The sequence below is a fragment of the Lentzea alba genome (genome assembly GCF_047445655.1).
In the GTDB taxonomy this organism is placed as follows: domain Bacteria; phylum Actinomycetota; class Actinomycetes; order Mycobacteriales; family Pseudonocardiaceae; genus Lentzea; species Lentzea alba_A.
On record NZ_JAJAEG010000021.1, the window covers coordinates 56350 to 171692 of the forward strand.

Sequence of the window (115343 nt, forward strand, 5' to 3'; positions counted from 1 at the left end):
CTCGGCACGATCGCGGCGAAGGGCGTTCCGCTGTTGGGCGGCGTCATCGGCGGTGGCGTTGACGCCGCCTCCACGAGAGCGGTCGGCGCATTCGCGAATCGCTACTTCACCAACACGGACCCGTTGCCGAAGGTTATCGACGGCGAGGTGCTGTCCGTGGAGATCGAAGAAGCGGACGGAATGACCGATTCGCGCTAGCTCAGCCGGTCGAGTGCGGAGCTGAACGCGTCCGGCGGGATGTGCACGCCACCGCTGAACGGGTTCTGCAACTGGTAGATCGCGAACAACAGCAGAACCAGCGTCGAACTCAGTGTGACGGTGATCAGCAACTGGGAGACCAGGTTCGGGCCGCCGAACAGGTACGGGAACAGCAGCGAGAGCCCGGTGCCGATCAGCAGCGCGAGCCACACGACGGGATTGACGCCGTTGCCCGCCGCGTCGAGCCGTTCCTGCCTGGCCTGGTAGACCTCCCACAGCTGGTTCGCGGCCTCGGCCTTGCGGTCCTCCTGCCAGGTGCCATCGGGTGCCGCCGTCGCGATCGTCTCCCTGAGCTGGTTCAACGTGGTCCAGCCCTTGTTGTCGGCGTCCTGGCCCTCACGCATGAGAGGCCACTCGTCGTCGACCACGGTCGCCACGTAGTCGCGGATCAGCCGGTCCACTTTGGACTTCACCGGTTCCGGCAACGAGTCCGACGCCCAGTCGACCGCGACGAGCGCGTTGGCTTCCTTCTGCACCTGCTCCTCGGCGGCGTTGGCCGAGTCGAACAGCGAGATGAGGATGAACGCGACCAGCACGGCGTGCAGACCGGCGACGATGCTGAACACCGAACCGCCCGCGCCGAGGTTCTTCTCGCCCACTTCCTCCGAGCCGAACCGACGTGCGATGACGACGATGACGGACGAGATGGCGGCCGCACCGAGAACCCAGAGCAGGCCGGTGACGTAAATGCTCAATTCGGCTCCTTTCTGGTGTGGGATTAGACCACGGTCTACTGTGGCCGGTACAGCACGGTCTGGTTAACGAGTAATGGTCAGGTGGGAATGCGCGGCAACAGTAGTGATACCCGGTTGTCGTATTGGACTGCTCCATTCCGGTGGCGGCGGGATTTGCTTGCGTTGAGCACCATCTCGTCTCTTTTGGTGCTTTCCACGCCGTTCACCAGCACTGTTGCTCAGGCCGCACCGGTGAACTGTGACGCATTTCAAGTTCGTTCGTCCTATCGGGGCGCACTCTCGACGTTGACGAAGCTCGACGTGTCATCCGGTGGGGTGACGGAGGTAGCCCGGCTGGACTACGCGGTGAACGCGCTGGGGTACTCGGCGGCGTTGGGCCGACTGGTTGGTCTCACCGCCAAGGGGCATCACTGGTGGAAGAACCCCTCGCACGTGGTGCTGATCGACACGAAGGGCGTGGTCAACGACCTCGGACCCGTTGACGCGCACTGGTTCCGCACCGACGACGTGTCGGCGGGTGCGGTCGTGGGCACGACGTTCTACGTGCGTGACGGCGCTAGGTTGCACGCCATCGACATCGACCCCAAGAGCGCCTCGTACCTCAAGATCGTGCGCACCGTCGTGCTGGACTGGCCTGCTTTGGCGCTAGATGACTTCACTTCCGTGAACGGCAAGCTGACCGGCGTGTCCGCGGCGGGCTGGGGGCCGGGTGAGGTCGTCTCGTTCGACCCGGTGTCCGGCCGGGTGCTGAGCAAGGCCGAGATTCCCGCGCTGCCCGGCAAGTCCACGTACGGCTCCGTGGTGATCGACTCGGCGGGCACCGTCTACGCCACCAACAACGGCTACCACGGCCGCAGTCGCGTCTACCGGATCGCTGGTGGTGTGGCGGTCGAACTGTCGCAGGGCCCGCAGATGAACATGATCGACGGTGCGGGCTGCCTGCCGACGCCGATGCCGCCGCGCGTCGAACCTCCGGCGCCGCGCCCCGAGGTGCCGCCGCCTCCGCCTCCTCCCGCGCCTCCAGCTCCGAAACCGACTACTCCTGCACCTGCTCCGGTTGCTCCGCCGCCTCCGGTGCCGACGACGACGTCGCCTTCCGTTCCGCCGCAACCGGTTCCGGTGAAGGCCGCGAGGCAACGGCCGGAGCCCCGCAAGGACCTTCCGCTGGAGGCCGAGACCACGCCGCTCACGAAGCCCCGCAAGTGGGCGATGGTGACGATCATCCTGGTGATGCTGGGCGCCGGCGCGGCCGCTGCCCGAGCCCGCGGATAAATCAGTTGGCGTGACACGGCGGCGTCGCTAGCGTTGCGGACATGTTCTTCATCTGATGAAGCTCCGCAGCGCTCTCGACGCTGCCTTCGCGACCGTTGAGTCGCCTGGGTGACCCTTTCGCGGGTCCTTCTTTCACGGCTGTCTTCTGCCGTGTCCTTGCACGCCCTCGTCATGAGGAGGCTTTCGCATGCCTGCCACCACCCCGCCAGAGCCGTCCAACCGCGCCGCGCGTCGTGCGCAGAAGCGCGGCAAGCAGGACCAGAACGCGCACTTCCAGCTGCCACAGCAGCGTGTTCCGCTAGTCCAGCCGCGCCAGTTCGCGACCCGTCGCCGCGGAGGATCCGCGTAGCCGACGCCGAACCAGGCGCGACACCGCAGGGGGTGCATTCGAACGAGTGCGCCCCCTGCTCTCTTCGTGGGTCGATCTCCCGTTCTGCCCGAATCCGATCTAGCCTGAGGTGCTACCGGACCGACAGGATCGGAGGCGCCAGATGAGGATCGCTGACGTTTTGCGGACCAAGGGTTCCGAGGTCGCGACAATCGACCCGGACGTACCGGTGAGCGAACTGCTCAGAGCGCTCGCCGAGTACAACGTCGGCGCCATCGTCGTCGTCGGCTCATCGGGAGTCGCGGGAATCGTGTCGGAGCGCGATGTCGTGCGCCAGCTGCACGAACTCGGCGCTGACCTGCTGTCTTCTCCCGTGTCGGCGATCATGACCGCCGACGTGTTCACCTGCTCGCCGTCGGACACGGTCGACAGCCTGACGGTCGTGATGACCGAACGGCGCTTCCGGCACGTGCCCGTGCTGTCCGACGGGCGACTTGTCGGGATCGTGAGCATCGGCGACGTCGTGAAGAGTCGCATCGGGCAACTGGAGCAGTCGCAGGACCAGTTGCAGGCCTACATCGTCCAGGGTTGATGTCGGCGCGCGGCCACACTTGATCGGGTGAAGCCTTCTGCTGGCCAGCCCGAACTCGTCAAGGTCACGCCAGGAGTAGCTCCTGCTCGTTTGACACAACGTCCACCGAGGCGCGCAACCGTGCGTTGTTCGCCTCGGTGGCGTCTGTGTGATGCCGGCCCTCGCTCGTCATGGCTGCCGCCGAACGTGTGCTCTTCGCCGGTGATCTGGTGTTCGCGGGCGGCCAGCCGTTCTTCGCCAAGGGCAGCATCAACGGCGGCCCTTCGCCTGTCACGCCCGCCCTCAACCGATATATCAGTTCCGACACCACCGCTGACCTGCTGCTTAGCAATGACTCTTTGGACGACGTCGTCAAAAGAGTCATTGCAAAAGCAGGATTCGCGTTCTAGACGGCCTGGTCGATGCCGGGCGGTTCGGGGACGTTCTCGGACTTGGTGCTCGACGGCATCGCCCACATGAAGGCGCGCATCATCGCGTACTGGAACTTCAGGCCGGTGCCGACGTCGCCGTCCTCGACGACCTGCTTGAGCGAAGCGAGGATGGTCTTCCAGGTCGTGTCGACCTTGTCGAGCCGCTTGACGCCCTCGGGCCAACCGGAGTTGCGCAGCGTGACGCGCGTGCCGCCGTCGACCTCTTCCAGCTCCCACGAGACGACGGTCCACGGGTCGTCGCGCATGGTGAGCCGTTGGGTGTGGGAGAGCAGTCGCGGCGGGTCGACCTCGACGACGCGGCCGACGACGAAGACCCGTTTGCCGTCGGTCGACCGGTAGTACAGCGGTGCGCCCGGCTTCAGCTCGGAGTCGAGCACGGCGTCCATCATGGCGCGCTGCTTGCCGTCGAGTTTGGTGATCTCCGCCCAGACCTTCTCGATGGGCGCGGCGATCACAATGCTGTGCAACAGCTCGGTGCCGGTCTCAGCCAACGTCCTCATCCTCCTGTTCGGCACTCTCGACCGCGTGCTTCAGGCCGACGAGCGCCGCTGCCCAGTTCTCCTCGTAATGCGCGACCCACCGCTGATGGATCTGCTGGATGGGCACGGGATTCAGGTGGTTGACCCGTTTCCGGCCCCGCGGCTCCACGAGCACCAGATCGGCCTCGCGGAGCACACCGAGGTGCTGCATGACGACGTGCCGGCTGGTCTCGAGCTCCTCGACCAGCTCGCCCGTGGTGCGCGGGCCGGTTCGCAGCACGTCGAGGATCGCGCGCCGCAGCGGGTTCGCCAGAGCGCGCCAGACGGCGTCATCATCATGTGGCATCTTCATTACGTAAGGTTTTTAACACCTAACCTGGTCACAAGTCGAGACCGTGTTCGTCGGCAGGGTCGGTGAGCGGACGATTGACTCGGGAGTCAACGGGTGATGTGATCACGCCCGCAACCCGAAGGGGTGCAGACCTTTTCCCTAAATCCGCCGCCATGGATGTTGGGGAGGAACGGGCGTGGAGATCTCTCGGCGTTCGGCGTTGATCGGTGGCGCGGCGGCTGTCCCGCTGCTCATGACTGGTTCCGGGCTCGCTCAGGCGGCGACCTGGAAGCTCAAGTGGAGTCCGCAGGCGAACAAGGACGGGCTCGGCGCCTTCGAGGGCATCGAGGACGACCGGGCCGGCTCGCATCCGGGCACGAAGCACATCTACGCGTCGGGCAGCGACTACCGCTTCGACATGCACACCCGCGACCGGGACACGTCGACCGACCGGCAGCGCAACGAGGTCCGCGGCATGAAGGCGGGCGGCCAGAACCTCGACGTCGGCAACGGTGAGACGTGGAAGTGGACCTACTCCATGTTCATCCCGAGCTCGTTGAAGTCGACGACCTCGTTCACCCACATCATGCAGACGAAGATGCCCGGCCTCGGCTCCGCGCCCGTGACAGTCATGTCGCTGCGCCGGACCGGCGGTGTGCAGAAGATCGAGTTCAAGATCACCGAGGGCAACGTGCTCGTCGGCAACGTCGACCTCGAACCGCTGCACAACAAGTGGATCGACACCGAGGTCGAGATCAAGGTCGGCAACGGCACGGGGCGCGTTCGCTGGGTCGTCCGCGAGGGCGGCCGCATTGTGCTCGACGCGACGAAGAACAACGTCGACACGTGGCTCGACGACCGGTTGCGCCCGAAGTGGGGCATCTACCGCTCGCTGGGCGACACCTCGGGCTCGCTGCAGAACTGCTACCTGCTGCTTCGCAACCTCAAGGCCTATAAGTTCGAATGATGCTGCACGACGTCGCTGACGCCACGCACCAATATATTAGTTCCCTCGCCGGTGACCAGCGCGAACACGCGATTCGCGCGGTCACCGACGACGACCTGAGGCACCGCTGGGCGTACACGCCCGGTGCACGACCGGGCCTGGTGCTCGGCGAACTCCGGCGAGACCAGCGCAAGGCCGTGCACGGCATGCTCGCGACGGTGCTCAGCCCGCATGCCTACGCGCAGGCCGCGGCAGTGATGGCGCTGGAGGACGTGCTCGACCACCGCGAGGGCGGGCACCGCGATCGGCACAACGGCGACTTCTGGACGGTGCTCTTCGGCACGCCCGGCGGCGACGAACCATGGGGGTGGCGCGTCGAGGGGCACCACCTGTCGGTCAACGTCGTCGTCGCCGACGGCCGTGTCTCGGCAACGCCGTTCTTCCTCGGCGCGAACCCTGCTCGCGTCACCTATCGCGGCCACGTGGTCGGCCAGCCGCTGCGACTCGAAGAGGAGCTCGCCCGCGAGCTCCTCGACCGCATGGGCCCGACCGCACGCCGCCTGGCCGTCGTCTCGGACACCGCGCCGCACGACATCAAGACCGGCAACTCGCCGCGCGTCAGCCCGTCCGACCCAGTCGGTGTGACGCCTGCGCAGCTCGGCAAGCCGGCGGGGGAGCTGCTCGTCGACATCGTCCGCTTCTACCTCGACCGGCTCGCGTTCGAGCTCGCCGACGAGGAGTTCGCACGCATCGACCCAGAACGCCTGCACTTCTCGTGGGAGGGCTCGCTGCGCCGCGGCGAAGGCCACTACTACCGCATCCAGGGCCCAGAACTGCTCATCGAGTACGACAACACGGCCAACGAGGCCAACCACGTCCACACGGTCTGGCGTCGTCATTCGGGTGACTTCGGCGACGACCTCCTCGCCGCCCACTACGACGCGTCACGGCACACTGTCGCCCGTGGAGTGGCCCAGAACGGTTGACGACGCCGTCGCGATGCAAGAACGCCTGCGCACCCAGGTGATCACCACCAGTGCCCCTGACCTGCGCATAGACACCGTCGCGGGCCTGGACGTCGGCTACCGTGGCAATGACGCAGTTGCGGGCGTCTGCGTGGTGTTCGATGCAAAGGCGCTGGTCGTCCTCGACGAGGTCGTTGTCGAGGACACCACGGACTTCCAATATATTGCCGGGCTCTTCGCGTTTCGGGAGATGCCCGTGTTGCTGCGCGCGCTCGATCGGGTGACCGTCGCGCCGGACCTGTTGGTCGCGGACGGTCAAGGGCTCGCGCACCCGCGGCGGTTCGGGCTGGCGTGCCATCTGGGCGTGCACACGGGCATTCCGAGCATCGGGGTCGCGAAGAACGCGATGGGCGCCTTCGACCCGCCCGGCCACGCCCGCGGGTCGATGAGCGACCTCTCGATGGACGGCGAGGTCGTCGGACGGGCGTTGCGGACGCAGGACGGCGTGAAGCCGGTGTTCGTGTCGGTCGGCCACAAGATCGACCTGGACCGGGCGTGCGCCGAGGTGCTGCGCCTCGCCCCGCGCTACCGGTTGCCCGAGACGACCCGCCGCGCTGACACGCTCACGAAGCAGGCTGCTTCGTCGGCTGGAAGCTGAGCAGCACGAGCAGGATCGCGCCGCAGACCAGCGCGATGTCCGCGACGTTGCCGACGAACCAGCCGTTGTAGTCGAGGAAGTCGACGACGTGCCCGCGCGCGAAACCCGGCGGCCGGAACAGCCGGTCGAGCAGGTGCGTCGTCGCGCCGCCCAGCATCAACGCGAGCGCCGCCGCCCGAAGCTTCGTCTGCGGCTGCATGCCGTACCGCGCCAGCAGCACGACGGCGACGGCCGCGACGATGGTGAAGATCCACGTCGACCCCGCGCCGATCGAGAACGCGGCGCCGGGGTTGTAGAGGAGCCTGAGCTGCAGGAACTCCCCGAGCACGGGAATCGGCGCGCGCCCGGTCAGCGCGCTTTCGGCCCAGAACTTCGTGGCCTGGTCCAGCAGCAGCACGAGCACGGCGATGCCCATCACGAGCGGCACGCGGCGAGAGTTGGTGGTGTCCATTTGCAGACGAGCGTAGTTAAGGGCGCCACGGCCCGGCATCAGGGCTTGGTCACGTCCTGTGCGCTGAACGCTTCGACGTCGTCGACATCGGCCGCCGCGAGGAACTCCTCCTCCAGCGTCGCTGACCGTTCGTCGGTGTCGTAGTCGACGCAGATGCGCCACCTTCCGCCGGTGGGGCGCGCATATGTGTGGAAGCGGCCGTAGAACGTGCGCTCGTCACCGTTGGCCCGCTTCGACAGGATCTGGAAGATGCCGCGCTCGCTCGCGATGTCCTTGGCGGCGATGCGCTCGACGAAACGGAACGAGATGGCGACCCTGCTGCCGCGGCCCGCGAGCTCGGCGAACCACTTCGTGGTCTGGTCCGAGTACTCCTCGAACCCGAACACCTGTTGTGCCTGGCCGCCCGCGCGGATCAGCTCCGGCGCGTGGAGGCCCAGGAACGCCGGCGCGTCCAGATTCGCGTAGGCGAGCCGGAACGGGTGCCAGATGTCCTCGTTCAGCTGCCGCAACAGAGTGGTGTCCACGCTTCGGAAGCTAGCGCGGACACCGCCCCGGCTTCACTCATTTTTCCGTTTCCAGCCTCAGCGTCATGATCTGGAACGGTCGCAGCTCGATGTTCTCGAGCGACACGGTTTGCTGCGGTCGTTCGAGCAGATCTGTCACCTGCGCGCGCACGCACTCGAAACCGGGCGTCAGCGTGAACCGCGCGCGTCCACCGAGGCACTCGTACAACCGGACGACGACGTCGCCGGACTGATCATCGGCGAGCTTCACAGACTCGATTGCCACCGCGTCGGAGTCGGTGGACACCAACGGGCGGTGTTCGGCGTTGCCCGGCAACACGCGCAACGGCAGGTTCAGCGCGTAGCCCTCCGCGAGAGTTGCGCCGATGTCTGCGCCCGGCAGCAGCGCGTAGGTGAACCGATGCAGGCCCTGGTCCGCGTGCGGGTCAGGAATGTGCGGCGCGCGCACGAGGCTCAACCGCACGACGGTCGCGCGTCCGTGCCGTGTGATGTCGTGGCCGTAGGTGGAGTCGTTGATCACGCCCACGCCGAAGCCCGGTTCGGCGACATGCACCCACCGATGCGCGTACACCTCGAACCGCGCGGCGTCCCAGCTGGTGTTCGTGTGGGTGGGGCGGTGGACGTGCCCGAACTGGATCTCCGCTGCGGAGCGTTCGGCGTGGACGTCCAGCGGGAACGCGGCTTTGAGGATCTTCTCCGACTCGTGCCAGTCGATCGCCGTGTCGACGTCGATCCGCGGGGAACCGGCGTTGAGCGAGATCAGCTGGGTGATCTTGGAACGGCCGAACGAGCGGACGACCCTGACCGTGGCGCGCAGCGGGCCGTGGCTCTCGAACGTCACCTCGTCGGCGTCGACGAGGTTGGTGTGCTTGCGCTGGTAGTGGGCGTCGATGTCCCAGGCGTCCCAGTAGTTCGGGAAGTCGGGGTGGAGCTGGAGGAGGTTGCCTGGCCCGGCGAGGACCTCACGGCCGTTCGTGACGACCGACGTCATCAGGCCGTTCTCGTTGAACGCGACGCGCACCAGCCCGTTGTCGAGCACACGGCCGTTGATGACGACTGGGTTCGTGGGTTCGCTCTTAGTGCCGATACCGGACGCTGGCGCCGTCACGAAGACCGGTTCGCCGTCGTGCAAGACGACTTCGTTGCGATCGCGTGGGCTCGTGTTGAACACGCCGCCGCCGAGTGACTCCTGTGCCTGGCGCGTGATCTTGGCGAGGTGTTCCGCGACGTCCGCGTAGGTCTGCTCCGCTTCCTGGTGCACCCACGCGATGGAACTGCCGGGCAGGATGTCGTGGAACTGGTGCAGCAGCACGGTCTTCCACAACGCGTCGAGTTCGTCGTACGGGTACTCGTATCCGTTGTAGACGGAAGCAGTAGCGGCCCACAGCTCGGCTTCACGTAGTAGGTGCTCGCTGCGGCGGTTGCCGGCCTTGGTGCGCGATTGTGTCGTGTACGTGGCGCGGTGCAGCTCCAGGTAGAGCTCGCCGGTCCACACAGGAGCGTCCGGGTACTCGGCCTGGGCCTTCCGGAAGAACTCGTGCGGCGGTTCGATCTCGACCTTGGGAGAGCCTTCGAGGTTCTGCAGGCGCCTTGCCCGCTCGACCATGTCCCTGGTGGGGCCGCCACCGCCGTCGCCGAACCCGAACGGCAGCAGCGAACGCGTACCGCGGCCTTTCTCGGCGTAGTTGCGGACGGCGTGGGAGAGCTCCTTGCCGAGGATCTCCGCGTTGTAGGTGTCGACCGGCGGGAAGTGCGTGAAGACGCGGCTGCCGTCGATGCCCTCCCACCAGAACGTGTGGTGCGGCAGCTTGTTCGTCTGGTTCCACGACAGCTTCTGGGTGAGGAACCACTTCGCGCCCGCGAGCGTGGCGAGCTGCGGGAACGCGGCCGTGTAGCCGAAGGAGTCGGGCAGCCACACCTCCTCGCACTCGACGCCGAACTCGTCGAGGAAGAAGCGCTTGCCGTGGGTCAGTTGCCGCGCGAGGGCCTCGCCGCCAGGGAGGTTCGCGTCGGACTCGACCCACATGCCGCCGACGGGGCGCCACTGGCCGTTCTTCGCGGCCTCCTGCATTCGTTCGTAGATCTTCGGCTGGTTCTCCTTGACCCACGCGTACTGCTGGGCCTGGGAGGCGGCGAACACGAATTCCGGGTACTCGGTGGCGAGCCAGGTGACGTTCGCGAAGCTGCGGGACGCCTTGCGGACGGTCTCCCGGAGCGGCCAGAGCCACGCGGAGTCGATGTGGGCGTGGCCGATGGCGGACAACGTGTGCGCGCTCGCGTGTGCCGGCCTGCTCAGGACGTCGACGAGTTCGTCGCGTGCTTGCTGCGCTGTCGCTGGGACGTCGTGCGGGTCGAGGACATCGAGTGAACGTTCGATGGCGCGCAGGATCTCGTGGCGGCGCGGGTCGTCGAGGGACAACTCCAGCATGAGGTCGCGGAGGACCTCCAGGTCGAGGCTCAGGTGCCAGACGGTCTCGTTCAGCACCGCGAGCTCGGCCTTGTCCAACCGGTACATCGGAGCTGGCGGGGCGGTCTTCTTGTCACCGAACGGCGTTGGCTGGAAGTCGTGCTTGAGGATGTCCGGGTTGGCGGCGGCCTCGATGACGAACTCGACTGATATATCGGATATCGGAACGTGCTTGTTGCGCGGCGCGATGCCTTTGACCGGCGTTCCGTCGGGCAGATAGACGAGTGCTTCGGCCTGGTTGCCGGGCCACGCGTCCTCGAACCCGAGGTCGAAGACGGCCTCGACCCGCCTGTCGCTCCACTCTGGCGGCACATTCGCCCGGACCCGGAACCACGTCGTCGACCACGGTGCACCCCAGCGGTCGCCGATCTCGAACGGCTCCCATTCGGCATCGCTCATCGCCTGCGCGAACGGGATCGGCTCGTCCGGCACCCGCCACATCTCGACGGTGAACGGCACGGACGACTGATATGTCGCCGGGACGACTCGGGTCGTCAACGCTCGCGTCAACCGGTCCTCGACGCGCTGCCGATCATCGTGCACGGAAAGCTCCAGACAGGAACGGGTGGTTGTCGACGATCTTGCGAGCGACGGTGACGGAGTCGACGAGCGGATGCAGCGCCAGCGCTTTCACGGCGTGCGCGCGCTCGCCGCTGATCGCGGCCCGGATGGTGGCGCGCTCGACGACCTTGAGCGCGGTGACCAGTCCGACGCCCTCGTCGGGCACCTGGCTGACCGCGACGGGGCGCGCGCCGTTGGCGTCGACGAGGCTCGGCACCTCGACGACGGCGTCGGAGTCCAGGCATGACAACGTTGTCTTGTTCGGCACGTTGAGGATCAACGTGGTGCGTTTGTCGGACGCGATGGCGTGCATCAGGTCGAGCGCGACCTGTTCGTAGCCGCCGCCGTCGAGGTCGTCGGTGTCGCGTTCGTCGTCACGGGTCTCGGCCATGTACGTCTGCTCGCGTTCGAGGCGGGTCCGCTCCCAGCTCTCCAGCGACGGCGCCGCGTAGAACTGCTTCTGCTGCTCCAGCAAGAACGCCCCGCGCGACGCGCCGGACTCCACCGCCTCGCGCGTGAAGTAGTAGTAGTGCAGGTACTCGTTCGGAATGGCGCCCAACGTCCGCAGCCACTCGGCGCCGAAGAGCTTGCCCTCCTCGAACGACTCCAGCCGTTCGGTGTCGGCGAGCAGGTCCGGCAGCACATCGCGCCCGTGCACGTGCACGCCCCGCAACCAGCCGAGGTGGTTGAGCCCGGCGTAGTCGAGCCAGGCGTCCTCGATGTCGGCGCCGACCGCACGCGCGACGCGCCGGCCAAGGCCGACGGGGGAGTCGCAGATGCCGATGACGCGGTTGCCGAGGTGTGCCGACATCGCCTCGGTGACCATGCCGGCGGGGTTGGTGAAGTTGATGACCCACGCGTCCGGCGCGTGCACTGATATACGACGTGCGATGTCGAGCGCGACGGGAACGGTACGCAGCCCGTATGCAACGCCGCCGGCGCCGACGGTCTCCTGTCCGAGCACGCCGCATCCCGCGGCGACGCTCTCGTCGGCCGCGCGCCCGTCGAGTCCGCCGACCCTGATCGCGGAGAACACGAAGTCGGCCCCGCGCAGTGCTTCGTCCAGATCTGTCGAGGTCGTCACGGCCGGCGCATCCGATATATCAGTCGCGAGCGCGGCCAGAACACCGGCGACGGCCCCGAGTCGTGAAGCGTCGAGGTCGTGCAGCACGACCTCGGTGACCCGGCCGGGTGACCGGTCGGCGAGCAGCGCGCGATATACCAGTGGCACGCGGAAGCCGCCGCCGCCCAGGATGACCAGCTTCATGCCTCAACCACTTCCACTCGGGCTTCCTGCAGTGCTAGCCGCGTCGCCGGATCGGCCGACGCGGTGGTGACGACGACGTCGAGGTCGTCGGGTCCGCAAACACGTGCGACGCCGACGCCGGGGAACTTCCCACCGTCCGCAACGAGCACGACCTGGTCCGCGGCCTTGATCATGGCCCGCTTGAGCGGCACCTCGACGAGCGTCGTGTCCATGACGGCGCCGTCGTCCCGGACGCCGCTGGTGCCGAGGAAGAGCCGGCCCGCGTGCACCTGCCGCAGGTTGTCCTCGGTGAGGAACCCGACCAGCGAGTGGTAGCGCCGCCGCACCATGCCGCCGAGCAGGACGAGCTCGACGTCGGCGTCGTCGCGCAGCTCGTCGAACACGGCGAGGTTGCTCGTGATGACGGTGATCCGCTTGCCGTGGAGGTGATGAGCGAGCCGGTGCATCGTGGTGCCGATGTCGAGCAGCACGGTCTCGCCGTCCTGAACCATCGCCGCGGCCGCGCGCGCGACGGCGTCCTTGGCCTCCGCGCGTTCGGTGGCGACTTCGGCGAACGGGTCGTCGATGTCGTCGCTGTTGACGTCCCCGCTGTTGATGCCGTCACCGGCATCGAGCGTCATGGCCCCGCCGTACACCCGAGTCAGCTTGCCGTCGGCGTCGAGCTGTTCGAGGTCGCGGCGGATCGTCGCCTGGCTGACGCCGAGCTTGTCGGCGAGCGAGCGCACCTCGCTCGGCCCGTCCGCGCGCAGGGTGCGCAGGATCAGCTCGCGTCTGCTCTGGGGAAGCATGCGGCCACCGTACAACCAAAGTCGAGCAGAGTTGAGCAAACTCTTGCCAACTTGTGCACGTCTGGCGCACGCTCTTGCGCAACCTTGGAAGGGGGCAGCGTGCGCCACGTCGGGGATGACAACGATGTCTACCTGTCCGGACTGCTCTTCTACGACCTCGTCTTCACCGGACTGCCGAAACCGCCTACGCCGGGCGAAGAGCTCTGGACCGGCGGGATGGCGAGCGGACCGGGAGGCATCGCGAACTTCGCCGTCGCACTCGCCCGTCTCGGAACCCGGCCGGTGCTGGCGGCGGCGTTCGGCGACGACGCCCACGGCGCCCTTTGCTGGGACTTCCTCGCCGACGAAGGCGTCGACCTCACGTACTCACGCCGCTTCCCGGGCTGGGCGACGCCGGTGACTGTCGCGTTGTCCTACGACGACGACCGCGCCCTCATTACTCACGGCACGCCACCGCCCGCACTCGAGACGACGAGGCCGTCGACGAAAGCATCGATCGTCCACCTCGACCCCGTCGCCGATATATCAGTTTCCGATCTTCCCGGCCTGGTCTTCGCCGACGTCGGCTGGGACCCGACGCAACAGTGGCGTCCTGAACTGTTGCGCCAGCTCGAGCACTGTCACGCGTTCCTCCCGAACGAGGTGGAGGCAATGGCCTACACGCGTACCGACACGCCGTGGACTGCACTGAAGAAGCTCGCCGACGTCGTCCCGATCGCCGTCGTCACGAGAGGTGCACGCGGTGCGCTAGCAGTGGACAACTTGACTGGTGAACATGCCGAGGTTGAGGGAATCAACGTTGACTGCGTTGACAGCACGGGAGCCGGTGACGTGTTCGGCGCGGCGTTCGTGCACGCGACTTTGACGGGCATGCCCCTGCTAGAACGTCTCACCTTCGCGAACAGGGCGGCCGCGATCTCGGTGCAACGCCCCGGCGGTGCGACGGCGGCCCCGACCCTGGCGGAAGTGTCATGAGCGGCGTCAGGCGGAGGACGTTCCTCGCGCTGATGGGCCTGGCCGCAGCAGGATGCGCGACCGAGACCCGTGAGGGCATGACGCTCTGGATGTGGTCCGGCGGCCTGAGCGAGAAGTCGCTGGAGGAGGCCACGACGAGGTTTCCCGGCCTGCGGCCGTTGAAGGCGGGCGCGCAGTTCAAGGCGAAGCTGATGACGAACCTCGCCGGCCGCTCGCACGTCCCCGACATCACCGGTCTCAAGGGTGAGGACATCTCCGCGTTCTTCCCCAACGCCGACCAGTTCGCTGACCTGAAGAGCCTCGGCGCGGACGCGTTCAAACCGCAGTACCTCGACTGGAAGTGGCAGCAGGGCATCACCGCGGAAGGCCGCATGATCGGCTTCCCGATCGACACCGGCCCCACCGGCCTCTACTACCGCCAGGACGTCTTCGACCGCCACGGCGTCAACGCGGCGAGCATCCGCACCTGGGAGGACTACTTCGACGCTGGCGTCGCCATGAAGCAAGACGCGTCGATGATCCTCAACCTGCGCATCGTCTACAACATGGCGATGGCGCAGTCGAAGCGCCAGCTCGTCGACGAGAACAAGCAATATATCGGCGGCGACGACCACGTCCGGCACGCCTGGGACCTGGCGATCAAGGCGCATCAACTCGGCATCAACGCCGCCATGCAGGACGGCAGCCCCGACGTCAACGCCGCCCTCACGACCGGCGAGGTCGCCAGCATGATCGGTGCGTCGTGGGCCGCCGCCGACCTGAAGTCCGGCGCGCCGGACTCGAAGGGACTCTGGCGGGTCGCGCCGACTCCCGGTGGCGCCGCGAACTGGGGAGGTTCGTTCCTCAGCATCACCAGGTACTGCCGCGAACCCGAGAAGGCGTTCGAGGTCATCACCTGGCTGCTCACGCCGGAACAGCAGGTGCGCGGCTTCCTCGACCTCGGCCTGTTCCCGTCCACACCGGACGCGTTCGCGAGCCCCGACCTGCGCCAGCCGGACGACTTCTTCGGCGGCCAGATCATCGTCGACACGTTCGCCGAGTCCGCGAAGCAGGTGGCGGTCGCCTACATGAGCCCGTGGGAGCCGCGGCTCGCGCAACTGTTCTACGACGAGCTCGCCAACGTCGAGACCGTCGGCAAACCACCCGAGGAGGCGTGGCGCGACGTGCAGCACAAGGCCCGCAGGATCGCCGACCACGTGGGGCTCAAATGAGGAAGTACCTGCCGCAGTACCTCGCGATCTCGCCGTTCTTCCTGCTGTTCGGCGTGTTCGGGCTGTTCCCGATGGTGTTCCTCGGCTACCTCGCGTTCCACACGTGGGACGGCATCGGCGAGATGAGGTTCGTCGGGCTCGACCAGTTCAAGTTCCTGGTCACCGACGACATCTTCTGGCTCTCTCTCGTGAACACCCTTGAGATATGGGTGATGTCAACGGTGCCGACGCTGTTCCTCGGCCTGGTCATCGCCTACGTCCTGCACTCGTCGGTGCGGTTCACGACCTTCTACCGGATCGCCTACTTCGTGCCGAGCGTGACGTCGCTCGTGGCCGTCGCGATCGTGTTCGGCTCGATCTTCAGCAGCCACTTCGGCCTGATCAACGCCGTGCTGGAGTGGATCGGTGCGGGCGCGGTCCCGTGGCTGACGAGCGAGTGGGGCATCAAGGTCTCGATCTCGGCGCTGATCGTGTGGCAGTGGACCGGCTACAACGCGATCATCTACCTCGCCGGGCTGCAGGCCATCCCGGGTGAGGTGCTCGACGCGGCCACTGTGGACGGTGCGAGCCGGTGGCAGGCGTTGTGGCGCATCGTGATCCCGATGATGAAGCCGGTGATCCTCTTCACCGTGATCGCGTCGACGATCGGTGGGCTGCAGACGTTCACCGAGGCGCAGATCCTCGTCGGCGAGGAGGGCGGGCCGGGGCAGTCCGGGTTGACCATGGTGCTCTACCTCTACCAGCAGGCGTTCAAGCACAACGACTTCGGCTACGGCGCGACGATCGGCGTCGGCCTGTTCGTGGTCATCCTGCTGTTCTCGATCATCAACTGGCGTCTCGTGCAGCGAGGGGAGAGGTCGTGAAGCGCCACGTCGTGCTGGTCCTGGGCGTGCTGGTGTCGCTGTTCCCGTTCTACTGGATGGTGGTCATGGCGACCAACGCGACGGAGGACATCCTCAAGTTCCCGCCCGCGCTGACGCCCGGCGATCAACTGCTCGCCAACATCGACAAGGTGTTCGAGGAGATCGACTTCTTCGGGTCGATGCTGAACACGGTGCTGGCGGCCGTCGGTGCGACGGTGCTGGTGCTGCTGTTCGACTCGCTCGCGGCTTTCACGTTCGCCAAGTTCCGCTTCCCCGGCCGCAACGCCCTGTTCGTGCTGCTGCTCGGCACGATGATGATCCCGCCGCAGCTCTCGGCCATCCCGCAGTTCGTGGTGATGGCGCAGTTCGGCTGGGTCGGGTCGCTGAAAGCGCTGATCGTGCCCGCGGTGATCAACGCGTTCGGCATCTTCTGGATGCGTCAGTACATTTCGGGCGCGGTGCACGACGAATTGCTGGAGGCGTCGCGGCTGGACGGCTGCGGATTCTTCCGGCAGTACTGGCACGTCGGGCTGCCGGTGGTGCGGCCGGCGCTCGCGTTCCTCGGGATCTTCACGTTCATCAGCGTGTGGAACGACTACCTGTGGCCGCTCGTCGTCCTGGTCGACCCGGACGCGGTGACGCTGCAGGTCGCGTTGGGCCAGCTCAACCGCACGCACGACACCGACTACAGCATGGTGATGGCGGGGACGCTGCTCGCGGTGATCCCGCTTCTGATCGTCTTCCTCATCGGCGCACGCAATTTCATCGCGGATCTGGCAAAGGGTGCCGTGCGCGGATGAACTGTGATACAAAGAATGGCTTTGTATTTTCGGAATGAATTTTCCGGGAAGACAGAACTATTGTATCACAGGGGGCAAGGTGTTGGCGAGCGAACAGGCACGGATCACCTCGCTGTATGAAAAGCTCGATCAGGAACGGAACAAAGCGGCCGCCGGACTTGCGGACGCGCTGCGGGACACGCAGAGGCAGGACCGCGACGCCGCCGTCGACTTCTTGACCAGGCAGGTTGGGAAGTACCGGGCGGCGGAGGAGGGGCTGTGCTTCGGCCGTATCGACTTGGAGAAAGGCGAATGCACGTACATCGGGCGGGTCGGGTTGTTCGACGACGACTTCGAACCGCTGCTGCTCGACTGGCGTGCACCGGCGGCGCGGCCGTTCTACACCGCGACCGCCGCGAACCCGGAAGGCGTGGTGCTGCGTCGGCACTTCCGTGTCCGTGATCGGGAGTTGCGCGACTTCCACGACGACGAACTGCTGACCGACACGAAAGCCCTGCTCGACGCGCTCAACGCGCCGCGGACCGAGACGATGCGCGACATCGTCTCGACAATCCAGGCCGAGCAGGATGAGATCATCCGCTACTCGGGCCGCGGCGTGCTCGTGATCGAGGGCGGGCCCGGCACCGGCAAGACGGCCGTGGCGCTGCACCGCGTGGCATACCTGCTGTATACGCGCCGTGAACGCCTGTCGCGGCACGGCGTGCTGATCGTCGGTCCGAACACCGGCTTCCTCCGCTACGTCGGCGACGTCCTGCCGTCGCTGGGGGAGACCGACGTCGTGTTCGCGACGCCCGGCGAGCTCTACCCCGGTGTTGTCGCCGACGTCGACGCCGACCCGTCGTTGCAACGACTGAAAGGCGATATATCAGTTCTGGACCTGCTGGCCGTCGCCGTCGCCGACCGGCAGGAGCTCCCCGACGAACCCATCGACATCGAACTCGAGGACGTCGTCGTCCCGCTCGACGCGCACATCGCCGCCGTCGCGCGAGAGAAGACTCGCTATTACGGGCTGCCGCACAACGTCGCCCGCAAGTACTTCTTCCTCGCGCTCGCCGAGGAGCTCGTCGCGCCGGCGTTGCGGCAGATCGGCGTCGACTGGCCGGAGATCGAGGAGGACGTGCGGCACGAGCTGCGCCACAGCTCGGCGTTGCGCGACGCCGTCGACCGGTTGTGGCCCCAGCTCACGCCGACGCAGCTGCTCGCCGACCTGTACGCGGGCCGGTGCTTCCGCATCGGGGTGCCAGAGCTGTACCGCGAGGACGCCGAGGCGTGGACGGTGTCCGACATACCGCTGCTCGACGAACTCGACGAACTGCTCGGCTCGGACGGCGCCGCGGAACGGGCCGCAAAGCGCGAGGAGGAGGAACAACTCGAATACGCCCGCGGCGTGATGGACGTCCTGTCGATCGACAAGCGCGCTGACAGCGACGAGTACATCGTCACCGACTTCGTCAACGCCGAAGTGCTGGCCGCTCGGAACGAGGTGCGTGATCACCGCACTCTCGCGGAGCGCGCCGCCTCGGACCGTACGTGGACTTACGGACACGTCGTCGTCGACGAGGCACAGGAGCTGTCCGCAATGGACTGGCGCGTGCTGCTGCGCCGATGTCCCAACAGGTCCATGACCATCGTCGGCGACCTCGCGCAGCGCCAGGCCGCCGGCGGCGTCCGGAGCTGGGGCTCGGTGTTCGACCGGTTCACCTACCGCAGGCTGGAGGTCAACTACCGCACACCCGGCGAGATCATGGCCGTCGCCACCCCGGTCCTGAAGCTCGTCGACCCCGACGCGTCGGCGCCGACGTCGGTGCGCGCGACCGGCGTTCGCCCGTGGGCCCGCCGCGTGCCTGATATATCGGCAGCGGTGCACGACGAACTCGACGCGCACGCCGTTGCACGCAACAGCGGCACGATCGCGGTCATCGGCGAGGGTTGGATGCCGCCGCGCGCGTCGAAAGGTCTGGAGTTCGACGTCGTCCTCGTCGTCGAGCCGCAACGGATGTCGCCTAGCGAGCTGTACGTGGCGTTGACGAGGGCGACGCAACGACTCGGTGTCCTGCACACCGAGCCGCTGCCGCGTCATCTAAGAGGTCTCCTCTGAGACCCACGCGAGGTAGTCGTCGTTGCCCCCAACCACGGGGGTGACGATGACCTCGGGCGTGTCGTAGGTGTGATGCACCTTGATGTGGGCGACGAGGTCGTCGACGCGGGCGGCGGACGTCTTGACGACGCACTGCCACTCCGCGTCGACGCGCACCTCGCCGTCCCATCGGTAGACGCTGCGAATCGGCGCGATCTGCACGCACGCGCCGAGCCGCGCCTCGACGATCCCCTTCGCCAACGCCTCCGCGGCCTCGTCGGAGTCGACGGTCGTCGTCACCACACACGCACCACTCATAGGGCGTCGATCTCCTTCAGCAACTGGTCCTTCAGCTCGGCCGGTGCGAACGACGCTCGCACCCCGGCCCGTGCGAGGCCGGCGAGTTCGTCGCGACCGAACCCGAACCGCTCGTGGCACAGCAGGTACTCGCGGTCGAGATCGGTGTGGAACATGCCGGGGTCATCGGTGCTGATCGTCACCGGCACCCCGGCCTCCACGAGCCGCGGCAGGTGGTGTTCGTCCAGCGACTTCACCGCACCGGTGCGGATGTTCGACATCGGGCACACCTCAACGACGATCCCCTCGCCGGCGAGGTGCCGCAGCAGCTCGGGATCCTGCGCCGCGCTGACACCGTGCCCGATCCGTTCGGCCCTCAGGTCGCGCAACGCAGCCCAGATCTCGCTGGGCGGCATCGTCTCGCCGGCGTGCGGCACCATGTGCAGCCCGGCGTCACGCGCCATCGCGAACGCTTCCCGGAATTTCGCCCGAGGCGAGTCCGACTCGAAGCCGCCCAACCCGAACCCGACCAGTCCTTCAGGGCGGTACTCCGTCGCGTACCGCGCGGACGTCATGCCCCAGTCGCGGTCCCAGATCCCAGGGACGTCGAAGATCCACTGCAACGTCACGCCGTAGACGGCCAGAGCTTCGGCGCGTCCAGCCTCGAGAGCCTCGACGAGTTCGTCGGGCGCGATGCCCGCTCGCAGGTGGCTCGTCGCGCTGACGGTCACCTCTGCATATCGGATATTGGTTCGCGCGGCGTCGCGGGCGTATCCGACGACGAGGGTGCGGATGTCATCGCCAGTCGTGACGAGGTCGTTGACGACGCCGTAGACGTTGATGAAATGCCGGAAGTCCGTGAACTCGTAGAACTTCCGCAGTGCGGCCTCGTCGGTCGGCACCGGCCCGTCGGGGTGGTTGCGGGCGAGTGCGAGAACGGTGTCGACGGAAGCCGCGCCCACGAGGTGGACGTGCAGCTCGGCCTTCGGCAGCGCGTGGACGAAGTCGGAAATGTGCACGGTCCATGCTCTCAGGTCAAGAGCCGATCGACGGGTGACATGTCTTGCAGTCAAGGGGAAGGGTGCAGGGCGAAATCCCTGTCTCTGGTCCGCATTGGGGGTGCCTCGTGAGGGGCGCACGAAGAGTTGCACTGCTGACAGCGGTGCTGGTCCTGCCATTCCTGCCCGCGACGGCCCAGGCCGCCGAAGGGCCCGTGTTCAAAGACGGCGAGGCGCAACCCGTCTTCGACCCGAAGGACGTGGTGAAGGAAAGCCTCTGGGTCCGTGCACCGGTCGACAGCGACCGCGACGGCAAGGACGACGAGGTCTACACCGAGGTCGTCCGGCCGCGTGCCACCGAACGCGGTCTCAAGGTCCCCGTCGTCTACATGGTCAGCCCGTACTTCTCGGGCGGTAACGACGTTGCCAACCACAACGTCGACGTCGAACTGTATGTGCCTGACAAGCGCAACGGCCGCTTGCTCAAGGCTTCCGCCGACGAGCGCGTCGCCGCCGCAGTCGGCCCGAACCCGATCATCTCGACTCGCTACGAGGCTTACTTCATCTCGCGCGGGTACGCCGTCGTCTACGCGGAATCGCTTGGCACCGGCAAGTCAACGGGCTGCCCGACGACGGGCGACGTCAACGAGACGATCGGTGCGCGCGTCGTCGTCGACTGGCTCAACGGCCGTGCGTCGGCACGTACTGCCACGGGCGAAGCGATCAAGGCGACATGGTCGACCGGTAAGACCGGCATGATGGGCGTCTCCTACAACGGAACGCTGCCCAACGCCGTCGCCTCCACGGGTGTGCGCGGTCTGGAAGCCATCGTGCCGATCGCCGCGATCTCCAGCTGGTACGACTACTACCGCGCGGACGGCGCCGTCGTCGCGCCCGGCACGTTCCAGGGCGAGGACGCCGACGTGCTCGCGGAGTACGTCTACACGCGCGCGGACCGGGAGATCTGCAAGCCGATCATCGCTGAGATCGCGAAGGACCAGGACCGCATCACCGGCGACTACAGCAAGTTCTGGGACGACCGGAACTACCTCAACGACGTGCGCAAGGTCCGCGCGGCCGTGCTCGCCGTCCACGGGCTCAACGACTGGAACGTCAAGATGACGCACGTCGAGCAGTGGTACGAGGCGCTCAAGAAGAACGGTGTGCCGCGCAAGATCTGGCTGCACCAGTCCGGGCACACGGATGCCGACACGCTGCGTTCGGTGGAGTGGCGGCGCACGCTGAACCGCTGGTTCACCCAGTACCTCTGGGGCCACCGCAACGGCGTCGACAAGGAGCCGAAGGCGACCCTGCAGCGCGAGGACAAGACGTGGGTCGACGAGAAGGACTGGCCGGCTCCCGGCACGTCCGACGTGCAGCTGCGGCTGACCGCGGGCGGTTCGGCCAAGGGCGGTCTCGGGGTGCGTCCCGGTAAGGGCGTGGAGAAGCTGACCGACGACGCGACGAAGACGGCGGAGTCGTTGATCGACCAGGCCACCTCACCGCACCGCCTGTCCTACACGACGGAGCCGACGCAGAAGCCGTTGCGGCTGTCCGGCAAGTCGACCGCGCACCTGCGGATCGCGTTCGACCGGCCCGCTGCCAATGTGACGACGTTGCTCGTCGACCGTGCCCCGGACGGCAAGTCGCACGTCATCACGCGCGGCTCCACCGACCCGCAGAACCGGGAGCGGCCGGACAAGACGTCGCCGATCAAGCCGGGCAAGTTCTACGACGTCGACGTGCCGATCGTCCCGGACGACTACGTCCTGAAGGCCGGTCACCGGCTCGAGTTCGTGCTGATCTCCAGCGACTACGACTACACGCTGCGCCCGAAGCCGGGTGTCGGCCTGTCGCTGGACCTCGCCCGGACCAAGGTCGAGCTGCCGGTCGTCGGCGGCTGGCGCGCCTTGTTCCAGACGTTCTGATGTGACGCCGCGCTGCGGTCCTGAGAGCAGGGACCGCAGCGCGGCAACCTAGCACCCACCCCCGACAAAACCGCTCATCGGAGCGGTCCAAGATCTCAACCTGTCCACAACCACCGAGTAATCCACAACTTCGCGACACCCCAGCTCACCCACCCACCCAACCCGACAAAGTGGGCCCATGCCCACCACCCTCCCCAAACCGATCCGCGTCCGTGGCGCCGGCGACCTCTACGCCGCGATCCCGCACCTGATGGGGTTCCACCCCGCCGACTCACTCGTCGTGCTGGTGCTGAAGGACAGCCTGATCAGCATGACCATGCGCGTCGACCTGCCCCGTCCACGACATAGGGGCGCGCTAGCGGCACAACTGGAGACGCCGCTGCTGGAACACGAGGCGACCGAGGTCATCCTCGCGGTCGTCTGCGCACCGTCATCACACATGCCAGAGGAACTGCCGCACGAACCGTTGGTGTCCGCGCTCAGACACAAGCTCGGTGGCGTGGGTATCGACGTCGTTGAGGCGGTGTGGCTGCCGTCGTGTGAGAAAGACGCGCCCTGGCTCTGCTACATCGACGTCGACTGCCACGGGACGTTGCCAGACCCGCAAGTGTCAGCCGTGGCTGTCGCGTCGGCACACGACGGCAACGTGACGTTCGAGTCGCGAGCCGCCATGGCCGCGATCGCCGCGCATGATCCGCCCGAGGCGCTGGAACGCAGATCCGCGATGCTCGACAAACTCGCGGAGACCTCTCTCGAACTCGATCCCGGCACCGAACTGCGCCGGGTTCGCGAAGCGATCCACGCTGTGGAGGACCGCAAGGGCCCGTTGCCCGACGAGGAGATCGTGGCGCTGGCGCAGGCGTTGACGCTGCCCGAGGTGCGCGACGCGAGCTTGGGGTTCGCGGCGGAGGGCAACGCCAGGCAGGCCGAGCGGTTGTGGCTGGAGCTCACGAGAGCGTGTCCGGCACCCGAACGCGCAGAACCCGCGTGCCTGCTGGCGTTCTTCGCCTACCACCGCGGCGATGGCGGGATCGCGTCCATCGCGCTCGACGCGGCGGACGAAGCCTTGCCGGGCCACGCGTTGGCGAGACTGCTTCGTGCCGCGATCAGCGCCGCGATGCCGCCCGAGGAGCTGAGGGCGCTGTCGAGGAAGTACCTCGACAGCGCCCGTCGCTTGCTCGTCGGTCGTGATCAGAGCAGTTCTGGCCGTTCCCAGTCCTGATCCAGGACGTGCTCGGCCAGGAAAGCGAACACCGTCTCGTACCAGACCCGAGAGTTTCCGGGGGTGAGGATCCAGTGGTTTTCGGTCGGGAAGTAGAGGTACTTCGCGTTGACCCCGTGGCGGACGAGGTCGAAGTACAGCCGGTGCCCCTCGCCGATGGGAACCCGGTAGTCCTTGTCCCCGTGGATGACCAGCATCGGGGTCTTGATGTCGGCGACCCGCAGGTGCGGAGAGTTGGCCAGGATCCGCTCCGGCTGGGTGAGAGGGTCGCCCATCTCCCGCATCCAGAAGTAGGAGCTGTCGGTGCCGCCGGAGAACGCGTCGAGGTGCCACAGCGAGGCGTGGGTGACGATCGCGCGGAACCGGTCGGTCTGGGTGGCGATCCAGTTGGCCATGTAGCCACCGAAGGACCCGCCCATGGCCGCGGTCCGCGAGGCGTCGATGTCGGCCCGCTCGGCGGCGACGTCCGTGATGGCCATGAGGTCGGTGTAGGGCTCGGCGCCCCAGCGGCCCCACCCGGCCTTGATGAAGTCGGGGCCGTACCCGGTGGACAGCGCCGGGTCGGGCAGCAGGACTGCGTAGCCGCGGGCGGCCATCAGCCACGGGTTCCAGCGCCAGCTCCAGCCGTTCCAGCTCATGACCGGGCCGCCGTGGACCCAGAGCAGCAGCGGCGCGGGGGAGTCGGCGGAGGCGCCTTCGGGCAGCACCAGCCAGGAGCGGACGGTCCTGCCGTCGGCGACGACCGTGGAGATCTCCGTGACGGTGCCGGGCACCGCGGCGACGGAACCGGGAGCACGCAAGCGTTCCGGGTCCTGGTCGGCTCCGGTCGTGGCGAACCGCACTGGTTGTGGCGGGTGGTCGATCGAGTTGCGCAGTGCGTACAACGTCTTGCCGTCCGGGCTCACGACCACGTCGCTGTAGTAGCCGGAGAGCGTCAGCTTCGTGACCTCGCCCGTCGCGAGGTCCAGCCGCCACACCGGCTGGTGGCCGAGGTGGCTGGCGGCGAAGAAGACCGCCGACCCGTCCGGGCTGACCACCGGGTGGTCCGGCTCCTCCTGGAAGTCTGGCGCCAGTGGCGTGATCGAGCCGTCCGCCAGGTCGATGCGCACCAAGCTGCGCCGGTACGGCGAGTCCACAGTGGACTCCTCGAACCGGATCGCGATCACCGCGGTGGCGTCGGGGGTGAAGGCGGGGTCGAAGAAGGAGAAGCCTTCCTCGGACGCGATGGTGCGCGAGGCGCCACCGGTCGTGGCCACGAGGCGCAGTTCGGTCCGGCGGCCGTAGGAGGCGCTGACGTCCACGTCGTGGGCGTAGACAGCCCACTTCCCGTCCGGGCTGAGCGCGATGTCCTCGTCGTTGAGCCGGCTTTCGGTGTCCTCGCTGAGAGCGGTGACGTTCTCGGCGGTGATGTCGCCGAGCGGCACGGAGAACAGCCGCGGGTAGCTCGGGCCGAGGTCGGCGTCCCAGTACCTGATCGGGTACGACTCGTGCAGGATCGCGGTCACGCCGGCGTCCTCGCGAGCCTTGCGCTTGGCGTCGTCCTCGCCGCCGAACTCCGTGAAGCGGTACGCCGACGACGTGAGCATCACCGTCTCGCCCGCCGCGCGGAGATGACCGACTCCGCCGCCCGGCCGCAGGACCTCGGCGGCCTCACCGTGGACTGGAAGCCGCCACAGCGCCTTCTGTTCCTTGCTCTCGCCCGGTTTCGCGAGCGGGTCCGGGCGAGCCGACAGGAACAGCAGCGATCCGTCGGGCGCGAAGGTGGGGGAGGAGTCGCCCTTGGCGGAGCGGGTGAGCCGGACGGCTTCCCGCTCGCCGGTGGGGTCGATCTCCCAGAGAGCGCCCTGCCACGTCTTGCCGTCCGGGGCGAGCGAGGAGACGACGGTGACGAGCCGTGTGCCGTCCGGGGACAGCGCGAGCGACGCGAGCCGCGGGGTGGCGTTGTAGCTTTCGAAGGCAGCGAAGTCGGTCATGCCGGCTCAGGCCCCGTGCCGGGCGCGGGTGAACTCCCACGCGTCACGGACGATGCCGGCGAGGTCGGCGCGCTCGGGCTTCCAGCCGAGGTCCGTGCGGGCCCGCTCGGCGGAGGCGACGAGGACGGCCGGATCGCCGGCACGCCTCGGCGCGACGACTGCGGGGATCGGGTGGCCGGTGACCTCGCGGCAGGTGTCGATGACCTGCTTGACGGAGAAACCGGTGCCGTTGCCGAGGTTGTAGATCCGGTGCTCGCCGGCGGTGGCGTGGTCGAGCGCGAGGAGGTGGGCGTCCGCGAGGTCCGTGACGTGGATGTAGTCGCGGATGCAGGTGCCGTCCTCGGTGGGCCAGTCCTCACCGTAGATCGAGATGTGCTCCCGCTGCCCGAGCGCGACCTGGAGGACGAGCGGGATCAGGTGGGTCTCGGTCGCGTGCCGCTCGCCGATGCTGCCGTAGGCGCCGGCGACGTTGAAGTACCGCAGGCTCGTCGCCGCCAGGCCGTGCGCGGCGGCGTACGACGTGATCGCGTGGTCGATGGCCAGCTTGGTGGCGCCATAGGTGTTCGTCGGCGCGGTGGGGGCGCTCTCGGGGATCGGCACCTCGCGCGGCTCGCCGTACGTCGCGGCAGTCGAGGAGAAGACGAGCTTCGGCGTGCCGTGATCCTTCATCGCGTCGAGCAGACGAATCGCAGTGAGGACGTTGCCCGTCCAATACTTGCCGGGGTCCTGCATGGACTCGCCAACGAGGGACTTCGCCGCGAAGTGCAGAACGCCGTCGAACCCTTCCGCGAGGACGTCGCCGATCACTTCCGCGATGTCGCCCCGGATGAAGCGCGCTCCCGCAGGGACGGCGTCCTCGTGGCCGGTCGAGAGGTCGTCGAGGACGACCACCTCGTGGCCAGCTTCGAGCAGCCGGGCAGCGCAGACGCTGCCGACGTATCCGGCCCCGCCCGTGACGAGCAGCTTCACCACAGTCCTCGCATTCCTAGTCAGGATCGTTTTTCGCTACCGGTCCCTGCCCGCGCCCGCGGACGGAACCGCCGTGAAGAGCCTCGGCCGGGTGAGCGATCGAGAGGCGAAGCCGGCGAGCACCCGGCGTTCGACCTCGTCGCGTCGCTCGACTGGTACGAGAGCGATCGCCGAGCCGCCGAAGCCGCCGCCGATCATGCGGGCGCCGAGCGCCCCGGCCTCCATGGCGGAGTCGACGGCGACGTCGAGCTCCAGGCAGGAGACCCGGTAGTCGTCCCGCAGGCTCGCGTGCGAGGCCGAGATGAGGGTGCCGATGTCGGCGAGCTTGCCCGCGCGGAGCAGTTCGACGGTGCGCAGGACCCGGTCGTTCTCGGTCACGACGTGCCGCACCAGCGGACGCAGCTCTTCGGGCAGCCGGACGAGCGTGTCGTCGAGCTCGGCGATGTCGACGTCGCGCAGCGCGGGGACGCCGAGGATGCCGGCGGCCCGCTCGCAGCCGGCCCGCCGGGCGCCGTAGCCGCCGTCGACGTGGGAGTGGCTGGCGCGGGTGTCGATGACGAGCACCTCGAGGCCGCTGGCAGCCGCGTCGAACGCGACCTGTTCCGGCTTGCCGGAGCGCACGTCGTAAAACAGCGCGTGCGCTTCGATGCAGCACAGCGATGCAGTCTGGTCGAGGATGCCGGTTGGCGCGCCCACGAAGTCGTTCTCGGAGCGCTGCACCCAACGGGCGATGTCCGGCCGCTCGGCGTCGACGCCGGCGAGGCCGAGCAGCGCGAGGGCGACCGCGCACTCCAGGGCGTGCGACGAGGAGAGACCGGCCCCCGCGGGAACGTCGCCCGCGATGACGAGGTCCGCCCCGCCGGTGACGGCGATCCCCTGCTCACGCAGGGCCCAGGCGACTCCGCTGGGGTACGCGGCCCACCCCTTGACGGTGCCTGGGATTAGGTCGGCCACCACGACCGGCGCCGCGTCCTGCACCCCGCCGTCGTCGCCGAGCGTGCTGACGGTCAGCAGACCGTCGGCACGGGGCGACGCCGCGACCGCGATGCGGTGGGGCAACGCGAACGGCAGCACGTAGCCGTCGTTGTAGTCGGTGTGCTCGCCGATGAGGTTGACGCGGCCCGGTGCCGACCAGACCCCTTGGGGAGTGCGCCCGTGCAGGCGCTCGAAAGCCTCGGCCGCCTTCGCCGCCGGGGCCGACGCCTGGGTCACCGGGCGAGCACCAGGACGGCGTGGGCGACCGCGGGGTCGAGTTCCGCCACGTGGCCGTTGCCGCCGCGCACCTGGACGACCTTGGCGCCACCCAGCGCCTCGACCTCCACGGTGCCGCCGGGCACCACGCCGGCGTCCTTCAGTTCGGCCATCAGATCCGGGTCGAGCTGGACGTGCTCGGCGATGCGGCGCACCTCGACACGGCCACCGCCGCGGCGGGCCACCTCGTCCACGCGCACCAGGTCCGCCTCGGCGGGCGGGGCGGGCTCGCCGTCGCCCAGCTTGTCGAGGCCGGGGATCGGGTTGCCGTAGGGCGAGGTGGTGGGGTTGCCGAGCAGCTTGACGAGCTTGCGCTCGACCGCCTCGCTCATCACGTGCTCCCAGCGGCATGCCTCGCTGTGCACGTGCTCCCATTCGAGCCCGATGATGTCCACGAGGAGGCGCTCGGCGAGCCGGTGCTTGCGCATGACGGCGATCGCGAGGTTGCGGCCCTGCTCGGTGAGCTCGAGGTGGCGGTCCTCCGCCACGATCACCAGGCCGTCGCGTTCCATGCGGCCGACGGTCTGGCTCACCGTCGGTCCACTTTGGCCGAGACGCTCGGCGATGCGGGCGCGCAGTGGCACCACGCCCTCTTCCTCGAGCTCGTAGATCGTGCGGAGATACATCTCCGTGGTGTCGATGAGGTCGTTCACACCCGCTCCCCTTCGTATGGTGTCAATGGTAGTCGTGCCGGGGGACACAGGTGTCCGCGCGGTGCAGGATGTGAGTCGTGCATCCCTTGATCACTCCTGAAGCTCTCGCTGACGCGCTGAGTGCGCGGCCGGCCACCGTCGTGCTGGACGTCCGGTGGCGGCTCGGCGGACCACCCGGACGCCAAGACTACGAGGTCAGCCACGTGCCCGGCGCGGTGTACGTGGACCTGGACACCGAGTTGTCCGCCGCGCCGGGGGTTGGCGGCCGGCATCCGCTGCCCGAGCCGGAGCGGTTGCAGGAGGTGTTGCGGCGCGCCGGCGTGCGTGAGGGCGGGCGTGTTGTGGCGTACGACTCGGGGGACGGGTCGGTGGCCGCGCGGGTGTGGTGGCTGCTGCGGTGGGCCGGGTATGGCGAGGTCGCGGTGCTGGACGGCGGGTTCGCCGCGTGGGAGGCGGCCGGGCTGCCGGTGACCGCGGAGGAGCCAGTGCCGGCCGAGGGTGACGCTGCTGGTGACGTGGTCGTGCGGCCTGGGCAGATGCCCGTGCTGGATGCGGACGGGGCGGCGGCGCTGGCTCGCGAGGGCGTGTTGCTCGATGCTCGGGCGCCGCAGCGGTATCGCGGAGAGACCGAGCCGGTCGATCCCAAGGCCGGGCACATCCCTGGGGCGCTCAACGCGCCGTCGGCCGGGCATGTCGGTGGTGACGGGCGGTGGCTCGGTGCGGCGGAGCTGGCCGAGCGGTTCGCGGCCATCGGGGTGCCCGGTGGGGCGGCTGGGGGTGGCGCGGCTGCGGACGCTGCGGGTGGGGACGTGGCGGTTGGCGCCTACTGCGGGTCTGGGGTGACCGCCTCGTCCGTGGTGCTGGCGTTGGAGGTTGCGGGGATCACGTCGGCCGAGAAGCCCGCGGCGTTGTACGCCGGGTCGTGGTCCAACTGGTGTGCGTTGGATCGGGAGGTTGCCACCGGCTGACGTTGGCCTGGCCTGGCCTGGCCCGGCCCGGTCGGTGAACTGGGCCGGGCCGGTCTGGTGGTGGCGCGGCCAGGCGGTGGTCGTTCTGGCGGTGGGTTGGTCCGGCGGTGGGTTGGTCCGGCGGTGGGGTGGATGGTCAGGCGTTGGGGATTCGGTTGAAGCCCTCGGTGGCCAGTTTCAAGGCGATGGGGCAGGTGTCCAGGTCCTCGATCGCCAGGACGCTCACGGAGAAGGCCGGGGTGATGACGTTCGGGTCGTCGGTCAGCATGACGGTGACCTGGCAGTCTTCCTTGCCGTTGGAGACCTGCCAGGCGGTGTTGCCGCCGATCTCGATCTGCTTCTTCTCCCCTTCGCCGTCTGCCACGTCCGGGACCGTGACCATCTGGGTGATCACGGCGGACGGGTCGGTGGTGGTGTGGATGCAGCCACCGTCCGCTGAGGACTTGGCGCCGGTGGCGGACTCGATGTCCGCGGCCTTGAGGACGCCGCAGGTTTCGAGGCCGGCTGCCTTCTTCTTGGTGGTGATCTTCACGTTGGCCGGCTTTTGGGCGGTGGGGTCCGCGGGCTTCGTGGCTGAGGTGCTGGCGGGCGGCTTCTTCGAGGTCGAGGTGCGATCGTCGGCCGGATCGGGGGCGGCGTTCGTGTCGGCCACCGCGGAGCCTTTGACCTGCTCGGCACAGCCTGTGGCGGCGGCCAGGGTCAGGCCCAGGGCTAGGGCCAGGGCGGGGAGGTTGGCCGCTCGTCGCAGGTGCATGTCGCCTCTGACCCCTGTTCGGTGGGTTTGGTTCCGGGGTGGGCCCGGTGTTCGTGGGTGGCGGCTCGGACTGTAGGCGGGTCGGTGAGCGGGGGCACGGGCGAGCTACCAACACGTGATCACCGGTTGGGCCGGTTGGTGGGTAGATTTTGGCCATGGGTAAGCCAGCCGCTGTTGTCTGGGATCGGTCCTTCCTCGGGTACGACCTCGGTGGCGACCATCCGCTGAATCCCGTTCGGCTCGACCTCACGATTCGGCTCGCCACCGCGCTGGGGGTGTTGGACGGGGTCGAGTTGCGGGTGCCTGGGGCGGCCAGTGACGAAGAGATCGAGCTCGTGCACCGGCCTGGGTATTTGAGTGCGGTGCAGGCGGCGCCCACGGCTGGGTGGGATGTCGGGCATGGGTTGGGGACGCCGGACAACCCTGTGTTCGAGCGGATGCACGAGGCTTCGGCGTTGGTGGTCGGTGGGTCGTTGGCGGCGGCTCGGGCCATTGCGTCGGGGGAGGTGGACCGGGCGGTCAACATCGCGGGTGGGTTGCACCACGCGATGCCGGACAATGCGGCTGGGTTCTGCGTTTACAACGACTGTGCGGTGGCCATCGAGTGGTTGTTGCGCAACGGGGTTGAGCGTGTCGCGTATGTGGATGTCGATGTGCATCACGGGGACGGGGTGCAGACGGCGTTCTGGGACGACCCGCGGGTGTTGACCATTTCGTTGCACCAGCACCCGATGAGTTTGTGGCCGGGTACCGGGTGGGCCGGCGAGGTCGGTGGCGCGGGGGCCGAGGGGAGTGCGGTCAACGTCGCGTTGCCGGCGGGGACGAAGGACGGGGCGTGGTTGCGGGCGTTTCACGCGACGGTGCCGGCGTTGCTGAAGGCGTTCGGGCCGCAGGTGTTGGTCACGCAGTGCGGGGTGGACACGCACAAGGAGGATCCGCTTGCGGATCTGGCGTTGAGCGTTGACGGGCATCGGGCGATCTACCAGGCGTTCCGGGAGCTGGTGAACGAACACGGGTTCAAGTGGCTGGCGCTCGGGGGTGGCGGGTACGAGCTGCTCAGGGTGGTGCCGCGGTCGTGGACTCACCTGCTGGCGACGGTGCTGGACCGTGACGTCGACCCGAACCGGCCGTTGCCCGCGGACTGGGTGGCGCATGCGACACGCATCGCACCTGACTGGCCATTGCCTGCGTCGATGACCGATGAGTGCGACCCTGTGCACCAGCCGTGGGGCGGGGACGCGGAGGAGCCGGTGGACAAGGCGATCCGTGACACGCGTCGCGCGGTGTTCCCGTTGCACGGACTTGATCCCGACGACCCCAGGGACTGACCACCAGTGGGCGCTGACAGAGATCCAGCTGCCGGAGATCCAGCCACCAGGGATCCAGCTGCCAGGGATCCGTTCGACTTTCCCCGGCACTGGGAGGCGGATGTCGTCCTGAGCGACGGCGGAACCGTCCACCTGCGACCGATCACGCCGGACGACGGCGAGAAGCTGCGGGAGTTCCACGGCAGGTTGTCCGAGCGGACGCGGTACTTCCGGTACTTCGGGCCCTACCCGCGGATCCCGCAGCGGGACCTCGAGCGGTTCAGCACGGTGGACCACCACGATCGGGTGGCGATCATCGCGTTGCTCGGGGACGACATCGTCGCCGTCGGCCGGTTCGACCGGCTGCACGAGGGGGAGAGCGCCGAGGTCGCGTTCGTCGTCGAGGACGGGCATCAGGGGCGCGGGCTGGGCAGCATCCTGCTGGAGCACCTCGCCGCGGCGGCCCGGGAGGTGGGGCTGACGCGGTTCGAGGCCGAGGTGCTGGCCGAGAACGGGCAGATGGTCCGGGTGTTCCGCGACGCCGGCTACCAGGTCAGCAGGGCGTTCGAGGAGGGTGTGCTGCACCTGGAGTTCGCGATCGATCCCACCGACGAGTCCGTCGCCGTCGCCAGGGCCCGAGAGCAGGCCGCCGAGGCCCGCAGCGTGCACAACCTGCTGCATCCGAAGTCAGTCGCCGTCATCGGGGCCTCCACCGACCCGACCAAGATCGGGCACGCGGTCCTCAAGAACCTCCTCGAATCCGACTTCAACGGGCCCGTCTACCCGGTCAACGCCGAGCACCGCGCGGTGCGGGGCGTCCGGGCCTACCCGACCGTGCTCGACATCCCCGACGACGTCGACCTCGCCGTCGTCGCCGTCCCCGCGGCCAGTGTCGACGAGGTCATGGACGGTTGCCTCGCCAAGGGTGTGAAGGCGCTCGTCGTCGTCAGCAGCGGCTACGGCGAGACGGGGCCAGACGGCAAGTCGGCCGAACGCAGGCTCGCGGCCGAGGCGAGAGCGCACGGCATGCGTGTCGTCGGTCCGAACGCCCTCGGCGTGCTCAACCTCGACCCGAAGGTCCGCCTCAACGCGAGCCTCGCCCCGAAGCTGCCAGCACGGGGCCGCGCGGGCTTCTTCTGCCAATCTGGCGCCCTCGGCACGGCCATCCTCGCCAACGCCGCGGGCTGGGGCCTGGGGCTGTCCACGTTCGTCTCAGCGGGCAACCGCGCCGACGTCTCCGGCAACGACCTGCTGCAGTACTGGGAGACCGACCCCGCCACCGACGTCGTGCTGCTCTACCTGGAGTCGTTCGGCAACCCGCGCAAGTTCGCCAGGCTGGCCCGCAGGCTCGGCCGCACCAAGCCCATCGTCGCGGTCAAGTCCGGCCGGCACGCCGTCGTCCCCGGCCTGGCGGCGACCGGCGCGAAGGTCGACGAGGCGAGCGTCCAGGCGTTGTTCGAACAGGCCGGCGTGATCAGGGTCGAGTCGCTGGCCCAGCTGTTCGACACCGCCCTGCTGCTCGCCCACCAGCCGCTGCCCAGGGGCAAGCGCGTCGCCGTCGTCGGCAACTCGACCGCCATCGGCCTGCTCGCCGCCGACACGCTGCTCGCGCAGGACCTCGAACTCGCCGGCGACCCCGTCGACGTCGGCGCCCAGGCCACCCCGGAGGAGTTCGCCAAAGCGGTCGAAGAAGCCCTCGCCCGCCCCGACACCGACGCCCTGGTCGTCGTGTTCGTGCCACCGATCGCGGTCCCCGGCGCGGCGTACGCCCGCGCGCTCAAGGAAGCCGCGCACCGCACGAAGCCGATCGTCTCCACGTTCCTCGCGGTCGAGGGCATCCCTGAGGAGCTGCGGGTGCCGGGCATGGGCTCGATCCCCAGCTACGCGAGCCCGGAACGCGCGGTCCTCGCACTCGCCCGCGCCATCCGCTACGCCCGCTGGCGTGCCGCGCCACAGGGTCACTTCACGCGACCGGACGGCATCGACACCGACGCGGCCCGGTCCATTGTGGACCGTACGCTCGGGCAGACCGACCAGGCGATCGACGACGACACCGTGCTCGAACTCCTGAACTGCTACGGCATCGACGTCGTCCCGTTCCGCATCGTGCGCAGCGCCGAGGAAGCCGTGCGCGTGGCGGACGAACTCGGCTACCCGGTCGCCATGAAGGCCACCAGCGAACGCCTCCGCCACCGCACGGACCTCGTCGGCGTCCGGCTCGACATCGCCCACGCCGAATCGGTCACCGGCGCCTACCAGGACCTCGCGGAACTCTCCGGCAAACCGGACGTGTACGTGCAACGCATGGCGCCCAAGGGAGTCAGCTGCGTCCTCGGCCTGCAGGACGACCCGAGCTTCGGCACGCTGGTCTGGTTCGGACTGTCGGGTCTGGTGAGCGATCTCCTCGGCGATCGTGCCTACCGAGCAGTACCCCTCACCGACACCGACGCGGCGGAACTCGTTGCGGCACCGAAAGCAGCACCCCTGCTGACCGGTTACCGCGGCGACGAACCCGCGGACCTGAAAGCACTTCAGGAACTGGTACTCCGTTTGGCCGCACTGGCGGAGGACCTTCCGGAGGTGCGATCGCTGAAGCTCGAACCCGTTCTTGCTTCTGCCGCAGGGGCTTTCGTCAGCAGCGCGCGCATCGTCGTCGGCCCGCCCCCGTCCCTGCACGACGCTGGTCCGCGCCGCTTGCGCTGATCGGGCTACGGCACCGATTCCGTTGTCTCATTCGCTCTCGGGTATGGACATGCGTCCGATCGCCGCTTAGGTTTCCGGCATCGCCGAGGATGCACCCGACCAGGTGTATCGGCGCATGCCCGTGGAATAACGCAGTAAGAGGGACGAATGACGCCGAGAGCGCTACTCCGCCTGGTGGCGACAACATGTGCGGCTGTGCTGCTCCTCGCTTCGTGCGCGGGTGGTGACGAGTCCACGATGGTGGGCAAGGTCAGCGCGAACGACCGCATGACCATCGCCGTGTCGTACGACCAGCCGGGTATGGCGGTGCGCAGGCTCGACGGCAGCTACCGCGGGTTCGACGTCGACGTCGCCAAGTTCATCGCGAACGAGCTGGGTGTCAAAGAGCAGGACATCACCTGGAAGGAAGCGCAGCCGGGCAACCGGGAGACGCTCCTGACCAGCGGTGAAGCCGACATGGTCGTGTCCACCTATTCGATCACGGACAAGCGCAAGGAGATCGTCGACTTCGTCGGCCCGTACTTCGTCGCCGGCCAGGACCTGCTCGTGCGCATGAACGAGAGCCGCATCGAGGGCCCGAGGTCGCTCAACGCGAGCCTGCGCCTGTGCTCCACCGCAGGCTCCACGTCCGCCGCGTACGTCAAGGAGCAGTTCGCGAAGGACGTGAACCTGGTCGAGTACGCGAAGTTCAGCGACTGCGTGACGGCCCTGCTCGCACAGAACGTCGACGCCGTCACCACCGACGACGTCCTCCTCGCCGGGTACGCCGCCCAGAACCCCGAACTGCTGCGGGTCGTCGGCGACCCGTTCAGCAAGGAGGAGTACGGCGTCGGCCTGCACCGCGACGACCCCAGCAGCAAGGCGAAGGTCCAGGCCGCGCTGCAGAAGATGATCGACACGGGCGCCTGGCGGAAGTCGCTGGAGACCAACATCGGATCTTCCGGCTACAAGATCCCCGACCCGCCGAAGCTGGCGCCCTGATCACACTTGGTGTGACGTATGCTCACGCCACGTGAACCGCGTCCCGCCGCACCGCGCTGATCGACCCGTTCGCGCGGGCATCCCAGAACACGGCCGAGTCCCGCGTTACTACGCGGTCAAGGCCGAGCTGTTCGACCTCGTCGAGACCCTCGGTGAAGGCACCGTCCTGCCATCCGAACGCGAGCTCGCCGAACGGTTCTCCGTGTCGCGCGTCACGCTCCGCCAGGCCGTCAGCGAACTGGTGCTCGAAGGCAAGCTCATCCGCCGCCAGGGCAGCGGCACGTTCGTCGCGCCGCCGAAGCTCGTCCAGCCGTTGTCGCTGGTCAGCTACACCGAAGGCATGCGAAGGCAGGGCGTCGAGCCGACCCGCACGGTGATCACCACCGAGGAGATCAGCGCCGACGAGGGCCTGGCCCGCGACCTGATGCTCGAACCGGGCGACCCGGTCGTCCACCTCGAACGCGTCCTGCTCGCCGACGACGAGCGCATCGGCCTGGAGTCGACCTACCTGAGCCTCGGCCGCTTCCCGGACCTGCTGGAGAAGCTCGACCCCGCCGGCTCGCTCTACGCGTGCCTCACCGAACGTCTCGGGGTGCGTTTCGCCGAGGCCGAGGAACGCGTCGAGACGGTGCTCGCCACGCCCCGCGAGGCACTGCTGATCGGCACCAACCCCGCGCTGCCGATGTTGCTGCTGCACCGCGTGTCCTACGACGTGGACGGCCACCCGATCGAACGCGCAAGGTCGCTGTACCGCGGTGACCGGTTCAGCTTCGTCGCACGGCTGCACGCCGACAGCCGTTAGACCCTCAAACAGTCGTTAGACGCGGAACAGAAGCGATCTCCGAAGCGTCTGAAGATCATGGCGCTGGAACCGGAGATCGGGCTCGTCGGCAGGGACGACATCACCGCGTTGGTGGAGTCGCTGGTGGAACGCCGTAAAAGGCACTCCCTGCCGGTGATCGTCGCGTTCGGCCCCGGTGGCAGCGGCAAGACGTCGCTGCTCGACCACGTGCGCCGGCGCTACCGCGACGCGCCCACGGCCAAGGTCGACCTCGACCGCGCCGGTTCCCGTTCCTGCAAGGACATCCTCGACGTCGTCGCCGAGCAGCTGCGGTCCTACCAGCACGCCGACTTCGGCCGGATGCGCCTGCCCCGCTACGACCTCGCCCGCCTCGCGCTGCACGGCGATCCGGGAGACGACCCGCACCACCGCGCCCGTGAGCTCGCAGCCAAGCAGATGACCCGGCTGGTCGCGGTGGCCGACGCCGCCGAGGTCGTCGAGATGCTGCCGCCCGCGCAGGGCCTCGGCAAGGTGCTCCGGCCGCTTCTGCTGTGGCTCATCGGACTCGCGGTCGTCGCGCCGCGGCCGTTGCGCTGGTTGCTGGGTGGGCCACGCGTCGCGAGTGCGTTGCGGTGGTTCGAGAACTACGTCGGGCAGGAACTGAAGGCCGGCCAGAGAAAAGGCGCACAGCGCACCAAGTTCGACGCCGCGCTCGTGCACATGTGGAGCCACCACAGGGCCGGCGACACGCTGGAGATCGACCGCCTGCTGGTCGCCGCGTTCCTCGCCGACATCACCGCCGCCTACCGGTTCCGCGGCTACCGCAGGATGAACTGCCTGCTGCTGCTCGACGGCGCCGACCTGCTCGACGGCATCGACTCCTACCTGCCACCGCAACGGCCACGGCCCGCCGCCCGCGCGACCGACTTCCTCAGCCTGGTCGCCGAACGACGTCTCAAAGAGCCGCACGTGCCGCTGCTCGTGATCGCCACCAAGCAGTCCGCTCCGGTCGAGTCGCCGGGGTTCCTGCCGGTGCGGTTAGAACCCTTCACGTTGGCGACAACCCGTCAGTTCCTCGCCGAGTGGAACCGCACCCGCAACAGCACCGTCGAGTCCGAGGCGCTCGTCGAGGAGCTGCAGGAGGTCACGCACGGCCACCCGCTCGCGGTCCGGCTCGCCATCCAGCTCGTGCAGTTCGTGTTCGCGCGCGACCAGGTGCTGCCGTCGGTGCGGGCGGTGTTCGACGAACGGCTCCCGGTCGACGAGACCACGACGTTCCAGGACGCCACGGTCGGCGACTATCTGCTTCTCCGCTTCTTCCAACGGATCCCCGGCGCCGAGGAGATGCCCGAACGCGAGGCCGCGCGCGAGGTGTTCGCCCGCCTCGCCGCCCCGCGCGTGCTCGACCGGCACGTGATCCGCGCGCTGCTGCCGTCGATGTGGTCCGCCGAGAACATGCGCGGTCTGCTGGCACAGCTCAGCTTCGTGACCCAGCAGGGCGACAACTTCGTGCTGCACCCGTTGCTGCGCGACCTGCTCGCCCGCAAGCTCCGCGAGGTCCCGGAGGGCGAACCGTTCTCGCACGCCGGCGTCCACCGGCTCCTGAAGGAGCGCTACGACAGCCTCGGCCAACGCGAAGACGCGCTCTACCACGCTCTTGCGCTCGGCGAGGTCCACCTCGTCGCGCACCGCCTGCGCCCGCACGTCGACGAACGCAGCGACCGCTGGATCGCCGAGCTGGCCGCCATCGCCGAGGCCCCGATGCCGCCGGGGGAGGGCGAACCGGAGCTGGAGGAGGAGCCGCGCACGTGGTGGGAGCGGCTGCGGACAGGCACCAAACGCAACCTGCACCGCCGCTACGACCGCGTTGTGCGGCCGGAAACCGGGCTGCTCGAAGACGCCGTCATCGCGACCTGGGAACTGCGTTCGCGCAGCCGGATCATCCGGCCCACGGTCGAGATGTACGACCGTGTGTTGCGCACGCATCAGGAGCTCCAAGGCGCCGAAGAACGCCTGACTGCTTACCGCACAACGAAACGCGCGCTCGAACACAACACACCCGCGTCACCACCGGCGCCGTTGCCGCGCCCTTCGACTGTCGGCCGTTACACCTATCCACGCCGCTGGCCCGGTCGCAACGGCTTGAGGCGCGTCACGATCTACTTCGTCGTGCTGCTGCTTGCGTTGTACGGCGCGGCCTTCTACGTGCAAAGCAGCAACAATTGTCTGAGGTACGGCGTCTTCGAGCCTCAGGAGCTCGTCCAGGACTTGGCCGGAAACCGGCCAAATCTGTCCAAAATGGATGGAGTGCAGTGCATCGGGCTGAGCGAGCGCCCCGGCCGTTTCGCCTACGGTGACCCGGCTTCGCAGAACAACGACGACGCCGAGGTCGAGGAGCTCGCGAAGCTCATCGCCGAGGAGAACGACCGCGCCGCCAAGGTGAAGGACCGCAGCAAGGTCACGATCGTCGTCGCCACGATGCTCAGCTCCAACGAGCGGGTGAAGCGCGACCTGTCCGCCGGTGTGAACGAGCTGCGCGGCGCGTATCTCGCCCAGCGCGACTGGAACCAGCTCGACGGTCTCGGGCGCAATCCGTTGGTGCGCCTGGTTCTCGCGAACTTCGGCGGCGAGTCGAAGTACGCCGAGAAAGTCGCGGAGGAGATCCGGAAGTACGCCGAGCGCGACCCGTCAGTGGTCGCCGTGACCGGCCTCGGGCAGAGCCGCGGCACCACGTTGTCCGCGCTCGGCGTGCTGGGGCCGTCGAAGGACCACCCGAACGGCATCCCGATGGTCGGCTCGTCGCTGTCGTCGACGAGCTTCAGCCAGAAGCCGTACTTCTTCCGGATCGCACCGGCCAACGACCGCCAGGCCCAGGTCGCCGCGCGGATCATCGAACGCACCGAAGCGTTGCGCGGCCGCCCGTTGCACCTCGTGCGCAGCCCAGGAGACGAGTACAGCTCGGATCTCGCGGACGAGTTCGACGAAGTGCTCAAGCCCCAACGCCACGACTACGACGAGACGGCGAACGAGGTGGCGACGCAGCTCGGCAACGTGGTGCGGGAGATCTGCCAGCAGTCACCGAACCCGCTCATCCTCTACACGGGCCGCACCGCGGAGGTCGGCGGCCTGCTGACGGAGCTGAGCCACAGCAACTGCACCGACCCGGTGGTGTTCGGCGGCGACGACCTGACCCAGCTGGAGACGACGAACTTCACCGATCTGGAAGACGTCAAACGATTCGCCGACGGCAGGCTCTACTTCACGACGTTCGCGTGGACGCCCGGCCGTGAGCCGATTCCCCAGTCGACGCAACAGTTCTTCACCACCTACGAGGCCGCCCAGAAGCGGCATGCGAGGCGGGCATTCCTTTCGGGCCCCAACGGACACATTTTGCTCGCTTATGACGCCGTCAGCGTTGTCGCGCGGCAGACACCTGTTGGGGCGTCACGGGAACAGGTTTTCGAGCGGCTGCACACTTTGAGTGACTTCCCCGGCGCGTCCGGGAGGCTGACGTTCGCCCGTCCCGGCGTGAGCGGCACGTCCGGCTCGAACCCGGTGGACAAGCTGGTCGTGGGCCAGATAGTCAAGCTGGACAACGGAATTCTCGTGTCTCGATACGTCACGCACGAGGGCGGGTGACGTGTCGGCGAAGTGACTGCGGGTCACCGAACCCCGTGTGAGCGCAGGAAGATACCGCCCGTTCGCACTCGTTTCCCGCAGAAGTCGCGGAGGTACTGTTGATGGCACGAAGTACGGATGTCCGCAACGGTGCGGAGGAGCGGGGGTGTGCCGTGTCCTTCAAGGCGGAGTTTCTCGCTGAACTCGAGGACTGTCTGCGCGGTTACGGCGCGGTCCCGGTGAGCAATCCCGACGCACTCGCGTTGTTCATCGAGTTCGTGCGAGCTCTTCCGGAGACGGATCAGCGGCTGCGTTGCCTCGAAGGTGTCGACCAGGGTTCCGGTTCGTTCTGGAACAACCCGGCGGTGTGGTGGGAGCAGGTGCCGCGATTCGGAGCGGGTCTGCCGCGGTGCGGATCGGCGGAGTGCCGCAAGCTGCTCGACGACATGCTCGACGAGGCCATCAGCGACGAGATCGACGTGCTGGAGATGGAGATCCGGGAGCTGCCGAGCTAGCACGGACATGCCTGCCGGCGCCGCCGCCTGTTACGGCCACGGCGCCGGGGCTCCAACACCTATTTGACGGCGACGAGCGACTTGAACAATTCCCGATAGCGGTGGAGAGCCAGTCGCAAGTCCTCGGTCTGTGGATCACCGTTTCCCTCGAGCTGCTTGGTGAGGGAGCGATGACGGGCGGTGAGCTCGTCGATCGCGCGCGTCACGAGGTCGTCTGCCTTGCGGACGGCCGATTTCGGGTCGTCGACGAACTCGTACTGCACGGCCTGCCACTCGTCTTCGAGACGTCCGGCTGACCGCTGCTGCTCGTGCCGCTGCCCAGGACGCTCCTGCCCAGGACGGTCCTGCCCAGGACGGTCCTGCTCAGGACGCTCCTGGTCGGGACGCTGCTCCAGGCGCTGGTCGTGCCGCTGTTCCTGGCGCTGCTCCGGACGCTGCTCAGAACGCTGTTCCTGACGCTGCTCAACGCGCTGTTCGTGGCGCTGGTCGTGACGCTGTTCCGACTGCTGTTGCGGAGGAACCGGCTGTTGCTGCTGCGCCGGGGTCGACGGCCGCAGCGTGGCCGATGCGGGGTCCCTGGTCTCGGGAACCTTCCTCACGGGAGTCTCAGACATCCGTCTTCTCCTTCCGAACGCGGGCTTCACGGTCCTTGCGGGGGCCGGCGCCGCGTTCGAGCAGGTCGTCGAACAGCTCGCGGTAGTGCACCATCGCGGTGCGCAGGTCCTCGGTGCTGGCCTCGCCGATCTCCTGGCGTTCGGAGATGTCGTGCGCGGCCCGGTAGTGCTCCAGCGTCCGGGCGTGTTCCACCGACAGCACGCTGAGCTGTGCCTCGTAACCCTCGGTGGGATAGCCGCGCTCGGACATCAGGTCGGTGACCAAGCGGTCGGCGTCGCCGATCGCGGCCGCCGGCGAGTCCACGAACTTCGCCTGCACGGTTGCCCAGTGCCGGCGGTAACTCTCCTGTGCCGTTTCGGAAAGCGGCTTCAGGTCGAACTCGCTGTGGCGGTGCTCCCGCTCAGCGAGCTCCTTCTCCGCGGCCGTTCTGTTGTCGCTCTCGGTGACCGCGCGGTCGTACTCAGGGCCGAAGCGGTCGCGCAGCTTCTTGCGCTGCATGGCCGGCCTCAGCACGAACGCGAGGACCACCAGCACCACGACTACTGCGACCACGAGGCCGATGATGGCGCCCGTTGACATGGAAAACCTCCAAGACAGGCAAAAATCTCTGCTGTCCTGGAGGCTTCCCATTGCTTGCAAGGGGAAACATCAACCCTTGATACAAACCACCTGCTTGAGCTTGGCGACGATCTCGACCAGGTCGGACTGGTTCGCCATCACGGCGTCGATGTCCTTGTAGGCGCCCGGAATCTCGTCCACCACGCCGGAGTCCTTGCGGCACTCGACCCCACTTGTCTGGGCGGCGAGATCCTGCGCGGTGAACGTCTTGCGGGCCTTGTTGCGCGACATCCTGCGGCCGGCGCCGTGCGACGCCGACTCGAACGAGTCCGGGTTCCCGAGACCGCGCACGATGTACGAGCCGGTGCCCATCGAGCCCGGGATGATGCCCAGCTCGCCGCGCCCGGCCCGGATCGCGCCCTTGCGGGTCACCAGCACGTCCTCACCGAAGTGCGTCTCCTCCGCCACGTAGTTGTGGTGACAGGAGATCGGCTCCTCGAACGCGATGTGCGGGAACTCGGCGCGCAGCACGTCGCAGACCAAACGCAGCATGACCGCTCGGTTATGCCGCGCGTAGTCCTGCGCCCAGTACAGGTCGTGCCGGTACGCCGCCATCTCGGGCGTGCCCGCGAGGAACACGGCGAGGTCCGGGTCCGGCAGCTCGGCGTTGTGCGCGAGCGTGCGCGCCACCGAGATGTGGTGCTGCGCCAGCTCGTTGCCGATGCCACGCGATCCCGAGTGCAGCATGACCCACACGCGCTGGTCGGTGTCCAGGCAGACCTCCAGGAAGTGGTTCCCGCCGCCGAGCGTGCCCATCTGGTGCATCGCCTTGTCGGCGCGCGCCTTCACGGCAGGCGTCAGGTCGTCGAACCTCCGCCAGAACGCTCCCCAGTCGGACGCGTCCCTCTCGGTGAACGCGGTCGCCTTGTGCTGACCGAAACCGACGGGGACCACGGCTTCCATGCGCGATCGCAGCCCGCGCAATGTCTCCGGCAGGTCGCTGGCCGTGAGCGAGGTGCGCACGGCGGCCATGCCGCAGCCGATGTCCACGCCGACGGCTGCGGGGGAGACGGCGTCGCGCAGTGCGATCACCGATCCCACCGTGGCCCCCTTGCCGTAATGCACGTCCGGCATCACGGCGATGTGCTTGACGGCCCACGGCAGCGCGGAGATGTTCTGAAGCTGCTGCATGGCGAACTCTTCGACCTCGTCGGGCCGAGTCCACATGCGGATGTCCACGTTCTTGCCGTGGACGAGGTTTGCTGCCATGGCTACGAGGTTAAGCCGCGTTTTGGCCGATCCACAAAGGAGTTTCGGCGCTGACGAACTCCCACGTGCCCTTGCGCACCTTCGCCTTGCTCATGTCGCCGCCGAGGTTCGTGACGAACGCGCGCACGGTCGGCAGGTCGTTGACGTCCGCGATGAGGATCGCCTTGTGCTGCAACGTGACGCTGCCACCGCCGAGCTTCTCGCGCGCGACCGCGTCCTTGAGCAGCCCGTCGCGGACCTGCTGCGCGGTGATGCCGTCGACCTCGACCTGGACGGCGTCGACCTTCGGCGAGTTCGCGGGCAGGAAGCGGAACGTGAGAACCGATTCCTGCTTGAACTGCTTGCTGATCGTGGAGGCGGTGTGGCGCAGGCTCTCCTCGTTGAGGGTGACGTCGAACTTGCGGGAGCGCTCGAACGTCGTCTGCTGCAGGTCGCTCGACCAGAACACACCGTCGAGCAGTGTGGAGCGGGTGGTGACGCCGCCGTTGGCGAGCACGATGCCGCGAACCTCGCGGTCGAACTTGACGAGCCGGTCCTTGAGGCGTGGGTCGTCGGGATCGGTGATGATCGCGGTGTTGTTCGTCGCGAAGATCTCCGGGCACGGCAGCGGTGCGCCCGCCGCCGTGCCCGCAGGGATCGTGAACGCCAGCACCGACGTGACTGCCACGAGAAGCTTTCGCATGGGAGACAACGTATGGGCACCGGGTGTGCTGGGCATGTGGAGTTCCGCTCAGCGGGCCACAGCGCGCTTGTACTGGCGGTTGGCCAGCGGCACGAAGATCAGCAGGAAGATCACGACCCAGATGAGCGACGCGAGCACCGCGTTCTGCAGCGGCCACACGTCCGGTGCGGGTGACAGGGGAGAGGTGTTGCCGAACAGCTCGCGGGTCGCCTGCGTGACCGCCGAGACGGGGTTCCACTCCGCGAAGTGGCGCAGCACGGTGGGCAGCTTGTCGGACTGCACGAACGTGTTCGCGATGTAGCTGAGCGGGAAGATGAAGATGAAGCTCGCGTTGTTGAACACCTCGGGGCTGCGCACCAGCAGCCCGACCCACGCCATCGCCCACGAGAAGGCGTAGGCGAAGAGCAACAGCAGTCCGACTCCTGCCAGAGCCTCCAACGGTGATGAGTGGATGCGCCAGCCGACGACCAGGCCGCTGAGCATCATGATGACGACGACCAGCGCGTTGTTCACGAGGTCCGACGTCGTGCGCCCGATCAGCACCGCGGACCGGGCCATGGGCAGCGAGCGGAACCGGTCGATGATGCCCTTGGTGATGTCCTCGGCCAGGCCGCTGCCGGTGATGGTGGCGCCGAACAGCACGGTCTGCGCGAAGATGCCCGCCATCAGGAACTCGCGGTAGTCCATGCCGGGGATCTCGATCGAGCCGCCGAACACGTACGCGAACAGCAGCACGAACATGATCGGCATGATGGTCGCGAACACCAGCAGATCGGGCACGCGCTTGATCTTGATGAGGTTGCGCTTGGCGACCACGCCACCGTCGGCGAGCGCTTGCAGCAGCTTCACTTCTCGTCCTCCCCCTGGGCGTGGTGACCGGTCAGCGTCAGGAACACGTCGTCGAGCGTGGGCCGGCGCAGACCGATGTCCAGCACCTTCACCGACTCGGCGTCGAGCCTGCGGATCGCCTCCATCAGCACCGCGGACCCGCCCGTGACCGGCACGGTGAGGTGGTGCTGCCGTTCGTCGGACTCCATCTGCCCGACGGCGAGATCACTCAGCGCGGACTTCACGGTGCCCAGTTCGGCGGTCGTGGCGACGGAGAGTTCGAGACGTTCGCCGCCGACCTGGTCCTTGAGCTGGTCGGCGGTGCCTTCGGCGATCACCTGGCCGTGGTCGATCACGGCGATCTTGTCGGCGAGGCGGTCGGCCTCCTCCAGATATTGGGTGGTGAGCAGCAACGTCGTGCCGCCTTTGACGAGCTCCTCGATCACGTCCCACATGCCCAGCCGGGACCGCGGGTCGAGGCCGGTCGTGGGTTCGTCGAGGAAGAGGACCTTCGGCCTCGCGACGAGCGCGCCCGCGAGGTCGAGTCGGCGGCGCATACCGCCGGAGTAGCCCTTCACCGGTCGGTCGGCGGCGTCTTCGAGGTCGAACGTCGCGAGCAGCTCGCGGGCTCGTTCGCGGCTTCGGGTGCGCCCGAGGTGGTAGAGGCGGCCGACCATGTCGAGGTTCTCGAACCCGGTGAGGTTGTCGTCGACGGCCGCGTACTGGCCGGAGAGACCGATGGTCTTGCGGAGCTCGTTGGCTTGTTTGCGGACGTCGAGCCCGGCGACGTGCGCCCTGCCCTCGTCGGCGTCGAGCAGGGTGGTGAACACCCGCACCGCCGTCGTCTTGCCCGCGCCGTTGGGGCCGAGCAGACCCGTGATGGTGCCCTCCGGCACCCGGAGATCCAGGCCGTTGAGTGCGACGACCGACCCGTAGCGTTTGACCAGGCCTTCGGCCACGATCGCGTCTGTCATGCGGGCATCATGGACCTCGGGTCTGACAATTTCGTCCGATTTACGCCCGTGTCAGAGTGATTGACAGCCGCTTTGGACATGAAAATACTTCATGCTCATGGATCGCGTGTGCGTCATCGGGGCCGGCTCCTCCGGCATCGCCGCATGTCAGGTGCTCAGTGCCCGCGGCATCGAGTACGACTGCTTCGAGACCGGATCCGAGGTCGGCGGTAACTGGCGCTACCTCAACGACAACGGCATGTCCTCCGCCTATCGATCGCTGCACATCAACACTTCCCGGCAGATGATGGAGTTCAAGTCGTTCCCGATGCCCGCGCATCTGCCGGCTTACCCGTCGCACTTCCAGATCGCCGAGTACTTCGACGACTTCGTGAAGCATCACGGGTTCCGCGACCGGATCCGCTTCCGCACCGAGGTGACGTCGGTTTCCGTCACTTCCGGCGGTTATCTGGTCACGACGCGCGATCGCGACACCGGTTCGGAAACCTCTGTCGTGTACGGCTCGGTCATCGTCGCGAACGGGCACCACTGGTCGCCGCGACTGCCCGAACCAGCGTTTCCTGGTTCGTTCTCCGGCGAAGAACTCCACGCGCACTTCTACAAGACGCCCGAGCGATTCGCGGACAAGAAAGTGCTGGTCCTCGGCATCGGGAATTCGGCCTGCGACATCGCGGTCGAGTCGTCGCGGGTATCGGCCCGGACGTTTCTCGCGATGCGCCGGGGCGCGCACATCATGCCCAAGTACCTCTTCGGCATGCCCACCGATCACCTGACCACGTCCGCGCTCGCCCGGTTCGCGCCCGCTTGGCTGCAGGCGTTGTCCTTGCGGGCGATGCTGCGGCTGGCGCGCGGGAAGCTCAGCTCCTACGGGCTGCCCGAGCCGTCGCACGGGATCCTCGCCGCGCATCCGACGGTGTCCGACGACCTGCTGACGCGGCTCGGGCACGGCGACATCACGGTGAAGCCGAACGTCTCGCGGCTGGACGGGACCGGGGTGGTCTTCGACGACGGCAGCCGTGAGGAGGTCGACGTCATCGTCTACTGCACCGGGTACAAGGTCGACTTCCCGTTCCTGGACTCTTCCTCGTTCTCCGCGGTGTCGTCGGCGGACAACGAGGTGTCGTTGTACCGGCGGGTCGTGGATCCGGCGCATCCCGGGCTGTACTTCCTCGGGTTGATCCAGCCGCTCGGGGCGATCATGCCGCTCGCGGAGGCGCAGGCGGAGTGGATCGCCGACCTGGTGTCGGGGCGGGCCGCGTTGCCGTCGGTGCCTGAGATGAAGGCGGAGATCGATTCTTATCGGGAGTCGTTGCGGAGCCGGTACGTGAAGTCGAAGCGGCACACGCTGGAGGTCGACTTCCTCGGGTATCAGCGGGAGTTGCAGGAGGAACGGCGGGCCGGCGCGGCTCGTCGCTAGGGTCGGCGTGGTTGCTGATCTGGATCAACGGGCCGTTCGGCGGGGGTAAGACCGCGACGGCTTTCGAGCTTCATCGGCGGCTTCCAGGCAGTGTGATGTCCGATCCCGAGCACGTCGGGTTCGGGCTGCATCGGATGCTGCCGCCTGCTCCGCGCGGTGACTTCCAGGAACTGCCGGCGTGGCGGTGGCGGTCCGAGGTGCACTCGATGCTGGACCTGGCTTTGCGGCGGCATGACGGGCCGGTCATCGTTCCGATGACTCTGGTGGATCCCGGGTACTTCGCGGAGATCGTCGGGCCGCTGCGTTCCGATGGGCACCGGGTTTGTCACTTCGCTCTGCTCGCGGAGCCCATCACTGTGTTGCGGCGGCTGCACAACCGCGGGTTCTGGCCTGGGTTGAAGCGGGAGCGCTGGGCGGTTGAGCGGCTCGATGGCTGCCTGACGCGGCTCGGTGCGGCGGAGTTCGCCGAGCACGTCGCTACCGATCACCTGACTGTCGCGCAGGTCGCCGAGACGGTCGCGCGGTCTGCCGGGTTGTCGCTCGTTCCGGACACCGACGGGCCGTTGCGCGCTCACTTCCGCCGGTATGCCACGACGCTGCGGCACGTCCGCTTCGACTGATCACCGCGGGCGTTATCAGGCCCCGGTCAGCGCTACTCGATGGCGCCCGATGTTGACCTTTGCAATAAGTCTTTGGACTTCGTCCGCAAACGTTTTTTGCATCCGGGGTGGGCAGCGGAGGCGGTGCGGCGGCGATATATCAATGGCCCGGCGCTGTGAGCTGTGGTTTTGCAATGACACGTTGGACGACATCCGCAAAAGACTCATTGCAAGGGGCGGTGAGCGGTGAAGTGGATCGTGGTCGGTGTGGGGTGGTGGGTACGGTCGGCGCCATGGTTGCGGCTGGGGCTTCGGCGGTTCAGGTGATCGTTCTCAACGGTGGGTCGAGCTCCGGCAAGTCGGGGATCGCGCGGTGTCTGCAGGCCGTGTTGCCGGAAGCCTGGCTGGCGGTCGGCGTTGACACGTTGATCGACGTGATGCCGGCGCGGCTGCAGCTCGGGGCAGAGGGGATCGGGTTCGCGGACGACGGTGGGGTGACCGTCGGGGCGGAGTTCCGGGTGCTTGAGGACGCGTGGATGGAGGGGGTCGCCGCGATGGTGCGCGCGGGGGCGCGGGTGATCGTGGACGACGTGTTTCTGGGTGGGGTCGAGTCGCGTCAGCGGTGGGAGAAGGTGCTGGGCGGGCTCGACGTGGTGTGGGTCGGGGTGCGGTGTGACGCGGCTGTGGCCGCGGGGCGGGAGCTTGCTCGCGGCGATCGGGTTTCCGGGATGGCCGAGGTGCAGGCTGACCTGGTGCATCGGGGGATGACCTATGACGTTGAGGTCGACACGACGCGGACCGAGGCGGTTGAGTGCGCGAAGGTCATCGCGAAGTGGATCGCGGTGGGTCGTTAGGGGCGCAGGAGCCGCCGCCTTGGGGCCAGCAGGACGGGCCCGCGGTTGCCGGTGACGCCAGCGTGACTGTCGACAGGATCGCGGGTAGATCCGTATCCAATATATTGCCCAGCGGGATCCAGCGGGCGAACACGCACGGCCAGACCTCGCCGGACGAGGACACCGCTACGGCGCCGTGGCCGCAGCGGCCGCACAGCTGGTCAGGCGTGTGTGAAGCGTTTGCGCCGCGGCCGACGCCGCGCAGGCGGTCGACGCCGACCTCAGCGACGCCGAGAGCCAGCAGGTCGGCTTGAGCGGCGTGGGTGCGTTGCGTGCCGATGTGGTTCGAGGTGCTCACGTCGATGACACCTGCTCGCACCGGGATGTCGCGGTCCAGCGCCTCGGCGATGTTGGCCCTGGTGCGGGCGTGGCTGCCGCGCCGGCGGGTGATGGCCTCGTGTTGCGCGGCGGAGTCGGAGTAGTAGCTCGTGGCGAGGCGGACGCCGGGGCGGGAGAAGGTGTCCCAGAGGCGGGGGCCGATGTGCACGAGATTGCTGAAGACCTCGACCGTGAGGCCGGCGGACAGTGCGCGATCCACCAACGAAGGTAAATCGGGATGCAATGTCGGTTCGCCGCCGATGAACTGAACCGACTGCGCGCCGAGTGAACCCACGTCGTCGATGACGCGGAACCAATCGGATGTTCCCAGCACGCCATCCGTGCCGCGCGGTCCGGAGTCCGCGTAGCAGTGCGTGCAGCTCAGTTGACATTTGCCGGTGATCTCGAGCCATGCGAAACGCAGGTCGCTCATGTCCCGCTCCCCTGGACGTCGCCGTGCGATCACCATCTTGCCCCGGCGAGTCACAAATGGAGCTGTCGAATTCGTTTAAACATCTGGCTGCTGTTGATCTGGTGACATGTCCCCGACACGAATCCGGCGGGCGCCTCGCCGGATTGCGCTGACCGACTAATCAATCGCGGGTCAGCAGCACTCGCAACAGGTGCAGCAATCGTCCATCGGAGTTCACCTCCCCTCGGTTCCCACAGGCGGGCACAACGGTGAACAGTCGGTCCCGACCATCTCCACCAGATCCGCACGGAGCCGCGCGAGCCGGGCCATCTCGGCGTCGATCTCGGCGATGTGCCGCTGCAACAGCTCCTCGGCCGGCTCGCACGGGCACTCACCGGTGTCACGAACGGCCAGCAACGACGAGATCTCCCGCAACGTCAGCCCGAGACGCTGGCAGTCGCGGATGAACAGGATCCGGTCCGCGGCCGACGACGGGTACTGCCGATACCCCGACGACGTGCGCGGCGGCGGCGCGAGCAGGCCCGCGCGCTCGTAGTACCGGACCGTGTCGGGCCGGACCCCGACCTGACGTGCGAGCTCGGCGACTCTCATGCACCCAACGCTAAACCTGTGAGCGCACTCCAATGTCAAGGCGAGCAGGGGTTCAAGCGCGCGTCATCAGAAAACAGGCGAAGCCAGACCCACGAGCAGGCTCGGCCAGCCGCTCGATGTCGAAGGACGCACCGAACAACCGCTGCTCCACCCCGACAGCCAGACCGGGGAACCGCCCACCACGCCGCTTCCACCAAGGAATCTCGTCGTAGAAGCACCACATCACGAACACCGAACCGGGATGCGACAGCCGATGCACCGTCGCGGCCATCGCGTCCAACGCGGGCCCGCGCATGTCGTCCAGCACGCTGTAGTCGACGAGCAGGTCGAACGTCCCGGAGACACCGGGGATCGAAGAAGCGGTCAGATCCCCGACCACCCAGTCGACGGACAACGACGACGGCGTCGCGCGCCGAGCCTTCTCCAGCCCGACGGGGGAGTAGTCGACCCCCGTCACGTCGAACCCGTGCGCCGCCAGGAAGATCGAGTTCGCCCCGCTGCCGCACCCGAGATCGATCGCCCGCCCCGGCGGAACGCGCCCCGACGTCACCAGCCGCGCCAGCTCGGACCGCGGCCCGACCTCCCACGGCGCCCAGGTCCGGTACATGAAGTCGTAGGCGCGGCGTCCGACCATGACTGGCCTCCCAACGAAAACGGGGCCACTGACGTTACGTCAGCAGCCCCGTCCGCAAAACAAATCAGTCCACCACGAGCGCGCCGTCCACACGACGCGGAATGCCCAGCGGGTTCGCGTCCTGCAACTCCAGCGGCAGCAACGCGTCCGGCCACGACTGGTACGTCACCGGAGCGATCCACCGGCGGATCGACGTGGCGCCGACCGAGGTGTGCAACGGGTTCGTCGTCGACGGCCACGGCCCACCGTGGTGCTGCCCCCACGCCACCGCGACACCCGTAGGCCAGGCGTTGAAGATCAACCGGCCCGCGACGTGGCGCAGGATCTCCGCCACCGCACCGGCTTCCGCGTGATCAGACTCGGCCGCGTGCACCGTGCCCGTCAGCGTGCCCGGCAGCTTCGCCAGCACCGAGTGCAGCTCCGACGGCTCCGAGTACGTCACGACCAGAGCAGCCGGGCCGAAGTGCTCCTCGGTCAGCTTCTCGAGGTTCTCCTCGAACACCTTCACCGACGTGGTGAACAGCAGCGGCGCCACCGCCCACGCCTCGTCCGGGCGTACACCGGTGGAGACCACCGAAGCGAGATCCGACGCGGCGAGAGCGTCCGTGCCCGCCTTGTACGAGTCGCACATCCGCTCGTTCAGCATCGCGCCACCGGAAGAGGCCGCCACGGCCTCACCCAGCGCGGGCACCAGCTCCGAAGGCGCGAACACCAGACCGGGGTTCGTGCAGAACTGCCCGACACCCATCGTCAACGACTGAGCGAAACCGGCCGCGATGTCCGGCGTGGCCGCACCCGGCAGGATCACCGTCGGGTTCACGCTGCCCAGCTCACCGTAGAACGGGATCGGGTCCGGCCGGCCCTGTGCGAGGTCGAAGAGCGCCCGCCCGCCACCGGTCGACCCGGTGAAGCCGACCGCGCGCACCGCCGGGTGCTTCACCAGCGCGACACCGGACTCGGTTCCGTACACGATGCCGAAAACACCTTCAGGCGCACCGGCTTCGCGCAACGCGTCCACCACGACCCGCGCGGTCTCGCGCGACGTCGACGGGTGCGCCGAATGTGCCTTCACGACAACGGAACAACCCGAAGCGAGAGCGGAAGCCGTGTCACCACCGGCCACCGAGAACGCGAACGGGAAGTTCGACGCGGAGAACACCGCGACCGTCCCCAGTGGACGCAGAACGCGCCGCAGAACGGGCCGGGGCGGAATGATGTCCGGGTTCGCCGTGTCCAAAGTGGCCTCGACGTAGCTGCCCTCGCGCAACACCTCCGCGAACAACCGCAGCTGGTTCGTCGTGCGCTTCAGCTCCGTCGTCAACCGCGGTACGCCCAAAGCCGTCTCACCGTCGGCCGTCGAGACCAGCAGCGAGGACTCGGCGTCCAGTGCGTCCGCGACCTTCTCCAGCACCACAGCGCGATCCGCCGCCGGTACGACCGACCACGCCGAGAACGCAACGGAAGCCGCCGAAGCGATCCGATCCACCTCGCTGTCGGGGGTCTTCGCAACCGGCTCGCCGAACGGCTCACCGGTGCGCGGGTTGTATCCCTGAACGACGTGGCTCAACGCCCTGCCTCCTTGACTGCCGTGTCGAAATCGGGGCCGCACCAGGCCCCGCCCACGTACTTCGCCGCGTACGACGAGGGATCGAGCTCACCGCCGTGCTGCTCCAGCACCTCGGCGGCGTACACCTCGGAGTCGTCCTGCGGCTCGTAACCCAGCGCGCGGGCCTCGTCCAGCGAGAACCAGCCGCGCTTGTTGTCCGAGACACCCCACACGATCCGGAACCCCGGCGACGCAACGGAAAGGCACGCTTCGAACAGGCGCGCGCCGTCGTCCGGCGACATCCAGGTCGACAGCATCCGCACGTCGCGCGGCTTCTCGAAGCACGAACCGATGCGGACCGCGATCACGTCCATGCCGTAGCGGTCGGCGTACAGCGATCCCAACGCCTCCAGCGCCACCTTGGAAACACCGTAGTAGGTGTCCGGGCGCGGGAAGAGGTAGTCACCCGCCTCGCCGTTGGCGCGCTCGACGTACCCCACAGCGTGGTTCGAGCTGGCCAGAACGACCCGGCGAACTCCGGTACGGCGTGCGGCCTCCAGCAGCGTGTGCGTGCCGTCGATGTTGACGCTGAGGATCTTGTCCCACGCCTCTTCGAGGCTGTGGCCTCCGAGGTGGATCACGGCGTCGACGTCCTTCATCGCGGCTTCCATCGCGGCCATGTCGGTCACCGAGGCCTGGACGATCTCGACGTTCTCACCGTCAGCGGCCGCGGGTAGCTCCGCGATGTCCAGCAGCCGCAGGACTCGGCCCTCCGCCGCGAGGCGAGAACGCATGAGCGTTCCCACCCCGCCACCGGCGCCGGTGATCAGGATGCGTGCGGTCACGGGATGGACCCCTCCGTCGTGTGCAGATTTTCAGTAAACCTTTTCACCTACCGAACTGGCGGAGAAGCTCGGTGATCGTCCGGGCGGCGTCCAGCAGAGCGGCGACGACCTGCCGCTCGTGCTCGGGGTCCAGTCTGCCCAGTGGAACCGAACAACTCATAGCGTCCAGAACGGGGTTCCTGTAGGGCAACGCCACGGCGAAACAGCCCAGTCCAGGCGTGTTTTCCTCGCGTTCGTGCGCATATCCGACATTCCGGAAACCGGCGAGCTGCTCGTGCAGCGCCGCCCGATCGGTCACGGTGTTCGGGGTCAGCGGCGCGAGCTCGTCGGGGAGGATCAGGTCGACCTCCTCCGGCGTGCGCGTCGAGAGCACGGCCTTGCCCAGCGACGTCGAGTGCGCGGGCAGCCGGCGGCCGACGCGCGAGACGACCCGCAGGTGGTGCTCGGACTCGCGACTTGCCAGGTAGACGACGTCGGCGCCGTCCAATCGGGCAAGGTGCACGGTCTCGTTGATGTCCTGCCGGACCTGCTCCATCACCCGGATGGCCGCACGCACCACTGGGTCGTGGTCCAGGTAGGACGTACCGACGAGCAGCGCGCGCACGCCGATGCCGTACGTGCCCCGGTCTGAGTCGACCTCCACCCAGCCGCGCGCGACCAGCGTCTGCAGCAGCATGTAAAGGCTCGACTTGGGGTAGCTGAGCTCGCGGTGCAGCTCGGTCAGCGTCAGCCTGCGGTCCGACGCGGAGAGCACTTCAAGCAGCTCCACCGTTCGGTCGGCGGACTTGACTGCACCCGGACGAGCCGTGCCCTTGTCGATCGGCGACGCCACCTGGCCTCCTCAGCCTTCCCTTGGGAAACCTCCGCGCAACACGCCCTTGACACGTTGCTGTGCTGATTCTTACAGTCCTGCACCAGGTTCACAAGTACGACCCCGGTTCACATACGTGAAAATGAAGGGCTCCGACGATGCGCCGTAGAACTGCCACAACCATCGCGACACTGAGTGTTGCCGCGCTGCTTGCAGGCTGTGGAAGTTCGAACACGCCCACGTCGACCAAAGACCCGAACAAGCCCCTCGAGGTGTGGACCCGCTCGACGGAGGCAACGGCGAAGGTCTACGAGAAGATCTTCAAGTCGTTCACGGACAAGACCGGCGTCAAGGTCGACTACAAGCCGATCTTCAACGACTTCGACAAGCAGGTGCAGCAGCGCGCCGCGTCGAAGGACCTCCCGGATGTCGTCATCACCGACACCGGCTCGCTCGGCAACTTCGTCAAGCAGGGCTGGACGACCGAGGTCAACCGCGACGAGCTGGCCGGCGGCGGCGACATCGTCGACCGGGCCTGGAACAACGGCAAGGGTGCGGACGGCAAGTACTACGCCATCCCGTACTCCACCCAGGCGATGGTCACGCTGGTGCGCAAGGACTGGCGCGAGAAGCTCGGCAAGCCGATCCCCACGACGTGGGAGGAGCTCGACGACCTCGCGCGGGCGTTCACCAAGAACGACCCGGACGGCAACGGGCAGAACGACACCTACGGCATGCTCGTGCCCGGCACGGTCGACCGCGGCTACCTCGCGTGGTGGGCGGCCAGCTACATCTGGCAGGGCGGCGGCGACATCCTGGAGGAGGAAGGCGCCGGCAAGTACTCGGTCGGCATCGACTCCCCGGAGTCGACCAAGGCGATCGAACGCCTGCGCAAGCTCTTCTGCGAAGACAAGGTCATGCAGCCGGGCTCGCTGACGTTGAGCACGAACGACGCGCACCCGCTGTTCGAGTCCGGCAAGAGCGGCATCTACTTGACCGGCCCGTACATGATCGGCCGCTTCGACAAGTCGGTCGGCAAGGACAAGTACGAGGTCATCGCGTCCCCGCGCGGCCCGGCCGGTGCCACGGTCCTGGGCGAGGGCGAGGACATCTACCTGATGGCCGGCTCCGCGAAGACCGCCGACCAGAAGAAGCTCGCCGAGTACCTGATCACGCCCGAGGCGCAGCAGGCCGGCATGAAGGGCGACCCGCAGCCGGTGGTTCGCCTGCCCGTCAACAAGAACGTCGACGTCAACGCGACCTACAACGACCCGCGCTGGGCGACCGTGGCGGGCGTGTACAAGAGCGAGGCGCGGCCGTTCCCGAGCGTTCCGAACTTCACGCCCTTCCGGCAGAAGACCTCGGAGACCCTGAACTCCATCTTCGCGAAGTGCCCTGCGGACTCCTCGGCCGAGCTGAAGTCCCTGGCGGAGGCGCTGAAGAAGGAGCTTGAGAACCAGAAGGCGTCGCAGTGACCGCAGTTCAACCGGTCAGCGACACCCGAGACGTGGGCTCGACGGCTAGTGGCGGCGGTGCCGTCGAAACCCACCCCGTGAGGCGGCGCCGCCGGCGCCGCCTCACGGGAGCCAACTTCATCCCTTGGCTGTTCCTGTTCCCCGCCGCGCTGATCTTCCTGGTCTTCAAGTTCATCCCGATGGCAGAAGGGATCCGGCTCTCGCTGTTCGAGGTCCGGCCCTTCCTCGGCGACATCTTCGTCGGGCTCAAGAACTACGCCACGATCCTGCAGGACGAGAAGTTCCTGACGGCCTCGTGGCACACCCTGGTCCTGGCCGGTGGGCAGACGCTCGGTGCGATGCTCATCGGCTTCTTCCTGGCCCTGTTGCTGGAAGGCCACGCCAAGTCGCTGTGGTTCGTGCGGTCCGCGGTGTTCCTGCCCGTGGTCGCCGCGACAGCGGTTATCGGTGAGATCTGGCGCCTGTTCTTCTACCCGGCGCCAGAAGGCTTTCTGAACGAGGCCATCTCGTGGGTCGGCCTCGGTCCGTGGGAGTACATCCACAGCACGGACACCTCGCTGGTCTCGGTCATGTTCGTCGGCATCTGGAAGCACGCGCCGTACGACATGGTGCTGATCCTCGCCGGGCTCGCCGGCATCGACCGCCAGCAGTACGAGGCCGCCGCGATCGACGGAGCCTCGACGCTGCAACGGATCCGGAACGTCACGCTGCCGGCGTTGCGCCCCGTGATCACGATCCTCCTGACGCTGGCGGCGATCCGCGGCCTGCGCGTCTTCACCGAGGTCTACGTCCTGACCGGCGGTGGTCCCGCGGGATCGACCGACGTCTGGATGACACGCGTCTACACAACGGCGTTCGAGCAGTCCGAAGCCGGCCTCGCATCGGCTGGTTCGGTGCTGTTGTTCCTGGTTACCTTGGTTCTCACGGTCAGCGTGCAGTGGTACCGCCGGAGGAAGGAGGCGCGATGAGCGTCAACTCAAGTCGCTTCGACAGCGCCATCGGCTGGTCCACCCGCCCGGACGCGTGGGTCAGCAAGGGCATCCGGGTTCTTTTGAGCGCCATCGCTGTAATCCTTTTCTGCGGCCCGCTGCTGGTCATCTTCTCCGGTGCGTTCGACCACAACCCGGACCCGACCAAGCTGTCGGTGATCCCGGACAACCCGTCCCTGATCAACTTCCAGGTGGCGGGCGAGAACAAGATCTGGGACTACCTGGCGAACTCGTTGATCATCGCCGGTGGCGCGTTGTTGCTGCAGCTGTCGGTGAGCGTGTTCGCCGCCTACGCGTTGGCGCGCAAGAAGTTCCGCGGTCAGGCCATCGCGTTGCTGGTCATCCTCGCCACGATGATGTTGCCGGAGGAGGTCATCGCGATCCCGCTCTCGCTGGTGATCGGAGACCTACCGCTGGTGCACGTGAGTCTCAAGGGCACCCTGCTCGGCGTCATCCTCCCGTTGGGGGCGTGGGGTTTCTCCATCTTCGTCATGACGGAGTTCATGAAGGAGATCCCCGCCGAACTGGAGGAAGCGGCCAAAGTGGACGGTGCCGGGGAGCTGCGTCTCTTCGCGCAGATCATCCTCCCCCTGTGCAAGCCCGCGCTCGGCGTCATCGCCGTGTTCGGCTTCAACATGATTTGGGAGCAGTACCTGCTCCCCCTGATCGTCGCCGCTGACCCCTCCGATTACACGCTCACGGTCGCACTTCTCGCGCTCAGATCCGACGACATGGTCGGGACGGGCATCGTGCTGGCCGGAGCGTTGCTTGCGCTGGTACCGAGCTTGATCGTGTACCTGTCGCTGCAGAAGTCCTTCCTGCGTGGGATCACCACCGGAGCGATCAAGGGATGAGTGTCTGGTATGCAACTCGATGGTGTGCTGTTCTTTCCGGTGACCCCGTTCGACACCGAGGGGAACATCGCGTTCGACGTGCTGGCTGAGCACGTCAAGCACGGTGTCTCCGCCGGCCCGGGCGCGGTGTTCGTCGCCTGCGGCACCGGCGAGTTCCACGCGTTGGGGCTGGAAGAGTTCGAGCGTGCGGTTTCCGTGGCGGTCGAGGCGACCGCGGGCAAGGTGCCGGTGTTCGCCGGTGCGGGTGGCTCGGTCGTGGCGTCGAAGCAGTTCGTCCAGGCGGCGGAACGCGCTGGTGCTCAGGGCATCCTGCTGCTGCCGCCGTACCTGGTGACGAACCCGGCGGCCGGTCTCGTGCGGTACGTCGCCGAGGTCGCGGGCGCCACCGAGCTGCCGATCATCGTGTACCAGCGCAACAACGCGCGGTTCACGCCGGAGACCGCCGTCGAGGTCGCGCAGATCCCGAACGTCGTGGGCTTCAAGGACGGCATCGGCGACCTCGACCAGATGCAGCGGATCGTGCTGTCGGTTCGTGCCAACGTTGACAAGCCGTTCCAGTTCTTCAACGGCCTGCCGACCGCGGAGATGACGCAGCTCGCGTACCGGGGGATCGGGGTCGAGCTCTACTCGTCCGCGGTGTTCTGCTTCGCGCCGGAGATCTCGCTCGGCTTCTACAACGCCGTGCAGGCCGGCGACACCGAGCTCGTGAACCGATTTCTTTTCGAGTTCTACAAGCCTCTGGTCGAGCTGCGGGACAAGGTTCCCGGCTATGCGGTTGCCCTGGTGAAGGCCGCGGTGCGCGCGAACGGTCTCGACGTCGGCGGTGTGCGTCCGCCGCTGATCGACCCCTCCGACGAGCACGTGGCCGCTCTCGACAAGATCATCGCCGCCGGTAAGGCACTGCTGGCATGAAGATCACCGAGATCGTTCTGACGCCGATCGCGTTTCGCGATCCGCCGCTGCTGAACGCCGCCGGTGTGCACGAGCCGTGGGCGCTGCGCACGATCGTCGAGGTGCACACCGACGAGGGCATCTCGGGGCTGGGGGAGACCTACGGCGACCTCGGGCACATCGAGCGCTCGCGGTCCGTTGTGGACTCTCTGATCGGGCTCGACGTCTTCGCGTTGAACGAGATGCACGCGCGGGTCGCTGCTCTTCTCGGTGGCAAGGCCGCGCCGGACAAGCACGGGCTGACGGGGAAGATCACGGCAGAGAGTGCCGTTGACCGGGTGTACTCGCCGTTCGAGGTGGCGTGCCTGGACATCCAGGGCAAGGCTCTGGGACGCCCCGTGCACGACCTGCTGGGCGGCGCTGTTCGTTCATCTGTGCCGTACTCCGCGTACCTGTTCTACAAGTGGGACGGGCATCCGGGTGCTGAGCCGGATGAGTGGGGCGAGGCGATCGACCCCGCCGGGATCGTGGCGCAGGCCTCGAAGATGATCTCGGAGTACGGGTTCGGGTCGATCAAGCTCAAGGGCGGCGTCTTCCCGCCGGAGCAGGAGATCGAGGCGATCCGGGCGTTGCGCGAGGCGTTCCCGGACCACCCGCTGCGGCTGGACCCGAACGCGGCCTGGACGCCCGCGACGTCGTTGAAGGTCGCGGCGGAGCTGGACGGCGTGCTGGAGTACCTGGAGGACCCGACGCCGGAGATCTCCGGGATGGCCGAGGTGGCCGCGAAGGCGCCGATGCCGTTGGCCACCAACATGTGCGTGGTCGCGTTCGAGCACTTGAAGCCTTCAGTGGAGCAGGACGCTGTGCAGGTGCTGCTGTCCGACCACCACTACTGGGGCGGTCTGCAGCGGTCTCGTCAGCTGGGCATGATCTGCCAGACGTTCGGGATCGGGTTGTCGATGCACTCGAACTCGCACCTCGGCATTTCGCTGGCCGCGATGACGCATCTGGCTGCTGCCACGCCGAACCTGAACTACGCGTGCGACACGCACTACCCGTGGAACGCTGCCGACGAGGTCGTGGAGCCGGGTGTGTTGTCCTTTGTGGATGGTTCGGTGCCGGTGCCTGTCACGCCTGGTCTCGGGGTTTCGCTGGACCGGGATGCGTTGGCGCGTCTGGCCGAGAACTATGCGCGTTGCGGGATCACCGCGCGTGACGACACGGGCTACATGCAGAAGTTCGACCCGAGCTACGAGAGGAAGCGGCCCCGGTGGTGAAGTCGGTTGTCCACGCCTACCCGTGGGACCTGATCGGAGACCCTGAGGCCGTGGCGCGGTACCAGGGGCTCGGGGTCGACGCGATCGCCCTTGCCGCGTCGTACCACACCGTGCGGGCGGCTACTCCGCTGCACCCGTCGCACCGGATGGTCGATGCGCGGCACGCGGCGTTCTACCTGCCGGTTCGTGAGTCGAACTTCGGCCGGCTGGTGCCCGCGGAACCGTCCTGGGTGGACGGTTCGGACTCGTTCGGCTCGGCGGCGGCTTTGGTCCGCGCGGCCGGGCTGCCGGTGTACGCGTGGACTGTGTTGACGCACAACTCACGTCTTGGTGACCTGCACCCGGACGTGACGGTGGTGAACGCGTTCGGGGATCGCTACCCGTACGCGTTGTGCACCGCTCAGCCGGACGTCGTCGAGTACACGTCGGTGCTGGTGTCCGAGGTGCTGGAGCTCGGTGCGCCGGACGGGATCATCCTGGAGGCCTGCGGGCCGCTGGGGTTCTTCCACGGCGGTCACCACGAGAAGACCGACGGCGCCGACTGGAACCAGGTGCAGCAGAAGCTGTTGTCGCTCTGCTTCTGCGCCGCCTGCACCGCCTTGTACGCCGACCCGGATGCCCTGCGCGAAGCGGTCCGGGCCGGGGTTGACCGCGGTGCACCCAGCGTTGAGGAAGCGCTGGGTGCGCTGGCGGACGATGTTCGTGCGGTGCGCACTGGTGTGGTGCGGTCGTTGCGGCAGCGGCTGGTCTCTGAGATTCGTGCTGCTTCGCCGTCGATTCGGATCGGCATGCACGTGACGGCGGATCCGTGGGGCACCGGGCCGTTCGCGACCGTTGCCGGTGGTCTGGATGCGGACGTCGACGTGCTGACGACGATGTGCTGGCCCGGTCCCGAGGTCGCGGTGGCGGGGATCGAGGCACTTCGCGCCGCTGCTCCGGACACGCGGATCGCCGCGTACGTGCTGGGGTTGCCGCCGAAGCCCGCGGACGGTGCGTCGCTCTCCAAGGAGTGGCTGGCTTACCTGGACGCCGGGGTGGAGGAGTTCCACCTCTACCACGGTGGTCTCGCGTCAGCTTCAAGGTTGGAAGCTTTGCGAGAGGCTGTAACCGCCGTTACCCGGTAACTGTGAAGCGAACTCGCTGCAACCCGTTGTGACCGCGGTTCCGTCCTTGGTGCATGAGGCACATTGGAACCGTAGTTGGCACTGGCGTCCTGCTGCTGGTGGTTTCCGCTTGCGGCAGTGCGCAACATGCAGGCACTGGGGCAGGTGGCGGTCCGACGTTGCCGACCGCCACCTCGCCCTCGGAAGTGCCGCCGGGCATCGCGCCCGGCGAGGTCCCGCCGGACGGCAAGCCGGTGACAAAGCTGGACACGAACGCTTTGACACCGGACCATCCGCGCACTGTGTGGACACAGGGCGACGGGAAGACCGTCGGCGTCATCGCCCAGGAGGGCGGATGCGGTAAGGCAAGCGCGTCCGTGCTGGAGCAGTCCGCGTCCACGGTGAAGATCGAGATCCTCGAGACGCTGCCGCTGGACAAGCAGATGTGCACCATGGACATCCGCTTCCCCCCGCTCACGGTGCAGCTCTCCGAGCCCCTTGGCGAGCGCACGGTCGCGTTGACGTCGCGGCAGGAACAGAAGTAGACCTCCTCCCCACGGTGCCCGGTCGGCTTCTGCCCCGCCGGCCGGGCATCTCTTTCTCTTCACCTGGCCCCTTGGCCTGATTTGCAAGGATGTGTGCATGAGAAACGTCGTCGCTGCCGTTGCTCTTGCCGCGGTGCTGGCCGGGTGCTCGTCCGGCACGCAGTCGAGCGCGCCCGGATCCGGCTCGTCCAGTGGCGCGCCCACGACGGGCACGTCCGCGCCCGGTTCCACCGGTTCGTCCGGCGCGAACCCCACGGCCCCGGTCCAGCCTCCGGTCTCGATCTCGGAGGAGAAGCCCGTCGTCCCGCCCAACGTGACGGCGGTACCCAAGGACAAAGTCGACGCGACATCGTTGTCAGAGACCTACCGGACCGAGGTGTACGTCTTCGGCGACGGTCGTGACGTCGAGGTCTTCGGCGTGGGCGGCGGGTGCAAGGAGGCTCGCGCCGAGGTGACGGGCCAGTCCGCCGACCTCGTCCAGATCACTTTGGTGACGATCACCAAGCAGCCTTCCGGCGTGGCGTGCACCCAGGAGATCCGCCAGGTGCCGCTGACCGTCCGCCTGGACGCGCCGCTCGGCACCCGCCGGCTGGTCCTGGAGTCTCGCGAGGAGACCGGCTGATATATGGATCTTCAGCTGGGTGATCGCGTCCTGCACGTGTACGACGTCGGCGACGGCGTGCCGGTGTTCTGGCATCACGGCACGCCGAACCTGGGTCTGCCGCCGGAGCCGTTGTTCCGGCCGGGCGTGCGGTGGATCTCCTACGACCGTCCCGGTTACGGCACGTCGACCGCTGTGCCGGACAGACCGGTGGCGTCGGCGGCGACTGATATGTCGCATATCGCCGACGCGCTCGGCGTCGAGAAGTTCGCGGTCTTCGGCCACTCAGGCGGCGCACCACATGCCCTCGCGTGCGCCGCCCTGTTGCCGGACCGCGTCACCGCCGTCGTCGCAGGTGCGTCGCTGGCGCCGTTCGACGCTCAGGGCCTCGACTGGTTCGGCGGCATGATCGCCTCGGGTCAGGCGTCCCTGCGCGCGGCGGCCGCAGGACGTGCGGCGAAGGAGACGCACGAGGCGTCAGGCGTCGAATACGACCCGGAGTTCACCGCCGCCGACCTCGCCGCGCTCGACGGCCCGTGGTCGTGGTTCGGCAAGGTCGTCGGGCCGGCACTGGCGAACGGTCCCGGCCCGTTGATCGACGACGACCTCGCCTACGTCAGGCCGTGGGGTTTCGACCCGGCGTCCATCCGCGTGCCGACGCTGTTGCTGCACGGCGAACGCGACGGCATGGTTCCGGCATCGCACAGCCGTTGGCTGGCCTCCCGCATCCCCGGCGCGGAACTCCGCATCACGCCGGACGACGGCCACATATCAGTTCTGAACCACGGCGCCGACGCTGTCGATTGGATATTGGACATCAGCCGTTGAGTGCCCAGCGCACGTACCGCTGCGTCGGCGTGAAGCCTGCTTTCTCGAAGACCCTGGGTGCACCGGCGTCGGTCTCGACGCTCAGGCTCGCCTGGTCGTAGCCCTGCTCGGCGGCGGCCTGCAGCGCGTGCCCGATCAACGCGCTCGCGACGCCGCGCTCGCGGTACTCGCGGCGGGTTCCGACGACCATGAAGTGCGCGTCGCGGATGCCGGTGGCCTCGGTGTCGGCCTCCCAGGTCATGGTGACCAGCACGCCCGCGGGGGAGCCGTTCGCCGAGTCGCGGAGCAGGAAGCTGACGCCGGGCCGGAACGTCTGGTTGGTGATCTTGTTCTGCCACAGCTCGACCGGCATCGGCACCGCGCCCCAGTAGTCCTGGAACGACTCGTTGCGGACCCGGCGGAAGTCCTCGTCGTTGTCCGGTGACCACGGCTCGACCTGCAGGCCGTCGGGGATCGCGACGGGGTGCAGGTCGCCGAGCGGGTGTTCCATGCGCTGGTAGTAGCGGGTCGGCGCGAAGCCCTGGGAGCGGACGAGCTCGGGCACGCCGGCGATGTGCTCGGCCTTGTACACGTCGATCGCGAGTTTCAGCGCGGGGTGGTGCAGCGCGTGCACCGCCTTCGCCGCCTTGATCCCCGCCTTCAGGAGCGCGGTGCCGACACCCCGGCGGCGGTAGGCGGGGTGGACGCCACCGTCGACGACGACGCGGTGGACCTCCTCGGCGGACGGCTTGTGGCGGACCTTCATGTAGCCGACCATCACGTCGCCGTCGAACGCTGCGAGGCTCGCGCGTTCCAGATCCGCGTAAGGGTCTGTCAGCTCAGTGAGAGTGTCTTCCGCGGTGTAGTTCTCGCCGATCTTGTCGACGGTCTCGATCGCGTTGAGGAGGTCGGCGGAAGCCTGGGCGTTTTCGCTGGTCAGCGGCCGCCAGGTGAGCTCGATCATGCGGGCGACGGTATCGACGCACGAACGCCCGGCCAACCGATATATCAGCTGCGGTATGCGATATATCGGTTGGCCGGGCGCTCAGTGGTGACTAGCGGCGGAAGCTGATCTGCAGCGTCGGCGCGGACGTCTCGGCGAAGAAGTCGTTGCCCTTGTCGTCGACCACGACGAACGCCGGGAAGTCCTCGACCTCGATCTTCCACACCGCTTCCATGCCGAGCTCCGGGTACTCCAGGACCTCGACCTTGCGGATGCAGTCCTGGGCCAGGCGCGCCGCCGGGCCGCCGATGGAGCCCAGGTAGAAGCCGCCGTGCGTGTTGCACGCGCTGGTGACCTGCTTGGAGCGGTTGCCCTTGGCGAGCATCACCAGTGAGCCGCCCGCGGCCTGGAACTGCTCGACGTAGGAGTCCATCCGGCCGGCGGTCGTCGGACCGAACGAACCGGACGCGTAGCCCTCGGGAGTCTTCGCCGGGCCGGCGTAGTAGACCGGGTGGTCCTTGAGGTACTGCGGCATCTCCTCGCCGGCGTCGAGGCGTTCCTTGATCTTGGCGTGGGCGATGTCGCGGGCCACGACCAGCGGACCGGTCAGCGAGACGCGGGTCTTCACCGGCAGCTTGGTGAGGACCTCGCGGATCTCCGACATGGGACGCGTGAGGTCGATGCGGACGACCTCGTCGGACAGGTCCTCACCCTCGACCTCGGGCAGGAACTGGGCCGGGTCGCGCTCCAGCTGCTCCAGGAACACGCCCTCGGGCGTGATGCGCGCCTTGGCCTGGCGGTCGGCCGAGCACGAGACGGCGACGCCGACCGGGAGGGACGCGCCGTGGCGGGGCAGGCGGATGACGCGCACGTCGTGGCAGAAGTACTTGCCGCCGAATTGGGCGCCGATGCCGAAGTTGCGGGTCAGCTCCAGGACCTGCTGTTCGAGGTCCTTGTCGCGGAACGCGTGGCCCGACGGCGAGCCCTCGGTGGGCAGGTTGTCGAGGTAGCGGGCCGAGGCCAGCTTCGCGACCTTGAGGTTCTGCTCGGCGGACAGGCCGCCGACGACGACCGCGAGGTGGTACGGCGGGCAGGCCGCGGTGCCGAGCGAGCGCAGCTTCTCGTCCAGGAACGACGCGAGGCGCTTCGGGTTCAGCACCGCCTTCGTCTCCTGGTAGAGGAACGTCTTGTTCGCGCTGCCGCCGCCCTTGGCCATGAACAGGAAGTCGTACACGGGCTCCTGGCCGGGCTTGTGGAACACCTCGATCTGCGCGGGCAGGTTCGTGCCGGTGTTCTTCTCGTCCCAGAACGTCAGCGGCGCCATCTGCGAGTAGCGCAGGTTGAGCTCCTGGTAGGCCTCGAAGACGCCGCGGGCCAGCGCCTGCTCGTCGTCACCGCCCGTCAGGACCGTCTCCGAGCGCTTGCCCATGATGATCGCGGTGCCGGTGTCCTGGCACATCGGCAGCACGCCGCCGGACGAGATCGCCGCGTTGCGCAGCAGGTCCATCGCGACGAACCGGTCGTTGCCGGACGCCTCGGGGTCGTCGATGATCTTGCGCAGCTGAGCGAGGTGCGACGGGCGCAGCAGGTGCTGGATGTCCCGGATCGCTTCCTTCGCGAGCAGCGTGAGCGTCTCGGGGGCGATCTCCAGGAACTTGCGGTCACCGGCCTCGATCAGCTTCACCCCGTCCGACGTGACGAGGCGGTACTCGGTCTCGGTGTCCTTGGCGAGCGGCAGGACGTCCGTGTACTCGAAAGTGGTGGGCACGATGTACACAACTCCAACGGTGTGCAGTTCGGATCAGAAAACCGTACCGCCACCAAAGGGACGTATTGATGTGATCCCCGACCAGCGCGCTGTTCCGTGCCCCACAAAAGGCGGAAGGCCGGGGCAGCCCCCGGCTGCCCCGACCTTCCTTCGATGGCGACGTCCAGTCACGACATGAGGTGAGGGGCGTCGCGAAGCTTGGTAACGCCCGACCGTGCCGTGAGTTGAGTCACAAGTCAATACTGCCGGACGGGTGACTTACGAGGCGTACGCCCGCAGCTTCGCCGCCCGCTCGCCCTGGCGGAGCTTCGACATGACCTCGCGCTCGATCTGCCGCACCCGCTCCCGCGACAACCCGAACCGCTTGCCGATCTGGTCCAGCGTGCGCGGCTGGCCGTCTTCCAGGCCGTAGCGCAGCCGGATCACGGCCTGCTCGCGCGGTTCCAGCGTCGCCAGCACGCGCCGCAGGTCGTCCTGCAGCAGGCCGGAGATGACGGCGCTCTCGGCGTCGGTCGCGTCCGAGTCCTCGATGAAGTCACCGAGGGGAGCGTCCTCCTCCGTGCCGACCGGCATGTCCAGCGATACCGGGTCACGCGCGTGGTCGAGCAGGTCGGCGACCTTGTCGACGTTGAGGCCGGCTTCCTTCGCGAGCTCCTCGTTCGTCGCCTCGCGGCCGAGCGTCTGGTGCAGGTCGCGCTTGATCCGCGCGAGCTTGTTCACCTGCTCGACGAGGTGGACGGGGAGGCGGATGGTGCGGCCCTGGTCGGCCATGCCGCGGGTGATGGCCTGGCGGATCCACCACGTCGCGTAGGTCGAGAACTTGAAGCCCTTGGTGTAGTCGAACTTCTCGACCGCGCGGATCAGGCCCAGGTTGCCCTCCTGGATCAGGTCCAGCAGCGGCATGCCACGGCCGGTGTAGCGCTTGGCCAGCGACACGACGAGGCGCAGGTTGGCCTTGAGCAGGTGGTCCTTGGCGCGGCGGCCGTCGCGAACGAGCTCCCCCAGCTCTTCGCGGCGGGTCGGCGTGAGGCGCTTGGCCGTCTCCATGACGTGCTGCGCGAACACACCTGCCTCGATGCGCTTGGCGAGCTCCACCTCCTCCTCGGCGGTGAGCAGCGCGGTCTTGCCGATTCCGTTCAGGTAGACTCGAACGAGGTCGGCTGCAGGCCCTTGCGCGTCGAGTTCGTGCTCGACGCTGGCGGTGGTGTTCTCTCCGACTTCACGGTCGGAGATCCTCGTGACGGTCATGGATCTCCCTCCCCCTGCTGCGGGCGACGCTGCTGCCGGTCAGGACAGTCGCGCGTGGCGGTCAAGGCGGCGCGGCGCTGCGCCCTGGTGCCGGTGTTGCGGCGGGCCCGCTCGGGATCCCATCGCTAGCTGGCTGATACCTGGGTAACGAAGACGATTCCGAATTCGTTCCCGACTTCCATGACCTGAAGACGTCACCGCTGTCACAGCGGTTGCGCGACTAATCTGAGGATTGGCTGAGAACCCTTTAGTCAGACCTCGATGAGCACGGTGAACGGTCCGTCGTTCACGCTCCGTACCTTCATCTCGGCTCTGAATCGTCCCGTTTCGACCCGCGCGCCCTTTTGGCGGAGTTCCTGCACGACGGCGTTCACCAACGGTTCCGCGTGCTCGGGCCGCGCGGCCGCCGTCCAGGACGGGCGGCGGCCCTTGCGCGTGTCCCCGTAGAGGGTGAACTGGCTGACGACCAGCAACGGAGCACCGGTCGACTCGCATGACTGCTCGTCGTCGAGGATGCGCAGCCCGTGCAGCTTCTGCGCCATTTTGCGGGCCTGCTCGGCCGTGTCGTCGTGATGGACGCCGAGCAGCACCAGCAATCCGGGCTCGTCGATCGCGCCGACGATGTCCCCTTCGACTTCGACGCTCGCCTCTGTGACGCGCGCCACAACTGCTTTCACGCGGGAATCAACATTCCGTGCCGGATGAGATCACGAACGATGGGCAACGCGCCCTCGGTGTCGATTTCTCCGTAAGCGAACTCGAGCAGCGAGAGCAGGTCCTCCAACGGCAACGCACCCGTGCAGCCGGCCACGAGCTTCGCGGTCGCCTCGTCGACCTCGTGCTGCCAGCCGGGCCCGTCGGTGCGGTGCAGCCGCGCGACGACCTTGCGCCAGCCGTCCTCGCTCGGTTCGGACACCTCTTCGAGGAGCACGGTGTCGGCGACGCGGAACCTGCGGCTCAGCAGGTCCGGGTTCGCGCGCAGCCACGCGACGTTGTCGAGCCACCGCGCCGCCTCCGGGCCCAGCGGGTCGTCGTAGGCCTGGCGCAGGTCCTCGCACACGACCTCGGAGTGCATCTCGTCCGTGCGCCGCAGCGTCACGTAGCCGAAGCCGACACCTTCGACCTGGTTCTCCTCGAACCAGTCGAGCCACGCCGCGGCCTTGGCCTGCCCCTCAGGGCTGCGCGGGTCGACGCCGGCGTCCTTGAGCCACGTGCCGACGTACAGCGCGGGCTCGGCGATGTCGCGCTGCACGAACCACGCGTCGATCCCGCCGCGCGGCAGCCAGCCGGAGACGCGTTCTTCCCAGTCCTCGCCCTTGCGGTGCAGCCACGACGCGAGCAGCTGGCCGACGCCGCCCTCGTTGAGGAACGCGGGCAGCTGCCGGATGACCAGCGCCGACGCGTCGTCGCCGCCGAGGCCGGAGTCGCGGTAGACGTAGTCGACGCGCGGCGGCCCGACGACGAACGGCGGGTTGCACACGACCTGGTCGAACCGCCGGTTGCGGACCGGCCCGAACCACTCGCCCTGCAGCGTCTCCACGTCGAGGCCGTTGATCCGGAACGTGCCCTGCGCGAGCCTCAGCGCGCGCTCGGACAGGTCGGTCGCGGTGATGCGTTCGGCGTGCGTGCTGGCGTGCAGAGCCTGGACGCCGCACCCGGTGCCGAGGTCGAGCAACGTGCCGACCGGCGTGCGCTTGGTGGCGCGGGCGAGGCTGATCGAGGCGTGGCCGACGCCGAGCACGTGGTCCTCGGGGACCGCTCCGCCGCGCAGGTCGGAGTCGAGGTCCGCGATCACCCACCAGTTGTCCTCGTACGGGCGGACGTCGAGGCCCGCCTTCAGATCCTTGGTCAGGATCTCGTTGGTGACGGCGTCGTCGATGTCGACTCCGTCAAGTGCCTTGCGGACGTCCTGTTCGGGCTCCTGGTCGCCGAGCAGGAACAGGCGGATCAACGTGCCGAGCGTCCCGGCGTCCCTGCTGGCGCGGCGGGCGGGCTCCGGTTCGCCCCGGCCGAGTGCGGCGTGGGCCTGCGGGCCGAGCGCGTCGACGATGCCGTCCGCGGTGTAACCGGCGTTCAGGAAGGCCTCGCGCAGGCGGGCGCAGAGATCGGCAGAGAGATCGGGGTGCACGGGTCGTAATGCTTTCACGCCGCCTGGTTCACCGCGTGATCTGGAGGGCGATCGCCATCGCCAGGCGCTGCTCGGGATCGTCGAGGGGGAGTGGCGTCACTTCCGCCATCTTCTGCATCCGGTACCGCAACGTGTTCGGGTGCACGTTGAGCTCACGCGCCGCCGCCCGCACGTCTCCCTGCGCCGCCAGCCACGCCTTCAACGTCGTCGCATATTGCGTCCCGTACTCGGCGTCGTAGCGCAATATATTGGATATCGGTCCGCGGGTCGGGACTCGCCCAGCCTCTGCAACGGCGGCGAGACGGTGTAGCAAAACCTGCGCCCACGCGTCGTCGTATACAACCGGTGCACCGGTGGAGAGCGCGAGGCACTCGTCGGCTTCCTGCCGTGACGTGGGCAGCTGCGTGGCCTCGGCCGGCCCGCCGATCCCCGCGAGCACCGTCGCCTCGGCCGGCAGTTCGCGAACCAGTGACCGCACCCAGGCGACGGCGTCGTCGGCCGCCGGGATCACCGTGTAGAGCACGTTGCCGAACAACGCGCTGCGCCCCGGCCTCGACCAGCCGAACCCGGCCGTCGCCCGCTGGAACGCGAGCACCGCCGCCCCGTGCTCACCCTCGCCCGCGTGTGCCTGCACCGCGATCACCCGCAGATCCGCCGCCGGCAGCCCGAGCCGGGCGACATCGGCCGATTCGGGCTGCTCCAGCAACCGGATCACCAGATCGGCCTCCGCCTGCCGTTCCAGATCCGTCGACGCCCGCGACCTGAGCAGGTGCAACGCCGCCGTGCGCGCACCGTCGACCAACGCGGCCGAGCGCGCGGCGTCGACCGGCCCGGTCACCTCGACCCAGACCGACCCGAGCAGCTCCCGCCCGGCGCGAACGGCGGCAACCAGCCGGTTACCGAGCTGCGGCGTCAGCTTGGGCACGAAGATCGGTTCGTCCGACGACGCGAGGTGCGTGAACACCCCGAACTCGTCGAGCGCCCGCCGAGCCTCCTCCGGAACACGCCGGCCGAGGATCGTCTGCACGCGCACCGGATCGACGTCCTCCTGCCGGTAGGAGTACGCCAGCACCCGTGACTGCTGGTCCTCGATCGTCACCGGCCCGCCGACCACACCCGCGATCACGTCAGCCAGCCCGAACAGGTCGCCAGTGCGTGTACCGCCGTTGACCAACGTCTGCGTGACGTTCGCCAACTGACTCCAGGGCACCGACGGATCGACGAGCAACACCGCGGCACCGGATTTCTTGGCCGCAGCGACCACCCGTTCGTCAATCGGCGGCCTTCCGTGCAGCACCACCGCAGAAGCCACGGTTGACGACACCAATCGCGCCGCTGCGGCCACCGACGGAGTGCCGAGCCCGAGCAGCACATCACCTGCCGCGGCCGGCGTGTTTTCCGCCGGATCATGCAGGGCAACCCCGCGTAGCTCGACATCACGGCCCCGCGGCGCGCACGCCAGATGCGTGCCCAGACTGCCGAGCACGTCCACGAGGCGATCAAGGGCGACCACTCGCGGATGTTAACCGCCGACCGGGTGTCCCGACGGTCACCCGGACGTGGGACCATGAGGGTGTGGAGGTGGTGTCGTGAGCAGTCCCGACCGGAACGACACCCCGGTGTTGATCACCGAGGCGGCCCCGTCCTACGAGGAACAGCACGCCGCCCGGCGCAAGAAGTACGCGATCATGATGAGCCTGCGCTTCCCGTGCCTCATCCTCGCGGCTCTGTTCGCGCACACGTGGTGGCTCGCCCTGTTCTTCATCGTGCTGTCCGTGCCGCTGCCGTGGATGGCCGTGCTGATCGCGAACGACCGGCCGCCGCGCAAGACCGAGAAGGTCAACCGGCACGAGATCGAGCGCCGCGCCATCGCTCCGAAGAGCACCACCGTCATCGACGGCTGAGTTCGGCGAGCGCCGCCAGCACGGGCTGTGGTGGGCCGAGGCGCACGACGCCCAGCCGGTGGGTGGCTCTCTTCATGGCGACGTGCAAGTCGTTGTGGCCGAGCGGTGCCGGGGTGAGGATCGCCGCCGGGTCGACGATCACGAGTCGAACTCCAGCCCATTGGTCTGATCAGGGGCAGCAGCACGATTCGGTCGGTCGGCTCCGGACTCGCGAGCGACAGCGCCGCCACCGGACGCCTTTGCGGAACGGCCGCGGTCGCCGTGTAGAACGCCTGGGCGGCGGGTGCTCGCCTGGCCACGAGCAACGGCTCGTGGTCCCTCGTCCCGGAACGACCCCAGCCAGCCCAGGTACATCCGCCCGCCGTCGCGCAGGTCCAGTCGCCCGAAGCACAACCCCTGCTTCACCGCGTCCAGCCGGGCCTCCTCCGCGCGCCGGCACGGGATCCCCGTGACCGCCACGCGCGCGGCCGCCTCACACACGGCGTCCACACGAGCGTGCAGAACCATCAGGTGTTCTTGCCCGAACTCGATCTCGGTGCCGGCCAATCCCACACCCTTGCAACGAGTCTTTTGCGGACGAAGTCCAAAGACTCATTGCTAAGGGGCGGGTCAGCGAGGGTGCGGGAACAGATATATCGGCTGGGAAGGCCTAGCGGGGTGGTTGTGCGCCGACGAGGCTGACGGCGCGAGAGCCCGCGCGGACGCCGCCGAGCAGGGCGTCGCGCTTGGACGCGCCGCCCAGCCAGGCGGCGAGGAAGCCCGCGTCGAAGGCGTCGCCCGCGCCGGTGGAGTCGACGCACTCAGTGACTTCAGCGGGGACCGAGACCAGTCCGTCGGCGTCGACCCACGACGCGCCGTCCGGTCCGGTCGTCACCACGACCGCGCCAACGTGGGTGAGCAGGTCCTTGCCGGCCGCCGGGTCGGACGAGCCGGTCAGCGCCTGCAGCTCGTCGGCGTTCGGCATGAGGATGTCGACGCCGCGCACGTCGTCCAGGAACGTCGGCGTGGCGTTGATCAGCACCGCAGCCTGCGGGTCCACCGAAGTGGTCCAGCCGGCGTCGCGCGCGGCTGCCAGCGCCGCCAGGCCGGCGGGGCGCGAGGTGGCGTCCAGCAGCACGTAACCGGACAGGTGCAGGTGGCCGTTTGCGGCCGCGAGCAGGCCGGGGTCCAGGTCGGCGGGGGAGAAGCGGGCGTTGGCGCCGCGGTCGGGCAGCATCGAGCGCTGGCCGTTCTCGTCGACCAGGACGACCACGCAGCACGTCGCGAGCTCGGGGTCGACGGCGAAGGCGCACTGCACGCCGGCGGAGGTCAGTTCGGCGTGCACCTGGCGACCGGCCGAGTCGGCGCCGACGCGGGCCACGAGGACCGGGGAGGCACCACACGCGGCGAGCCACACGGCTGTGTTCGCGCCGGCGCCACCGGGTTCGATGGTCACCTTGGCGCGCACGTCGCCGCCGTGGGCGATGGGGCCGGAGTGGCGCGCGACGACGTCGAGGCCGGCGTCGCCGACGACGACCACGGGCCTCATCGCGACAGCTCCACCGCGACCTCGGCGGCGACCTGGACGTTGCTGACGACGAGCTCTTCGTTGGCGTCGAGGCTCACGCCGGCGCTCGCGGTGTGGAAGTGCTCCAGGAGGACCGGCGAGACGTCCTTGCCGCGCACGTCCTCGTCGACGAGCTTCTGCAGGCCCTCAGCCAGCAGCCGGTCGTGCAGGTCGGCGTCCATCTCGTAGGCGGCCGGGATCGGGTTCACGAGCAGCATGCCGCGCCCGCCGGCGGCGAACACCGCGGCGGCCTCGGCGGCGTTCTCCACGCGCCACGGCACCTCGAACTCCGACTCACGCCGGTAGAACGCGGGGAACCACGAGGTCCGGTAGCCGACGACGGGCACGGACCGGGTCTCCAGGACCTCCAGGGTCGCGCCCATGTCCAGGATCGACTTCACACCCGCGGACACGATCAGGACCGGCGTCGTCGCCACCACGTCGAGGTCGGCCGAGACGTCCCACGTCTCGCGCGCGCCGCGGTGCACGCCACCAAGGCCGCCGGTCCCGAACACGCGGATCCCGGCTTCATGAGCCAGCGCCGTGGTCGATGCCACGGTCGTCGCGCCGGACTTGCCCAGCGCGTACGCGGCGCCGAGGTCGCGCAGCGAGAGCTTCAACAGGTCACCGGCGTTGCACACGCGGTCGAGCTGCGCGGAGGACAAGCCGATGTGCGGGACACCGTCGAGCACGGCGATCGTCGCGGGCACGGCACCCGCCTCGCGCACGACCTTCTCCAGGCGTGCGGCGACGGCCAGATTGCGCGGCGCGGGCAGGCCGTGGGACAGGATCGTGCTCTCAAGCGCGACGACGGGCCGGTTCTCGGCCAGCGCGGCGGCAACTTCCTCAGCGATGTGCAGCGTGGTCACGAGGGGACATCATCCCAGGTACCCTGGGCGCGTGAGCACCCAGACTCTCCCCGAGGTCGACGTACGGCCGGAAGGCACCGACCACACCGGGGACGACACCCCGAAGATGTTCCACTACGTGCGCAAGGCGAAGATCGCCGAGAGCGCCGTGATGGGAACGCATGTGGTCGCACTCTGCGGCGAGGTCTTCCCGGTCACGCGGTCGCCGAAGCCCGGTTCGCCGGTGTGCCCGGACTGCAAGAAGATCTACGAGGGCCTGCCTCCCGGCGGCGACGAGTAAGACCCAGAACTTCACACACAGCCGCGCCCGGTGCCTCGACCTCGAGGCACCGGGCGCGGCTGTCTCATTTCGGGACAATGATCTTGTCACGCATGCGTGACCGGCGTGATAGCGGACCGGTCTAGGTTTCGCAGCGGTGCCTCCGATGCCGTGAGTACGGCACGTTGACCTGCATCAACGGCCCTCGCGGGGACCGAGGCCGCCTTCACAACCAAACATTCCTGGGGGGAATGCGTGAGACACGCGTCGGTGTTTCGTGCTGCGCGCAGACCGTTGTGCCTGCTGCTCGTTCTGATCATGGTGCTGCCGGTTCTCGGCGGCTCGGAGACTCCCTACGGCACCCTCGGAGCGCTTCCGCTCGGTGCCTCCACTTCCGCTCCTGAGCAACGCACCGGAACCGCTGATGGCTCCTCGCACGCGGTCTCGGGCGACGCGACCCGCGCCAACGCCAAGCTTCCTCAGCGCGACCAGCCGCGCCCCGCCGGTGCGGTGCCCGACCACGCACCCGCGTTGCCCGAGGTGAAGCAGGCCTCCCACCAGCAGGGGAAGGTCAACCCGAAGGTCAGCCAGCCGCGCGATGCCGAAGCGATCGACCCGAACGCGAAAGAACGGCCGGGCGACCGCACCGCGACCACTCAGACGTTCGACAACCCGGACGGCTCGCGCACGCTGCGGCTGCACACGGGCCAGGCCAACGTCCGCCAGCCCGACGGCTCGTGGAAGCCGGTGGACCTCGATCTCGTCCCGGTGGACGGAAGGCTGAAGCCCGAGGCCTCGCCGATCGAGATGACTCTGGCCACCACCGGTTCCGACGGCTCGCTGGTGAACGCGGGTCTCGGCAACGACCGACGGCTGTCCTACGGCCTCGCCGACGCGGCGAACGTCCGCGGCGAGGTCCACGGTGCGCAGGTCACCTATCGCGGCGTGCGGCCTGGCGTCGACGTCCGGCTCACCGCCACCAGCACCGGTGTGAAAGAAGACCTGGTGCTGGCCTCGGCCGCCACCTCCTCCTTCGCCTTCACCCTGGCGCTGGACCGCCTGCAGCCCCGCCTCACCGACACGGGCGACCTGGAGCTCGTCGACGGCGAGGACGTCGTGGCGGTCATGCCGGCCGCATTCATGGACGACGCGGCGGGCGTTCGCTCGACCGATGCCCGGTACTCGCTCGACAAGACAGGCGACCGCACCTGGACGCTGCGCCTCGCCCTCGGTCAGGCGTGGCTCAACGACCCGGCCCGTGTCTTCCCGGTGGTCGTCGACCCCTCGGTCGCCACTCCCAACGCCGACAGCGATGACACCTTCGTGCGGTCGAGCGCCGCTGACCAGTCGGGAGCACCCGAGCTGGAGGCCGGCCGGGTCCAAGGCCAGCCGATCGCCCGTTCCTACCTGCGCTTCGGCTCGGCGCTGAACACGTTGCGCAACCAGTACATCGTCGGCGCGTCGCTGGTCATGTACAACGTCTGGTCACCCAGCTGCACCCCCAAGGGCGTGACCGTGTTCGAGGTCACCCAGGGGTGGAACGGCTCCACGAGGTGGCCCGGTGCCGCCGTCGGCCAGGCGCTGTCGAGCAAGTCCTTCGCGCACGGCGCTCCCGGATGCGGCTCCGCTCGGGAGGCGTTCCCTCTCGACGCCGACCTGATGACGCGCTGGACGCACGGCGCCGCGCTGGGCAACGGCCTGTCGGTGCGGGCTTCCGACGAGTCCGACGCAGGCAGCGGCAAGCGCTTCGCTTCGGCCAACTCGCCGAACCCGCCGTACCTGGATGTGCGGTACTCGCCCGAGGGCGCGTCTTTCGACGTGACCGATGTGCTCCTGCCCACGAACGCCCACGCGGGCAACCTCACCGCGAAGGTCACCAACCTGGGCCAGTCGGCGTGGAACTCCGGCGGTGGCACCCACTTCGGCTACATCGTCAAGCAGGGCAACACGGTCATCCGCACGCGCAACGGCTTCCGCGCGAACGTCGCCCCGATGCAGACCCACACCTTCGCCGAGATCCCGATCGACCCGCTGGCGCCGGGCGACTACCAGCTCTACCTGACGATGTTCACGCCGGAGGGAGCGAACTTCCAGGACGTGCACGGCGTGCCGTTCGGCCGGGTGGACGTGAAGGTCAGCAACGTCCCGCCGTCGACCGACTACCAGCAGCCGGGCAGCGGCGCGGTCGTCGAGTCGCTGACGCCGACCCTCTACGCCGAGGGTGTCGACGCCGACAACTGGCCGGGCAAGGGCTTCACCTACAACTTCAAGATCTGCACGAACCAGCAGCTGACCGAGAACTGCCAGGAGTCGGGCTGGACCGGGCAGTCGTGGGCGCCGAGTGCGAGTGGCGCGCAGGCGTTGCGCTGGAGCAAGACCTACTACTGGAGCGTCAAGGTCCACGACACCGTGGACGAGAGCTTGCGCTGGGTCGGTCCGCTCGTCCTGTCCACTCGGGTGCCGCAGCCGCAGATCACCTCCCACCTCGCGGGCAGCCCGAACTCGACGGAAGGTCCAGGACTCGACCCCGGCATCGGCAACTACTCGACCGTCGTCACCGACGCGTCCGTCGGCACGGTCGGGCCCGACCTGACGGTCAGCCGGACCTACAACAGCCTCGACCCGCGCCGCGACACCGCGTTCGGCGTCGGCTGGGCGTCGCGGCTGGACATGCGGCTCAAGCAGGACGACGACGGCTCTCGCAACGTCGTGGTCACCTACCCGAGCGGACGGCAGATCCGGTTCGGCCGGAACGCCGACAGCTCCTTCGGCTCGCCCTTGGGCGACAGCACCGAGCTCGTGTACGACGCCGCAGGCGGTGTCTACACGTTGCGCGACAACACAGGCGGCAAGTGGCGGTTCGACGAGCTCGGGCGCCTGACCGAGATCGTCGACCCGGCAGGGCTCACCGAACAGTTCGGCTACGACACGGAAGACCGCGTCACGACGATCACCAACGGCACCAGCGGACGCACGCTGACGCTGACGTGGCAGGGAAAGCGCGTGTCGACCGTGACGACGCAGGCGCCCGCCGCCGGTGTCGCGCCGCTCGTGTGGACCTACACCTACGACGGCGAGAAGCTGACCAAGGCCTGTGTGCCGGGTGACGCCCCGAACTGCACCACGTACGGCTACACGACCGGCTCGCGCTACCGCAGCTCAGTTGTCGACGACAACCCGAAGGCCTACTGGCGGCTCGGCGAGACCTCTGGTGCCACCTTCGCGAATGCCGTAGCCCGCAAGGACGGCGAGAACTCAGGAGCCCAGCACGGTGTCGTGCCCGGCACCGCCGGCGCTCTCGGCGGCACCGCGGACAAGGCCGCGACCTTCGACGGCAACAGCAGCTACGTCACGCTGCCGGAGAAGCTCACCAACGAGACCATGTCGCTCGCGGTCGAGCTGTGGTTCAAGACGACCACGCACGGCACGTTGATCAGCTACTCGGACAACGGTTTCCCGAACAGCGCTGGAAAGTCCACTCCGCTGCTCTACGTCGGGACAGACGGCGTGCTGTACGGCGGTTTCGCCAAGCGCGACTCCGGCGGACCACGGCAGATCGTGAGCGCGGACGAGGTCAACGACGGTCATTGGCACCACGCGCTGCTGTCCGGTGCGATCGACAGCCAGACGCTGTACCTCGACGGCCGGAAGGTCGGCGAGAACCTCACGGGCCTCATCGACCACAGGCAGCAGAAGAACCTGACGCTGGGCGCCGGATACGCCAAGGGCTTCCCCGCCACCAACGACGAGAACTTCTACTTCAACGGCTCGATCGACGAGGTGGCCGTCTACCAGCACTCCGTCGGTTCGCTGGCCGCGGCGCAGCACTTCGCGTCCCGCACCGAGATCGCGCAGCTCGACACGATCACGTTGCCGCAGGACGACCGGCGGTTCGCGAAGCTGACCTACGACGACATCAACGACCGGGTGAAGACCCTGGTCGACGACGACGGGCGCACGTGGTCGCTTGACACGCCACGGGTGCAGGACGCCGTGCGCACGGCCGTCGTTCGCGGTCCGAGCAACTACGGCGACTGGACCTACACCTACGACATCGACAACGGCGGCAGGCTCACTGCCCGCACGCACGACGGTGTGTCGCGGAAGTTCGAGTACAACACCAAGGGCTTCATGTCGGCGTCGGTCGACGAGATCGGCCTGCGCACGGAGCTGACCACCGACGATCGCGGCAACGTGTTGAGCCGCAAGACATGTCGTGCTCCTGGCTCCTGCAACACGTCGTACTCCACCTACGTCCAGTCCCCGAACCCGCTCGACCCGCGCCGCGACAAGCTCGAGTCCACTTCGGACGCTCGCTCGGCCGACGCGAACGACACCCGCTTCCGCACGAGCTACACCTACGACTCGGCCGGTCGCAAGACCAGGACGACGTTCCCGGTGCCGGACGGGCAGATCGGCGCGCCGACCGAGATCAACACCTACGCCAGCGGTGACGAGGACGCGGTCGGCGGCGGCAAGGTGCCGGCCGGGCTGCTGATCAAGACGACGGGGAAGCGCGACCAGGTAACGCGGTTCTCCTACCGCGCCAACGGTGATCTCGCTGAGGCGACGACGCCGACCGGTCTGCGGACGAGCTTCGGCAACGACGCGATCGGACGCCGGACCTCGGTCACGCAGGCCAACGCGGGTGGGGCGGTGTTCGGCACCACGACCACCGAGTACACCCCGCGTTCGCAGGTGGCCAAGGTGACCGAGCCCGCGGTGACGAACCCGATCACCGGGCTGCGGCACCAGAAGGTGACGACCTACCGCTACGACGGCAACGGAAACGTGCTGGAGAGCACGATCTCCGACGCCTTGCCCACCACGAGCGGCGGCGACCGGCCCCGCACCACGGTGATGACCTACGACGCCCAGGACCGCGTCGTGCAGACGCAGTTCCCCGACGGTGGCAAGGAAGTCCGCGAGTACCTCGACAACGGGCTCACCCAGGTCCTCACCGACGTCCAGGGCATCAAGTGGACCTCGCAGTCCGACGAGAACGGCCGGCTGCAGGCGAGATCCGCGTCAGGCACCGGCGTCGATCCCGAGGATCCCGGCAGCACCGGTCTCGTCGTCGAGTCCAACGTCTACGACGACGCGGGCCGGTTGAAGCAGACGCAGGACGCCCAGGGGCGCACCACGTCGTACCTCTACTACGACGACGGCCTCAAGGCGAAGACCGTTCGTGAGCACTACACCGCCCCGAACGGCCAGGTCCAGAACGTCGTGCTGGAGGACTGGTCCTACGACCCGGCCGGCCACCCGACCGCACTGGTCTCTCCCGGCGGCATCAAGAACGTCCAGACCTACGACGCCGCGGGCTTCCTGACCAGCACCACGCTCGACCCGGAAGGCCTGGCCAGGTCGACGACCTACCGCCGCGACGCCGACGGCAACGCGGTCCGCGTCGAAACCCGCGGCGCGGCGGATCCGAACCGCACCGAAGTGGCGGCGTACGTCTACGACGGCGTGAACAAGGTGACTCGCGAGGAAGCCTTCCTCGACGCCAACACCACGTTCTCCACCACGTACGACCGTGACGAACGCGGTCTGGTCCGGTCCCAGACCGACCGCCGCCAGCTCACGACGGACTACACCTACGACGCCACCGGCCAGGTCGTCACCGCCACGCTCCCGGCCACCGACATCTGGGTCAACGGCACGCAGACACAGCGGTTCCGGCGCGTGGAGACGACGGGCCACAACGCCTTCGGCGAGCAGTCCCACAGCAAGGCCGGCGACGGAGCCGTCACCGTGTTCGAGCGCGACGACATGGGCCGCGTGGTCAAGACGGCGCTGCCCGGATACACCCCGCCTGGTGGACAGATCATCAGGCCGGTGCTCCTGGCCGAGTACGACCACGCCGGCCGCACCACCAAGATGACCGACGCGCTCGGCCGCGTCACCACCCACCAGTACGACCCCTACGGCCACCTGCTGAAGACGACAGTGCCGCAGGTCGACACCACCCCGAGCTCTGTCAGCGTGGCGTACTCGCGCGCGGGCGAAGTGCTCACCCGGACCGACCCCACCGGTGCGCAGACCCGCTTCACCTACGACGAGCTGGGCAGGCAGATCACCTCGACCGCGGTCGAGCGGTCGTCCGGCACCCCGGTGTTCTTCACGACGACGACCACTTACGACGCCTCGGGCAAGCCTGTCGAGCAGACCGGCCCGACCGGCGCGGTGACCAGGAAGACCTTCAACACCGCCGGTGACGTGCTCACCCTGACCGACCCCACGAACCGGGTCACCACCAACACCTTCGACATCACGGGCCGGCTCGCCACGACCGCCGACCCCGCCGGTGTGGTCACGGCGCTCACCTACGACCTGCTGGGCCGCCAGACGAAGACCGCGCAACTGGTCGGGGGTGCCGAGAAGCGCGCGGCGACCAAGGTCTACGACCCGATGGGCAACGTCGTGGCCGAGACCTCGCCGGAAGGCCGGTCGCAGGCGGCCACCTACGACGAGCTCGGACGGCTGGCGACGCGGACGGAGAAGATCGACGCCACCACGTCGATCACGACACAGCACGGTTACGACCAGGTCGGCAACCGCAGCAGGTTCGTCGACGGCAACAAGAACGTCACGATCTACACGTACAACACCCTCGGCAAGCCCGAGTCGATCATCGAACCGTCCACCGCGGCACACCCGAACGCGGCCGACCGCACGTGGACGAGCGTGTACGACGCCGCCGCTCAGCCGGTCAAGCTGACCAAGCCCGGCGGTGTGGTCACCACCCGCGAGTACGACGCGCAGGGCAAGCTCAAGATCGAGCGCGGTACCGGTGCGGAGGCGGCGACAGCCGACAGGTCCTTCCGCTACGACAAGGCCGGTCGCGTGATCGTGGTGTCCGGTCCGAAGGGCGACAGCGGCTACGTCTACGACGACCGGGGCAACCTCACCCAGTCGTACGGGGCGGCCGGAAACGCGAAGTACACCTACAACGGCGACAGCACGGTCGCGACTCGTGAGGATGCCAGCGGCACAGCGGCGTTCACCTACGACAAGGCGGGCCGGATCACCACGGTCGTCGACCCGCTGTCCGGCCGGACCGTCGACCTCGGCTACGACGCCGCGGGGCGCACCTCGCTCGTCGCCGACCGTTCCGTCAGCTCGTGGAGCAACCGGCGCATCACCTACGACGAGCTCGGCAGGGCGACGTCCGACCAGGTCGAGCAGCAAACCGAACCCGGCGCGCCGTCGTCGGTGCTCATCGGCACGGAGTACGGCTTCGACCGCGACGACAAGGTGACGTCGAAGAAGGTCACCTCGAAGTCGTCCACCCAGGCCAACACCTACGCCTACGACGGCGCGGGCAGGCTCACGCAGTGGACCGGCCCGGCCGGCACCACGGACTACCGGTGGGACGCCGCAGGCAACCGCATCGGTGCCGGAGCGGCCACGTACGCCTTCGACGAGCGCAACCGGCTCAAGTCGGGCGGTGGCGCCACCTACAGCTACACCGCTCGCGGCACCCTCTCGTCGGTCACCGAGAACGGCCAGACGAAGAACTCGGCGTTCGACGCGTTCGACCGCCTGGCCACCGAGGGCGCGGCCAGCTACGCCTACGACAGCCTCGACCGCGTCACGGACCGCAACGGCAAGAAATTCCAGTATCTCGGCCTGACCAACGAGGCCGTGTCCGACGGCACCCGCGTGATCAGCAGGCTGCCTGACGGCCGGGCGTTCTCGGACAAGAACGTCTCCGAGACGGCCAAGGGCAGGATGCTCTTCAGCGACGGCCGCGGTGACGTGATCGGCCGCTATCTCGGCGCCGCTGTCGACGGCACCCGCACCTTTGACCCGTTCGGCAAGGTCACGGCGTCGTCCGGCAACGTCTCGCCGATCGGTTTCCAGGGCGACTGGACTGACGCGGACACCGGCTCGGTCAACATGACCGCCCGCTGGTACTCGCCGAACGCGGGCCAGTTCGTCAGCCGTGACGACTGGACCATCGACCCGAACCCGTCCGCGGCGGCGAACCGCTTCCAGTACGGCAACAACGACCCGATCGGCAACACGGACCCCACCGGGCACCTCGTGTTTCTCGCTCCGCTCGCGGCGTGGGGCATCGCGGAGGTCGCGGCCGCGATCGGCGCGGTTGCCGTTACCGGCGTGGCAGTTGGCGGGACGATCGACACGGTCAACCGGTACCAGGACTGGCGGGCCGAGCAGAACCGCCGGGCCCTGAGCCAGGCCACGCAGTCCACCGTCGCCACGGTCGCGGGGGCCACCGCCGCGGAAACCATGGCCCGCAAGCTCCGCGCGGCGCTCGAACAGTTGCAACGGATCTGCTGGGCGAACTGCGGCACGAAACCGCCGTGCACCGGCACGTGTGGCAACTCGAACGGTGGTGACACCCCGCCGGGTGCGGGTGGCGGCTGGATGCCTCCGCCTCCGCCGCAGTGGCTGGTCGAAGCGCTGACCGCTGTTCCCAAGCTGGTTGCCGGATCCACGGTGGTGGTACGGGCCGGCGTGCTGGCGGCGGCGACGGCAGCGACGGCGGTCCTGGAAAAGGTCGAGGAGTACGCCGAGGAACGGACGAAGGTCACCGAGGACGACGACCCGAACTCGCCTGACTCACCCAACTTCGACTGGTCGCTCGAGAATGTGTTGAGGGCGATCGGCAAGACCGCGTCGGAGCTGTTGCAGAAGCGCCGTGAGGACGACGACGAGTGCGTCCCATCCACCGACTACAAGCCCATGGTCGGTGGGCGGGCGACCGGTGTGGAGGCACGTCTCTGCCCGGACAGGATTCCTCCCGGTTCCCCGGCCAACAAGAGGATTCACCCGCCAGGCTGGCCGCTCAGGGCGGACGGCTCCTCGGCGAACCCGCGGAGTGGGCCGAACCGCATGGGGCGCAGTCACTTGCTGGCGAACATCCTCGGTGGTAGTGGCAACAACCCTGCCAACCTCGTCACGCTCTACCAGGATCCGGTGAACAACTCGCCTGGCATGAAGAGGTACGAGTTGATGGTGCGCTCCGTGGTCAACGGCGGGGAGCCGGTCGACTACGAGGTCACTCCCATGTACAACAATTTGCAGGCAATGCCCACTGCCGTGCACATGTACGCCCGCGGAGACAACGGCTTCTGCATCAATGTCGTCATTCACAACACCAAACAACATCGAGTGGACCACCATGCCTGTCCTTGATTCGTGGAAAGCGGTACTGGGAGAAGCCGGTGAGCCCGCACCGGAGGTCGACTGGGCGGCGGTGGAATCCGATCTCGGCACCGCGCTGCCCACCGATTACCGGGTGCTGGTCGACAACTACCGGGTGCTGAACATCGGCGACTTCCTGTCGGTCTTCCGCCCGGTCGGCGGCGAGGACGAGTTCAGCCTGCGGGAGTTCGCCGATCAGACGCTGACCAACTTCCGCGGGTTGCGGGAGGACCTCCCGTCGGACTTTCCGCACCCGCTGTACCCGGAACCCGGTGGACTGCTTCCGTGGGGTGTCACCGACAACAACGACTTCCTCTGCTGGCTTGTGCAAGGAGAGCCGGACCAGTGGCCTGTTGTGGTCACCGATGTTGGAAACTGGTGGACGCACCACGGAAACATGCAGAGCTTTCTCGTCGGAGTTTTGACCGGGGATGTGCGCTGCCCGATTTTTCCAGACGACTTTCCCGATGAGAACTACGTGCAGTCGTAGGAGTTCGAGTCAAATGAGAAACGGAATGAAATGAGAAGATTGCGACGTGCGGCCGCTGCGGCCGTGTGTTTCACGCTGGGGGCGGCTGTCGTCGCAACACCTGCCTGGGCGGCCGCGCCGCCCACCGGCGCCAGACCGGACGCGGTGAACTCCGCGTCCGACGCAAGACCCGGCCAGACGGTCCCCAAGGACGTCAAGGGCCGCCAGCTGGTCTACGTCGAGGGCCCGAGCCAGAACCAGCTCCGCGCCGCCGTCATCAAGGCCGGCGGCACGGTCAGCGGGTCGACCACCAACCGGGTCAAGGCCTCCGTGCCGAAGGAGAAGCTGGACCTGGTCGCGAGCCAGGCCGGCGTCACCGAGGTGCGGTTGCCGGACCGGGCTGTGCCGATGGCCGTCACGTCGGAAGGCGTCAGCGCGGCCAAGGCCAACCTCTGGCACGACGCCGGCAAGAAGGGCGCCGGCGTCAAGGTCGGCATCATCGACGTCGGCTTCGGGGACGTGGCGGCCTCGCAGGCCAGCGGTGACCTGCCCGCCAACGTCACCATCAACAACAACAACTGCCTCGACGCGGCCGAGAAGTCGCCGCACGGCACCGGTGTCGCCGAGATCGTGCACGACGTGGCGCCTGAGGCCCAGCTGTTCCTGGCGTGCATCGAGGACACGTTCAGCTTCGACCAGGCCGAGACGTGGCTGCGGGAGCAGGGTGTGCAGGTGATCTCGTCGGCGGTCGGGTTCCTGGCTCCGACCGGCAGCCGCGGCGACGGCACCGGTGACGCCGGCAGCCCCGCCGAGGTGGTCAAGCGCAGCAAGGCCGCGGGGATCCTCTGGAGTGTCGCGGCGGGCAACCAGGCGCGACTGCACTACGGCGGCAACGCCATCGACGCCAACGCTGACGGCTGGGTCGAGTTCGGGCCCTCTCGGCAGAACGGCTTCCCGCTCGACGCGGGTCGCACCGCCACGGTCGGGCTGCGCTGGGACGCGTGGCCGAAGACCAAGCACGACCTCGACCTCTACGTGATGAAGACGCCCAACCCGCCGAACGGACCGAACGACCCGGAGGTCGCGGCGGTGTCGACGCGGTCGCAGCGTGACAGCGCCGACGGGCTCGCGCCGACCGAGTCACTCACGTTCACCAACAACTCGGGCGGCACGCTGACGTACTGGGTGTACGTGCGCAACCACAACGCGCCGCTCAACACCTCGATGGAGCTGTTCGTCAGCGGTCCCGGCAACAACCAGCAGCTGCAGTACTTCACCGAGGCCGGCAGCGTCGTGGAACCGGCGACCTCGCCGCACGTGATCGCGGTCGGCGCTACCCAGCCGAACTCGGGACGGGTGCAGGACTACAGCGGCCGCGGCCCGTCGATCGACGGCCGGATCAAGCCGGACATCACGGGCTACGACCAGGTTTCGACGAGCGCGATGGGTGTGCTGCGGGGCACCTCCGCCGCCGCCGCTCACGTTGCCGGTGCGGCCGCGTTGTTCAAGTCGGCCAATTCGGCGCTCGACGCCTCGCAGCTGCAGACCGCGTTGCTGAACGCCGCGAACCCCAAGCAGTCCAACAACACCTGGGGCAACGGTCCGCTCAGCGTGGGTACGCCGGGCACCCCGCCGGCCGCACCCGCGGGCTCCGGCTTCACCGCCGATCCCGCGCCGACCCGTGTCCACGACTCGGAGTTCGCCGCCGGGGAGACGAAGACGCTCGCGTTCCCGGCGCTGCCCGGCGACACGACCGCGGTCGCGATCACGGTGTCCGCTCAGGCGCGCGCCGGCGACATCGGCGACGTCGCCATCGAGGTCGGCACCGGTGACCTGGCGGCCAAGGGTGGCCAGGTGCCGACGCTGCACGCCCGTGGCGACAACGCGCGGACGTGGCAGTCGATGACGTTCTTCGCGCCGTTGGACAGCGCGCGGTCGATCAAGCTGCGCAACCGCGGCAACGGACTGGCCGGGGTCGTGGTCGATCGGCTGGGCTACTTCAGCCCGCAGCAGAGCACCAACACGTACTTCGCGTTGCCCGCGCCCGCCCGGTTGCTCGACACGCGCGGGTATGCGGTGGCCGCTGGTGGCAACGCGCGGAACACCTCGCTCGACGTCGGCGGCAGCAAGACCGTCGAGGTGCAGGTCCGAGGGGTCGCGGGCGTTCCGGCCACCGCGCAGGCCGTGGTCGTGAACCTCACCGGGTTCGAGGCGGCCGAGCAGCAGTTCCTGGTGGCACACGGCGACGCCGCGCTTCCGGCCACGGTGTCGGTCTCGGTCGCGCAGGGCGATCGGCGAACCAACGCGGTCGTGGTGCCGATCGGGTCGGACGGCAAGATCCGGGTCAGCAACGCCACGTGGCGCGGTGTCGTCGGGGCGGCGCTGGACGTCGTCGGGTACTTCGGCACCGGCGCCAACGGTGCGAAGTACGTGCCGTTCGCCGATTCCGGGCGGGTCGCGGACACGGCCACCGGCAACGGTGTGCCCAAGGCTCCGATCGGACACGGGCAGGTGGCCTCGTTCCAGGTGAGCGGGGTCGCGGGCGTTCCGGCCGCGGCGACCACGGCTGCCGTGGTGATGACGGGTCTCGACAACAACGTCGGCACCGAGCTCAGCGCGGTCGCGAGCGAGATCGGCTGGGCGGCCGGCAGCCAGGTCGCCACGCGCAAGCTGGAGACGGCGGCCGGGCTCGCTCTCGTACCGCTCGGGCAGAGCGGCAGGGTCGACGTGCGCAACGAGCGCGGCCAGACCAGGTTGTCGGCCGACGTCACCGGCTACTTCGTCGGTGGGACCAAGGTCGCGACGCAGGCGGTGGCGGGCAACTGCGTGACGGCGAAGGACGAGCCGGGGTTCAGCAGTGCCTTCGACGGGCGGACGGAGGCCGGGCTCAGGGGCTGGCAGTCCACCGGTCAGATGATGACGGTGGACGGCTGTGAGCTGCGCACCGCCGACGACCCCCACGTCAACTGGTACACGGCGCACACCTACGGCAACGACTACACGCTCAAGTTCGACTGGATGGCCGAGACGCACAACTCCGACTCGGGTGTGTTCGTGCTGTTCAGCAACCCCGGGACGGATCTGGCCAAGGCCGCCGCCGGGTACGAGATCCAGATCAAGCCGAACCCCGACGAGTGGCCGACCGGCTCCGTCGTGGGCAGGCAGACGCCGAGCACCACGAGCGCGGAGAAGCCTGCCGGGCAGTGGAACACCTTCGAGATCAAGGTCAGCTGGAACACCGTGACGGTGCTCCTCAACGGCCAGCGGGTGAACCAGTACACGTCCCCGGACGCGACCCAGACCGAGCGCAACACGTTCTTCGGCTTCCAGAACGACCACTCCGCTGACGCCGTGAAGTTCCGCAACGTGCGGATCAAGCGGGACACGCCGGTGTGGTCAGGCACCCTGAAGAGCGGCAACGGGCGTTGCCTCGACATCAAGTACGGCGACCCGACGCAGCAGGTCGTCTGGATGATCGACTGCCACGGTGCGTTCGCGCAGACCTGGGCGTCCACCGAGGGCATGATCCAGGGCGGCGGCCGCTGCCTCATGCCCAACGGGACGGGTGACGGCGCGCAGGTCGTGCTGAACGAGTGCGGTGGCGACAACCTGTCGCAGTGGGTGCACCGCACCGACGGGCGGCTGGTCAGCCGGGCGTCGGGTCTTTGCGTCACGCCGGTGGGCGCCACCCAGGAGGCGCGGCTGATCACGGCACCCTGCGCGGCGTCCAGGTCGGAGCAGGTGTGGACGGTGCCGGACCAGCGGGGCCGGGCGGGCAAGGTCGTCGGCCCCGGCGGGCGGTGCCTGGACGTCACCGGTCACAACCCGACGCAGAACAAGGCGGCGCTGTGGGGCTGCAACAGCAGCGTGGCGCAGAGCTGGGTGGCGCCCGGTGACGGATCGTTGCGCGGCGAGGGCAAGTGTCTCGACGTGACCAACGGCGCCACGGCCGAAGGCACGGTCGTGAACCTGGCGGACTGCAACAACGGTCCGGCGCAGCAGTGGGTCGCCCAGGCCGACGGCACGCTCCTGAACCCGCTGTCGGGCCGCTGCCTCACCGCGGCGTCGACGTCGGACGGCGCGACGCTGTCGATCACCGCCTGTGCCGCCAAGAACACGCAGATCTGGAGGCAGACGGCCGAGTGGGTCTCGCGCGGCCCGGTCGTCGGTCCCCAGACGAAGTGTCTCGACGTCGCTGGCGCCAACCCGGCGGCCAGCGTCGTGAACATGTGGGGCTGCAACGGGTTCTACGCCCAGGACTGGCGGATGTCCGGTGACGGCACGATCGAGGCGTACGACCGCTGCGTCGGCATCTCGGGCACCGGCAACAACGCCCCGGTCACCCTGGTGTTCCCCTGTCAGCGCACCGGTGGAGAGGTGTGGTCGGTGCGGTCCGACGGCAGCATCGTGAACCCGGTGTCCGGCCGTTGCCTCGACGGCCAGCTCGGGAACGACAACGACCGGGTCTACGTCTACGACTGCCACGGCGGCTTGCCGCAGCGGTTCGCGACCCCGGCGAACTCGAGCTGACCAGGAGGTTCGGTACAGCGGGGGTGGCTTCGGCTACCCCCGCTGTTTTTCGTCCTCGGAGCGGCGAGGTTCCTGGATCTTCAGCGGCGCCGTCAGCTGGGTGTCGGCGGGGGAGGGCGCCGAGTAGCTGGTGCTGTTGGCCTCTTGCTTGGGTTCTGCGTTCTCCGAACGGATGCGCGACGCCGCGCGTTCCATCTCCAGCCGGCGCCAGCGGCGGCGCTGGCGCCGGGTCATGCGGGCGGGCCACATGTCCTGGATGGCGCTGTTGAAGTACGCGCCGATGGTGATCGCCAGGCCGATGAAGAACACGAACAGCAGGAACGCGATCGGTGTCGCCAGGGCGCCGTAGGTGTAGCCGGTCGTGGTGATCCACTGGATGTACAGGCGCAGGCCGATCGACGACAGGACGAACACGGCCATGGCGAGGATCGCGCCGGGCAGCACGCGGTGGTACGGGAGCCGGCGCGGCAACGCGACCTTGTAGAGCAGTGACAGCGACAGCACGAGCAGCAGGGCGACGCCGGGGTAGTAGAAGCGGCCGACCCACGTCTCGATGTACGGCTGCCAGGACGTCGGGAAGAACTGCGGCAGGATGTCCGGGCCCAGCGCCAGGACCGGCAGGCCGATCACCAGCGCGACGAGGGAGATCATGTAGAGCAGCAGCGCGAAGATGCGCTGCCACAGCTCGTTGCGGACGCCGTACTGGCCGTGCGCGACCGTGATCGCGTCGACGAACGACGACATCGCGGACGAACCCGCCCACAGCGAGATCAGGAAGCCGACGGAGACGATCTCGCCCTTGCCGGTGGTGAGGATCTCCGCGACCGTGGGTTGGATCACGCCGTTGACCACGTCCGCGCTGAAGATCGTGCGGGTGAACCCGATGATCTTCTCCTGGACGGCCGACACGACCTCCGAGCCGAACCAGTCGCCGAGATAACCCATGGCGCCCAGCACGCCGAGCAGGAGTGGCGGGAACGACAGCGTCTGCCAGAACGCCGCCTCGGCGGCTTCTGAGAAGATGTTGCCCTGCCACGCCTTCGACAGCGTGCGCGCGAGTAGACGCAGCGGCCCCTTGCGGCCGGACCTGCGTGCGTCGTTGTCGGTAGGCGAACCCATCGCAGTGACAAGCATGGTGCATGCCGCCACGTTTCGCGGCATCGGCGCCCGGAACAGGTAGAGTCGCGTTGCCCTCGGCGACGGCCTGCCTGAGGGCATTACCATGTCCGACCTGCGTAAACGAGGAGAAACACGTCTGTGACAGCGACAGCAGCAATGCGACCGCTGCGGGCATGGCAGCGCCGGGCGCTGACCAAGTACCTGGCCGCGAAACCGCAGGACTTCCTCGCCGTCGCGACACCCGGCGCGGGCAAGACGACCTTCGGGCTGCGAGTGGCCGCCGAGTTGCTGGCCGACCGGACGATCGAGGCGGTCACGATCGTGACGCCCACCGAGCACCTCAAGCACCAGTGGGCCAAGGCCGCGGCCGAGCAGGGCATCCACATCGACTCGAACTTCCGCAACACCAACGCGATGACCTCCCGCGACTACCACGGTGTGGCCGTGACGTACGCGCAGGTCGCCGCGCATCCGTCGTTGCACCGGGTGCGCACGGAGAACCGCAAGACGCTCGTGCTGCTCGACGAGGTCCACCACGGTGGTGATGCCAAGTCGTGGGGTGATGCGATCCGCGAGGCGTTCACGCCCGCGGTCCGCCGGCTGTGCCTGACCGGCACGCCGTTCCGCTCGGACGACTCGCCGATCCCGTTCGTGCAGTACGAGGAGAGCAACGGCGGGTTCAAGACCTCCAAGGCCGATCACACCTACGGGTACTCGGACGCGCTGCGCGACGGCGTCGTCCGGCCAGTGCTGTTCCTGGCGTACTCGGGTGAGGCGTCGTGGCGGACCAGCGCGGGTGAAGAGTTCACCGCCCGTCTCGGTGAGCCGCTGACGCAGGAGCAGACCACGAGGGCGTGGCGCACGGCGCTCGACCCGGCCGGCGACTGGATGGCGTCCGTCCTGCGCGCCGCCGACCAACGGCTCACGCAGAAGCGCGAGAACGGCATCCCGGACGCGGGCGGCCTGGTCATTGCAACCGACCAGGAGACCGCGAAGGCCTACGCGCAGGTGCTGCTGCGCGTCACGGGCCAGATCGCCACGGTCGTCTTGTCGGACGACCCGAAGGCCTCCGGCAAGATCGCCGAGTTCGCCTCGACGAACGAACGCTGGATGATCGCCGTCCGGATGGTGTCCGAGGGCGTCGACGTCCCGCGCCTCGCGGTCGGCGTGTACGCGACGTCGTCGTCGACCCCGCTGTTCTTCGCCCAGGCCGTCGGCCGCTTCGTGCGCAACCGGAAGCCCGGCGAGACCGCGTCGGTGTTCCTGCCCTCGGTGCCCGTGCTGCTGCAGCTCGCGTCTGAGCTGGAGGCCGAGCGCGACCACGTCCTGGGCAAGCCGCACCGCGAGAAGGACGGCTGGGACGACGAGCTCCTGGCCGCTGCGAACCAGGCCAAGGACGAGCCGGGCGAGGACGAACGCGCCTTCACCGCCCTGGGCACCACGGCCGAGCTCGACCAGGTGATCTTCGACGGCGCGTCGTTCGGCACGCCGACGTTCGCCGGCTCGGAGGAGGAGCAGGAGTACCTCGGTCTGCCGGGCCTGCTCGAGCCGGACCAGGTGCGCACCCTGCTGATGCAACGCCAGGAGGAGCAGCTCGCCTCCGCGGCCAAGCGGCCCAAGCCCGAGGTGGCGGTGCGGGAGGCGCGGCCGGCCAGCGTGCAGGAACGCCTCGGGGCCCTGCGCAAGGAGCTCAACACTCTCGTCGCGATGCATCACCACCGCACGAAGAAGCCGCACGGCAAGATTCACAACCAGTTGCGTGAGTACTGCGGTGGGCCGCCGACGGCGATGGCGAGCATCGAGCAGCTCGAGGAACGGATCGCGACGCTGCGATCTTGGTAAGTCCCTGACGGCTGACTGATATCCGATATATCAGATGCGGGTGACGGCGACGGCGAGCGTTTCGTAATGCGACGTGAAGCTGCCGCCGAGTGCGTCGATCGCGGCGCCGACGTCGGCGAACAGCTCGGCGAGCTGGTCCGGCTTGAGCAGCGCGATCGGGCTCATCGTCGAGATGAGGTCGAGGTACTCGGCGGTCGTGTAGATGTGGTCCCAGTGGGCGCTCCACTGGTCCGGGTTCGCGAACGACCCCGAGCCGACGAACGCGTCCGCGGTCTGCACGCACCCCGCGCGGTAGCTCGCGAGCGCCTCCTCGCGGCCGTGACCGACGCGGAACGGTGTCTCCGGAGCCAGCCGTTGGTAGCTGTCGGCGAAGGCTTCCGCGATCGGGTCCGGCGGCGCGAACACGTGCCACAAGGCGACGAACACGCCGCCGGGCCGCAGCACGCGGGCTGCCTGGCGGATGCCCTGGTCGGAGTCGACCCAGTGCCACGACTGCCCGGCGACGACGGCGTCGAACTCCCGGACGGCCGGATCCCAGGTCTCGAACTTCGAGACCTCCACGGTCAGCCCCGTGCCGCGGGCGAACTCGGCCATGCGCTCGTCGTGCTCGACGCCGAGCACCTCGCACCCGGCCGCGCGCAGCTGCCGGGACAGGACGCCGGTGCCGCAGCCGACCTCGACCACGCGTGGTCCTGGGCTGGTGGTGACGATCCGTTCGATCAACGCGTCCGGATAGGAAGGGCGGGTGCGGTCGTAGCGGGCGGCTTCCGCGCCGAACGACGAGGCGAGGAGCTCGGCAGCCTCCTTGTCGACAGGAGGTGTCGACGGGGTCGTTTCATCCGGTTCTCCGGCTAAAGTGGGCATGCGCCCACCATAGTGGGCAAGCGCCCACTAGGTGAGGAGATTCAGGAAGTGCCCACTGGTGTGCACCTGCGCGACGTGCGGGAGCAGTTGTTCGGCGCCGCCGAGCGGCTGCTGATGGACGGCGGGCCGAGCGCGCTCACCAGCCGGGCGGTCACGGCCGAGGCGGGCGTCGCCAAGGGAGTGCTGCACCGGCACTTCGACGACTTCGACGCGTTCCTCGCCGAGTTCGTCCTCGACCGCGCGCACAGGATGGACGCGCACGCGCGGGAGCTCCTCGAAGCCGCCGGCACCGGGACCGTCGCCGGCAACCTCGCCGAGGCGATCACCGCGGTCTTCACGTCGGTCGCCGTCGCCGTCGTCGCGCTGGTGACCTTCCGCGACGACCTCCGCAGGCGCCTGCGTGAGACCTGGCCGGCGGGCGTCCCGGTGCTGACCGAGGCCGTGGTCATGATCCAGAACTACCTCGAAGCCGAACAACGACTGGGCCGCGTCGGCGACATCAGTGCCGAGGGTCTTGCTCCCATGCTCATCGGCACCGGGCATCTTCTGTTCGCCGACCGCGACACTCCTCCGCAGGCGGACGCCGTGCGCCGGATGGTCGAGAGGGTTCTCCGCCAGAACGACTGATATCCAATATATCGGTGTCGAATGCAGTAGCGCGGTGGTAACGCTCTCACAACCCTGGGTAGTCAAATTTCGTCGGGGTTACCGCATCGTTGCGACTTAATCGATCCAGTGTGGTTCCGGTCACGTATATGTCGGGCATACGTTGTGCGCCACAACATTCTCTGTGACACAGCGCAGTGAAAGGGATGGCGGATGCGCAGCAAGAGCCTCGCTTCCATCGCCGTTGCCACGGGCCTCGCCCTGGCAGTTTCGGCGTGTGGCGCCAACACGTCCTCCGGTGGAGGAAACAACAGCACGAACTCTGGCAGCAGCGGGGGCCCGAAGGTCGGCGTCATCCTGCCCGAGACCGCGACCTCCGCACGCTGGGAGGGCTTCGACAAGCCGCTGCTCGAGGCGGCTCTGAAGGCCGAGGGTCTTGACCCCGACATCCAGAACGCCCAGGGCGACGTCCAGAAGTTCAGCACCCTGGCCGACGGCATGATCAACGCCGGCGTCAAGGTCCTGATCATCGCCACGCCCAACAGCGAGGTCGGTGCGTCTGTCGCCAAGAAGGCGCAGGCCCAGGGCATTCAGGTCATCGACTACGACCGCCTGAACACCGGTGGCTCCTCGTCCTACTACGTGTCGTTCGACAACGTGAAGGTCGGCGAGCTGCAGGGCCAGGGCCTGGCCGACGCGCTCAAGGACAAGCCGCAGGGCGCCAACGTCATCGAGATCGAGGGCGCGCCGACGGACAACAACGCCACCCTCTTCGCTGACGGCCAGAAGAAGATCCTCAAGCCGCTCTACGACTCGGGCAAGCTCAAGCTGGTCCAGTCCCAGCCGATCGACAACTGGGACAACCAGAAGGGCGGCCAGGTCTTCGAGCAGATCCTGACCAGCAACGGCGGCAAGGTCGACGGCGTCGTCGCCGCGAACGACGGTCTCGCCGGCGCTGTGATCACGGTGCTGAAGAAGGTCGGCCTGAACGGCAAGGTGCCGGTCACCGGTCAGGACGCCACCCCGGACGGTCTGCAGGCCGTGCTCCGCGGCGACCAGTACATGACGGTCTTCAAGCCGATCAAGGAAGAGGCTGAGGCCGCCGCCAAGCTGGCCGGTCTGCTGGCCAAGGGCGACACCGCCGGCGCCGACAAGCTGGCCTCCGGTGTCACCAAGGACTCGAAGGGCAACCGCGACGTCAAGTCCGTGCTGCTGACGTCCCAGCTGATCACCAAGGACAAGGTCAAGGTCGTGGTGGACGCCCAGTTCGTCAAGGCGTCGGAGATCTGCGTCGCGGACACCCAGGCGATCTGCACCGAGCTCGGCATCAAGTAGGAACCGCTGTCGAGGGCGGGGTGCGGACCACCGCACCCCGCCTCGACGCGTGGTAACCACGGAGGAACCCCAGTGAGCGAGCCGATTCTCGAGCTGCGCGGCATCAACAAGAGCTTCGGCCCCGTGCACGTCCTGCACGACATCGACCTCGTCGTGAACCCCGGCGAGGTCACCGCCCTCGTCGGCGACAACGGCGCGGGCAAGTCGACGCTGGTCAAGTGCATCGCGGGCATCCACCCGACCGACTCGGGTGAGGTCCTTTTCAACGGCGAGCCGGTGCACATCAAGGGCCCGCGCGACGCCGCCGAGCTCGGGATCGAGGTCGTCTACCAGGACCTCGCGCTGGCCGACAACCTCGACATCGTCCAGAACATGTTCCTCGGCCGCGAGCGCACCAAGGGTGGCCTGCTCGACGAGTCCGACATGGAGCAGGCGGCACGCAAGACCCTCGCGTCGCTTTCGGTGCGCACGGTCAAGTCGGTGCGCACGCAGGTTTCGTCGCTGTCCGGTGGCCAGCGCCAGACCGTGGCGATCGCCAAGGCCGTGCTGTGGAACAGCAAGGTCGTGATGCTCGACGAGCCCACTGCGGCTCTCGGTGTCGCGCAGACGCGGCAGGTGCTCGACCTGGTCCGCCGGCTCGCGGAGCAGGGCCTGGGCGTCGTCCTGATCAGCCACAACATGAACGACGTCTTCGAGGTCGCCGACAAGATCGCGTGCCTCTACCTGGGCCGCATGGCCGCGGTTGTGGGGTCCAAGGACGTCACGCACGGCCAGGTGGTCGAGCTGATCACCGCCGGCCGTTCCGGTGACCTGGGCATCGCCCGCCCCGAGGCGGCGACGATCTGATGAGTTCCGAAGAGGCGAGCATGACCAACACCACCGACACGCCCGAGCACGAGACCGCCCCACAGGGCGCGATCTCCGACTTCGGCATCGACACGACTTCCCAGTCCACCGGCGAGGCAGTGCGCGACTACTGGGCCAGGGTCCGCGGCGGTGAGCTCGGCTCGCTGCCCGCGCTGCTCGGTCTCATCGTGCTGCTGATCGTGTTCAGCTCGTTGTCCGACACGTTCTTCACCCTCGGCAACCTCGCCAACCTGCTCCAGCAGGGCGCCAGCATCACCATCATCGCGATGGGCCTGGTGTTCGTGCTGCTGCTCGGCGAGATCGACCTGTCCGCGGGTACCGCTTCCGGCGTGACCGCGTCGGTGATGGCACTGCACCTGATCCACAACGGCAACCTGCTCGGCGGCATGGGCGACACGGTCTTCTACGTGTTCTGCGGCTTGCTGGTGCTCGCGATCGTGCTCGCCGTGCTGATGCGCATCTGGGCAGGTGCGGCCCTCTCGGCCATCGCCCTGGTCATCGCCGCGGTCGGCATTCCCGCGAACGCGTGGCTGGAGATGCTGCTGGCGGTCTGCGTCGGCACGGCCATCGGTTGCATCACCGGCTTCCTGGTCGCGAAGGTCGGCATCCCGTCGTTCGTCGTGACCCTGGCGCTGTTCCTCGTGTGGGGCGGTGTCGTGCTGCAGCTGATCGGCCAGGGCGGCACGCTCGGCCTGCGCGACGACACGATCTTCAACGTCGCCAACGGCAACCTGAACCCCGCGGCCTCGTGGGGCCTGTTCATCATCGCCGTCGGCGGCTACGCGGCGGTCGTGCTGCTCCGGCACTTCTCCCGCCTGCGCAAGGGTCTCGTGGCCCAGCCGACGTCGCTGGTGCTGGCCAAGATCGGTGCTCTCGCGCTGCTGGCCGCAGTCATCACCTACGCGCTGTCGTTGAACCGGGCGCCAAGCAACCTGGTGATCATCCAGGGCGTTCCGTACGTCGTGCCGGTGGTGCTCGTTCTCCTCGTGATCGGCACGTTCGTGCTCGACCGCACCGCCTACGGCCGCCACATCTACGCCGTCGGTGGCAACAAGGAGGCCGCGCGCCGAGCCGGTATCAACGTCGAGCGCATCCGGATGAGCGTGTTCGTGATCGCCTCCTCGGCGGCCGCGATCGGCGCCATCGTGTACTCGTCCAAGGTCGGCTCGGTCGACCCGAACGCCGGTGGCGGCAACACGCTGCTGCTGTCGGTCGGTGCGGCCGTCATCGGTGGCACGTCGCTGTTCGGCGGCAAGGGCCGGCTGCGCGACGCGGTGATCGGTGGCGCGGTGCTCGCGATCATCCAGAACGGCATGGGCCTGCTCAAGCAGCCCGCCGCCGTCGTGTTCATCGTGACCGGCCTGGTCCTGCTGCTCGCCGCGAGCGTCGACGCGTTGTCCCGCCGCCGAGCGGCAACCGCGGCTCGCTGACGCGGTGACGGGACCTACGTCCGGCACCCGTCCCGACGAGATCCGCAGGCACAACAGGACGGCGTTGCTGCGTCGCCTGCACATCGACGGACCGTCCACCAGGGCGTCGCTCGCGGCTGAGCTCGGGCTCAACCGCAGCACGATCAAGGCTCTGGTGGACGGCCTCGCCGAAGCCGGTGTGGTCGCCGAACGCGTGCCCGCTCTGCGCAGCGGAGCGGGCCGCCCGTCGCTGCTGGTGCTGCCCCAGCCGCAGGCCGCGGTCGTCATCGCGATCGACGTGCGGGTGGAGCAGGTGGCGATGGGGTTCGTCGGCCTCGGCGGGGAGATCCTCGGGCGGGACAGCTGGAACCTGCATCACCGGACGCGTGATCCGGGGGAGGTCATCACGCACATCGTCGAGTCGGCGCGCCTCATGGCCGACGAGCTCGACGTCACCGCGGTCGGGGTCGGAGTGTCGGTGCCGGGCGTCGTGCGGCGCTCGGACGGGCAGGTGCACGAGGCACCGAACCTGCACTGGACGAACGTGGCCCTGGGCAAGCGGCTGGAAGCCGTGCTGAAGCTGCCGGTCCAGGTCGGCAACGACGCGGAGATCGGCGCGCTCGCCGAACACGTGCGCGGCGCAGCCCGTGCGTCGTCGGACATGGTCTACATCTCCGCGGACGTCGGCGTCGGCGGCGGAGTGATCCTGTCCGGGCAACCGTTGCGCGGCAGCGGCGGCTACGTCGGTGAACTCGGGCACATGGTGGTCAACCCGCGCGGCCGGCAGTGCTACTGCGGCTGTGCCGGCTGCTGGGAGACCGAGGTCGGCGAACCGGCGCTGTGCCGCGCCCTGGGACTGCCGGAGGACGCCCCGCGCGGCGCGGTCGTCGCGGCACTGCGGGCGCTCGACGACCCGGCGGTGCTGGACGAGTTCGCGGACTGGCTGGCGCTGGGCCTGGCGAACATCGTCAACGTCCTCGGCCCGGAGCTGGTCGTGCTCGGCGATCTCTACACGGCGCTGCCGATGCCGGTCGTGGACGCGGTCAGTTCCGTCGTGCAGCAACGGAGTCTGGTCTCGCGTGCGGTCGGCGGCACCCAGATCGTGACGTCCCCGCTCGGCCGGGACGCCAAGCTGATCGGCGCGGCCGAACTCGCCTTCGAACCCGTGCTGGACACGATCTAGAAAGCGAAGGGGGCGGAGACCCAGAAGGTCTCCGCCCCGAGCGGCTAGGTGGGGTGGAAGTCAGCCCTGCTGAATCTCAGCAGCGAGCTCGCGCAGCTTTTCACTGTGTGCGCGGGAGTGGTGCCCGCAGAACAACAGCTCGCCCCCGGACGGGAGAACGGCGCGAACCTGGGCAGCAGCCCCGCAGCGGTCGCAGCGGTCGGCAGCGGTCAACTCGGGGCGGGTGAGTGCTGCAGTCATGATGGATCTCCCTCCGTCCCAGCACCGGTACGAAGTGTTCCGGTGCCCTCTTACCAAGCTGCGACCACGGCGCCCCTGGCTGGTGCGCGGTGCTCGCTGGCTCCACTCTGACAGACGTTCTGGCGATAGTCAGTGTTCCCGTGTGCGTGGCGACTCGCGTCACTATCCGATTTACCCGTCTGCAGCAGGTTCACACATGCATTTGCCACCGGTTCACCGTCTTGACACGTACTCAGCGCAACCGAAAACGCGCTGGTGGAGCAGCAAAGTGCGGCTCTTCGGTCTGTTGCGTGCGACCGGGAGTGTGATATCGGTTGCGCTTGTCCGCCCGCAGCGAACAGGTCACGAACGTCCCACGATTCGGACTCCGGACCGTGATCAAACTCCCGGTTCGCACGTTCTCGATCAGCTCGCGAGGGCGGCGCTGATCGCCCGCGCGGCGTGCCCCACCGCCTCCCTCAGAGCGGTGGCGCTGCGGCCGCTGTCGAGCACCGCGGAGACGGTGCCGATCACACTGCTGGACGGCGTGCGGACCGGAGCGCTGACGAACTCCATGCCTGCAGGCACCGTCGCACCAGGACGCAGCCGCGCCACGTCCTCCGCGCGCACGATGCTCGCTGCAGCGACGAGCACCCGGTCGCGCCGGGGAACCGCGAGGATCGTCGACGTCCTGATCGTCGCGGACAACGCGCGCAACGGCTGGCGCGCCACCCGCAGGATGCCGGGGGCAGGCTCCCACGACTGCCCGAGGCGGAACATCTGCGCGCCGATGCGGTAGCGGCCGCGCACGTTCTCGACCGCGCCGAGCACCTCCATCTGGTCCAGAAGGCGGTGCACCGTCGTCTTCGGCATCTCACAGCGGTCGGCGAGCTGCGTGAGCCCCAGCTCACCCTCGTCCATCAGCTTGTCCAGCAGTGAGAAAGCCCCTTCGAGTACTGACCTGCCCATGTTTCCTGCCCCCTCGTTCCGATCTCCGGAACTGCCCCTGTGCACCCCTCCGGCACAGCCACACACTGATGCTGTCGCGGATGCATAGGCGGCACATGAGTACATGGGTACTCATCTTTCGCATGCGTTCGATCACTGCAGGTCACGACGTGAGCGTGGGTAAACCTGGACGTGCTCACGTCGCTCGCGGGAACGTGCCGGAAAAAGAAGATCCCCGCACCGAACCGGTGCGGGGATCTCTGCGTATACCCAGGAAAGGACTAGTCGAGGTAGTCGCGCAGAACCTGCGAACGCGACGGGTGACGCAGCTTCGACATCGTCTTGGACTCGATCTGGCGGATGCGCTCACGCGTGACGCCGTAGACCTGGCCGATCTCGTCCAGCGTGCGCGGCTGGCCGTCGGTGAGGCCGAAGCGCAGGCGGACGACGCCCGCCTCGCGCTCGGACAGCGTCGCGAGCACGGACTGCAGCTGGTCCTGCAGCAACGTGAACGAGACGGCGTCGACCGCGACGACGGCCTCGGAGTCCTCGATGAAGTCGCCGAGCTGGCTGTCGCCCTCGTCACCGATCGTCTGGTCCAGCGAGATGGGCTCACGCGCGTACTGCTGGATCTCCAGCACCTTCTCGGGCGTGATGTCCATTTCCTTGGCGAGCTCTTCCGGGGTGGGCTCGCGGCCCAGGTCCTGGAGCAGCTCGCGCTGGATGCGACCCAGCTTGTTGATGACCTCGACCATGTGCACCGGGATGCGGATGGTGCGGGCCTGGTCGGCCATGGCGCGGGTGATCGCCTGCCGGATCCACCAGGTGGCGTACGTGGAGAACTTGTAGCCCTTGGTGTAGTCGAACTTCTCGACGGCGCGGATCAGACCCAGGTTGCCCTCCTGGATCAGGTCCAGGAACGCCATGCCGCGGCCGGTGTAGCGCTTGGCCAGCGACACGACGAGGCGGAGGTTCGCCTCGAGCAGGTGGTTCTTGGCGCGCTCGCCGTCACGGACGATCCAGCGCAGGTCACGGCGCAGCTGCGGGGTGAGCTTCTCCTGCTCCTCCTCGGAGCGGCGCACGCGCTCGGCGGCGTAGAGACCCGCCTCGATGCGCTTGGCGAGCTCGACCTCCTCCTCGGCGTTGAGGAGGGCGACCTTGCCGATCTGCTTGAGGTAGGCGCGGACGGAGTCGGCCGACGCGGTGAGCTCCGCGTCCTTGCGCGCCTGGCGCAGGGCCTCGGACTCTTCCTCGTCCCAGACGAAGTCACCCTCGTTCTTGGGGTCCTCCGCGGCCTCTTCCGGCTCGTCCACGACGGGCTCGTCGACCAGTTCGACCTCGTCGACCAGGTCTTCGGCGCCGGGAGCGCCTTCCATGTCCTCCGGCTCTTCGCCGTCCTTCTTGGCGGTGCCCTTCGCGGCAGGATCGGCCTTGCCGGCCGGCTTGCGCGGGGTCTTGGCGCCGGCGGCCTTCGCGGCGGCGGGCTTCTTCGCTGCCGCAGCGGTCGTCTTGCGCTTCGGCTTCTCCTCGGCCTCGCCGGCCGCGGTCGCCTTGGTCGTCTTGGCGGCGCTCGCGGCGGAGCTGGAGCGTCGGGTTGCGGTTTCTGCGGCTGCCACGTACGCCCTTTCGCGACGGTCGTTCAAGGCAAACCAGAGGGCGCGAAACCTCGGTCGCCAGAGTTCAGGGGATCTCCCCGCCGATCTTGCTTGGCGGGTGTGCGTTCCATTGTAACGACGTCGGTGACCAGGTGTTGCGCCCCGAGGTGGTTCAGGGCGCTCTCACCTGCGTTCTCGCAGCTAGATCGAGTCGGACACGTTTCGGTGTCGAACGGCTCTAAGGCCTGATCCCGTGCGCGGACGCCCATGCGGCACCGACGATGCCGGCGTCGTTCTTCAGTGCGGCTGCAACAACCTCAGTGCGGACGTTGAGCAATGGCAACCACTTGTGCGCCTTCTTGCTCACACCGCCGCCGGCGATCACCAGATCGGGCCAGATGAGGTCTTCCAGGACGTTGATGTACCGCGTGACCCGCGGCGTCCACTCCTCCCAGGACAGGCCCTTGTCCTCCTTCACCGAGGCGGCCGCGCGCGTCTCCGCGTCGTGCCCGTCGACCTGGAGGTGCCCGAACTCGGTGTTCGGAACTAGCTTGCCGTCGAGGAACACCGCGCTGCCGATGCCCGTGCCGAACGTCAGGAGCACCACGGTCCCGTCCTTGCCGACGCCCGCGCCGAACGACATCTCCGCGATGCCGGCCGCGTCCGCGTCGTTCATCACGACGATGTCCTCTGGCCTGCGCTTAAGACGCTCCGCGAAGAGCTGCTGCGCGTCGCAGTTGATCCAGCCCTTGTCGACGTTCGCCGCGCTCAGGGCCACACCGTGCTTGACCACGCAGGGGAGCGTGACCCCGACCGGACCGTCCCACTGGAACTTCTCGACGATCTCGGCGACGACCTCCGCCACCGCTTCCGGCGTCGAGGGCTGAGGCGTGGGGATCCGCATGCGTTCGCCGTCCAGTGCTCCTGCTTCGAGGTCGACCAGGCCGCCCTTGACGCCGGAGCCGCCGATGTCCACACCGAACCCGCGGGTGATGCCCATCCCCGTGGTCCTTCCTACTCGATCCTGCTGGCTTCGATTCAGTAACCGTGGTGCGCAGACATTAGCCTGAGGTAGTCCGATAGTCCCGTGCTAGTGACGCAGGAGGGAACCGGTCGTGTTCGATCCCCGGCCACTCGTTGACATCGCGACGGCCATCGGACGGGAAGCGGGCGCTCTTGTTCAGCGCATGCGTGCTTCCGCCGTGGTGTCGTTCGACACCAAAAGCACTTCGACGGACGTGGTGACGGCCGCGGACCGCGCCTCAGAACAACTCGTCCGGACGCGTCTGTCCGAGTTGCGCCCCGGTGAGCCGGTGCTCGGCGAGGAGGAGGGAGGGTCCGTTGTCGAGGGGCTGACCTGGGTCGTCGACCCCATCGACGGCACCGTCAACTACCTCTACGGGATCCCCTGGTACTCGGTGTCGATCGCGGCCCAGCTCGACGGCGAGTCCGTCGCGGGCGCCGTGGTGGAACCGGCCACGGGGCGGGTCTGGACCGCGGCGCGCGGGTACGGCGCCTTCCTGGACGGCTCTCCTCTGCACGTGTCCGCGACCACCGATCTGTCGCTGTCTCTTCTTGGCTACGGCTTCGCGTACCGGCCGGAGCGGCGGCAGCGTCAGGCCGACGCGTGGGCCTTGATGGCGACGCGGGTGCGTGACCTGCGGAGGGCCGGTGCGGCGTCGCTGGACCTGTGCTCGGTGGCTGCTGGACGGCTCGACGCCTACGCCGAGCACGCGTTGGGGCGGTGGGACTGGGCTGCGGGTGGGTTGATCGCCGCCGAGGCCGGTGCGGTCGTGCGGTTGCCGGGCTCGTCGCCGGAGCTGGGGGAGGACGCGACGTTCGCGGCCGCGCCCGGTATCGCGGACGCCCTCTACAGCGCGCTGGCCGAGTCGGGCTTCGGCAAGGTCTGAGCCGGGGTCCGTCCGGTCAGGTTCGCGAGCAGGGCGACGACCTCGTCCACGTCGGGAACGTGGATCAGCTCCGCCACGGTCCCGTTCCCGAAACCGTCCGGCATGACCCGGTGGTCGAGCCGGACGTACCCGGTGCCGTCCGCGTTCCTGTCGTACGACAGGGCGTCGATCTCGGCGAGTTTCACCGCCCGTGCGCGCCTACCGGGCGTGGACACGACGCGGTGGTTGGTGACGTAGTAGGTCGTGCGGTGCAAGGTGAGGAAGCGCCAGACGAACGGTTCGGCGTGGTGGAGCGCGACGGACGCGGCGAACATGCCCGCGGTGAACTTGACCGTCCAGCTGTCGACCGGGCCCAGCCACAGGTGGAGCAGGCCGACGACCGCTGTCAGAAACACGAGCAGGACGGCGTCGAACTTCAGGCTGAACCGGATCCATTTCGGGTCCTGGCGCAGGAACACCGAACGGCGTACCGGCGAGCCCTGCCACAAGATGCGCTCGCCGGAAAGCAGATCTACCCCCATGCGGGGAAGGTAGCGAAAATCGGGCGAAACGTCAGGCGCAGGTCACGTCGCGGGCGCCGGCCAGGTTGTCCGCGTTCAGCGTGGGCGGGGTGGCCGCCGCGACCTGACCGCCCTGCTGCTCGGGCTGCTGCTCGGCCCACTCCTTGAGCTGTTCGAGCACCTTGCGGGCGTCGCTGTTCGGCTTGACCTCGCCGAACTTCTTGCCGATCGCGACGTCGATCGTGGCGTCCTGGCGGTCGTCGCGCACCAGTTCCAGGCACGGTTCGAGCAGCGACAACGTCCTGGCGGCCTGCGCTCCCGGCGCGCCGAAGCGGATCTGGCCGCGGCAGCCCATGTCCTGCGCGGGGTAGATCGGGTCGTTGTCCGGGTCGGCCGCCTGCTTCAGGCCGAGCTCGGTGAACTGCGTCGCCACAGCCTTCGCGTGGTTGCGCTGCGTCGAGGCGTTCAGCACGCGGAAGTTCACGTCGCCGACCGGCACCGGGTTGGTGCGGTCCAGCGCGTCGTGCTCCAGCACGGTGCCCAGAGCCGGTGGCGGCGCCGTCGGCGTGCCCCCGGGATCGGCCCCCGGAGTCGCGGACGTCGTCACGTGACCAGGCGCGTTGCACTGGATGGCCGCGTCCACGTCACTGGCGTTGCCGAGCACCTTCACCCAGACGAACACGGAGCTGACCAACAGCACCGTGAACAGGACGAGCGCGGGCACGGGCCGACGCCGCTTGTAGGGCGTCAAGCTTCCCGATGCGGGTCCCACGTTCGAAGCCCTCCCCGTGTTCCGTCCCCTGATCAGCCTAGGCCCTGCCCGGCTGTCTCGCGCCCCGACGGGCGTGACCCAACGCACCGGCCTGATTGCTCACAGTCAGGACGGTACCGGCCCGGCGCCAGGTTGCACGCCGAGGTCAACGCGCTCCCGCACAGGGTATCGGTCCAGCGTAGAAAGGTTGTGTCACCCGTCCGGTCGGTAAGGGGTAACCCGATGTCGAGTCACTCGGGCAATGAGCTACCCTCTGCGCGCTCCGCACACATGTGGATCAAGCCGGACGGGCACGTCCAGGGGGTTGGCTCGGCGCGTGTGTGTGAGAGACCTACGTCACCTTGACGTGGGGCACAAAAGAGGTCGCTGGAGCGTTAACCAGCGACACGAACAGTCTCCGTAGACCGCAGGGGTGAAGAAGATGGCGACCGACTACGACGCGCCGCGTCGCAGCGAGGCGGACGAACTCGCTGAGGACTCCCTCGAGGAGTTGAAGGCCCGGCGGAACGAGACGCAGTCCGGCGTCGTCGACGTCGACGAGGACGCGAGCGCGGAGAACTTCGAGCTTCCGGGCGCCGACCTGTCCGGCGAGGAGCTCACGTTCAAGGTCCTGCCCAAGCAGGCCGACGAGTTCACGTGCTCGAAGTGCTTCCTGGTGCACCACCGCAGCAGGCTCGCCGAGGACAACAACGGCGTGTACATCTGCCGCGACTGCGCCTGACAGACGTCAGCAACGAGTCCGCCGAACAAACACTGGGCGCTCACCCGCACGGGTGGCGCCCAGTTGTGTTCTTTCAGGACTTGATCGCGGCGGCGAGCTCTTCCGGGCGCCGCGTGCTGATCACCCAGTAGGGCGTCGGGTCCTCCGGGTCGTTCACGCGCACCCGCACGAGCGGCTTCACCCAGCCGCGGTGCACGACGTACGCGGCGGGGTCGAGGTGCGGGCCCATCGCCTTGCGCCGGTCCTCGGGGGCGATGATCTCCACGTCGCCCAGCAGGTCCAGGGGGATGTGCGCGTCGCCTGCCCGCAGCTCGCCGTCGGCCACCTCGACCTTCGTCGACCCCATCCGCACGATCAGCACGACCGTCAGCGGCAGCAGGATCACGTACGGCAGCCACGACCGCACGCCGGGGAAGCCCATGTGCACCTCGGCGGCCAGCAGTCCGGCGGCCAGCAGCGGCAGCGGCCAGATCCACCACGTCACGTACAGGCGCTCGCGGAAGGTCGTAGTGGCGGTCACGGCAGTCTCACTCACGTCGTCAGGGTAATCTCGCCCGCCGTGTCCAGCGTCGAGGTGTTGCTGACCCGGCTCGATCCGGGGGTTCCCGTGCCCGCCTACGCCCGTCCGGGCGACGCGGGCGCTGATCTGGTCACCACGTCGGACGTGGTCATTCCACCAGGCGAGCGCGCGGTGGTCGGCACCGGTGTCGCGATCGCGCTCCCCGTGGGGTTCGCCGGGTTCGTGCACCCGCGCTCCGGGCTCGCCGCGAGGGTCGGGCTGAGCGTGGTCAACACGCCCGGCACGATCGACTCCGGCTACCGCGGTGAGATCCGCGTTTGCCTCGTGAACCATGATCTCCGTGAGCCGATCGCGCTGTCGCGCGGCGACCGGATCGCCCAGCTCGTCGTCCAACGCGTCGAGCACGCGGTGTTCCGCGAGGTCACCGAGTTGCCGGAAACGGAACGCGGTGCGGGAGGCTATGGCTCGACCGGCGGGCACGTGGTGCTCGCCAGCACGCAGACGGAGGGGTAGGGATGTTCGGTAGGCGCCGCAAGCGCGGTCGTCACTCCGCGGGGGCGGTCGACACCGGTCCGGAGCACGACGAGGTCTTCGACGACGTCGAGGGCCCGTGGGACTCGACGGTGGCGCCCCGTGACGATGTGCAGCGGCTCGACCTGGGATCGGTGCTCCTGCCGATGCCGGACGAGGCCCAGCTGCAGGTCGAGATGGACCAGCAGAGCGGTTCCGTGCGCGCGGTGCACGTCCTCACGCCCGTTGGGCAGCTGACGGTCAGCGCGTTCGCCGCGCCGAAGTCGGGTGGCCTCTGGAAGGAGGTCGGCGCCGAGCTGATCGACGGCCTCAAGGAGGACGGCGCCCGCATCAACCGCGAGAACGGCGAGTGGGGCGAGGAGATCACCGCGCGCAACCAGGGCGTGCAGATCCTCTTCGTCGGCGTCGACGGCCCGCGCTGGATGCTGCGCGGTGTCGCGGCCGGCCCCGAGGAGCACTTCGCGCAGAACAGCGAGGCGCTGCGGCAGATGCTGCGCGGCACTGTCGTCGTGCGCGGTGAGCAGCCGATGCCGCCCCGCACCCCGCTGCCCGTCGAACTGCCCGAGGCCATCGCCCGGCACATTCAGCAGCAGGGCTGACGCGCTTCCTGCCAGGCCTGCACCGCTTGTGCGAGCGCGTGCGGGTAGTTGCTCAACGTCGTGGTCTTGAGCACGGCATTGGGGATGGCTTCGGCCCACGCTCGTGCTGTTGCGATCGGGTGCACCGGATCATCGGTGCACCCGACGATTCCCGTTGGCAGGTCGAGGGTTTTCAGCTCGTCGAGCGTGGGTGCCGGGTGTTCCGCGGCTTCTTCGAGGTGGGGCACGAGCAGGTCGCCGTAGCCGCGCCACGCCCTGGCCAGTTCGTCGTGCAGCCAGCCCGTCGTGCCGGAGATGGCCGTGTCGAGGCCTTGGTTTCTGACGATCTCCGCGCTGGCCCTGGCCGCTTGGGCGGCTGGGGCGTTCTGTGCTTCGCCGGTCCACGCGGGCAGGGCGAGGATCAGGCCCGCGCACTTGTCCGGGTTCCGCACCGCCCACGACGCTGCCTGGTGCGCGCCAAGTGAGACGCCGCCCACCACGATCGGGTGGCCTGTGAAGGCACTGTCGAGCGCCGTCAACCGTTCACTGATGGTGCGGGCGCTTGGAGCCAGGAAATCGGCGCCGACCTGCGACAACGGTTCGGTGAAGACAGAACGGACAAATACGTCGTCCGAGGCGGTTCCGGGCAGCAGGAGGACAGTCTCGACAGGCACGCCCGAGATTGTCGGTCCTCCTGCGTACCCTCACTCGTAGACGGTCCACACCACTGGGCCACCTGAGCAATGCAGGAGTCGGGGATGAGCGGCTATTGGCGCCGCTTGGTGCGTCGCTTGACCAGCGACGTCGCCGAGCTCGACGCGGACGACCTCTCGCGAAAAGCGGAGGCCGTCGGCGCGGTGAAGGCCTGCGACTGCAAGTCCGGTGAGGAGGTCACCGTCCTGGGCAGGCTCCGCAGCGTGGAGCTCTCGCCGAAGGACGCGGCCGCCACACTGGAAGCCGAGCTCTACGACGGCACCGAGGGCGTGACCCTCGTCTGGCTCGGCCGCCGTCGCATCGCCGGTATCGAGCCTGGTCGGACGATCAAGGCCCGAGGCCGCATCGCCGTGCGCGACGGGCGCAAGGTGCTCTACAACCCCTATTACGAGTTGCAGAACGCTTCATGACCTCAGCCAAGACCGAAGAACAGCAGCCCACCGTCCTCGAGCAGATGGGCGGCGTGAGCGGAATGCTCTACTCGTCGCTGCCCGTCGTCGTCTTCGTCATCGTCAACTTCGCCGCCAAGAACCTGATGGCCGCGATCATCAGCGCCCTCGCCTCCGCCGTGGTGATCGGCGTGGTCCTGGCCGTCCGCAAGGGCACGGTCCAGCCCGCGATCTCCGCCGTGTTCGGCGTGGGCATCGCCGCGTTCATCGCCTACAAGACCGGCGAGGCCAAGGGCTTCTTCCTCTTCGGCATCTGGCAGAGCATCGTCTACGGCAGCGCGTTCCTGCTGTCCATCGTGCTCCGCTGGCCGCTCGCCGGCGTGATCTGGACGTTCCTCAACGGCAGAGACCGCTCGTGGCGCGCCGACAAGGCCACCGTCCGCGACTACGACATCGCGACCTTCGTGTGGGCCCTCGTCTTCTTCGCCCGCTTCGTGGTGCAGCGCTGGCTCTACGACGAGGACCAGGTCGGCTGGCTCGCCGTCGCCCGCCTCGCCATGGGCTACCCGCTGATGGCCATCGCCCTGCTGGCGACGGTCTGGGCGGTCCGCCGCGCCGACAAGCGCCTGAAGGCGGCGGAGGAAGCCGCCGCGGCCAAGCTCGCCGAGGAGACGGTCCTGGCCCGCACGGCCGACGACCTGCTGACGCCTGACATGGACGAGCTCAAGCGCGTCGTCGACACGGAGTCGCGCGACAAGTCCAGAGACTGATCGCTCCCTGGAGACTCGCGGCCGGCGCCACCCCCAGGGCGTCGGCCGCGTCCCTTTTCAGACCACGGCTGCCGCGGCCGGGCTTGCCGAGGAGGCGGTCCTGGCTCACACGGCTGATGACCTGCTGACTCCGGACATGGGCGAGCTCAAGCGCGTCGTGGACACGGAGTCGCGCGACAAGTCCAGAGATGGCCGCTTCGGCCAAGCTCGCTGAGGAGCAGGTTCTGGCTCGAACGGCCGATGCCGTGTTGACTCCGGACATAGGCGAGCTCAGGCGCGTCGTCGACACGGAGTCGCGCGACGAGTCCAGAGACTGATCGCTCCCTGGAGACTCGCGGCCGGCGCCACCCCCAGGGCGTCGGCCGCGTCCCTTTCCGGCTGAGGAGGCCTCCTTGGGCACGTTCGGCGTCGGCCCGTTCGACAGCGACGGCGCCCAGGACCTGCTGGAAGATCTCGCCTCGCGCGCGCCGCAGAACCGGGCGGAGGTACTCGCCGCACTGCTTCGCCTGCCGATCGCCGACCCGGAGAGCGTCGGCCGGGAGGTCTTCGCCGATGAGGTCGTCGCGGCGGTCGCCGTGATCGTCACCGGCAGTCCGGAGGTGCCGGCCGCGGAGGTGCCGCGATTGGCTGAGCTGGCCGCCGCGGCGCTCCCGATCGTGACCGAGTCGTGGGGTCAGGGCTGGACTTCTCCTGCCGACGCGGCCGCCGCCTCGGACACCGTCAAGCGGTTGTCCGAGGCGTTGCGCACGATCTGCTGACCGTCAGACCGGGATCTTCCACTTCTGCGCGTCCGTGCCGTTGCAGGAGAAGAGCTGCAGCGGCGTGCCGTCGGCGGTGAGGCCGTCACGCAGTTCGAGGCACTTGCCGGAAGCCGGGTTCACGATCGTCCCGTCGTCGCCCGGCACCCAGCGCTGACTCGGGTCGCCGGAGCAGTCGAAGATCTCGATGTCTGTGCCGTCGGCCGTGCCGCCACCCGAGGCGGTGAGGCAGCGGGGCTCGGTGAAGATGGGGCTGCCGTGGATGCTCGTGACGTAGGAGAACCTCTGGGCGGCGGTGCCGTTGCAGTCGAAGAGCTGCAGCTGCACGCCGTCGTTCACCATGGCCCCTGGCACGTCGAGGCAGCGGCCGATCTCGCCGAACGGGCGATACGCACGGGTCGTCGAGTTCCACGCGAAGGCCTGGCCCAGCGAACTGTTGCAGTCCCACAGCTGGACCTTCGCGCCGTTGGCGTTGACTTCGTCCTGCACGTCCACGCACTTGCCCAGGACACGGAGCTGCGGGGAGCCGTCGGAGCCGACTCGGAACGACTGGGCCGCGGTGCCGTTGCAGTCCATGATCTGGATCTTGGTGCCGTTCTCGGTGCCTCCGCCGGCGACGTCGAGGCACCGCTGCCGCATCTGGATCGTCTGGTCGGCGCGGAACGACCAGCGCTGCCCGTCGGTGCCGTTGCAGCCGAGGTACTGCGTCTTGTTGCCGTTCGCGATGTAGCCGTTGGGGTTGTCGATGCACTTGTCGCCCTTGCCGACGATCGCGCCGTAGGGCGTTTCGACGGTGGCGGCGCCGACTGCGGAAGTGCCGGCGAGGACGAGTGCGGCGGCTGCGAACACGCTGATGAACGCGCGTCTGTACCACGATGATTTCATCTTGCCCCCAGGTCTGCGGAACGTTGCCGCGGGCATGTTAACCGTGCTCAGGAGGGACCGAGCACCGTTCGAAGCTCATCGCGCCCCGTCACACCCAGTACGCCATATATCGCATGCAGGTGGTTGTCGACGGTGCGTTTCGACGTGTGCAGCTTCTCCGCGATCTGCTGGTTCGTGAGCCCGGACGTCGCGAGCCGCGCCACCTCGACCTGGCGCCGGGTCAGGTGGGTCAGGCCGTCCACGCGCAGAGCGGGCGTGCGCACGCCGTCGAACTCGCGCATCAGCAACGCCTGGCGCGCTGAGGCCTGGGAGGCGGCGCGGATGTTGCCCTGGGTGCGGTGCAGGCGGGCGGCGGAAGCGAGGGCCTCCGCGGCGTACAGGGTGGCGCCCATCCGCAGGAAATCGGCCGCCACGGCCTCCAGGACGGTCGGTGCGGCGTGCGCGAGGGCGGTCGCGTGTGCCGCGTAGGCCAGGGGCAGCGGGCCGTCCATCGTGGACGTGAGGGCCGCCAGGCGCAGCGACGTGTCAACGCCGAAACGCGCCGCGTCGTGCAGGGCCTGGGCCTCGCTGCCCAGTGCGCCCAGTTCGGCGCACTCGTCGGCCGCCGCCATCGCCGAGTTGGCGGCGCCGCGGACGTCGCCCGCTGCGGCCAGCACCCAGGAGCGCGCCAGCGACACCGAGAGGCCGGTCCAGCGCCAGGCCGGTCGGCGGGCCTTTTCGGCGCGCGCCAGGGCGTCGTGGGCCAGGTCGGCGTCGCCGCAGAGCGCCGCGGCGGAGGCGAGACTCGCGAGCGCGATCGTGTCGAAGATCAGCGGCTGTTCCTCGGTCTTCGCACTGCCTTCGCGAGCCAGGCGCAGGGCCTGGGCGCCGTGGCCGCGCATGCGCGCACAGAACGACAACACGCTGTAGATCGACGTCGGGCCGATGAAAGCCAACTCGTCGAACGACATTTCGAGCGTCGTCAACGCGAGACTCTCCGCTTCGGCGAGATGGCCGCCGTGCGCCAGTGCGAAGCAGCGCACGCGCAACGCACCGTGATCCGGTGGGGGAGTGTCGCCGTGCAACGCCAGAACTTCCGCGTCGTAGCGGTCGATCTCCTCGCCGACCTCGCGGTACCGGCCCGCGTGCACGAGGCACAACGACCTGACCAGTCGCATGTGGACGGACAGCGGCGGCACCACGGGCTCGTAAGTGCTCTCCAGCACCTCGTCCACGTGGCGGTGGTGGGCGTTCTGCAACGCCCGGACGACCTTGAGCAGGTCTCGCGGCTCGTCCGGGAGCTCCGGCACGTCCACGCGGTCGAGCACCGCGGCGGCCGCGTCGGCGTCGCCCAGCGCGAAGTACAGGTTCATGGACCTGGTGACGGCGAGGCTGCTCAGGTCCGCGGCCGACAGCGGTCCGCTCATCACGTCCGCCAGCGTGGCCTCGGCCTGATCCGGTGCGCGGCCGTGCATCAGCACCTGGGCGAACACGTGCGCGACCAGGTCCAGCCCGCCGGCGTCGACGGCGGCGCGGCACAGGCGTTCGGCGAGCGTCACGTCGCGGGCGGCCCAGGCCTGTTCGGCGGCGGCGGCCAGGAGGTCCAGCGAGATCGGCGAGCCACCGTCCAGACGCCACGTGGCGATGCGCATCAGATCCTCACGACGACGCGCGCCCGTCGCCTCCAGACCGGCGGCCAACGCGCGTTGGTGCGACTGCGCGCGCACGGGAGGGCAGTTGGCGCGCAACAGGCTGCCGTACAACGGATGCCCGAGCCGCACCACGGTCCGCCGCCCCGACGCCTCGACCCGGATCAACGCACGGGTCTCCAGGTCGTCGAGCGCCTCCTCCTGCACCAGCGACGCCAGCAGGTCCAGCTCCACCGGTTCCGAATAGGCGAGCAGCTCCAGGGCGTGCCGGTGCGACGGCTCCAGCCGCCCGAGGTTCTCCTGCACCAGCTCACCGAGCCGCCCGCCCAGCTCGATCGCGCCGTGCCACGACCAGATGCCCTCGACCACGCGCAACGACCCGACCGCACGCCCGGACACCACGAGTTCCCTGAGGTACAACGGGTTTCCCGCGCTGGCCGACCACAGCAACGACGCCGAACGCGTGTCGACCGGCCCGTCCAGCGCTCGTTCCAGCAGCTCGTCGGACTCGGCCCGGGACAGGTCACCCAGCGGGTAGCGCTGCAGCAGACCTTCCTGCCACAGCTCGGCGCGTTCACCCGGTCGCGAAGTCACCAGCACGCGCGCGTGCCCGTGTCGGATGACGTGATGCAGCAACCCGATCGACGCGTCGTCCAACAAGTGCGCGTCGTCCACCACGATGGCCAACGGCCGTGCTTCAGCCAGAAGATGCTCAACAGCGCGACCGAGCGGATTGGCCGTGCGCATGTCGGCAGGCAGCATCGCGGCGAGAGCCCCGAACGGGATCGTTGACGTCGCCACGGTCGCGTAGCAGCGCCGCACGGTGCACCCGGTCTGCTCCAGCAGCGCCACGACCTCGTCCGTGAGCCGGGTTTTGCCCACCCCGGCGGGACCGACGAGCGCGGCGCCCTTCCCGTTCGGTTCGGTGAGCGCGGACATCACGTCGCTGAGCTCCCGCACCCTGCCCACGAACGGCCACACAACGCGCAGTCTGCCGAACTCTTCGCCAAGAGCGCACATCGTTTTGTGCGGGTCCGAAAACGATGGGCACGAAAGGGTGCTCATCAGGCCTGGCCGAACAGCTCTCGCAACCCGCCTCGTCCGGTCACACCCACTGCGGCGTAGGTCGTGTGCAGATGGTTGTCCACCGTGCGTTTCGCGATCGCGAGCCGTTCTGCGATCTCCACGTTCGTCAGCCCCGCCACGGCCAGACGCGCGATCTCCAGCTGACGCGGCGTCAACGCGGCGAGCGTGCTCGTCACGACCAGACCGGGCGTCGTCGCGCCGTCGAACGTCTCCGCGAGCGACGACGCCTGCCGCTCCAGCCGGTCCGCTTCCCGGGGCCGGTCGTGCAGCCGGGAGAGCCGGCTGGCCTCCGCGAGCGCCTCAGCCGCGTACAACGTCGCACCGCACGCCGTGAACGCCGCCGCCGCCTCCTCCAGCCCCGCCGGGTCACGCAACGCGCGCGCCTGGGCGTGTGAGGCGTACGCGGTCGTCAGCGCGTCCTTGCGCGACTTCGCCAGCTCCAGCAACCGAGGCGAGGTGTCCGCACCGAACCGTGCCGCGTCGTGCAGCGACACGATCTCCTCGGAGTGCGCGCCGTGTGCGCGTGCGGTGGCGGCGTTGTCCAGCGCGGCCTGCATCGCCTCGTTCACGCGCCCAGCGCCCGCAAGCACCCACGACCGTGCGGCTCCCACGGCGAACTGCGCGATACGCCACGCGGGCCGCAATCCGGCCTCAGCGCGCGCCAACGCCCGTTCCGCCCTGTCTGACTGACCCAGCAGCGCGGCGCCCGCGGCGAACTCGGCCAGCAGCAACACGTCCCAGACCATCGGCAGTGCGCCCGACTCCGGGATGCCCTCCGCCGTGATCCGCACGGCCGCCGCCGCCTGCCCGCGGAACCGCGCGCTCTGGCTGAGCAGAACCCGCGGTGGCACCTGGGTGACCGACCAGCGGTCCTCCTCGATCACCTCGGCCAGCGCCTGCTTGGCCCGCGCCTCGGCACCCGCCAGGTCACCGCAGCGCAGGATGCTCTCGTTGCGCACGCCGTTCGCCGCGTTCATCAGCGACGGGAACCGCCCGGCCGTCGCCATGACCGCCTCGTGGTTCTCGTCGATGCGCGCGATGGCCTCGGTGTAGCGGCCCGCGAACTGGTCGGCGAACGCCAGCACCTGCCGTCCCGCCGTGGCCGCCCAGCCGCCCTCGGCGATCAGCAGCTCACCGCCGAGCCGCGCGATCCGCAGCGGTGCGGCCTCCAGCGCGAACGTCAGCGCGAAGAACAGCACCGCGTGTTCCAGCTCCGGCGGCAGCTCCTGCTCGGTGACCTCGTCGAGCACCGCGACCGCCGCGTCCTCGTCACCGAGGCCGAAGAACAGGTTGAACGCGCGCGTACAGCCCACCTGGATCACGGTGAGCATGTCGCCGCCCGCCGCCATGGTCTCGGCGAGCACTTCCTCGGCCTGTGCGCACTGGCGCTGGTACATCAGCACGAGGCCGAGCACGAGCCCCACGCGTGATGTCGCGCCACGGGCAACAGCCGCGCGCGAGAGTCGTTCGGCGAGTTCCCAGTCCTGTGCGGACAGTGCCTGCTCAGCGGCCCGCGCGAGCACGTCCGGAGATTCCGCCGTGCCGCTGTCCAGCCGCCACGTCGCGACGCGCACCGCGTCACCGGGCCGGTCCGCGCCGCCCGCTTCGAGCCGGTCGGCGAGCGCTCTTCGGTGCGCTCTGGCTCTCAGCGTGGGACATGTCGCCCGCAGGCGCGCGCTGTAGAGGGGGTGCGCGACGCGCGCGCGTCCGTCGTCACCGATGCGCACGAACCCCATGTCGACGAGTTCGTGCGGCACCGGCATCAGCTCCGGTTCGAGCGGCTCGCCGTACGCCAGCAGCTCCAGCGCCCGCCGTTGCGGATCGGCGAGGCGCCCCAGCGTCAGGTCGACGAGCTCGGCGAGCCGGCCGGACAGCTCCAGCGGCCCGCTCCAGTTCCAGCCGCCCTGGGTCTCGGTGAGCGCGCCCGAGTGCAACCCCGCAGCCACGAGTTCCTTGAGGTACAACGGGTTTCCCTGGCTGTTCGCCCACACCAGGTGCCGGGTCGACGCGTCCGCCGGCCCGCCGAGCGCCGTCGCCAGCAACGTGTCCGCGCGCTCCTGATCGAGCGCGTCGACGTGGACAACCGTCAGGCCTTCCATGTGCCAGCCCGCGCGCGCCGTGCAGATGACCCGCGTCAGCTTGTGGCGCACGACGTGCTGCAACACCAACAACGACGTGTCGTCGAGCAGATGGGCGTCATCGACCGACAACACCCGCCGTCCGCCACGCGCGAGGTGCTCCGCGGCGGCCCGCACCGACGAGGCGGGCAGCAGACCGGGACCCGCCGCACCGGCAGGCAGATCACTCGGGACGTGCGACGCGAACGCGCCGAGCGGGATCCGTGAGGTGGCGACCGTCGCGTAACAACGCACCACGGGGTGCGGCACAGCGGCGAGCACCTCCGCGGCCAGGCGTGTCTTGCCGACGCCCGGAGGTCCGGACAACAGCACCACGCCGTCCACGGCCAGCGCCCGCAACGCGGCCCGCAGCTCTCCCTCGCGCCCGACCAGGGGCAACTGATCGCTCACAGCTAGTAAGTGCTCGTTTCCGTTGTGCAGATACCGGACAAGTTGAGCATGCCCTTGCTGATGACCACGCGTCAGCGCCCTCAAAGGATGTCCTGGGTGCCGAAGTTCGGCACGAGGAGAGCTGTATCAGGCCCCGAACCGTGCGCATCGACGTGGCATGAAACCTTTCGTGCGCAAGATCGCGCTCCTGGCCTCGCTCGCCCTCGTCTCGGGCGGCCTGCTCGTCAGCACGTCGGCCTCGGCGGGCGCGCAGACGGGGTACTACGTCCAGTCGAAGTTCAACGGCCGGTGCATGACCGCCGCCACCGGCCAGAACGGCGCCGGGGTCATCATGGTCGACTGCCAGAACGCCCCGACCCAGCGCTGGTACTGGGACGCGGGACGCCTGCGCAACGCCGACGGCGGCAGATGCCTCACCGCCGCCTGGGGCAACGGTGACAACGGCGCCCACCTGCAGATCTACGACTGCGTGGCGAACGTTGCCCACCAGATCTTCTACCGCCCGGCCTCGCACGACTACGAGATCGGCCGGATCCGGTCGTGGCTGTCCGGCAACCGCTGCGTGGACATCTCGGCCGGCAACTGGTGGAACGGCGCGGCAGTGCAGCTTTACGACTGCCACGGCGGCCTGAACCAGAAGTGGTGGGCCTAATAACCCAGCGCGGACTTGATCTCCTGCTCGACGGCGGCGGTGGTGACGAACAGCAGCTCATCGCCGCCTTCGAGCGTGTCGTCCGGCTGCGGCACGATGACCCGCCCGCCGCGCAGGATCGTCACCAGCGCGGCGTCGCGGGGGAGCGTGAGCTCGGAGACGGCCCGGCCGGCGAACGGCGTCGACTCGTCGAGCGTGATCTCCACCAGGTTCGCCTGGCCCTGGCGCAGCGTCAGCAGCCGCACGACGTCGCCGATCGTCACGGACTCCTCGACCATCGCGGCGAGCAGCCGTGGCGTCGACACGGCCACATCCACGCCCCACGACTCGGTGAAGAGCCATTCGTTCGTCGGGTCGTTCACACGCGCGATGACGCGGCGGACCGCGAACTCCGTCTTCGCCAGCAGCGACACCACGAGGTTGACCTTGTCGTCACCGGTCGCGGCGATCACGACGTCGCACAGCTGCATGCCGGCGTCCTCCAAAGAGGACAATTCGCACGCGTCGGCCTGGACCCACTCGGCCTGCTCGACGGAGTTGGGGTCGAAGTGCGCCCGGTCCCGTTCGATCAGCATGACCTGGTGCCCGTCCTGCACGAGCTCCTGCGCGATGGACCGCCCCACCGCGCCCGCACCCGCGATCGCGACCCGCATCAGCTCTCCTCCGGTGCCTGCAGCGCCGCCGCCGCGACGTCGGTGATCGTGCCGGACAGCGCCGCCACGTAGATGGTGTCGTCGGCCTGCACGACGGTCTTCGCGTCCGGCAGCACACCGGTGCCGAACCGCATGAGGAACGCCACGCGCGCGCCGATCGCGCCTTCCAGCTCGAACACGGAACGCCCGACCCAGTCCTCGGAGACCTCGATCGGCAGCACCGCGACCGTGCCGGACGGGTCGCGCCACGCGGTCGCGGCACCCTCGGGCAGCAGCATGCGCAGGAACCGGTCCGTCGACCACGGCACGGTCGCCACGGTCGGGATGCCCAGGCGCTCGTACACGGCGGCGCGCTTGTGGTCGTAGATGCGGGCGACGACGTGCTCGACGCCGAACGTCTCCCGCGCCACCCGCGCCGAGATGATGTTCGAGTTGTCACCGCTGGAGACCGCCGCGAACGCGCCCGCGCGCTCGACGCCCGCCTCGATCAGGACGTTGCGGTCGAACCCGTTGCCGACGACCTGCTGGCCGTGGAAGTCGCTGCCGAGCCGGCGGAACGACTGCGGGTCCTTGTCGATCACGGCGACCTGGTGGTCGAGTCGCTCGAGGGCCTTGGCCAGGGAGGCTCCCACCCGGCCACATCCCATGATCACCACGTGCACGACATGCCTCCTCAGGCGAACTCACCGCAGAACCTACCCAGCATTAGCCCGTCCCGGTGAGTGGACCCCTTACGCTCCCTCCGTGTCCAAGCTCGCCACCGCTGCCAAACGCCTCCTGGTCGGCAGGCCGTTCCGCAGCGATCGTCTCTCGCACACCCTCCTCCCCAAACGGATAGCCCTCCCGGTCTTCGCCTCGGACGCCATGTCCTCGGTCGCCTACGCGCCCGAGGAGATCTTCCTGATGCTGTCGGTGGCGGGTCTGAGCGCCTACGCGCTGGCGCCTTGGGTGGGCGTGGCAGTCGTCGTGGTCATGCTCACCGTGGTCGCCAGCTATCGCCAGAACGTGCACGCCTACCCGTCGGGCGGCGGTGACTACGAGGTCGCGACAGTCAACCTGGGACGCAGAGCAGGGCTCACAGTGGCGAGCGCCCTGCTCGTGGACTACATCCTCACGGTCGCGGTGTCGATCTCGGCGGCGGCGGCGAACATCGGGTCGGCGATCCCGTTCGTCGCGACCCACAAGGCCGAGTTCGCGGTCGCCGCAATCGTCGTGCTCACGGCGATCAACCTGCGGGGCATCCGCGAGTCCGGCGCCGCGTTCGCCATTCCGACCTATGCGTTCATGATCGGAATCTTCGGCCTGATCGCATGGGGCCTCTTCCGCGGGTTCGTGCTCGGTGACGAGATGCGCGCCGAGAGCTCCGGTCTGGAGATCCACGCCGAGGGCGACCACCTGATGGGTCTCGCGTTCGTGTTCCTGGTGATGCGTGCGTTCTCGTCGGGCTGTGCGGCGCTCACCGGTGTCGAGGCGATCAGCAACGGCGTGCCCGCGTTCCGCAAGCCCAA

Annotated in this window: 106 protein-coding genes (2 of these 106 only partly in view); 54 read left to right on the plus strand and 52 right to left on the minus strand. The window is 68.4% G+C overall.

The window, feature by feature from the left end:
• A protein-coding gene (locus tag LFM09_RS31410) for an EcsC family protein (RefSeq protein ID WP_414100188.1) crosses the window boundary here: on the plus strand, positions 1-198 show its 3' portion. It extends 459 nt beyond the left edge of the window; only the last 198 of its 657 coding nucleotides appear in the window; the start codon falls outside the window, past its left edge; its stop codon occupies positions 196-198.
• On the opposite strand, the gene LFM09_RS31415 is transcribed toward LFM09_RS31410, so the two are convergent.
• A complete protein-coding gene (locus LFM09_RS31415) occupies positions 195-953 on the minus strand; it encodes a DUF4239 domain-containing protein (RefSeq protein ID WP_414100189.1) in 759 nt (252 codons plus the stop codon). The genes LFM09_RS31410 and LFM09_RS31415 overlap by 4 nt on opposite strands.
• Before the next feature lie 315 nt (positions 954-1268).
• Between LFM09_RS31415 and LFM09_RS31420 the strand changes: the two genes are divergently transcribed.
• The 4 genes from LFM09_RS31420 to LFM09_RS31435 all read left to right on the plus strand — a co-directional run bounded on the left by LFM09_RS31420 (position 1269) and on the right by LFM09_RS31435 (position 3534).
• On the plus strand, positions 1269-2225 hold the full coding sequence (locus LFM09_RS31420; protein WP_414100190.1) for a DUF6923 family protein: 957 nt from the start codon (positions 1269-1271) through the stop codon (positions 2223-2225).
• 187 nt (positions 2226-2412) lie between these two features.
• Entirely contained in the window at positions 2413-2574 is a 162-nt protein-coding gene (locus LFM09_RS31425; protein ID WP_414100191.1) for a hypothetical protein, read from the plus strand.
• Positions 2575-2716: 142 nt separating this feature from the next.
• Positions 2717-3145, plus strand: a complete 429-nt coding sequence (locus LFM09_RS31430; protein ID WP_414100192.1) for a CBS domain-containing protein — start codon at positions 2717-2719, stop codon at positions 3143-3145.
• Positions 3146-3315: 170 nt separating this feature from the next.
• Positions 3316-3534: a hypothetical protein gene (locus LFM09_RS31435; protein ID WP_414100193.1), complete on the plus strand. Its 219-nt coding sequence runs from the start codon at positions 3316-3318 to the stop codon at positions 3532-3534.
• Here the strand turns inward: LFM09_RS31435 and LFM09_RS31440 are convergent.
• Both LFM09_RS31440 and LFM09_RS31445 read right to left on the minus strand, forming a co-directional pair.
• Entirely contained in the window at positions 3531-4076 is a 546-nt protein-coding gene (locus LFM09_RS31440; RefSeq protein WP_414100194.1) for an SRPBCC domain-containing protein, read from the minus strand. The genes LFM09_RS31435 and LFM09_RS31440 overlap by 4 nt on opposite strands.
• Positions 4060-4407 carry an ArsR/SmtB family transcription factor gene (locus tag LFM09_RS31445; RefSeq protein WP_414100195.1) on the minus strand — a complete coding sequence of 116 codons (348 nt, stop codon included), beginning with the start codon at positions 4405-4407 and terminating at the stop codon, positions 4060-4062. Before LFM09_RS31445 ends, LFM09_RS31440 begins: the two co-directional genes overlap by 17 nt.
• 175 nt (positions 4408-4582) lie before the next feature.
• On the opposite strand from LFM09_RS31445, the gene LFM09_RS31450 reads away from it, so the two are divergent.
• Genes LFM09_RS31450 through LFM09_RS31460 form a run of 3 tightly spaced genes read left to right on the plus strand, consistent with a single transcriptional unit; the run spans position 4583 to position 6955 of the window.
• A complete protein-coding gene (locus LFM09_RS31450) occupies positions 4583-5353 on the plus strand; it encodes a Tat pathway signal sequence domain protein (RefSeq protein ID WP_414100196.1) in 771 nt (256 codons plus the stop codon).
• A complete protein-coding gene (locus LFM09_RS31455) occupies positions 5353-6318 on the plus strand; it encodes a DUF3500 domain-containing protein (protein WP_414100197.1) in 966 nt (321 codons plus the stop codon). The genes LFM09_RS31450 and LFM09_RS31455 overlap by 1 nt, the downstream gene beginning before the upstream one ends.
• On the plus strand, positions 6296-6955 hold the full coding sequence (locus LFM09_RS31460) for an endonuclease V (protein ID WP_414100198.1): 660 nt from the start codon (positions 6296-6298) through the stop codon (positions 6953-6955). Before LFM09_RS31455 ends, LFM09_RS31460 begins: the two co-directional genes overlap by 23 nt.
• Here the strand turns inward: LFM09_RS31460 and lspA are convergent.
• The 5 genes from lspA to LFM09_RS31485 are packed head-to-tail and all read right to left on the minus strand — an operon-like array spanning position 6921 to position 13013.
• On the minus strand, positions 6921-7406 hold the full coding sequence (gene lspA, locus LFM09_RS31465; protein ID WP_414100199.1) for a signal peptidase II: 486 nt from the start codon (positions 7404-7406) through the stop codon (positions 6921-6923). The two genes, LFM09_RS31460 and lspA, sit on opposite strands and share 35 nt — an antisense overlap.
• Positions 7407-7444: 38 nt before the next feature.
• Complete coding sequence (locus LFM09_RS31470) at positions 7445-7930, minus strand: YybH family protein (protein WP_414100200.1); 486 nt, start codon at positions 7928-7930, stop codon at positions 7445-7447.
• 37 nt (positions 7931-7967) lie between these two features.
• Positions 7968-10940, minus strand: coding sequence for an alpha-mannosidase (locus LFM09_RS31475; protein ID WP_414100201.1), 2973 nt, complete (start codon positions 10938-10940; stop codon positions 7968-7970).
• Positions 10930-12225, minus strand: a complete 1296-nt coding sequence (locus LFM09_RS31480) for a 6-phospho-beta-glucosidase (protein ID WP_414100202.1) — start codon at positions 12223-12225, stop codon at positions 10930-10932. The genes LFM09_RS31475 and LFM09_RS31480 overlap by 11 nt, the downstream gene beginning before the upstream one ends.
• A complete protein-coding gene (locus LFM09_RS31485; RefSeq protein ID WP_414100203.1) occupies positions 12222-13013 on the minus strand; it encodes a DeoR/GlpR family DNA-binding transcription regulator in 792 nt (263 codons plus the stop codon). Before LFM09_RS31485 ends, LFM09_RS31480 begins: the two co-directional genes overlap by 4 nt.
• A 99-nt stretch (positions 13014-13112) precedes the next feature.
• Between LFM09_RS31485 and LFM09_RS31490 the strand changes: the two genes are divergently transcribed.
• The 5 genes from LFM09_RS31490 (at position 13113) to LFM09_RS31510 (ending at position 18960) form a co-directional block, all read left to right on the plus strand.
• Positions 13113-13988: a carbohydrate kinase family protein gene (locus LFM09_RS31490; protein ID WP_414100204.1), complete on the plus strand. Its 876-nt coding sequence runs from the start codon at positions 13113-13115 to the stop codon at positions 13986-13988.
• Positions 13985-15199: an ABC transporter substrate-binding protein gene (locus tag LFM09_RS31495; protein ID WP_414100205.1), complete on the plus strand. Its 1215-nt coding sequence runs from the start codon at positions 13985-13987 to the stop codon at positions 15197-15199. Before LFM09_RS31490 ends, LFM09_RS31495 begins: the two co-directional genes overlap by 4 nt.
• Positions 15196-16062: a carbohydrate ABC transporter permease gene (locus tag LFM09_RS31500; protein WP_414100206.1), complete on the plus strand. Its 867-nt coding sequence runs from the start codon at positions 15196-15198 to the stop codon at positions 16060-16062. Before LFM09_RS31495 ends, LFM09_RS31500 begins: the two co-directional genes overlap by 4 nt.
• Positions 16059-16862: a carbohydrate ABC transporter permease gene (locus tag LFM09_RS31505; protein ID WP_414100207.1), complete on the plus strand. Its 804-nt coding sequence runs from the start codon at positions 16059-16061 to the stop codon at positions 16860-16862. Before LFM09_RS31500 ends, LFM09_RS31505 begins: the two co-directional genes overlap by 4 nt.
• Before the next feature lie 79 nt (positions 16863-16941).
• Positions 16942-18960: a UvrD-helicase domain-containing protein gene (locus LFM09_RS31510; protein ID WP_414100208.1), complete on the plus strand. Its 2019-nt coding sequence runs from the start codon at positions 16942-16944 to the stop codon at positions 18958-18960.
• Here LFM09_RS31510 and cutA read toward each other — a convergent pair.
• Both cutA and add read right to left on the minus strand, forming a co-directional pair.
• Complete coding sequence (gene cutA / locus LFM09_RS31515; RefSeq protein WP_414100209.1) at positions 18943-19257, minus strand: divalent-cation tolerance protein CutA; 315 nt, start codon at positions 19255-19257, stop codon at positions 18943-18945. The two genes, LFM09_RS31510 and cutA, sit on opposite strands and share 18 nt — an antisense overlap.
• Complete coding sequence (gene add / locus LFM09_RS31520) at positions 19254-20255, minus strand: adenosine deaminase (protein ID WP_414100210.1); 1002 nt, start codon at positions 20253-20255, stop codon at positions 19254-19256. Before add ends, cutA begins: the two co-directional genes overlap by 4 nt.
• Positions 20256-20362: 107 nt before the next feature.
• Here add and LFM09_RS31525 point away from each other — a divergent pair, with 107 nt between their 5' ends.
• On the plus strand, positions 20363-22162 hold the full coding sequence (locus LFM09_RS31525; protein WP_414100211.1) for a Xaa-Pro dipeptidyl-peptidase: 1800 nt from the start codon (positions 20363-20365) through the stop codon (positions 22160-22162).
• Between the two features lie 178 nt (positions 22163-22340).
• The gene (locus tag LFM09_RS31530) at positions 22341-23384 is read left to right on the plus strand and encodes a DUF4192 domain-containing protein (protein WP_414100212.1); all 1044 of its coding nucleotides are present in this window, start codon (positions 22341-22343) and stop codon (positions 23382-23384) included.
• On the opposite strand, the gene LFM09_RS31535 is transcribed toward LFM09_RS31530, so the two are convergent.
• Genes LFM09_RS31535 through LFM09_RS31550 form a run of 4 tightly spaced genes read right to left on the minus strand, consistent with a single transcriptional unit; the run spans position 23354 to position 28230 of the window.
• A complete protein-coding gene (locus LFM09_RS31535; protein ID WP_414100213.1) occupies positions 23354-25357 on the minus strand; it encodes a prolyl oligopeptidase family serine peptidase in 2004 nt (667 codons plus the stop codon). The two genes, LFM09_RS31530 and LFM09_RS31535, sit on opposite strands and share 31 nt — an antisense overlap.
• Positions 25358-25363: 6 nt before the next feature.
• The gene (galE, locus tag LFM09_RS31540; RefSeq protein ID WP_414100214.1) at positions 25364-26326 is read right to left on the minus strand and encodes a UDP-glucose 4-epimerase GalE; all 963 of its coding nucleotides are present in this window, start codon (positions 26324-26326) and stop codon (positions 25364-25366) included.
• Positions 26327-26362: 36 nt separating this feature from the next.
• Positions 26363-27538: a galactokinase gene (gene galK, locus LFM09_RS31545; RefSeq protein ID WP_414100215.1), complete on the minus strand. Its 1176-nt coding sequence runs from the start codon at positions 27536-27538 to the stop codon at positions 26363-26365.
• Positions 27535-28230, minus strand: coding sequence for an iron dependent repressor, metal binding and dimerization domain protein (locus LFM09_RS31550; protein ID WP_414100216.1), 696 nt, complete (start codon positions 28228-28230; stop codon positions 27535-27537). The genes galK and LFM09_RS31550 overlap by 4 nt, the downstream gene beginning before the upstream one ends.
• A gap of 77 nt (positions 28231-28307) precedes the next feature.
• Here LFM09_RS31550 and LFM09_RS31555 point away from each other — a divergent pair, with 77 nt between their 5' ends.
• Positions 28308-29198 (plus strand): sulfurtransferase, encoded by an 891-nt coding sequence (locus LFM09_RS31555; protein ID WP_414100217.1) that lies wholly within the window; start codon positions 28308-28310, stop codon positions 29196-29198.
• Positions 29199-29334: 136 nt separating this feature from the next.
• Here LFM09_RS31555 and LFM09_RS31560 read toward each other — a convergent pair whose 3' ends face one another.
• Complete coding sequence (locus tag LFM09_RS31560; protein WP_414100218.1) at positions 29335-29952, minus strand: hypothetical protein; 618 nt, start codon at positions 29950-29952, stop codon at positions 29335-29337.
• Positions 29953-30107: 155 nt separating this feature from the next.
• On the opposite strand from LFM09_RS31560, the gene LFM09_RS31565 reads away from it, so the two are divergent.
• The 6 genes from LFM09_RS31565 to LFM09_RS31590 all read left to right on the plus strand — a co-directional run bounded on the left by LFM09_RS31565 (position 30108) and on the right by LFM09_RS31590 (position 39857).
• Positions 30108-31280, plus strand: a complete 1173-nt coding sequence (locus LFM09_RS31565; RefSeq protein ID WP_414100219.1) for an acetoin utilization protein AcuC — start codon at positions 30108-30110, stop codon at positions 31278-31280.
• Positions 31281-31286: 6 nt separating this feature from the next.
• Positions 31287-33962, plus strand: coding sequence for a GNAT family N-acetyltransferase (locus LFM09_RS31570; RefSeq protein ID WP_414100220.1), 2676 nt, complete (start codon positions 31287-31289; stop codon positions 33960-33962).
• 195 nt (positions 33963-34157) lie between these two features.
• Positions 34158-34943: a glutamate ABC transporter substrate-binding protein gene (locus LFM09_RS31575; RefSeq protein WP_414100221.1), complete on the plus strand. Its 786-nt coding sequence runs from the start codon at positions 34158-34160 to the stop codon at positions 34941-34943.
• Positions 34944-34974: 31 nt separating this feature from the next.
• A complete protein-coding gene (locus tag LFM09_RS31580; RefSeq protein ID WP_414100222.1) occupies positions 34975-35745 on the plus strand; it encodes a GntR family transcriptional regulator in 771 nt (256 codons plus the stop codon).
• 57 nt (positions 35746-35802) lie between these two features.
• Entirely contained in the window at positions 35803-39363 is a 3561-nt protein-coding gene (locus LFM09_RS31585; protein ID WP_414100223.1) for a hypothetical protein, read from the plus strand.
• A gap of 101 nt (positions 39364-39464) precedes the next feature.
• Positions 39465-39857: a hypothetical protein gene (locus LFM09_RS31590; protein ID WP_414100224.1), complete on the plus strand. Its 393-nt coding sequence runs from the start codon at positions 39465-39467 to the stop codon at positions 39855-39857.
• Positions 39858-39916: 59 nt separating this feature from the next.
• Here the strand turns inward: LFM09_RS31590 and LFM09_RS31595 are convergent, their stop codons facing one another.
• The 6 genes from LFM09_RS31595 to LFM09_RS31620 all read right to left on the minus strand — a co-directional run bounded on the left by LFM09_RS31595 (position 39917) and on the right by LFM09_RS31620 (position 44783).
• Positions 39917-40471, minus strand: coding sequence for a hypothetical protein (locus LFM09_RS31595; protein WP_414100225.1), 555 nt, complete (start codon positions 40469-40471; stop codon positions 39917-39919).
• A complete protein-coding gene (locus LFM09_RS31600) occupies positions 40464-41051 on the minus strand; it encodes a hypothetical protein (protein ID WP_414100226.1) in 588 nt (195 codons plus the stop codon). Before LFM09_RS31600 ends, LFM09_RS31595 begins: the two co-directional genes overlap by 8 nt.
• Before the next feature lie 69 nt (positions 41052-41120).
• A complete protein-coding gene (locus LFM09_RS31605) occupies positions 41121-42299 on the minus strand; it encodes an RtcB family protein (RefSeq protein ID WP_414100227.1) in 1179 nt (392 codons plus the stop codon).
• A 10-nt stretch (positions 42300-42309) separates the two neighbouring features.
• Positions 42310-42981, minus strand: coding sequence for a hypothetical protein (locus tag LFM09_RS31610; RefSeq protein ID WP_414100228.1), 672 nt, complete (start codon positions 42979-42981; stop codon positions 42310-42312).
• A gap of 48 nt (positions 42982-43029) precedes the next feature.
• Positions 43030-43830: an ABC transporter permease gene (locus tag LFM09_RS31615; RefSeq protein WP_414100229.1), complete on the minus strand. Its 801-nt coding sequence runs from the start codon at positions 43828-43830 to the stop codon at positions 43030-43032.
• Positions 43827-44783, minus strand: a complete 957-nt coding sequence (locus LFM09_RS31620) for an ATP-binding cassette domain-containing protein (protein ID WP_414100230.1) — start codon at positions 44781-44783, stop codon at positions 43827-43829. The genes LFM09_RS31615 and LFM09_RS31620 overlap by 4 nt, the downstream gene beginning before the upstream one ends.
• 97 nt (positions 44784-44880) lie before the next feature.
• Here LFM09_RS31620 and LFM09_RS31625 point away from each other — a divergent pair, with 97 nt between their 5' ends.
• The 3 genes from LFM09_RS31625 to cpt all read left to right on the plus strand — a co-directional run bounded on the left by LFM09_RS31625 (position 44881) and on the right by cpt (position 47653).
• Entirely contained in the window at positions 44881-46200 is a 1320-nt protein-coding gene (locus LFM09_RS31625) for an NAD(P)-binding domain-containing protein (RefSeq protein WP_414100231.1), read from the plus strand.
• A gap of 11 nt (positions 46201-46211) precedes the next feature.
• Positions 46212-46820: an AAA family ATPase gene (locus LFM09_RS31630; protein WP_414100232.1), complete on the plus strand. Its 609-nt coding sequence runs from the start codon at positions 46212-46214 to the stop codon at positions 46818-46820.
• Between the two features lie 272 nt (positions 46821-47092).
• Entirely contained in the window at positions 47093-47653 is a 561-nt protein-coding gene (cpt, locus tag LFM09_RS31635; RefSeq protein WP_414100233.1) for a chloramphenicol phosphotransferase CPT, read from the plus strand.
• On the opposite strand, the gene LFM09_RS31640 is transcribed toward cpt, so the two are convergent.
• The 6 genes from LFM09_RS31640 to LFM09_RS31665 form a co-directional block, all read right to left on the minus strand.
• Entirely contained in the window at positions 47622-48443 is an 822-nt protein-coding gene (locus LFM09_RS31640) for a radical SAM/SPASM domain-containing protein (RefSeq protein ID WP_414100234.1), read from the minus strand. The genes cpt and LFM09_RS31640 overlap by 32 nt on opposite strands.
• Before the next feature lie 213 nt (positions 48444-48656).
• On the minus strand, positions 48657-49034 hold the full coding sequence (locus LFM09_RS31645) for a heavy metal-responsive transcriptional regulator (RefSeq protein ID WP_414100235.1): 378 nt from the start codon (positions 49032-49034) through the stop codon (positions 48657-48659).
• 52 nt (positions 49035-49086) lie between these two features.
• Positions 49087-49668 carry a class I SAM-dependent methyltransferase gene (locus tag LFM09_RS31650; RefSeq protein ID WP_414100236.1) on the minus strand — a complete coding sequence of 194 codons (582 nt, stop codon included), beginning with the start codon at positions 49666-49668 and terminating at the stop codon, positions 49087-49089.
• 64 nt (positions 49669-49732) lie between these two features.
• Entirely contained in the window at positions 49733-51235 is a 1503-nt protein-coding gene (locus LFM09_RS31655; RefSeq protein ID WP_414100237.1) for an aldehyde dehydrogenase (NADP(+)), read from the minus strand.
• Positions 51232-52059, minus strand: coding sequence for an NAD-dependent epimerase/dehydratase family protein (locus LFM09_RS31660; protein WP_414100238.1), 828 nt, complete (start codon positions 52057-52059; stop codon positions 51232-51234). The genes LFM09_RS31655 and LFM09_RS31660 overlap by 4 nt, the downstream gene beginning before the upstream one ends.
• Before the next feature lie 43 nt (positions 52060-52102).
• Positions 52103-52891, minus strand: a complete 789-nt coding sequence (locus LFM09_RS31665; protein ID WP_363769146.1) for an IclR family transcriptional regulator — start codon at positions 52889-52891, stop codon at positions 52103-52105.
• A 137-nt stretch (positions 52892-53028) separates the two neighbouring features.
• Between LFM09_RS31665 and LFM09_RS31670 the strand changes: the two genes are divergently transcribed.
• The 9 genes from LFM09_RS31670 (at position 53029) to LFM09_RS31710 (ending at position 61433) form a co-directional block, all read left to right on the plus strand.
• Positions 53029-54345: an ABC transporter substrate-binding protein gene (locus LFM09_RS31670; RefSeq protein WP_414100239.1), complete on the plus strand. Its 1317-nt coding sequence runs from the start codon at positions 53029-53031 to the stop codon at positions 54343-54345.
• A complete protein-coding gene (locus LFM09_RS31675) occupies positions 54342-55313 on the plus strand; it encodes a carbohydrate ABC transporter permease (RefSeq protein ID WP_414100240.1) in 972 nt (323 codons plus the stop codon). The genes LFM09_RS31670 and LFM09_RS31675 overlap by 4 nt, the downstream gene beginning before the upstream one ends.
• Positions 55310-56188 carry a carbohydrate ABC transporter permease gene (locus LFM09_RS31680; protein ID WP_414100241.1) on the plus strand — a complete coding sequence of 293 codons (879 nt, stop codon included), beginning with the start codon at positions 55310-55312 and terminating at the stop codon, positions 56186-56188. The genes LFM09_RS31675 and LFM09_RS31680 overlap by 4 nt, the downstream gene beginning before the upstream one ends.
• A gap of 9 nt (positions 56189-56197) precedes the next feature.
• Positions 56198-57100 (plus strand): 5-dehydro-4-deoxyglucarate dehydratase, encoded by a 903-nt coding sequence (locus LFM09_RS31685; protein WP_414100242.1) that lies wholly within the window; start codon positions 56198-56200, stop codon positions 57098-57100.
• Positions 57097-58356, plus strand: coding sequence for a glucarate dehydratase family protein (locus LFM09_RS31690; protein WP_414100243.1), 1260 nt, complete (start codon positions 57097-57099; stop codon positions 58354-58356). The genes LFM09_RS31685 and LFM09_RS31690 overlap by 4 nt, the downstream gene beginning before the upstream one ends.
• Complete coding sequence (locus tag LFM09_RS31695) at positions 58350-59480, plus strand: hypothetical protein (RefSeq protein WP_414100244.1); 1131 nt, start codon at positions 58350-58352, stop codon at positions 59478-59480. Before LFM09_RS31690 ends, LFM09_RS31695 begins: the two co-directional genes overlap by 7 nt.
• A gap of 158 nt (positions 59481-59638) precedes the next feature.
• A complete protein-coding gene (locus LFM09_RS31700) occupies positions 59639-60004 on the plus strand; it encodes a hypothetical protein (RefSeq protein ID WP_414100245.1) in 366 nt (121 codons plus the stop codon).
• 97 nt (positions 60005-60101) lie between these two features.
• A complete protein-coding gene (locus tag LFM09_RS31705; RefSeq protein WP_414100246.1) occupies positions 60102-60626 on the plus strand; it encodes a hypothetical protein in 525 nt (174 codons plus the stop codon).
• 3 nt (positions 60627-60629) lie between these two features.
• A complete protein-coding gene (locus LFM09_RS31710; RefSeq protein ID WP_414100247.1) occupies positions 60630-61433 on the plus strand; it encodes an alpha/beta fold hydrolase in 804 nt (267 codons plus the stop codon).
• Here LFM09_RS31710 and LFM09_RS31715 read toward each other — a convergent pair.
• The 6 genes from LFM09_RS31715 to LFM09_RS31740 form a co-directional block, all read right to left on the minus strand.
• A complete protein-coding gene (locus LFM09_RS31715; RefSeq protein ID WP_414100248.1) occupies positions 61423-62376 on the minus strand; it encodes a GNAT family N-acetyltransferase in 954 nt (317 codons plus the stop codon). The genes LFM09_RS31710 and LFM09_RS31715 overlap by 11 nt on opposite strands.
• 91 nt (positions 62377-62467) lie before the next feature.
• Positions 62468-64126, minus strand: a complete 1659-nt coding sequence (locus LFM09_RS31720) for a fumarate hydratase (RefSeq protein ID WP_414100298.1) — start codon at positions 64124-64126, stop codon at positions 62468-62470.
• A gap of 255 nt (positions 64127-64381) precedes the next feature.
• Positions 64382-65371 (minus strand): sigma-70 family RNA polymerase sigma factor, encoded by a 990-nt coding sequence (locus LFM09_RS31725; protein ID WP_414100249.1) that lies wholly within the window; start codon positions 65369-65371, stop codon positions 64382-64384.
• A gap of 251 nt (positions 65372-65622) precedes the next feature.
• Positions 65623-66048 (minus strand): D-aminoacyl-tRNA deacylase, encoded by a 426-nt coding sequence (gene dtd / locus LFM09_RS31730; protein ID WP_414100250.1) that lies wholly within the window; start codon positions 66046-66048, stop codon positions 65623-65625.
• The gene (locus tag LFM09_RS31735; protein WP_414100251.1) at positions 66045-67499 is read right to left on the minus strand and encodes a methyltransferase; all 1455 of its coding nucleotides are present in this window, start codon (positions 67497-67499) and stop codon (positions 66045-66047) included. The genes dtd and LFM09_RS31735 overlap by 4 nt, the downstream gene beginning before the upstream one ends.
• A gap of 28 nt (positions 67500-67527) precedes the next feature.
• Positions 67528-69012: a PucR family transcriptional regulator gene (locus LFM09_RS31740; RefSeq protein ID WP_414100252.1), complete on the minus strand. Its 1485-nt coding sequence runs from the start codon at positions 69010-69012 to the stop codon at positions 67528-67530.
• 76 nt (positions 69013-69088) lie between these two features.
• Between LFM09_RS31740 and LFM09_RS31745 the strand changes: the two genes are divergently transcribed.
• The gene (locus tag LFM09_RS31745) at positions 69089-69403 is read left to right on the plus strand and encodes a DUF3099 domain-containing protein (protein ID WP_414100253.1); all 315 of its coding nucleotides are present in this window, start codon (positions 69089-69091) and stop codon (positions 69401-69403) included.
• Here LFM09_RS31745 and LFM09_RS31750 read toward each other — a convergent pair.
• The 4 genes from LFM09_RS31750 to LFM09_RS31765 form a co-directional block, all read right to left on the minus strand.
• Complete coding sequence (locus LFM09_RS31750; RefSeq protein WP_414100254.1) at positions 69390-69545, minus strand: hypothetical protein; 156 nt, start codon at positions 69543-69545, stop codon at positions 69390-69392. The two genes, LFM09_RS31745 and LFM09_RS31750, sit on opposite strands and share 14 nt — an antisense overlap.
• On the minus strand, positions 69542-69949 hold the full coding sequence (locus LFM09_RS31755; RefSeq protein ID WP_414100255.1) for a hypothetical protein: 408 nt from the start codon (positions 69947-69949) through the stop codon (positions 69542-69544). The genes LFM09_RS31750 and LFM09_RS31755 overlap by 4 nt, the downstream gene beginning before the upstream one ends.
• 103 nt (positions 69950-70052) lie before the next feature.
• Positions 70053-70931 carry a carbohydrate kinase family protein gene (locus LFM09_RS31760; RefSeq protein WP_414100256.1) on the minus strand — a complete coding sequence of 293 codons (879 nt, stop codon included), beginning with the start codon at positions 70929-70931 and terminating at the stop codon, positions 70053-70055.
• On the minus strand, positions 70928-71818 hold the full coding sequence (locus LFM09_RS31765) for a pseudouridine-5'-phosphate glycosidase (protein ID WP_414100257.1): 891 nt from the start codon (positions 71816-71818) through the stop codon (positions 70928-70930). The genes LFM09_RS31760 and LFM09_RS31765 overlap by 4 nt, the downstream gene beginning before the upstream one ends.
• 31 nt (positions 71819-71849) lie before the next feature.
• Between LFM09_RS31765 and LFM09_RS31770 the strand changes: the two genes are divergently transcribed.
• The 4 genes from LFM09_RS31770 (at position 71850) to LFM09_RS31785 (ending at position 86253) form a co-directional block, all read left to right on the plus strand.
• Entirely contained in the window at positions 71850-72098 is a 249-nt protein-coding gene (locus LFM09_RS31770; protein WP_414100258.1) for a DUF3039 domain-containing protein, read from the plus strand.
• A gap of 234 nt (positions 72099-72332) precedes the next feature.
• A complete protein-coding gene (locus tag LFM09_RS31775; RefSeq protein WP_414100259.1) occupies positions 72333-81245 on the plus strand; it encodes an RHS repeat-associated core domain-containing protein in 8913 nt (2970 codons plus the stop codon).
• Complete coding sequence (locus LFM09_RS31780; RefSeq protein ID WP_414100260.1) at positions 81232-81744, plus strand: SMI1/KNR4 family protein; 513 nt, start codon at positions 81232-81234, stop codon at positions 81742-81744. The genes LFM09_RS31775 and LFM09_RS31780 overlap by 14 nt, the downstream gene beginning before the upstream one ends.
• Before the next feature lie 30 nt (positions 81745-81774).
• The gene (locus LFM09_RS31785; RefSeq protein ID WP_414100261.1) at positions 81775-86253 is read left to right on the plus strand and encodes a ricin-type beta-trefoil lectin domain protein; all 4479 of its coding nucleotides are present in this window, start codon (positions 81775-81777) and stop codon (positions 86251-86253) included.
• Positions 86254-86286: 33 nt separating this feature from the next.
• Here the strand turns inward: LFM09_RS31785 and LFM09_RS31790 are convergent, their stop codons facing one another.
• Positions 86287-87372, minus strand: a complete 1086-nt coding sequence (locus LFM09_RS31790) for a YihY/virulence factor BrkB family protein (protein ID WP_414100262.1) — start codon at positions 87370-87372, stop codon at positions 86287-86289.
• A 156-nt stretch (positions 87373-87528) separates the two neighbouring features.
• On the opposite strand from LFM09_RS31790, the gene LFM09_RS31795 reads away from it, so the two are divergent.
• Entirely contained in the window at positions 87529-89214 is a 1686-nt protein-coding gene (locus tag LFM09_RS31795) for a DEAD/DEAH box helicase (RefSeq protein WP_414100299.1), read from the plus strand.
• A 30-nt stretch (positions 89215-89244) separates the two neighbouring features.
• Here LFM09_RS31795 and LFM09_RS31800 read toward each other — a convergent pair whose 3' ends face one another.
• A complete protein-coding gene (locus LFM09_RS31800; RefSeq protein ID WP_414100263.1) occupies positions 89245-90078 on the minus strand; it encodes a class I SAM-dependent methyltransferase in 834 nt (277 codons plus the stop codon).
• A gap of 48 nt (positions 90079-90126) precedes the next feature.
• Here LFM09_RS31800 and LFM09_RS31805 point away from each other — a divergent pair, with 48 nt between their 5' ends.
• The 5 genes from LFM09_RS31805 to LFM09_RS31825 all read left to right on the plus strand — a co-directional run bounded on the left by LFM09_RS31805 (position 90127) and on the right by LFM09_RS31825 (position 95478).
• Positions 90127-90705 carry a TetR/AcrR family transcriptional regulator gene (locus LFM09_RS31805; RefSeq protein WP_414100264.1) on the plus strand — a complete coding sequence of 193 codons (579 nt, stop codon included), beginning with the start codon at positions 90127-90129 and terminating at the stop codon, positions 90703-90705.
• 192 nt (positions 90706-90897) lie between these two features.
• Positions 90898-92019 (plus strand): sugar ABC transporter substrate-binding protein, encoded by a 1122-nt coding sequence (locus LFM09_RS31810; RefSeq protein WP_414100265.1) that lies wholly within the window; start codon positions 90898-90900, stop codon positions 92017-92019.
• A gap of 72 nt (positions 92020-92091) precedes the next feature.
• On the plus strand, positions 92092-92865 hold the full coding sequence (locus LFM09_RS31815) for an ATP-binding cassette domain-containing protein (protein ID WP_414100266.1): 774 nt from the start codon (positions 92092-92094) through the stop codon (positions 92863-92865).
• A gap of 20 nt (positions 92866-92885) precedes the next feature.
• Positions 92886-94316, plus strand: coding sequence for a sugar ABC transporter permease (locus LFM09_RS31820; protein WP_414100267.1), 1431 nt, complete (start codon positions 92886-92888; stop codon positions 94314-94316).
• A 4-nt stretch (positions 94317-94320) separates the two neighbouring features.
• Positions 94321-95478: an ROK family protein gene (locus LFM09_RS31825; RefSeq protein WP_414100268.1), complete on the plus strand. Its 1158-nt coding sequence runs from the start codon at positions 94321-94323 to the stop codon at positions 95476-95478.
• 60 nt (positions 95479-95538) lie between these two features.
• Here the strand turns inward: LFM09_RS31825 and LFM09_RS31830 are convergent, their stop codons facing one another.
• The 4 genes from LFM09_RS31830 to ppgK form a co-directional block, all read right to left on the minus strand.
• A complete protein-coding gene (locus LFM09_RS31830) occupies positions 95539-95718 on the minus strand; it encodes a hypothetical protein (RefSeq protein WP_030464836.1) in 180 nt (59 codons plus the stop codon).
• 405 nt (positions 95719-96123) lie between these two features.
• Positions 96124-96666: a helix-turn-helix domain-containing protein gene (locus tag LFM09_RS31835; RefSeq protein ID WP_414100269.1), complete on the minus strand. Its 543-nt coding sequence runs from the start codon at positions 96664-96666 to the stop codon at positions 96124-96126.
• Between the two features lie 260 nt (positions 96667-96926).
• Positions 96927-98261 (minus strand): RNA polymerase sigma factor, encoded by a 1335-nt coding sequence (locus LFM09_RS31840; protein ID WP_414100270.1) that lies wholly within the window; start codon positions 98259-98261, stop codon positions 96927-96929.
• Between the two features lie 217 nt (positions 98262-98478).
• Positions 98479-99240, minus strand: coding sequence for a polyphosphate--glucose phosphotransferase (ppgK, locus tag LFM09_RS31845; RefSeq protein WP_414100271.1), 762 nt, complete (start codon positions 99238-99240; stop codon positions 98479-98481).
• 115 nt (positions 99241-99355) lie between these two features.
• Here ppgK and LFM09_RS31850 point away from each other — a divergent pair, with 115 nt between their 5' ends.
• Entirely contained in the window at positions 99356-100150 is a 795-nt protein-coding gene (locus LFM09_RS31850) for an inositol monophosphatase family protein (protein WP_414100272.1), read from the plus strand.
• On the opposite strand, the gene LFM09_RS31855 is transcribed toward LFM09_RS31850, so the two are convergent.
• On the minus strand, positions 100111-100671 hold the full coding sequence (locus LFM09_RS31855; protein WP_414100273.1) for a hypothetical protein: 561 nt from the start codon (positions 100669-100671) through the stop codon (positions 100111-100113). The genes LFM09_RS31850 and LFM09_RS31855 overlap by 40 nt on opposite strands.
• Before the next feature lie 31 nt (positions 100672-100702).
• Positions 100703-101422, minus strand: a complete 720-nt coding sequence (gene cei, locus LFM09_RS31860; RefSeq protein ID WP_414100274.1) for an envelope integrity protein Cei — start codon at positions 101420-101422, stop codon at positions 100703-100705.
• A 421-nt stretch (positions 101423-101843) separates the two neighbouring features.
• Here cei and LFM09_RS31865 point away from each other — a divergent pair, with 421 nt between their 5' ends.
• Positions 101844-102143, plus strand: a complete 300-nt coding sequence (locus LFM09_RS31865) for a DUF4193 domain-containing protein (protein WP_030464829.1) — start codon at positions 101844-101846, stop codon at positions 102141-102143.
• A gap of 73 nt (positions 102144-102216) precedes the next feature.
• On the opposite strand, the gene LFM09_RS31870 is transcribed toward LFM09_RS31865, so the two are convergent.
• Positions 102217-102678 (minus strand): DUF3093 domain-containing protein, encoded by a 462-nt coding sequence (locus tag LFM09_RS31870; RefSeq protein WP_414100275.1) that lies wholly within the window; start codon positions 102676-102678, stop codon positions 102217-102219.
• Positions 102679-102702: 24 nt separating this feature from the next.
• Between LFM09_RS31870 and dut the strand changes: the two genes are divergently transcribed.
• A complete protein-coding gene (gene dut / locus LFM09_RS31875) occupies positions 102703-103176 on the plus strand; it encodes a dUTP diphosphatase (RefSeq protein WP_414100276.1) in 474 nt (157 codons plus the stop codon).
• Positions 103177-103178: 2 nt separating this feature from the next.
• Positions 103179-103793 (plus strand): DUF3710 domain-containing protein, encoded by a 615-nt coding sequence (locus LFM09_RS31880; protein WP_414100277.1) that lies wholly within the window; start codon positions 103179-103181, stop codon positions 103791-103793.
• Here the strand turns inward: LFM09_RS31880 and LFM09_RS31885 are convergent.
• Positions 103778-104446, minus strand: a complete 669-nt coding sequence (locus LFM09_RS31885; RefSeq protein ID WP_414100278.1) for an alpha/beta fold hydrolase — start codon at positions 104444-104446, stop codon at positions 103778-103780. The genes LFM09_RS31880 and LFM09_RS31885 overlap by 16 nt on opposite strands.
• An 84-nt stretch (positions 104447-104530) precedes the next feature.
• On the opposite strand from LFM09_RS31885, the gene LFM09_RS31890 reads away from it, so the two are divergent.
• The 3 genes from LFM09_RS31890 (at position 104531) to LFM09_RS31900 (ending at position 106403) form a co-directional block, all read left to right on the plus strand.
• The gene (locus LFM09_RS31890; protein ID WP_414100279.1) at positions 104531-104896 is read left to right on the plus strand and encodes an OB-fold nucleic acid binding domain-containing protein; all 366 of its coding nucleotides are present in this window, start codon (positions 104531-104533) and stop codon (positions 104894-104896) included.
• On the plus strand, positions 104893-105645 hold the full coding sequence (locus LFM09_RS31895; RefSeq protein WP_414100280.1) for a DUF3159 domain-containing protein: 753 nt from the start codon (positions 104893-104895) through the stop codon (positions 105643-105645). Before LFM09_RS31890 ends, LFM09_RS31895 begins: the two co-directional genes overlap by 4 nt.
• 392 nt (positions 105646-106037) lie before the next feature.
• On the plus strand, positions 106038-106403 hold the full coding sequence (locus tag LFM09_RS31900; RefSeq protein WP_414100281.1) for a DUF4259 domain-containing protein: 366 nt from the start codon (positions 106038-106040) through the stop codon (positions 106401-106403).
• Between the two features lie 3 nt (positions 106404-106406).
• On the opposite strand, the gene LFM09_RS31905 is transcribed toward LFM09_RS31900, so the two are convergent.
• The 3 genes from LFM09_RS31905 to LFM09_RS31915 all read right to left on the minus strand — a co-directional run bounded on the left by LFM09_RS31905 (position 106407) and on the right by LFM09_RS31915 (position 112530).
• A complete protein-coding gene (locus LFM09_RS31905; RefSeq protein ID WP_414100282.1) occupies positions 106407-107288 on the minus strand; it encodes an RICIN domain-containing protein in 882 nt (293 codons plus the stop codon).
• Positions 107289-107335: 47 nt separating this feature from the next.
• Positions 107336-109897 (minus strand): LuxR C-terminal-related transcriptional regulator, encoded by a 2562-nt coding sequence (locus LFM09_RS31910; protein WP_414100283.1) that lies wholly within the window; start codon positions 109895-109897, stop codon positions 107336-107338.
• A gap of 83 nt (positions 109898-109980) precedes the next feature.
• Complete coding sequence (locus tag LFM09_RS31915) at positions 109981-112530, minus strand: AAA family ATPase (RefSeq protein ID WP_414100284.1); 2550 nt, start codon at positions 112528-112530, stop codon at positions 109981-109983.
• Between the two features lie 157 nt (positions 112531-112687).
• On the opposite strand from LFM09_RS31915, the gene LFM09_RS31920 reads away from it, so the two are divergent.
• Complete coding sequence (locus LFM09_RS31920; RefSeq protein WP_414100285.1) at positions 112688-113182, plus strand: RICIN domain-containing protein; 495 nt, start codon at positions 112688-112690, stop codon at positions 113180-113182.
• On the opposite strand, the gene LFM09_RS31925 is transcribed toward LFM09_RS31920, so the two are convergent.
• Complete coding sequence (locus LFM09_RS31925; RefSeq protein ID WP_414100286.1) at positions 113179-113835, minus strand: potassium channel family protein; 657 nt, start codon at positions 113833-113835, stop codon at positions 113179-113181. The two genes, LFM09_RS31920 and LFM09_RS31925, sit on opposite strands and share 4 nt — an antisense overlap.
• A complete protein-coding gene (locus LFM09_RS31930) occupies positions 113835-114497 on the minus strand; it encodes a potassium channel family protein (RefSeq protein ID WP_414100287.1) in 663 nt (220 codons plus the stop codon). The genes LFM09_RS31925 and LFM09_RS31930 overlap by 1 nt, the downstream gene beginning before the upstream one ends.
• 82 nt (positions 114498-114579) lie before the next feature.
• Here LFM09_RS31930 and LFM09_RS31935 point away from each other — a divergent pair, with 82 nt between their 5' ends.
• Positions 114580-115343, plus strand: the beginning of a protein-coding gene (locus tag LFM09_RS31935) for an APC family permease (RefSeq protein ID WP_414100288.1). Its footprint extends 1222 nt past the window's final position; only the first 764 of its 1986 coding nucleotides appear in the window; its start codon is at positions 114580-114582; its stop codon lies beyond the right edge, outside the window.

Excerpts from the sequence above, each read along its gene's own strand:
- LFM09_RS31425 (WP_414100191.1), top strand. The coding sequence starts at position 2,413 with ATGCCTGCCACCACCCCGCCAGAGCCGTCCAACCGCGCCGCGCGTCGT.
- LFM09_RS31430 (WP_414100192.1), top strand. The coding sequence starts at position 2,717 with ATGAGGATCGCTGACGTTTTGCGGACCAAGGGTTCCGAGGTCGCGACA.
- LFM09_RS31435 (WP_414100193.1), top strand. The coding sequence starts at position 3,316 with ATGGCTGCCGCCGAACGTGTGCTCTTCGCCGGTGATCTGGTGTTCGCG.
- LFM09_RS31440 (WP_414100194.1), bottom strand. The coding sequence starts at position 4,076 with ATGAGGACGTTGGCTGAGACCGGCACCGAGCTGTTGCACAGCATTGTG.
- LFM09_RS31445 (WP_414100195.1), bottom strand. The coding sequence starts at position 4,407 with ATGAAGATGCCACATGATGATGACGCCGTCTGGCGCGCTCTGGCGAAC.
- LFM09_RS31455 (WP_414100197.1), top strand. The coding sequence starts at position 5,353 with ATGCTGCACGACGTCGCTGACGCCACGCACCAATATATTAGTTCCCTC.
- lspA (WP_414100199.1), bottom strand. The coding sequence starts at position 7,406 with ATGGACACCACCAACTCTCGCCGCGTGCCGCTCGTGATGGGCATCGCC.
- LFM09_RS31480 (WP_414100202.1), bottom strand. The coding sequence starts at position 12,225 with ATGAAGCTGGTCATCCTGGGCGGCGGCGGCTTCCGCGTGCCACTGGTA.
- LFM09_RS31485 (WP_414100203.1), bottom strand. The coding sequence starts at position 13,013 with ATGCTTCCCCAGAGCAGACGCGAGCTGATCCTGCGCACCCTGCGCGCG.
- LFM09_RS31495 (WP_414100205.1), top strand. The coding sequence starts at position 13,985 with ATGAGCGGCGTCAGGCGGAGGACGTTCCTCGCGCTGATGGGCCTGGCC.
- LFM09_RS31500 (WP_414100206.1), top strand. The coding sequence starts at position 15,196 with ATGAGGAAGTACCTGCCGCAGTACCTCGCGATCTCGCCGTTCTTCCTG.
- cutA (WP_414100209.1), bottom strand. The coding sequence starts at position 19,257 with ATGAGTGGTGCGTGTGTGGTGACGACGACCGTCGACTCCGACGAGGCC.
- LFM09_RS31530 (WP_414100212.1), top strand. The coding sequence starts at position 22,341 with ATGCCCACCACCCTCCCCAAACCGATCCGCGTCCGTGGCGCCGGCGAC.
- LFM09_RS31535 (WP_414100213.1), bottom strand. The coding sequence starts at position 25,357 with ATGACCGACTTCGCTGCCTTCGAAAGCTACAACGCCACCCCGCGGCTC.
- LFM09_RS31560 (WP_414100218.1), bottom strand. The coding sequence starts at position 29,952 with ATGCACCTGCGACGAGCGGCCAACCTCCCCGCCCTGGCCCTAGCCCTG.
- LFM09_RS31565 (WP_414100219.1), top strand. The coding sequence starts at position 30,108 with ATGGGTAAGCCAGCCGCTGTTGTCTGGGATCGGTCCTTCCTCGGGTAC.
- LFM09_RS31585 (WP_414100223.1), top strand. The coding sequence starts at position 35,803 with ATGGCGCTGGAACCGGAGATCGGGCTCGTCGGCAGGGACGACATCACC.
- LFM09_RS31590 (WP_414100224.1), top strand. The coding sequence starts at position 39,465 with ATGGCACGAAGTACGGATGTCCGCAACGGTGCGGAGGAGCGGGGGTGT.
- LFM09_RS31595 (WP_414100225.1), bottom strand. The coding sequence starts at position 40,471 with ATGTCTGAGACTCCCGTGAGGAAGGTTCCCGAGACCAGGGACCCCGCA.
- LFM09_RS31600 (WP_414100226.1), bottom strand. The coding sequence starts at position 41,051 with ATGTCAACGGGCGCCATCATCGGCCTCGTGGTCGCAGTAGTCGTGGTG.
- LFM09_RS31605 (WP_414100227.1), bottom strand. The coding sequence starts at position 42,299 with ATGGCAGCAAACCTCGTCCACGGCAAGAACGTGGACATCCGCATGTGG.
- LFM09_RS31610 (WP_414100228.1), bottom strand. The coding sequence starts at position 42,981 with ATGCGAAAGCTTCTCGTGGCAGTCACGTCGGTGCTGGCGTTCACGATC.
- LFM09_RS31620 (WP_414100230.1), bottom strand. The coding sequence starts at position 44,783 with ATGACAGACGCGATCGTGGCCGAAGGCCTGGTCAAACGCTACGGGTCG.
- LFM09_RS31625 (WP_414100231.1), top strand. The coding sequence starts at position 44,881 with ATGGATCGCGTGTGCGTCATCGGGGCCGGCTCCTCCGGCATCGCCGCA.
- cpt (WP_414100233.1), top strand. The coding sequence starts at position 47,093 with ATGGTTGCGGCTGGGGCTTCGGCGGTTCAGGTGATCGTTCTCAACGGT.
- LFM09_RS31640 (WP_414100234.1), bottom strand. The coding sequence starts at position 48,443 with ATGAGCGACCTGCGTTTCGCATGGCTCGAGATCACCGGCAAATGTCAA.
- LFM09_RS31645 (WP_414100235.1), bottom strand. The coding sequence starts at position 49,034 with ATGAGAGTCGCCGAGCTCGCACGTCAGGTCGGGGTCCGGCCCGACACG.
- LFM09_RS31650 (WP_414100236.1), bottom strand. The coding sequence starts at position 49,668 with ATGGTCGGACGCCGCGCCTACGACTTCATGTACCGGACCTGGGCGCCG.
- LFM09_RS31670 (WP_414100239.1), top strand. The coding sequence starts at position 53,029 with ATGCGCCGTAGAACTGCCACAACCATCGCGACACTGAGTGTTGCCGCG.
- LFM09_RS31680 (WP_414100241.1), top strand. The coding sequence starts at position 55,310 with ATGAGCGTCAACTCAAGTCGCTTCGACAGCGCCATCGGCTGGTCCACC.
- LFM09_RS31685 (WP_414100242.1), top strand. The coding sequence starts at position 56,198 with ATGCAACTCGATGGTGTGCTGTTCTTTCCGGTGACCCCGTTCGACACC.
- LFM09_RS31690 (WP_414100243.1), top strand. The coding sequence starts at position 57,097 with ATGAAGATCACCGAGATCGTTCTGACGCCGATCGCGTTTCGCGATCCG.
- LFM09_RS31705 (WP_414100246.1), top strand. The coding sequence starts at position 60,102 with ATGAGAAACGTCGTCGCTGCCGTTGCTCTTGCCGCGGTGCTGGCCGGG.
- LFM09_RS31710 (WP_414100247.1), top strand. The coding sequence starts at position 60,630 with ATGGATCTTCAGCTGGGTGATCGCGTCCTGCACGTGTACGACGTCGGC.
- LFM09_RS31715 (WP_414100248.1), bottom strand. The coding sequence starts at position 62,376 with ATGATCGAGCTCACCTGGCGGCCGCTGACCAGCGAAAACGCCCAGGCT.
- LFM09_RS31725 (WP_414100249.1), bottom strand. The coding sequence starts at position 65,371 with ATGACCGTCACGAGGATCTCCGACCGTGAAGTCGGAGAGAACACCACC.
- LFM09_RS31760 (WP_414100256.1), bottom strand. The coding sequence starts at position 70,931 with ATGAGGCCCGTGGTCGTCGTCGGCGACGCCGGCCTCGACGTCGTCGCG.
- LFM09_RS31780 (WP_414100260.1), top strand. The coding sequence starts at position 81,232 with ATGCCTGTCCTTGATTCGTGGAAAGCGGTACTGGGAGAAGCCGGTGAG.
- LFM09_RS31785 (WP_414100261.1), top strand. The coding sequence starts at position 81,775 with ATGAGAAGATTGCGACGTGCGGCCGCTGCGGCCGTGTGTTTCACGCTG.
- LFM09_RS31790 (WP_414100262.1), bottom strand. The coding sequence starts at position 87,372 with ATGGGTTCGCCTACCGACAACGACGCACGCAGGTCCGGCCGCAAGGGG.
- LFM09_RS31795 (WP_414100299.1), top strand. The coding sequence starts at position 87,529 with ATGCGACCGCTGCGGGCATGGCAGCGCCGGGCGCTGACCAAGTACCTG.
- LFM09_RS31800 (WP_414100263.1), bottom strand. The coding sequence starts at position 90,078 with ATGCCCACTTTAGCCGGAGAACCGGATGAAACGACCCCGTCGACACCT.
- LFM09_RS31810 (WP_414100265.1), top strand. The coding sequence starts at position 90,898 with ATGCGCAGCAAGAGCCTCGCTTCCATCGCCGTTGCCACGGGCCTCGCC.
- LFM09_RS31820 (WP_414100267.1), top strand. The coding sequence starts at position 92,886 with ATGACCAACACCACCGACACGCCCGAGCACGAGACCGCCCCACAGGGC.
- LFM09_RS31830 (WP_030464836.1), bottom strand. The coding sequence starts at position 95,718 with ATGACTGCAGCACTCACCCGCCCCGAGTTGACCGCTGCCGACCGCTGC.
- LFM09_RS31835 (WP_414100269.1), bottom strand. The coding sequence starts at position 96,666 with ATGGGCAGGTCAGTACTCGAAGGGGCTTTCTCACTGCTGGACAAGCTG.
- ppgK (WP_414100271.1), bottom strand. The coding sequence starts at position 99,240 with ATGGGCATCACCCGCGGGTTCGGTGTGGACATCGGCGGCTCCGGCGTC.
- LFM09_RS31855 (WP_414100273.1), bottom strand. The coding sequence starts at position 100,671 with ATGGGGGTAGATCTGCTTTCCGGCGAGCGCATCTTGTGGCAGGGCTCG.
- LFM09_RS31865 (WP_030464829.1), top strand. The coding sequence starts at position 101,844 with ATGGCGACCGACTACGACGCGCCGCGTCGCAGCGAGGCGGACGAACTC.
- LFM09_RS31880 (WP_414100277.1), top strand. The coding sequence starts at position 103,179 with ATGTTCGGTAGGCGCCGCAAGCGCGGTCGTCACTCCGCGGGGGCGGTC.
- LFM09_RS31890 (WP_414100279.1), top strand. The coding sequence starts at position 104,531 with ATGAGCGGCTATTGGCGCCGCTTGGTGCGTCGCTTGACCAGCGACGTC.
- LFM09_RS31895 (WP_414100280.1), top strand. The coding sequence starts at position 104,893 with ATGACCTCAGCCAAGACCGAAGAACAGCAGCCCACCGTCCTCGAGCAG.
- LFM09_RS31905 (WP_414100282.1), bottom strand. The coding sequence starts at position 107,288 with ATGAAATCATCGTGGTACAGACGCGCGTTCATCAGCGTGTTCGCAGCC.
- LFM09_RS31920 (WP_414100285.1), top strand. The coding sequence starts at position 112,688 with ATGAAACCTTTCGTGCGCAAGATCGCGCTCCTGGCCTCGCTCGCCCTC.
- LFM09_RS31925 (WP_414100286.1), bottom strand. The coding sequence starts at position 113,835 with ATGCGGGTCGCGATCGCGGGTGCGGGCGCGGTGGGGCGGTCCATCGCG.